Origin of the sequence: Paenibacillus sp. FSL H7-0756 (genome assembly GCF_038006765.1) — a bacterium.
GTDB lineage: Bacteria > Bacillota > Bacilli > Paenibacillales > Paenibacillaceae > Paenibacillus_AQ.
Genome location: NZ_JBBOVT010000001.1, coordinates 1,326,443 through 1,441,785, shown reverse-complemented (window position 1 = coordinate 1,441,785; position 115,343 = coordinate 1,326,443). Strand labels below are relative to the sequence as shown.

Annotated in this window: 98 protein-coding genes and 1 riboswitch (2 of these 99 running past the window's edge); of the genes, 13 read left to right on the top strand and 85 right to left on the bottom strand. The window is 53.7% G+C overall.

Annotation, left to right across the window (positions count from 1 at the left end):
• The 52 genes from NST04_RS06405 to NST04_RS06150 all read right to left on the bottom strand — a co-directional run.
• Positions 1-519, bottom strand: partial view of a hypothetical protein gene (locus NST04_RS06405; protein WP_341183620.1) — the 5' portion only. It extends 51 nt beyond the left edge of the window; the window shows 519 of its 570 coding nt (coding positions 1-519); the start codon lies at positions 517-519; its stop codon lies off the left edge, out of view.
• A gap of 87 nt (positions 520-606) precedes the next feature.
• On the bottom strand, positions 607-3,378 hold the full coding sequence (locus NST04_RS06400) for a hypothetical protein (RefSeq protein WP_341183619.1): 2,772 nt from the start codon (positions 3,376-3,378) through the stop codon (positions 607-609).
• Between the two features lie 591 nt (positions 3,379-3,969).
• Positions 3,970-4,311, bottom strand: a complete 342-nt coding sequence (locus NST04_RS06395; protein ID WP_339220749.1) for a hypothetical protein — start codon at positions 4,309-4,311, stop codon at positions 3,970-3,972.
• A gap of 174 nt (positions 4,312-4,485) precedes the next feature.
• The gene (locus NST04_RS06390) at positions 4,486-8,169 is read right to left on the bottom strand and encodes an S-layer homology domain-containing protein (protein ID WP_341183618.1); all 3,684 of its coding nucleotides are present in this window, start codon (positions 8,167-8,169) and stop codon (positions 4,486-4,488) included.
• 187 nt (positions 8,170-8,356) lie between these two features.
• Positions 8,357-9,484 carry a glycosyltransferase family 4 protein gene (locus NST04_RS06385; RefSeq protein WP_341183617.1) on the bottom strand — a complete coding sequence of 376 codons (1,128 nt, stop codon included), beginning with the start codon at positions 9,482-9,484 and terminating at the stop codon, positions 8,357-8,359.
• A gap of 113 nt (positions 9,485-9,597) precedes the next feature.
• Positions 9,598-10,293, bottom strand: coding sequence for a WecB/TagA/CpsF family glycosyltransferase (locus NST04_RS06380; RefSeq protein WP_341183616.1), 696 nt, complete (start codon positions 10,291-10,293; stop codon positions 9,598-9,600).
• A 70-nt stretch (positions 10,294-10,363) separates the two neighbouring features.
• Entirely contained in the window at positions 10,364-11,530 is a 1,167-nt protein-coding gene (csaB, locus tag NST04_RS06375) for a polysaccharide pyruvyl transferase CsaB (protein ID WP_341185190.1), read from the bottom strand.
• The gene (locus tag NST04_RS06370; RefSeq protein ID WP_341183615.1) at positions 11,503-13,542 is read right to left on the bottom strand and encodes a DUF5693 family protein; all 2,040 of its coding nucleotides are present in this window, start codon (positions 13,540-13,542) and stop codon (positions 11,503-11,505) included. Before NST04_RS06370 ends, csaB begins: the two co-directional genes overlap by 28 nt.
• Positions 13,543-13,689: 147 nt before the next feature.
• On the bottom strand, positions 13,690-15,408 hold the full coding sequence (locus tag NST04_RS06365; RefSeq protein WP_341183614.1) for a phospho-sugar mutase: 1,719 nt from the start codon (positions 15,406-15,408) through the stop codon (positions 13,690-13,692).
• Between the two features lie 47 nt (positions 15,409-15,455).
• Positions 15,456-15,878, bottom strand: a complete 423-nt coding sequence (gene fabZ, locus NST04_RS06360) for a 3-hydroxyacyl-ACP dehydratase FabZ (RefSeq protein ID WP_339251866.1) — start codon at positions 15,876-15,878, stop codon at positions 15,456-15,458.
• 303 nt (positions 15,879-16,181) lie between these two features.
• Positions 16,182-16,421 (bottom strand): DNA-directed RNA polymerase subunit beta, encoded by a 240-nt coding sequence (locus NST04_RS06355; protein ID WP_341183613.1) that lies wholly within the window; start codon positions 16,419-16,421, stop codon positions 16,182-16,184.
• Between the two features lie 9 nt (positions 16,422-16,430).
• On the bottom strand, positions 16,431-17,252 hold the full coding sequence (locus NST04_RS06350) for a flagellar hook-basal body protein (RefSeq protein WP_341183612.1): 822 nt from the start codon (positions 17,250-17,252) through the stop codon (positions 16,431-16,433).
• Positions 17,253-17,326: 74 nt separating this feature from the next.
• The gene (locus NST04_RS06345) at positions 17,327-18,205 is read right to left on the bottom strand and encodes a flagellar hook-basal body protein (protein ID WP_341183611.1); all 879 of its coding nucleotides are present in this window, start codon (positions 18,203-18,205) and stop codon (positions 17,327-17,329) included.
• 49 nt (positions 18,206-18,254) lie between these two features.
• Complete coding sequence (gene mreB / locus NST04_RS06340; protein WP_036699265.1) at positions 18,255-19,253, bottom strand: rod shape-determining protein MreB; 999 nt, start codon at positions 19,251-19,253, stop codon at positions 18,255-18,257.
• 127 nt (positions 19,254-19,380) lie between these two features.
• On the bottom strand, positions 19,381-19,668 hold the full coding sequence (gene spoIIID / locus NST04_RS06335; RefSeq protein ID WP_019915029.1) for a sporulation transcriptional regulator SpoIIID: 288 nt from the start codon (positions 19,666-19,668) through the stop codon (positions 19,381-19,383).
• Positions 19,669-19,978: 310 nt separating this feature from the next.
• Positions 19,979-20,716, bottom strand: coding sequence for a M23 family metallopeptidase (locus tag NST04_RS06330; protein WP_341183610.1), 738 nt, complete (start codon positions 20,714-20,716; stop codon positions 19,979-19,981).
• 61 nt (positions 20,717-20,777) lie between these two features.
• Positions 20,778-21,920 carry a stage II sporulation protein D gene (gene spoIID / locus NST04_RS06325; RefSeq protein WP_341183609.1) on the bottom strand — a complete coding sequence of 381 codons (1,143 nt, stop codon included), beginning with the start codon at positions 21,918-21,920 and terminating at the stop codon, positions 20,778-20,780.
• Between the two features lie 177 nt (positions 21,921-22,097).
• Positions 22,098-23,474: a UDP-N-acetylglucosamine 1-carboxyvinyltransferase gene (gene murA / locus NST04_RS06320; protein WP_036699206.1), complete on the bottom strand. Its 1,377-nt coding sequence runs from the start codon at positions 23,472-23,474 to the stop codon at positions 22,098-22,100.
• 197 nt (positions 23,475-23,671) lie between these two features.
• Positions 23,672-23,929: a DUF1146 family protein gene (locus NST04_RS06315; RefSeq protein ID WP_036699207.1), complete on the bottom strand. Its 258-nt coding sequence runs from the start codon at positions 23,927-23,929 to the stop codon at positions 23,672-23,674.
• 194 nt (positions 23,930-24,123) lie between these two features.
• Positions 24,124-24,540, bottom strand: coding sequence for a F0F1 ATP synthase subunit epsilon (locus NST04_RS06310; RefSeq protein ID WP_036699230.1), 417 nt, complete (start codon positions 24,538-24,540; stop codon positions 24,124-24,126).
• A 63-nt stretch (positions 24,541-24,603) separates the two neighbouring features.
• The gene (gene atpD, locus NST04_RS06305; protein WP_341183608.1) at positions 24,604-26,001 is read right to left on the bottom strand and encodes a F0F1 ATP synthase subunit beta; all 1,398 of its coding nucleotides are present in this window, start codon (positions 25,999-26,001) and stop codon (positions 24,604-24,606) included.
• A 35-nt stretch (positions 26,002-26,036) separates the two neighbouring features.
• A complete protein-coding gene (gene atpG / locus NST04_RS06300) occupies positions 26,037-26,906 on the bottom strand; it encodes an ATP synthase F1 subunit gamma (protein WP_341183607.1) in 870 nt (289 codons plus the stop codon).
• Positions 26,907-27,018: 112 nt separating this feature from the next.
• Positions 27,019-28,530, bottom strand: a complete 1,512-nt coding sequence (gene atpA / locus NST04_RS06295; RefSeq protein WP_341183606.1) for a F0F1 ATP synthase subunit alpha — start codon at positions 28,528-28,530, stop codon at positions 27,019-27,021.
• Positions 28,531-28,541: 11 nt separating this feature from the next.
• Complete coding sequence (locus tag NST04_RS06290; protein WP_341183605.1) at positions 28,542-29,093, bottom strand: F0F1 ATP synthase subunit delta; 552 nt, start codon at positions 29,091-29,093, stop codon at positions 28,542-28,544.
• Complete coding sequence (atpF, locus tag NST04_RS06285) at positions 29,090-29,578, bottom strand: F0F1 ATP synthase subunit B (protein ID WP_209868445.1); 489 nt, start codon at positions 29,576-29,578, stop codon at positions 29,090-29,092. Before atpF ends, NST04_RS06290 begins: the two co-directional genes overlap by 4 nt.
• 97 nt (positions 29,579-29,675) lie before the next feature.
• Positions 29,676-29,888 (bottom strand): F0F1 ATP synthase subunit C, encoded by a 213-nt coding sequence (gene atpE / locus NST04_RS06280; RefSeq protein ID WP_036699216.1) that lies wholly within the window; start codon positions 29,886-29,888, stop codon positions 29,676-29,678.
• A gap of 104 nt (positions 29,889-29,992) precedes the next feature.
• A complete protein-coding gene (atpB, locus tag NST04_RS06275) occupies positions 29,993-30,760 on the bottom strand; it encodes a F0F1 ATP synthase subunit A (RefSeq protein WP_036699217.1) in 768 nt (255 codons plus the stop codon).
• A gap of 29 nt (positions 30,761-30,789) precedes the next feature.
• Complete coding sequence (locus NST04_RS06270; protein WP_036699219.1) at positions 30,790-31,167, bottom strand: ATP synthase subunit I; 378 nt, start codon at positions 31,165-31,167, stop codon at positions 30,790-30,792.
• Positions 31,160-31,393, bottom strand: coding sequence for an ATPase F0F1 (locus tag NST04_RS06265; protein ID WP_341183604.1), 234 nt, complete (start codon positions 31,391-31,393; stop codon positions 31,160-31,162). The genes NST04_RS06270 and NST04_RS06265 overlap by 8 nt, the downstream gene beginning before the upstream one ends.
• Before the next feature lie 164 nt (positions 31,394-31,557).
• The gene (gene wecB, locus NST04_RS06260) at positions 31,558-32,733 is read right to left on the bottom strand and encodes a non-hydrolyzing UDP-N-acetylglucosamine 2-epimerase (protein WP_341183603.1); all 1,176 of its coding nucleotides are present in this window, start codon (positions 32,731-32,733) and stop codon (positions 31,558-31,560) included.
• 64 nt (positions 32,734-32,797) lie between these two features.
• Positions 32,798-33,427 carry a uracil phosphoribosyltransferase gene (upp, locus tag NST04_RS06255; protein ID WP_036721735.1) on the bottom strand — a complete coding sequence of 210 codons (630 nt, stop codon included), beginning with the start codon at positions 33,425-33,427 and terminating at the stop codon, positions 32,798-32,800.
• A gap of 443 nt (positions 33,428-33,870) precedes the next feature.
• Entirely contained in the window at positions 33,871-35,118 is a 1,248-nt protein-coding gene (gene glyA, locus NST04_RS06250; RefSeq protein WP_341183602.1) for a serine hydroxymethyltransferase, read from the bottom strand.
• A 59-nt stretch (positions 35,119-35,177) separates the two neighbouring features.
• On the bottom strand, positions 35,178-35,783 hold the full coding sequence (locus NST04_RS06245) for a TIGR01440 family protein (RefSeq protein WP_341185189.1): 606 nt from the start codon (positions 35,781-35,783) through the stop codon (positions 35,178-35,180).
• Positions 35,784-35,920: 137 nt separating this feature from the next.
• A riboswitch (ZMP/ZTP riboswitch) is annotated at positions 35,921-36,004 on the bottom strand.
• Between the two features lie 49 nt (positions 36,005-36,053).
• The gene (locus tag NST04_RS06240) at positions 36,054-36,641 is read right to left on the bottom strand and encodes a low molecular weight protein arginine phosphatase (RefSeq protein ID WP_341183601.1); all 588 of its coding nucleotides are present in this window, start codon (positions 36,639-36,641) and stop codon (positions 36,054-36,056) included.
• Positions 36,642-36,712: 71 nt separating this feature from the next.
• Positions 36,713-37,309 (bottom strand): manganese efflux pump MntP, encoded by a 597-nt coding sequence (locus NST04_RS06235; protein WP_341183600.1) that lies wholly within the window; start codon positions 37,307-37,309, stop codon positions 36,713-36,715.
• Positions 37,310-37,637: 328 nt separating this feature from the next.
• The gene (locus NST04_RS06230) at positions 37,638-38,759 is read right to left on the bottom strand and encodes an L-threonylcarbamoyladenylate synthase (protein WP_445667904.1); all 1,122 of its coding nucleotides are present in this window, start codon (positions 38,757-38,759) and stop codon (positions 37,638-37,640) included.
• 202 nt (positions 38,760-38,961) lie between these two features.
• Complete coding sequence (gene spoIIR, locus NST04_RS06225) at positions 38,962-39,753, bottom strand: stage II sporulation protein R (RefSeq protein ID WP_341183598.1); 792 nt, start codon at positions 39,751-39,753, stop codon at positions 38,962-38,964.
• Between the two features lie 110 nt (positions 39,754-39,863).
• Positions 39,864-41,060: an FtsW/RodA/SpoVE family cell cycle protein gene (locus tag NST04_RS06220; RefSeq protein ID WP_341183597.1), complete on the bottom strand. Its 1,197-nt coding sequence runs from the start codon at positions 41,058-41,060 to the stop codon at positions 39,864-39,866.
• 191 nt (positions 41,061-41,251) lie between these two features.
• Positions 41,252-42,445, bottom strand: a complete 1,194-nt coding sequence (locus NST04_RS06215; RefSeq protein WP_341183596.1) for an FtsW/RodA/SpoVE family cell cycle protein — start codon at positions 42,443-42,445, stop codon at positions 41,252-41,254.
• A 353-nt stretch (positions 42,446-42,798) separates the two neighbouring features.
• The gene (locus tag NST04_RS06210) at positions 42,799-43,863 is read right to left on the bottom strand and encodes a N5-glutamine methyltransferase family protein (protein ID WP_341183595.1); all 1,065 of its coding nucleotides are present in this window, start codon (positions 43,861-43,863) and stop codon (positions 42,799-42,801) included.
• A 25-nt stretch (positions 43,864-43,888) separates the two neighbouring features.
• Positions 43,889-44,956 (bottom strand): peptide chain release factor 1, encoded by a 1,068-nt coding sequence (gene prfA, locus NST04_RS06205; protein WP_341016126.1) that lies wholly within the window; start codon positions 44,954-44,956, stop codon positions 43,889-43,891.
• 230 nt (positions 44,957-45,186) lie between these two features.
• Positions 45,187-46,287 carry a redox-regulated ATPase YchF gene (ychF, locus tag NST04_RS06200; RefSeq protein ID WP_341183594.1) on the bottom strand — a complete coding sequence of 367 codons (1,101 nt, stop codon included), beginning with the start codon at positions 46,285-46,287 and terminating at the stop codon, positions 45,187-45,189.
• Positions 46,288-46,861: 574 nt separating this feature from the next.
• Positions 46,862-47,335 (bottom strand): GNAT family N-acetyltransferase, encoded by a 474-nt coding sequence (locus NST04_RS06195; protein WP_341183593.1) that lies wholly within the window; start codon positions 47,333-47,335, stop codon positions 46,862-46,864.
• Positions 47,336-47,378: 43 nt separating this feature from the next.
• On the bottom strand, positions 47,379-48,524 hold the full coding sequence (gene fni / locus NST04_RS06190) for a type 2 isopentenyl-diphosphate Delta-isomerase (RefSeq protein WP_341183592.1): 1,146 nt from the start codon (positions 48,522-48,524) through the stop codon (positions 47,379-47,381).
• Between the two features lie 168 nt (positions 48,525-48,692).
• The gene (locus tag NST04_RS06185; RefSeq protein WP_341183591.1) at positions 48,693-50,168 is read right to left on the bottom strand and encodes a phytoene desaturase family protein; all 1,476 of its coding nucleotides are present in this window, start codon (positions 50,166-50,168) and stop codon (positions 48,693-48,695) included.
• Entirely contained in the window at positions 50,165-51,322 is a 1,158-nt protein-coding gene (locus NST04_RS06180) for a glycosyltransferase (RefSeq protein WP_341183590.1), read from the bottom strand. The genes NST04_RS06185 and NST04_RS06180 overlap by 4 nt, the downstream gene beginning before the upstream one ends.
• The gene (locus NST04_RS06175; protein WP_341183589.1) at positions 51,319-52,059 is read right to left on the bottom strand and encodes a lysophospholipid acyltransferase family protein; all 741 of its coding nucleotides are present in this window, start codon (positions 52,057-52,059) and stop codon (positions 51,319-51,321) included. Before NST04_RS06175 ends, NST04_RS06180 begins: the two co-directional genes overlap by 4 nt.
• The gene (locus tag NST04_RS06170; RefSeq protein WP_341183588.1) at positions 52,028-52,813 is read right to left on the bottom strand and encodes a carotenoid biosynthesis protein; all 786 of its coding nucleotides are present in this window, start codon (positions 52,811-52,813) and stop codon (positions 52,028-52,030) included. The genes NST04_RS06175 and NST04_RS06170 overlap by 32 nt, the downstream gene beginning before the upstream one ends.
• A gap of 2 nt (positions 52,814-52,815) precedes the next feature.
• A complete protein-coding gene (locus NST04_RS06165; protein WP_341183587.1) occupies positions 52,816-53,673 on the bottom strand; it encodes a phytoene/squalene synthase family protein in 858 nt (285 codons plus the stop codon).
• Entirely contained in the window at positions 53,666-55,186 is a 1,521-nt protein-coding gene (locus tag NST04_RS06160) for a phytoene desaturase family protein (RefSeq protein WP_341183586.1), read from the bottom strand. The genes NST04_RS06165 and NST04_RS06160 overlap by 8 nt, the downstream gene beginning before the upstream one ends.
• On the bottom strand, positions 55,183-56,739 hold the full coding sequence (locus tag NST04_RS06155; protein ID WP_341183585.1) for a phytoene desaturase family protein: 1,557 nt from the start codon (positions 56,737-56,739) through the stop codon (positions 55,183-55,185). Before NST04_RS06155 ends, NST04_RS06160 begins: the two co-directional genes overlap by 4 nt.
• A gap of 221 nt (positions 56,740-56,960) precedes the next feature.
• A complete protein-coding gene (locus NST04_RS06150) occupies positions 56,961-57,890 on the bottom strand; it encodes a MerR family transcriptional regulator (protein ID WP_341183584.1) in 930 nt (309 codons plus the stop codon).
• Between the two features lie 275 nt (positions 57,891-58,165).
• On the opposite strand from NST04_RS06150, the gene NST04_RS06145 reads away from it, so the two are divergent.
• The gene (locus tag NST04_RS06145; RefSeq protein ID WP_341183583.1) at positions 58,166-59,713 is read left to right on the top strand and encodes a phospholipase D family protein; all 1,548 of its coding nucleotides are present in this window, start codon (positions 58,166-58,168) and stop codon (positions 59,711-59,713) included.
• A 66-nt stretch (positions 59,714-59,779) separates the two neighbouring features.
• On the opposite strand, the gene cls is transcribed toward NST04_RS06145, so the two are convergent.
• Positions 59,780-61,288, bottom strand: coding sequence for a cardiolipin synthase (cls, locus tag NST04_RS06140; protein ID WP_341183582.1), 1,509 nt, complete (start codon positions 61,286-61,288; stop codon positions 59,780-59,782).
• A 183-nt stretch (positions 61,289-61,471) separates the two neighbouring features.
• Between cls and NST04_RS06135 the strand changes: the two genes are divergently transcribed.
• Positions 61,472-62,386 (top strand): TetR/AcrR family transcriptional regulator, encoded by a 915-nt coding sequence (locus NST04_RS06135; RefSeq protein ID WP_341183581.1) that lies wholly within the window; start codon positions 61,472-61,474, stop codon positions 62,384-62,386.
• A gap of 59 nt (positions 62,387-62,445) precedes the next feature.
• Complete coding sequence (locus NST04_RS06130; RefSeq protein ID WP_341183580.1) at positions 62,446-65,655, top strand: efflux RND transporter permease subunit; 3,210 nt, start codon at positions 62,446-62,448, stop codon at positions 65,653-65,655.
• Positions 65,656-65,988: 333 nt separating this feature from the next.
• Here NST04_RS06130 and NST04_RS06125 read toward each other — a convergent pair whose 3' ends face one another.
• Entirely contained in the window at positions 65,989-66,684 is a 696-nt protein-coding gene (locus NST04_RS06125) for a TorD/DmsD family molecular chaperone (RefSeq protein WP_036726172.1), read from the bottom strand.
• A gap of 325 nt (positions 66,685-67,009) precedes the next feature.
• Between NST04_RS06125 and moaA the strand changes: the two genes are divergently transcribed.
• Entirely contained in the window at positions 67,010-68,011 is a 1,002-nt protein-coding gene (moaA, locus tag NST04_RS06120; protein ID WP_339311879.1) for a GTP 3',8-cyclase MoaA, read from the top strand.
• Positions 68,012-68,095: 84 nt separating this feature from the next.
• On the opposite strand, the gene NST04_RS06115 is transcribed toward moaA, so the two are convergent.
• The 4 genes from NST04_RS06115 to NST04_RS06100 all read right to left on the bottom strand — a co-directional run bounded on the left by NST04_RS06115 (position 68,096) and on the right by NST04_RS06100 (position 72,236).
• Positions 68,096-68,677 carry a hypothetical protein gene (locus NST04_RS06115; protein ID WP_341183579.1) on the bottom strand — a complete coding sequence of 194 codons (582 nt, stop codon included), beginning with the start codon at positions 68,675-68,677 and terminating at the stop codon, positions 68,096-68,098.
• Positions 68,678-68,884: 207 nt separating this feature from the next.
• Positions 68,885-70,207 (bottom strand): helix-turn-helix transcriptional regulator, encoded by a 1,323-nt coding sequence (locus tag NST04_RS06110; RefSeq protein WP_341183578.1) that lies wholly within the window; start codon positions 70,205-70,207, stop codon positions 68,885-68,887.
• 76 nt (positions 70,208-70,283) lie between these two features.
• Complete coding sequence (locus tag NST04_RS06105; RefSeq protein ID WP_036726170.1) at positions 70,284-70,463, bottom strand: aspartyl-phosphate phosphatase Spo0E family protein; 180 nt, start codon at positions 70,461-70,463, stop codon at positions 70,284-70,286.
• 378 nt (positions 70,464-70,841) lie between these two features.
• Positions 70,842-72,236: a helix-turn-helix domain-containing protein gene (locus tag NST04_RS06100; RefSeq protein ID WP_341183577.1), complete on the bottom strand. Its 1,395-nt coding sequence runs from the start codon at positions 72,234-72,236 to the stop codon at positions 70,842-70,844.
• A 249-nt stretch (positions 72,237-72,485) separates the two neighbouring features.
• Here NST04_RS06100 and NST04_RS06095 point away from each other — a divergent pair, with 249 nt between their 5' ends.
• Positions 72,486-72,863, top strand: a complete 378-nt coding sequence (locus NST04_RS06095) for a hypothetical protein (protein ID WP_341183576.1) — start codon at positions 72,486-72,488, stop codon at positions 72,861-72,863.
• Between the two features lie 14 nt (positions 72,864-72,877).
• Here the strand turns inward: NST04_RS06095 and NST04_RS06090 are convergent, their stop codons facing one another.
• Positions 72,878-73,495, bottom strand: a complete 618-nt coding sequence (locus tag NST04_RS06090; protein ID WP_341183575.1) for a LysE/ArgO family amino acid transporter — start codon at positions 73,493-73,495, stop codon at positions 72,878-72,880.
• A gap of 299 nt (positions 73,496-73,794) precedes the next feature.
• Here NST04_RS06090 and NST04_RS06085 point away from each other — a divergent pair, with 299 nt between their 5' ends.
• Positions 73,795-75,420 (top strand): aminotransferase-like domain-containing protein, encoded by a 1,626-nt coding sequence (locus NST04_RS06085; protein ID WP_341183574.1) that lies wholly within the window; start codon positions 73,795-73,797, stop codon positions 75,418-75,420.
• Positions 75,421-75,603: 183 nt separating this feature from the next.
• Here NST04_RS06085 and NST04_RS06080 read toward each other — a convergent pair whose 3' ends face one another.
• From NST04_RS06080 to NST04_RS06070, 3 genes are read right to left on the bottom strand one after another with little or no spacing between them, the layout of a single operon-like run.
• Entirely contained in the window at positions 75,604-76,671 is a 1,068-nt protein-coding gene (locus tag NST04_RS06080) for a sensor histidine kinase (protein WP_341183573.1), read from the bottom strand.
• A 2-nt stretch (positions 76,672-76,673) separates the two neighbouring features.
• A complete protein-coding gene (locus NST04_RS06075; protein ID WP_341183572.1) occupies positions 76,674-77,345 on the bottom strand; it encodes a response regulator transcription factor in 672 nt (223 codons plus the stop codon).
• Positions 77,275-79,140 carry an ABC transporter ATP-binding protein gene (locus NST04_RS06070; protein ID WP_341183571.1) on the bottom strand — a complete coding sequence of 622 codons (1,866 nt, stop codon included), beginning with the start codon at positions 79,138-79,140 and terminating at the stop codon, positions 77,275-77,277. Before NST04_RS06070 ends, NST04_RS06075 begins: the two co-directional genes overlap by 71 nt.
• A 239-nt stretch (positions 79,141-79,379) precedes the next feature.
• Between NST04_RS06070 and NST04_RS06065 the strand changes: the two genes are divergently transcribed.
• Positions 79,380-80,597 (top strand): MFS transporter, encoded by a 1,218-nt coding sequence (locus tag NST04_RS06065; protein WP_341183570.1) that lies wholly within the window; start codon positions 79,380-79,382, stop codon positions 80,595-80,597.
• Positions 80,598-80,672: 75 nt separating this feature from the next.
• Here NST04_RS06065 and NST04_RS06060 read toward each other — a convergent pair whose 3' ends face one another.
• Entirely contained in the window at positions 80,673-82,376 is a 1,704-nt protein-coding gene (locus NST04_RS06060; protein WP_341185188.1) for a glutamine--tRNA ligase/YqeY domain fusion protein, read from the bottom strand.
• 284 nt (positions 82,377-82,660) lie between these two features.
• Here NST04_RS06060 and NST04_RS06055 point away from each other — a divergent pair, with 284 nt between their 5' ends.
• Together NST04_RS06055 and NST04_RS06050 are read left to right on the top strand one after the other, a co-directional pair.
• On the top strand, positions 82,661-82,906 hold the full coding sequence (locus NST04_RS06055; RefSeq protein ID WP_036690395.1) for a DUF2164 domain-containing protein: 246 nt from the start codon (positions 82,661-82,663) through the stop codon (positions 82,904-82,906).
• Between the two features lie 42 nt (positions 82,907-82,948).
• The gene (locus NST04_RS06050; protein ID WP_341183569.1) at positions 82,949-83,497 is read left to right on the top strand and encodes a GNAT family N-acetyltransferase; all 549 of its coding nucleotides are present in this window, start codon (positions 82,949-82,951) and stop codon (positions 83,495-83,497) included.
• 398 nt (positions 83,498-83,895) lie between these two features.
• Here the strand turns inward: NST04_RS06050 and NST04_RS06045 are convergent, their stop codons facing one another.
• The 4 genes from NST04_RS06045 to NST04_RS06030 all read right to left on the bottom strand — a co-directional run bounded on the left by NST04_RS06045 (position 83,896) and on the right by NST04_RS06030 (position 87,635).
• Positions 83,896-84,558 (bottom strand): MOSC domain-containing protein, encoded by a 663-nt coding sequence (locus NST04_RS06045; RefSeq protein WP_341183568.1) that lies wholly within the window; start codon positions 84,556-84,558, stop codon positions 83,896-83,898.
• On the bottom strand, positions 84,548-85,072 hold the full coding sequence (locus NST04_RS06040) for a GNAT family N-acetyltransferase (protein ID WP_341185187.1): 525 nt from the start codon (positions 85,070-85,072) through the stop codon (positions 84,548-84,550). The genes NST04_RS06045 and NST04_RS06040 overlap by 11 nt, the downstream gene beginning before the upstream one ends.
• 59 nt (positions 85,073-85,131) lie before the next feature.
• A complete protein-coding gene (locus NST04_RS06035; RefSeq protein WP_341183567.1) occupies positions 85,132-86,343 on the bottom strand; it encodes an MFS transporter in 1,212 nt (403 codons plus the stop codon).
• A 464-nt stretch (positions 86,344-86,807) separates the two neighbouring features.
• Complete coding sequence (locus NST04_RS06030; protein WP_341183566.1) at positions 86,808-87,635, bottom strand: formate/nitrite transporter family protein; 828 nt, start codon at positions 87,633-87,635, stop codon at positions 86,808-86,810.
• A gap of 284 nt (positions 87,636-87,919) precedes the next feature.
• Between NST04_RS06030 and NST04_RS06025 the strand changes: the two genes are divergently transcribed.
• Positions 87,920-88,306 carry a nuclear transport factor 2 family protein gene (locus NST04_RS06025; RefSeq protein ID WP_341183565.1) on the top strand — a complete coding sequence of 129 codons (387 nt, stop codon included), beginning with the start codon at positions 87,920-87,922 and terminating at the stop codon, positions 88,304-88,306.
• Positions 88,307-88,544: 238 nt separating this feature from the next.
• Here NST04_RS06025 and NST04_RS06020 read toward each other — a convergent pair whose 3' ends face one another.
• The 16 genes from NST04_RS06020 to NST04_RS05945 form a co-directional block, all read right to left on the bottom strand.
• Positions 88,545-89,909 carry an FAD-dependent oxidoreductase gene (locus NST04_RS06020; RefSeq protein ID WP_341183564.1) on the bottom strand — a complete coding sequence of 455 codons (1,365 nt, stop codon included), beginning with the start codon at positions 89,907-89,909 and terminating at the stop codon, positions 88,545-88,547.
• 403 nt (positions 89,910-90,312) lie between these two features.
• Positions 90,313-91,947, bottom strand: coding sequence for a formate--tetrahydrofolate ligase (locus NST04_RS06015; RefSeq protein ID WP_341183563.1), 1,635 nt, complete (start codon positions 91,945-91,947; stop codon positions 90,313-90,315).
• A 164-nt stretch (positions 91,948-92,111) separates the two neighbouring features.
• Positions 92,112-92,588, bottom strand: coding sequence for a glutathione peroxidase (locus NST04_RS06010; RefSeq protein ID WP_341183562.1), 477 nt, complete (start codon positions 92,586-92,588; stop codon positions 92,112-92,114).
• 84 nt (positions 92,589-92,672) lie between these two features.
• Positions 92,673-93,695 carry an LLM class flavin-dependent oxidoreductase gene (locus NST04_RS06005; RefSeq protein WP_341183561.1) on the bottom strand — a complete coding sequence of 341 codons (1,023 nt, stop codon included), beginning with the start codon at positions 93,693-93,695 and terminating at the stop codon, positions 92,673-92,675.
• 340 nt (positions 93,696-94,035) lie between these two features.
• Entirely contained in the window at positions 94,036-94,374 is a 339-nt protein-coding gene (locus tag NST04_RS06000; protein ID WP_340751213.1) for a DUF3243 domain-containing protein, read from the bottom strand.
• Between the two features lie 402 nt (positions 94,375-94,776).
• Entirely contained in the window at positions 94,777-95,610 is an 834-nt protein-coding gene (locus NST04_RS05995) for a M15 family metallopeptidase (protein WP_341183560.1), read from the bottom strand.
• 250 nt (positions 95,611-95,860) lie between these two features.
• Entirely contained in the window at positions 95,861-97,777 is a 1,917-nt protein-coding gene (locus NST04_RS05990) for a DEAD/DEAH box helicase (protein ID WP_445667872.1), read from the bottom strand.
• 427 nt (positions 97,778-98,204) lie between these two features.
• A complete protein-coding gene (locus NST04_RS05985; protein WP_341183558.1) occupies positions 98,205-99,875 on the bottom strand; it encodes an ABC1 kinase family protein in 1,671 nt (556 codons plus the stop codon).
• A complete protein-coding gene (locus NST04_RS05980) occupies positions 99,876-100,223 on the bottom strand; it encodes a phasin family protein (RefSeq protein ID WP_341016074.1) in 348 nt (115 codons plus the stop codon). It lies immediately after the preceding gene.
• A 115-nt stretch (positions 100,224-100,338) separates the two neighbouring features.
• On the bottom strand, positions 100,339-100,971 hold the full coding sequence (locus tag NST04_RS05975) for a ThuA domain-containing protein (RefSeq protein WP_036728279.1): 633 nt from the start codon (positions 100,969-100,971) through the stop codon (positions 100,339-100,341).
• Between the two features lie 54 nt (positions 100,972-101,025).
• Entirely contained in the window at positions 101,026-101,838 is an 813-nt protein-coding gene (locus NST04_RS05970) for a uroporphyrinogen-III synthase (RefSeq protein WP_341183557.1), read from the bottom strand.
• A 177-nt stretch (positions 101,839-102,015) separates the two neighbouring features.
• Positions 102,016-104,007 (bottom strand): methyl-accepting chemotaxis protein, encoded by a 1,992-nt coding sequence (locus NST04_RS05965; protein ID WP_341183556.1) that lies wholly within the window; start codon positions 104,005-104,007, stop codon positions 102,016-102,018.
• A 232-nt stretch (positions 104,008-104,239) separates the two neighbouring features.
• Positions 104,240-104,641 carry a Fur family transcriptional regulator gene (locus NST04_RS05960; RefSeq protein ID WP_341183555.1) on the bottom strand — a complete coding sequence of 134 codons (402 nt, stop codon included), beginning with the start codon at positions 104,639-104,641 and terminating at the stop codon, positions 104,240-104,242.
• A gap of 67 nt (positions 104,642-104,708) precedes the next feature.
• Complete coding sequence (locus tag NST04_RS05955) at positions 104,709-105,824, bottom strand: Ger(x)C family spore germination protein (protein WP_341183554.1); 1,116 nt, start codon at positions 105,822-105,824, stop codon at positions 104,709-104,711.
• Positions 105,821-106,918, bottom strand: coding sequence for a GerAB/ArcD/ProY family transporter (locus NST04_RS05950; RefSeq protein ID WP_341183553.1), 1,098 nt, complete (start codon positions 106,916-106,918; stop codon positions 105,821-105,823). Before NST04_RS05950 ends, NST04_RS05955 begins: the two co-directional genes overlap by 4 nt.
• Positions 106,918-108,285 (bottom strand): spore germination protein, encoded by a 1,368-nt coding sequence (locus NST04_RS05945; RefSeq protein ID WP_341183552.1) that lies wholly within the window; start codon positions 108,283-108,285, stop codon positions 106,918-106,920. Before NST04_RS05945 ends, NST04_RS05950 begins: the two co-directional genes overlap by 1 nt.
• A 155-nt stretch (positions 108,286-108,440) precedes the next feature.
• On the opposite strand from NST04_RS05945, the gene NST04_RS05940 reads away from it, so the two are divergent.
• The 3 genes from NST04_RS05940 (at position 108,441) to NST04_RS05930 (ending at position 111,253) form a co-directional block, all read left to right on the top strand.
• Positions 108,441-109,994 carry an FAD-dependent oxidoreductase gene (locus NST04_RS05940; RefSeq protein ID WP_341183551.1) on the top strand — a complete coding sequence of 518 codons (1,554 nt, stop codon included), beginning with the start codon at positions 108,441-108,443 and terminating at the stop codon, positions 109,992-109,994.
• Between the two features lie 174 nt (positions 109,995-110,168).
• A complete protein-coding gene (locus NST04_RS05935; protein WP_036692186.1) occupies positions 110,169-110,888 on the top strand; it encodes a 3-ketoacyl-ACP reductase in 720 nt (239 codons plus the stop codon).
• Positions 110,889-110,932: 44 nt separating this feature from the next.
• Positions 110,933-111,253, top strand: coding sequence for an antibiotic biosynthesis monooxygenase (locus NST04_RS05930; protein ID WP_341183550.1), 321 nt, complete (start codon positions 110,933-110,935; stop codon positions 111,251-111,253).
• A 337-nt stretch (positions 111,254-111,590) separates the two neighbouring features.
• Here NST04_RS05930 and NST04_RS05925 read toward each other — a convergent pair whose 3' ends face one another.
• Entirely contained in the window at positions 111,591-113,819 is a 2,229-nt protein-coding gene (locus NST04_RS05925) for an MMPL family transporter (RefSeq protein WP_341183549.1), read from the bottom strand.
• 970 nt (positions 113,820-114,789) lie between these two features.
• Positions 114,790-115,343, bottom strand: partial view of an ABC transporter ATP-binding protein gene (locus NST04_RS05920; protein WP_341183548.1) — the 3' portion only. The gene runs 1,351 nt beyond the window's last position; only the last 554 of its 1,905 coding nucleotides appear in the window; its start codon lies beyond the right edge, outside the window — the gene reads right to left on this strand; it ends in the stop codon at positions 114,790-114,792.

The following is a 115,343-nucleotide window of genomic DNA, read 5'->3' as shown; positions in this document are numbered from 1 at the left end:
ACCGTCCTGTACAGCGATCCCACGTCCATCCCGCGGGAAAGATAACAAATGATTCGTAGGCGCAGCGACACCATTCGCCAAATCGACACCATCCGTCAAGTCAGCCACCCCATTAGCATCCTGGGAATAAATAACCGCTTTGCCGGCACGAACAATGAATTCTGCACCTGCTCCAGCAATAAGGGTCTGTCCAGGCTTCACATCAACAATTTCACTGGCATTACCAGTATTGCCTGTATCACCCGAACCGGAAGCCGGCGCTTTGGTAGGAGCTGTAGTTGCAGCCGGTGCATTAGTTGCTGTAGCGGCCGGAGCTTGAGTAGGTGGACTTATTGTCCCACCCTGCAAGGCTTTCTGAATCTGCTGGTCCACATAGCTCTTGGTAACAACCGGGTCCTCAGCCGTTCCCGGTTGTGATCCGACACCGGCACCTTCAGCCTTTAGGTTAAGCATAGATCCAGCCCACAGGCCACCTGCCAGCAACACTGCCGACATCGAAACTTTCCAAGTGGTCTTCAAATGTGATTCCTCCTCATAGTGGGATAAATGGCTATAAAAAAAGAATAGCCTCCGAAGAGGCTATTCTTGAACTGCAGTAATCGGAGATTACTTAGCGTCAACTTCGTTTCCAGTAACGATAACGTTGTTGGAAGTATCTGTGATGTTAGAAGTGGTATTAACTTTAATCTTAACTGTGTTGATGTTGTTAGCGTTAAGATCAAGAAGCTTACCAGTTGCCTTCACAGTGAACGTTACATAGTATTTACCGGAATCGTTACCTGCACCAGCAGTTACAGTGTTTGCAGTGTACAGGGAATCTTGGGCAGTTGTTGCAACGCCATTGATAATGAATTCGAAGTCTTCCTTCTGAACAGTTGCACTATCCAGTTTTTCAGAGAAGCTCAACACCAGAACTTGAGTATCACCAGTGGAAACAGTGGCTCCAGTCAGTGTAGGTGCAACTCCATCAGTCAGGCTCATGTTTTGAGGGAAAGCAGCAATTCCATTTCCTGCAGTATCCACGATACCGGAAGCTACGAAGTTATAAGTCTTAGACTCAGTGATCGACGAGCTAGGAATAGTGATTGTAAGTTCTGCTGACAGTGGTGCAGAAGAATTGTCACCAGTTGTCTTGGTGATGAAAGAGTAGGCAGTGTTTGGCAGAGCCTTGCCATCCAGTGTATAGCTGTTGAGGTCGCGAAGGCTGGCAACATTCAAGCCTTTGTTATCCTGAGCAGATACAACAATGACAACATTTTCTTTCTTTCCATTAGCGGTAGTTTCTTTGTAACTAACATTAGTTACAGTAGGTCTTTCCGAATCAGTTGTCGAAGCAGCAGCAGCAGTTACAGTAACTGTAGTCGCTGCAGATTTGTTTCCAGTGAGGGAATCATCAACAACGAATGCAGCTGGCAGACGAAGTGTATAGCTTCCGCTCAAAGCAGCTACGTTAGGGTAAGTTACTTTCGCGCCATCAATTGATGGGGATGCGAAGTTCGCATTTACCAACTGACCAGTGGATTCATTGATCAATGTTGGAGCACCGGACAGAGAACGGATATTCTCAGAGAAGGTAACAACCAGACCCTTGCTGCCGTAAACAGCACTTACAACTGTTGGAGCAACTGTGTCCTTAGTGATTGTTACTGGCTGAGTCAGTGCAGTTCCCAGAGTGTTACCAAGTGTATCCTTAACGGATGCACCGAATACCAGGTTTCCAGTGAATGCAGCAGTATCAGGAACCTTGAAGCCTGCTGGAACTTGCAGTCTAATTGTGTCGCTGTCTTTAGTTGTGACCACAGACAATGTACCTTGGCTTTCACCATATACATTCAACAAGCGAACATTAGCAACAAGGGACTGATAGTTAACTTTCTTGTTGAAAGTGATATCGAAGTACTTGTCACTTACATTGACAACCTTAGTGATGCTTGGAGCCGCTGTATCAGAAGTTACAGCAACAGTAGTTTTGATTGGGTTAGGGGTAGCAATGTTTCCTGCATAGTCAGATACGTTCAACAGGGATACATCATAGCTGGAACCACTGTTCAGAGCAGCGCCAGTAGTGAGTGTAATCGTGTCATAAGTATCATCAGATACAGTAGCAGATGCAGCCGCACCGTTTACATAAGCGATAATTCCAGCTTTTTTCACTGGCTCGCTTACTTTTACAGTTACAGTATTAGTAGTAGTCCTAGCTACTGCTGTTGCACTAACAACTGTAGGAGCAGTAGTGTCAGCAACATTCAACAGGGTAGTATAAGTAGCGAAAGCAGTTCCTGAAGAAGTCTTAACTGCATCAGTAACTACAACGGAGTACTGGCCCTTCATGAACTCAGTGCTTGGGAAAGTGATAGTTGCTTCATTTCCGCCAGCATTCACAGTAGCATGAGCACCTGCAACAGTAACATTATTAGTTCCAGTTACGGTAACTACTTTGATTGTGTCAGCGATAACCTTATCATCAGAGATTAGGGAATCAGTGCTGATAGCACGGTTGAATTTAACAACCAATTGCTTGGAGTTTGGAGCTTCAACAGCTACAACCTTAGGCGCCTGCAGAGTTACTTTTGCAGTGTAGTCCTTTTCAAGGTGTTTGAAGTTGATTGTTTGTTCAACGCCTTCTACCAGGGCAGTTGTCAACTCAACGTTTGCAGTTGTCTTATCAGAGAAGGTAACAACCACTTGAGTTGGGCTTACTGCTTCAGCAGAAGCTACAGTCAATGTAGGAGTCTTTCCGATTTGATCAGCTGCATAAGCTGTCTGTACTACCAGAGCACGGTCAGCATTAGATTTGAAGTTTACATCTTTAGCAATCAGACCAGCGTTGATAACTGCTTGTGCATAGCCTTTAGCCCATGCGGATGCACTGTTATCAGTTGTAGTAGGCTGTTCCAGTTTCAGAGCGCGGAACAATACTGCCGCAACTTCTTCAACTGTTACTTTACCGTTGTAGTTGAAGATGCCCTTAACTGTGTCTTGACCTTGCATCAAGCCTGCAGCTGTAACAGCTTCTACATAAGGTACAGTCCAGTTAGTAGCTGTGTAACCTTTGTCTTTGTAAGACAGCTTACCAGTTACTTCAGTAAGACCGAACAATTTAGTAACGATCTTAGCGAATTCACCGCGAGTCAGATCTTTTTCAAGGTGAGCCTGACCATCTGGGTATCCATTAAGAATACCTTTTGCTGCCAAAGCATCAAATGCTTGTTGTGGAGTTACCTTTGCTGTTTCACCAAATGCTACAGAGGCAAACATCGAGAATGCCATTGCTGTAGACAATGCTACGGATAAAATTTTCTTCATAACCTTTTTTTCTCCTCCTTGGACATTCATAAACTGGGAATTTTCTTTAGTTGTGTAGCTCATATCACTCATTTGTCGAGCACCCCCTTTCCCGAGTTGAGCAGATTAAGTATAAATAATGTCTGTGACGGGTATCACAGAAACTTGTAAACAGCTTCAAGGCATAGTAATACTAGATTCCTAATTCTACCTAAGTATTATACAATGTGCCTCTAGTCACGTAAAGCTAATTTTTCCATTTCGCAATGGGCAGTGCCTTCAGGGCATTCCGCAATTGCCTTGTGCAAGTGACTCTACACCTTAAACGCAGTAGTTTCAAAAAAGTTGCGCTTTGGTTAAAAAAACTTTTTATGCCCTGCTGTATTCCTGCCCCGATACTCTAGAAGATACAATATGTATGTTCTACTAACTATTGTTAATGTTGGGTGGCTACGGGAATCAGTATAGCATAGAGACATTCCAAACGTCATTAAACAATATTTGTTAAGTTTACAAACAAATATTACATAATAAAAGTGATGTATTTGTTGATCAGCATTCGAGCTAATAAGTATATACCCACATTACAACAAGGTTAACACGTTCGCAAATAAAATGAATATACATAAAGAAAGGCTGCCGAGAATCCTCAGCAGCCTTTCTTGCAACCTTGTAAATCCAGGACTAACGAATCTTCATGGATAGCTGTATCAATTCCTGGCGTTTCTCAGGACTTGCATTAACATTCTCATACATAGCATCAATCGCTGCGCGGTTCTCGCGGTAGCTCTTCTCATGTTTGATTGTGCTATGAGACCATTCAATCAAAGCATTCTCAGCAATGACCAGCTCGTTATAAGCATCATGGAAGCCAGTTGCTTGAACAAGCTCTTCCATTACTTCCTGAGTGATCTCCTGCAGTGCCCGCTTCGCTGCAATTTCTTTTTCCATAACCTTTGCTCTATTCTCAAACATATTCTTTGCTTTCGTGTAATCCAATTGTGCTTTTGATAAAATCGGTTTCATCGATGGCTTTCTCCTTCTTGCATTAAATGTTTGTGCTTACAGCTTCTTAGGCCATTGTAACGCAAAATAACACACAATTCAAAGATTTGTATATGGAAAATGTAAAAGATAAGCCTCTTTCCCGTAAACAGGGAGTCAGAGGCTTATTTTTACTTCATATATAGTTGTTTATTTCTACAATCTCTTCATTTTAGCCATAATACGTTGTGCCATCACTGCTGCGTCCGCTCTCGTAAAGTTAGCTTGCGGATCGAAACGGAATGTTGCCTTCTTTTGTCCAGCCACCAGCTTGTTCTCAATTCCAGAAATCACACCAGCCTTGTAGGCTGCAAGGATAGAAGGTGCTGAGTATACTGACACAATTGATCCCGTATCCGTAAATAGCTTCTGCAGGGCTGCCAGATCAGTCGCATTGTTTCCAAGCTTCAAGCTCATTGCACGGGCGATCATGACCGCTGCATCTTCTCTGGATAAGGTGCGGTTAGGGGAGAAGATTCTCGGAGCTGTTCCGCGGATAATCCCTTTGCGGACCGCTGTTTCTATATAACGGTAATCCCAGTGATAATCACTGTATTTAACCACATCTGAGAATGTCAGATTGTTTGGCTCGTAATCAAGCTGAATACCCATAATTTTGACAAGCATAGTAGCAAACTCTCCACGGGTAACATTCTCATATACGCCAAACTCATTAGCATCCTTCGCATTCATAATCCCACGGGATAAAATAGTCTCCAGCTCGCTGCGTGCGTAGGTGTGGGAGACAATATCATCGTAACTGTATCGTAAGCTCATTACTGTGTAATAACCAAAACCGTCAAATGTGGCCGTAATCGTCTTACTGCCTGTATTGACTACACCGCCCATGTTATACCAGGTACCGTCAACATTCTTCCAAACAGAGATGTTTGAGGTTGCCGCATTAACGATTGTCGGATCATATTTCAGGGTAATCTTTCCTTGTTGTGTAGGCTCCATCCATCTGCCCATATGACCGAGGAAGGATTCATTCCCCTTCTTATATGGATGGGAAGCAACTACAGTTGAATAATCATTAATAGAAGTCGCGGAAACAAAGTATCCCGGGTCAATCCAATACAGATTCGAAGCATATCCGTAATGAAGCTTTGGAGTCATATAAGCAGTAGCCAAGCCACTGGCAGGAACTTCAACCAGCTTGCCGTCCTGATAACTCGTACCATCAAATTCACCTACAGGGTTATACTGCTTCACGGTGCGTCCATCTTGCTTATCGGCAATGCCAAGCAAGATATATTGTTCATTGAACAAATTGATCTGCCGGGTATTACTTGACCCTGGTGTAGGCGTTGCATCCCGCAGCATTGTTCCTTTTGGGAAAACAAGACTAACTGCATTCTGGAAGGCTGTCAGCTTGCCAGATGAGTTAAGAGTCGTTTTTAGCTGTGCACCTTGCAGGATCTCATCTGAGTAGGTTACATCGAACGTTCCGTTGGATTTCGTAGTGCCTGTCGTGACGGTGAATTTAACCGTATTCTTCCCTTTTTTCAGACCCTTTAATTCGAGACGGAATATGTCCTTCGCCCCTTTAATCATTGGTTCTTTACCAATTACAATACTTGTAGCACCTTCAGCCTGAATGCTGACATCAAGGAAGTTCTGTTTGATAATGCTCTCGTTAGGAAGCTTAGGCGATAAAATGCTGTACGGAGGAACCTCACGGGTGATCTGCAGTGTCTGTGTAATAGCCGCAGTTCCCACTCTTGCCGAAATCACAAAGGTCTGGAGACCGGTTGTAGGTAGCTCTTGACCTTTTAATACGAATTCACCATCTTTGGCGGGCGAAATAGGCGTACTAAGATAACTGGATGCTGTACTCCACCCTACATTCTTGCCACCAGAGCTATCAGAATTATAGTCAGCAACAGCGTATTGTTTACCATCTTTCATAATTACAACCTGAGTGGCATTGCTTACGACAAAGTGAACATCTGTAGCAGATTCGTTCGTTGTATAATTTAGATTTGAATTTTTGATAAATACTCCATTTGGGTCGGACGTCTCACCTACCGGATAAGGCACGACACCATCAATATTCGGAGTATTCTCTGGGAACAGATACACAGTAAGAGTGGTCGTGACCGGCACACCGTTTGCTGTACCTGAAATGGTGATCTTATTCGGGCCGGACACCAGAGAAATACCAGAAGTAGAGGTAATCGCATAATTAAATACGTGAGTTACATCATTAATTGTCGGGACAACCGTTGTTCCATTGATGGTTATTTTAACGGATGACTTGTCTATGTCCGGAAAGTTCACTAACCGTCCATTAATGGATGTGAACTCACCACTATATTTGAACACCTGGTTATTATAAATATTAGTTACATCTATAAATGGGGCCGATACATAATTAACCGAAAGTACCTTCTTATCTATAATGTTAGTAGTAGATCCATCCTTTTTCAGATCAATCTGTAAAGTCTGCTCGCCTGAAGGCAGGCCGGTGATCTTAAATACTCTATAACCCTGGCTAGTCTTCATTGAGGTTCCTTCGATCACAAACCGGTCCGAAGGGACCTTGGCACCATTCTGATACGAACTAATCTCCAAATTGTCAGGAGCAATTGTTGTATCGCTGGTCTTGATCATTAACCACAGTGGAATCTCGAACAAATTGGAATTACCCGAGAAGACACCGGATGAAGAATAGCTGACAGTTTGATTCGTTGTGCCGCTCACTACAGGACTATACAGTTGCTCTACACTTGTAATGTAAGGATCATCTGCATTCCGGTAAGTGAAATCCAATGGATTAATACTCTTTCCATTATAGGTCCCATTGGTAGTAGTAAATGTAATTGTATATTTACCATTGCTGGATATTGTAACATCATTGGTACTTGTATATTTAAATGTAATATATTCTCCCGACTTAACCGGAGTTGCATCAATGGTAGTTGCGCCACCAGCAAGTACATCACTGCTTGTAGTTGTGTTACGAACAGTAAAGGTCATGCCTGAAAGTGGAGCCTCTGCCGTATCCTCGGATACTCTAAATGTAATGGACCCTGTAAGCTTACCTTTAATCTCAGTATCCCCGCCTGTTGCAGATACAACATTCCCACTATCCACAGCATATGTCCCAACCTTGGTCTTGTTCGGAGTTCCCTTATCAATAGGCGCATACACTACTTCACGTGTCACCGCATAAGTACGCGTACCCGAATCTGTAGTCGCAACAAAGGTCAGCTTATTAAGACCCGGAGTCAGCGGTATGTCGGCAATGACGAAGGTACTGCTACCGCCGTTAAACATCTTGGAATTATTGACCATAACCTCTGTGGCATTCGGAGCTTCCAGAGTCAACGTTAATCCTGCTGTATTAACCATTGTGGGTGTATTCTCACTTAGCAAAGTGCCATCCGGTAGAGCTATATTATAAATGGCAGGAACGTTGGAAAAATTAACATAGGCTTCTCCGCTGGCCAGGCTTCCAGTAGCTGTTGTACCAAAGACTGTAATCCGGTTAAGGCCCTGACTTAACTTGACACTTGGGAAACGGAAGTTTTTCTCGTTCTCAATAATTGGCTTGACGTCAGCACCACTTGCTCCAGGAACTACATTCCCGTTGACAATGCCGTCCACCTGATAATAGATGCTGTCTGCAGACACTCCATTAAACGTACCCTCTACGTCAACGGTACTTGTATTGACTGAAGTTGGGGCACCCTTATCTGTACTGAACTTGGTGAACTGAAAGTATTGTCCTGTTGCAGGGTCCGCTGCATAAACAGCACCTGCTGAGGAAAGTGTGGATAGCAGCATCACTATCGCTAAAAACATACCGCCTATCGCCTTCAAACTTTTTTTCACGTAAGAAACCTCCTACTGCTTTTTGGTTTGTTGTCGGCCTGTGCAGCATTCCGCGTCTTAACCAACTCTATATTTTTATCGGACAGCTATAGACTAATAATTAGCAAAAAAATAAAAAACCTTACTCCACTGGAGTAAGGTTAGGTGCACACTGTAATTTTAATTTTATAAATTGCTAATAATGTATCTAAGATTTGGAGCTGCGTTCAGGGTCAACCTTCATCCGCATTCTCAAAAACAAATCAATTACCGGACGCTTGGTCTTACTGATGACCCCGGTGATCTCTGCGCCGATCTGCAGGAAGAAGAGCATGACGCAGATGACTACAAAGGTAACCCAGTTGGCTTCGTAGAGCGAAGCTGAGGTCTGGATGACCGCCAGGATACCGAAGAATGCGGCAATGCCGTAGATGATCAATACTGTCTGGCGGTGGCTGAAGCCAAGTTCGCGCAGACAGTGATGGAGATGGCCTTTATCCGGAGCGAAGATCGGCTTCTTCTGCAGCTTGCGCCGGACGATGGCGAAGAATGTATCCGATAACGGAACTCCGATGATCAGGAGTGGTGTGATGAATGAAACCACCGCAATCTGTTTGAAGCCGAGCAGTGCGAGCAGCGCCAGGCAGAAGCCCAGGAACAGCGAGCCTGTATCGCCCATGAAGATTTTGGCGGGATGGAAGTTGAAGAACAGGAATCCCAGAATGCTGCCCAGAAGCAGCAGACAGAGCAGGGCAACCATGGTGTTTCCCATCAGGAAGGCCATGACAGCAATCGTTGCAATTGCGATACCAGATACGCCTGCTGCAAGCCCGTCCAGACCGTCAATCAGGTTCACGGCATTCGTGACGCCGACAATCCAGAAGATGGTCAGAGGGATGGCAATCCAGCTCTCCAGGGAAGAATAGCTATTATGAAAAGGAATATTTACGAAATCAACCGTGATGCCAAACCCGAAAACTACGATACAAGCAGCGGCAATTTGGCCCAGCAGCTTCACTTTGGCTGACAGCTCGAACCGGTCATCCAGACCGCCGATCAACACAATCAGACCTCCGCCGCATAGCAGCGCCTTAATGAAATTAGCCTCCCGGGGAGTGAAGTCATAAGGAATAATCGGTAATACGGCAAGCAGGCCTAACACAAACGCCAGAAATATACCGAGTCCGCCGAGGCGGGGCATGATCTTCGTATGCACTTTCCGGGCATTTGGCACATCTGTCGCACCGATCTTAATAGCGAATTTCTTCACGAACGGCGTCAAAAGCAGTGCAAGCCCCATGCACACAATGAATCCGGCGATGTATATGATTAACATGTGAAAAGTCGACCTCCATTTCTCTACCGCATTGAATTATACGCTGAACCAAAAACAAATTCCAATACTGTTTTTAGGCGATACCACGGATTTTTTCGGTGAATTCCCTCATTTTACTGGTCTTTTGTGACTTTATCTTTCTCTCGTACCACTTTTACTGCGAATTTCGGCAGCGCAAGCATTCTTTTGTAACGTGTAGGTTCCTTGAGCAGCCGGTATAACCATTCTGCCCTTAATTTCTGAAAGGCAACAGGGGCGCGGCGGCTCTTGCCGGAGATCACATCAAAGCTCCCGCCGACACCCATCATCACCGGGATCTGCAGCCGGGATTTGTATTTGGCGATCCATGGCTCCTGGCTGTCTGCCCCTCTGGCAACAAAGAGCAAGTCAGGCTTCGCTTCAAGGATGCCGCCCACAATCTGTTCATCTTCTGCCGGACCAAAATACCCGTCATGATATCCTGCGATGACAATACCGGGATATCTTGTTTGTAACCGGGAAGCCGTCTCGCGAATCACCTCAGGGGTAGAACCGAGCAAATATACTCTCCAGTTATAGCTTTCGCCTTGGTGCAATAATTCATGTAAAAGATCAAAACCGGCTACACGCTCAGCTACAGGCTCATGACAATATCCCGCTGCCCATACTACTCCAGTCCCGTCAGGGACAACCAGCTCTGCTGATTTCATAATTTCCATATAAGACGGATTCTCCAGCGCCGCCATAACCATGATCGGATTGGCAGTAATTACCTGATGAGGCTCACGCTTACGAACCGCCTCCGTTAAATAGGAAACGGTGGTTTTCATATCCGCCTTGGATACTCGTATGCCAAAAATGGGCACTGTCGGTATTACGCTATCTGCTTTCACTTGTCACTCATCCTTTATGGCCGAAATATTGGGCAATTCGCCGGGCCGGAGCCTCTGCCTCTCGGGTGAGCGCGGCGATCAGCGGCTCCCGCTCCTGCTTCCAGCTCTCCCCCGAGCTCAGCAGCTCCAGAAGCCCGGCAGCCACCTTGTCTGCCTCCAGTGTATCCGTCTTACCCACCGGCTGACAATTCACCCGCTCCAGAAAATGATCAATCTTCGGATCATACGAGACGCCCATCAGCGGAACACGCTGTCCCGCAGCATAGATAAGGCTGTGCAGCCGCATGCCTATAAGCGCCTGGCACTGGCTTACCTCCCGCAGCATCTGCAGCGGATGAAGCGCATCCTCACGGATCGTTACCGATCCCCCATTATCTTCTATAGCCCGGCCTATCTTCTGCATCACATAGCGGGAAGCCTCATTGTCCGCAGAATGATGGAAGGGCAGAAAGTGTACATGGAGCGGCTGGACCGCTGAAGCCTTCACCAAGCCCTCAGCCAAGGAATCCAGCTCCTTACGGGACTGCTCCCAGAAGCGCACGGAGACACCTACAGTAGCGGGCGAACCTTGCATGCCGTAGTTGGGTGTTCCAGCTACCGTATCTGCTCCTGCAAGTTGTTCCGGCTGCATATCTTCAGGCAACTCCAGACCCATAACCGGGTCAGGTACTACCTCTACCTCATCAATACTAAACCCCATCGACTGAAGCAACAAGCGGGACTGTTCATCCCGCACCGAGATGTACGCACATTTCCGGAAAACCGATTTGATCAGCGGATGAAACAGCTTGCGGTTCACCGGGCCGATCCCCTGGGAATAGATAAATGTCGGCTTCCCCATCCACTGGGCCAGCTTGATGATGCCCAGGTAATATGGGATGGTCTTGCTGCTTGTCACATCCTGAAGCAGGCTGCCGCCGCCGCTGATCAGACCCGCACTGTCTGATATGGCTCTCCGCACCTCTCCCAGCTTCATCCGGTGTACTGACTCCACCCCGTATGTGGCAGACGTCCACTCTGGATCAATGGATAAGACCACAGGCGTAAGTGTTATTCCGGCGGCCCGGGACTGCTTGTGTACAGCATTCAGAATCGACTGCAGAACGGCTTCGTCTCCACTGTTGTGGAAGCCGTAAAAGCCGGAGATTACAATTTTTTGAGCAGAGGTGACCATCGTTTCCAACACCCTTCCGCAATCTGCCATACCCCTACAGCGATAATACCGATAATCAGGCCGAGTCCCAGACCAAGAAGTCCGCGAACCAGCGAAATCAGCACAGGCGAATGAATATGGGCAAAGGTATCCACCATAGACAACTGCCCAATGACTGCAATAATCATGATGAAGGCTGCACTCCTGTATTTATAAGCCAAGAATGCACCGAGGATAAAGAGCGGATGTGCCAGCAGGAATTCCTTGTTACGCGGTCTGACCCCAACGGTATTCTCCAGGAAGACACGAAGGAGTTTCTCCGGTGCACTTACAGTTCCGGCATTCCCGGTCCGGCTCAAATAATACATCCCCACGATACCGATTACGCCGGCCGCAATGACCATAGCGAGTGTAATCGGTGTCCGCAGCAGCTTACCTGTCTTGTTAAAGGCAAACTCTCCACGGTACAAAAGAACATAGATTGCGGTAAGCCCGATCGGTGCCAAATGCAGCAGGCTCACACCACGGAACTGTTCCAGTACCAGGGCATAGGTAATATTATTCAGCAGCGCAATGACGAAAGGCACCGCACTGAATGTAATTAATGCAGTTTTGACATACAGAACGAGACTATGCGTCAGACGGCGGCGCGGGCTCATTACGGCAAAGGTTAACGGATTGGCACGTAAAGGCGGGCCCATTTCATTAATTTTGCGGATAGCCAGTATTATAGCCAGGGTAGGCGCACTTATGGCTACGGCAAGCGCAAGCGCCTGTTCAAATAAGGTTGGCTTCAGAACCAGCAGCCCGGCGCTTCCCACCAGTCCAAGCACCCATACAGGCAGAGTAAGCCATGGAATGAAGTAGGAGAACAACAGCGCAACCATAGCTACCGCTCCGATTACTGCAATCAGCTTGAAATAACGCTGGAAGGAGGAATCGCTCACATCAAATGCTGTAGCCTGCCCAATGTGGAAGCCGTTCGCCTCAATCTTGGCCACCGCACCCTCAGGTCCGCTGAGACTCTCAATCAGGTTATCCATCGTATCTGTAATGGCAGCCTTCTTGGTATCTCTCGAGGGAATCGTATTCAGATAGATCATGCGGATATTGCGGTCTTTTGTGCCCAGCGCGAACCGGTCAGCAATCACCTCAGTCTTGAGGCTGGAATCCGCCTCGCTGAGGGAATACAGGCGCGTCACGTTGTAATCCAGCATATAAGCCAGCTTGGAGAAGCCCTTCTGTTGAACCTTAATATTCTCGATTGCCGCTATTCCCATCCCGTGTTGCTTCAGGAGGTTAGCGAAGGTGGTTAGACTGCCTGTATCCGCATCATCGGAGTACCCCTTAACCGACTCTCCTTCAAAAAGAATCCGCTTGACGCCAAGCTCAGCGTAACGGTCCAAAAGTTTCTTCACGGCATCCTGATTGTATGCCAGCGAGTCTACAAGCCGGGGCACAATGCTGAAGCCCTTCTCATGCAGCATTTCCAGTGTAATCGGGTCCGGCTGCAGCGGCTTGAGCGTTGCATCCTCCAGCGGCGTCTGGATAATTAGCCCCTGCTGGCCGCGGTAGTTCCATTCTTCCGTCCGGATGTCCACTCTGCTGAAGGCATCGCGGATAACCGGTGAGAGCATTTCACTGTTCTTCGCACTGGTAAAGAGGACATATGTATAGTTCTCATTCTCCGGAATCACAGTATCGGTAAGATTGGCGATATCAGACGCTCCCCAGATCATCAGGCGGCGCGCCTTGCGGAAATCCTCCAATGTATTTTCATAGATAGCCATACTCTGAACACCGGCTGCCTTCAGCCGGTCCAGCTGCTCGTTGATATAATCCTGCGGATTCTGCCGGTAGCTCGCAACCTCAACCAGATCCCGGTAATCAAAGACAAACTCAACCGATTTGGAAGACTTCTCTGTCTGTAGACGGTCGTATACGACCGGAAGCGCACCTATAAGCCCTATCACCATAATGATCCATAACCACTTGCGTGATGCTATATTCCAGCGTTGCCATTTCTGCTGCACCAAAGTACCTCCTCTTTCACTTTAAAGCTGATTGCCGTACGTCACAGCTGCCGACCCGACCCTCTTGCCAGCGGCAAATTTAAGCGGAAACGGAGGTCTGTCCATCTGGAGCAGCTCCGTTTCCGCAGGGAAGTTATATATTGCTTATTATTTCCCGTCTACCCGTGCCATAACCTGACTGGTTAATTCCGCAACCTTGTGCTTGGCGTTGTCCAGGGATTCACCCACCACGGCAAAATACACTTTGATCTTCGGTTCCGTGCCGGAAGGGCGCAGGCAGAACCAGGAGCCGTCCGACAGCAGATATTTCAGCACGTTCTCTTTAGGCAGACCGTCAAGCCCCAGGGAATAGTCCAGCACCTGCGTCACGGAAGCACCTGCGATTTCGTGCGGAGGGCTGGTCCGCCAGTCATTCATAATCCCCTGAATCTGAGCCACTCCATCCTTGCCCTTCAGCGTGCGGGACTCCAGGCTCTCCAGGAAGTATCCGAACTGTGCATACAGCTCTTGCAGCACATCGTACAGGGTCTTGCCCTGGGCCTTGTAATAGGCACCCGCTTCAGCGATCAGCATTGCAGCAAGGACTGCATCCTTGTCACGGGCATAGTTACCGGCCAGATAACCATAGCTTTCTTCATATCCGAACAGATACGTATACTCGCCTGACTGCTCGAACTGGTTCATCTTCTCCCCGATATATTTGAATCCGGTCAGGGTGTTGAACACCGTAGCGCCATAATGGCTGGCTACAGCAGCGCCCATCTCACTGGTTACAATGGTCTTGACTACAGCGCCGTTAGCCGGCAGCTTCCCCTGTTCCTGTAAACGGCTCAGGTAATAATGAATCATGAGCGCGCCGGACTGATTCCCGGACAGCACTACAAATTTGCCTTCGTTGTCACGAACCACAGCGCCCATACGGTCAGCATCCGGGTCTGTACCGATCAGCAGATCTGCATTCAGCTCTTCGCCCAGCTTCATCGCCAGGGTGAAGGCTTCACGTTCCTCCGGATTCGGAGATTTCACAGTAGAGAATTCGGAATCCGGCTGTTCCTGCTCAGGAACTACATGTACCTGGGTGAAGCCGATCTTCTCCAGTACACGGCGGACCGGAAGATTGCCTGTCCCGTGCAGAGGCGTATAAACAATGGAGAAGTCACGGCCCAGCGAAGAAGCAATTTCTTCACGGCTGACACTTACCGCAGCAACCGTATCCGTAAAGGCTTCGTCCTCTACGGCTCCCAGCCAGTGCAGCAATCCTGCGCTCTCTGCAGCGTCCTGAGACATGCGCTTCACACCGTTGAAGGAGTCCACATTCAGGATATTAGCAATAACCTGCTCTGCTTCATGCGGCACCAGCTGCCCGCCCTGTGCATTGTAGACCTTGTACCCGTTATATTCAGGCGGGTTGTGGCTGGCAGTGATCACGATGCCTCCAGAGGCCTTCAGATGGCGGACGGCAAAGGAGAGCTGCGGCGTAGAGCGCAGGGACGGGAACAGATGGGTCTCAATACCGTTGCCGGCAAGTACAAGCGCAGCCTCCAGCGTGAATTCCGGCGAGAAGCGCCGGGAATCGTGGGCAATGACCACCGAGGGTCTGCTTTCTCCCGTATGTTGTCCCAGAATGTAATCTGCAAAGCCCTGAGTTGCCCGTCCCACCGTATAACGGTTCATCCGGTTACTGCCTGCCCCAATGACTCCGCGCAAGCCGCCTGTACCGAATTCAAGATCTCTATAGAATCGTTCTTCCAGTTCCTTCGGTTCACCCGCAAGAGCCTTCAGCTCTTCTTTGGTGTTCTCGTCGACAGAAGGGTCCTGCAGCCAGCGTGTCAGGGTCTCCTGCGCTTTCGGGCTTAATCCAGTCATGTCAATCTCTCCTTCTCCATCTATAATATATAAGTTTATAACAGGAACTAGCTGAGTGCGAACATAATCTCGCCGGACGCTACTGTCTTGCCGTCCACCTTGGCAGTGGCTTGTCCTTTGCCGATGCTGCCTTTCAGCCGGGTAATCTCTACCTCAAGCACAAGGGTATCGCCAGGGACAACCTGCCCGCGGAAGCGGAAGCCGTCGAGCCCGGCCAGAAAGCCGATTTTCCCACGGTTAGCCTCTACTCCGAGAATAGCTACAGCACCCACCTGAGCCAAGGCTTCGGTAATCAGCACACCCGGCATAACTGGAAACCCTGGGAAATGTCCGGCGAAAAACGGCTCGTTCACTGTAACATTCTTGATGCCTACCGCACGTTTGCCCATTTCTATTTCAGTAATTCTGTCCACCAGCAGAAATGGGGGCCGGTGGGGGATTATTTCTTGAATTTCATTGGTATTCATCATAATTATAAAGCTCCCTTCGGTTGTAACCGCGTCTTATGAACCTCCGCCTACAGCAGCACTTTTGTTTTATTCTCCGCTGCCCTGCATAAATATGGACAGCTTCGGCAAAAACTATAATTATCCTTCACCACCTGCAGCAGTGGAGGTTAAGATAAGGGGCTTTCTCCACCGCACGCGGCAGCATGACGGAGAGAGCCCTTTTTGGCGCTCTTAGGGCACGCCATCATTATACATTTTCCAGTATAAAAAAGAAAACTCCCCTGCACAACAAGGGAGCCTTAACTATCAGTATGCGATAACGCTTCAAGGTGCGAACACCAGATCATATACATGCTTCCAAGTACTCCACAGGAGCACATCGCTTAGTTCCTTTTTGCCGAGGATCACATATCCTACGACCAGCCCGCCTCCAAGTGCGGCAACCAGCAGCAATGGAATCAGGAACCACTGAATAATGGTCCAGGCCCTAATCCTGCGCCGCTTCACCGGCTGCTGTTGTTCCTCTTCTGCATTCTGTGCAGTCTTAACCTTCTCACGACTCATTCCTTCACCTCACGCGCGCATGTTATTAGCCAGGCCCAGCATCTGGTCACTGGAGGACAGCGCCCGGGCAGCAAGCTGATACGTACGCTGAATCTGCATCATCTCCGTCATTTCCCGGCTCAGATCCACGTTAGAGGATTCCAGATAGCCTGAGCGAACGCCTACATCCTTCGCTTCGCCCGCTGCTCTTTGCACGAATGCCTGCTGCGTTGTCACGCCTTCAGCCAATACATAGAAATTACCATCTACAGCTTGCAAGGCATTCTTGCTGAGCGGCTCAACAATCATTAAGCTGCCTGCCAGGACAGGCGGCTGTTTCTCATCCGTCTTGGTCCACACCTGCCCGCGCTCATCAATAGCAGCACTTACATTAGCTCCTACGCTGAGCGGGGTGCCGTTAGCACCCAGCACAGGATTGCCGGTATTGTCCACAAGAATCATCTTATCCTTATTGGCGGTATCCGGGGTGAAGTGGAAAGCGCCCTGGCGGGTATATGCCGTTTCACCATTGACTTGAACGCCGAACAATCCATTGCCTTGAAGCGCCAAGTCCGTAGGCTTCCCTGTCTCCTGGAGCGTGCCTTCCTCCCAATTACTTGACACTGTAGGCACACGCACACCAAAGCCGATATTAAAACCCAGCGGCATACTGCGTCCAGGCTGGTTATAGTCCTTGGATTGCTGCTGTACACGGGTAAGCACATCCTCGAACGAGCCTTGTTTGCTCTTATAACCATTCGTATTCATATTGGCAATGTTATCCGCTATAATATCCAGCCGCTGCTGCAGACTGGCCATTGAGACAGAAGCACCGATTGTTGAGTTGTTCACAGGTCTAACCTCCTACTAGCTTGATAAGAAGAAACTGGCTAACACCATCAATATAATGATCCATGCAAGCCCGGCTATACCCGGCCGACTTCATTCACAGCCTTTTGCAGGCTGCTGTCATAGAACTGGATCACTTTCTGATTCGCTTCATACGCGCGGTAAGCGGCGTTCATATCCACAGTGACCTGAGTGGCATCCACATTCGAGTTCTCAAGGTAGCCCTGACGGACCTGCAGATTATCAGTTCCATTGGAAAAGCGGATGTCTGCGGCCTCGGCATCATCGGCATGGAAGACACCATTACCGTCACGCACCAGCTCCTGCGGTCTTGTGATGACGCTGATTCCGATCCGTGTGCCTGAAGGCAGTCCGGTAGCATTGTTAATCAGATTGCCCTGCCCGTCCACTTTAAGGTTATCCTGAGGCCCTGTCAATCGCAGCGGATTGCCGTCACTGCCCAGCACTCTGAATCCGCCTGAGCTAAGCACTTCCCCTGTAGGAGCAACTGTAAAGCTTCCGTTACGTGTATATAAATTATTGCCTTCATTGTCTTGAACCGTAAAGAACGCCTGGGGCCGGTAAATAACCTCGCCCTCCGGACTGATATATTTCCCCGAGCCGTCAAAAGCAAGGTTGGTGCCCGGATTATCCGGGTCTGGGACCTGCAAATCGGTAGACAGCGCAAAATCTACGCTCTTGCCGCTCTCAATGAGGTCGCCCTGCAGGTATTGGGAGACGGACTGCTCGGCAAAAACCCCGGTATTGATCCGTCCGACAGGCTTAGCAGCGCCCCCGTTCATCGCGGTGATCAGCACCTCGGGAAAAGCATGGCTGACACTGTCGACCTGCTTGTACCCCGTAGTATTTAAATTGACCAAGTTCTGCGTCGCCGTATCATGTCTGCGCTGCTGCGTTACCATTCCTGCTGCGGCTGTATATAATCCTCTGAGCATGAGGTCAGTCCCTTCCTGGAATCTGCTGTTCTCCCTTATTATCGGCAGGCTAGAACTTTTTCTTAACCACCTTGTCCAAATGATCCAGCATAATTCCCGTGCCCTTGACTACGCAGTGCATCGGGTCCTCAGCCACCCAGACCGGAACATGCAGCTGTTCGGAGAGCAGCTCGTCCAGTCCGTTAAGCAGGGCGCCTCCGCCGGTCAGCACAACTCCACGGTCAATAATATCTGCCGACAGCTCTGGCGGTGTACGCTCCAGCACCGACTTGGCCGCAGCCACAATCGAAGAAACCGGATCCCACAGCGCTTCCTTCACCTCACCGGATGAAATAGTAAGGGTCTGGGGCAGTCCGCTCACCATATCACGCCCGCGGATATCCATCTCTGCCTTCATACCGCCCGGCCGTACCGAGCCGATGGTCACTTTGATATCCTCCGCTGTACGTTCACCAATCAGGAGCTTATATTTCTGTTTAATATATCTTAAAATGGCATCGTCGAACTTGTCCCCCGCGATCTTAATGGAAGAGGCGGTAACGACGTCGCCCATGGACAATACGGCTACATCCGTCGTTCCGCCGCCAATATCGACGACCATATTTCCGCTAGGCTGATAAATGTCCATTCCTGCGCCAATGGCTGCAGCTTTGGGCTCTTCCTCCATGAAAACCTCTTTGGCCCCGCTGCGCTCTGCCGCCTCACGGATGGACTTCGTTTCCACAGAAGTAATATTGGTGGGAGCACAAATCAAAATACGGGGCCGCGAATACCAGGTCCGGCCGCCAACGCTGTCAATAAAGTATTTGAGCATCATTTCCGTAATGGCAAAGTCGGCGATTACACCGTCACGGAGCGGACGAATCGTCGTTATATTTCCAGGTGTCCGCCCGACCATCCGGCGTGCCTGTTCACCAACCGCAAGGACCCGCTTCGTATCACTTTCAAGTGTGACCACGGAAGGTTCATCCAGAACGACTCCCCTTCCCTTGACATGAATGAGCACGTTAGCTGTGCCGAGATCGATTCCGATATCCTTGCTAAGCATAATGAAAGAGCCCCCAAAGTGTTATTTTAAATGAGAAAAGAAGATTGTACCAAATTTAAAAATACCATACTTTAGGGGGTGAGTACAATGGACTAAACCTGAATTATGGCGCGAAAATCCGAAAATCTTATGGCTTTGAGGCTACGGCAACCTCACGCTTCTTACCTGTGGTTTTCTTATATTTAATTTTTGTGGCTTCTCCCCCCCGAAGATGACGGATGGACTTGTGATATTCGAGAATGTGCTTCACCTGATCAGCCAGATCCGGATTAATTTCCGGCAGCCGTTCGGTTAAATCTTTATGCACCGTGCTTTTTGAAACGCCAAATTCCTTGGCTATGGTCCGGACCGTGTGCCTGGTTTCCACGATGCAGCGTCCGATTTTAATGGTACGTTCCTTGATGTAATCGTGCACGCTCCCGCCTCCCAACTGTGAATAGTTTGGTACATTATATGAGGGGCGGGCCTATATATTCGCGCTTTCAGGACATGACAAGCTCAGGAAGGCTCATTTTATTTGTCGGACAACCCAATTCACTGCATTTCACTGCCCCATTTCCGGAATAGAACCTGCCGGACTGTCCATTTCGGGGAGAAGCAAAAAATAACCCCACAAAGTGGGGCTTTAGCGTAAGTGATGACTCAGGTACTTTGCGGGGACCCCAAAACATATAAATTCTCTTTAAAAAAACAGGAGGCTTCCGCCCCCTGCTGAACATTTCGGCTTAGCGCTGCGGAAGCAAATCCGAAGGATTCACAATCTTGCCGTCCTCATGCACTTCAAAGTGTACATGGTTGCCAAGACCCTTCTCCATCTCATTACGTCCCGCTGCCCCCAGCATATCGCCTTGCTTCACTTCATCGCCCTGCTTCACTTTGATTTCACCAAGACTCTGATAGACCGTCTTCAGATCGCCGGGAGAGGTAATCTCGATTACCTTACCCAGTACAGCAACATCTTCCACTCTGGTAACTTCACCGCTGAGCGCCGCCTTCACATCAAACGTCTTGTTGTCCTCACGGGCAATATCAATTCCGGTATTGGTGACAAAGGTATTATTGTACTGCACCATCGCCGCAATATGATTCTCTTCCGTGCCGTTCTCGTCGTAGTACGGTTTGACCACTTCCACTTCACTCGGGCTGGCTACCGGCCAGACCAGGCTTTCGGCTGATGCGACAACTTCCAGGGCTTCGGGATCACCGTTTGCAGCTCCGGTTTTGCTGCCGGCCTCACCTTGGGATACTACCGCGGCGTTATCAGGATTCAGCGGCTTCTGGCCGGCATCCTGATAGACCCACACCAAGGTTAGTATAAGTGCCGCTGCCGCCGTGTAGACTGCCGGGAATACCCACCGTTTGGATAACAGTCTGCTCCATGAAGAAGGCTTAGCGCCTGAATCTCCCTGCTTGTTTTTGAGAGATTCATCATGGGTTGATTTGATTTTGTCTTGTTCATTCATATGGTTATCACCTCAGTAACCAGTGTTACCGGGCGCTTCGCTTTTATACGTATCTTGCAGATTATTTTTTCAGAAGAGTTGAGATTCCGGTAAAAGAGACCCCGCTGTAGTAGTGTTTGAGAATCTGTGTAGCCGTCTTGCCCTGCTTCGCCATTCCGTTCGCCCCCCACTGGCTCATGCCGACACCGTGGCCGTTACCATACGTGGTGATCTGCACCTTCCCCGCTTGGCGCTTCCAGGTGAACTGGCTCGAGCGCAGCCCCAGCTTCTCTCTCACTTCCCGCCCGGTAAACACCTTCCCTCCGATAGAGATCTGTTTGATCCGGTGGCCGGCTGTAAGCGACAGCACCTCCGCCGGCAAGCTGGCAGAGGATTGAGCGGAGACTGGCGTTGCCTTACCCGAAGCTCCCAGACTGGCTGACACCGGAAGGTCCTTGGTTCCAAGGCCCAGCTTGCTGCGCAGCTCCGAGTTACTGAAGGTGTAGGTTACGGCCAGGTTCGGGGTGATCTGCAGCTCCCAGGGGCTGGCTACACTGCGCAGGTAGGGAACCGCAGCATTCCAGTATTCCTCGGAGTTCTCGGTATAGCCTCCGCTGGAGGCGAAGAAGGAAGCTGTGATCGGCTGCCCCTGATAGGTCATGATCGTTCCGCGCGTCTCCAGGACCGCGCGGCGGATCTTCGCCAGTCCGGCGCGCTTGCTGCCGGATGCCCAGTCCCGTTCCAGCACGGCCTTCGATACGTAAGCCTGATGGCTTACCGTATCGCTCACATCCGCTTCGGGAACGGGTACCCCGCTGTGGTCGCCGGCGGCCAGACGGCGGGCAATGAACGTGCGGGCCGCTACGGCCTGCGCCTTGAGCGCTTCAAGCTCAAATTCGGCCGGCATCTCGGCCGCCAGTACGCCGCTGACGTACTCCTCCAGCGGCAGGGTCTCGATTTGTCCGCTCCGCGACAAATAGACGGTGACCTCCGGCTGCGGCGCCTCTGCGGCAGCCGGTGCCGGCGGCGCCGGAACGGCCGTGGCCTGTGGCACGGCCGGGGGCGCCGGCGGCTGTTGTCCCCCGCGCTGCGGGACAACAGCCAGCGGCAGCAGCAGCGCCGCCAGCAGGGGCGCTGCCAGCCAGGCGGCGGGGGCCAGCCGCCGCGCGCGCGCGTAGCTATGCGGACGCTTCAGGATGCGCCGCAGCTTGATTAACTCTTTCATCTCTATGGCTCCTTCCGTAAGCACCGGTGATTCTTATAGATATGAATTTGCGGCACCTGCTAGAACGGGATTTTGAGAGAAAGAGAGTTGCGGAATCCCACGGTACGTATAAGATTTTTTTCAAAAAAAAAGGACCAGCCGCTTAGCGGCTGGTCCTAATATTTTTAAGAATAACTATTATACCCAAGACGGCTGAATCTGGAAGCGGGGTCTGATCTCTTCGGCTTTGGAGGATTCGCTTCTGGCCGGTTCAGGCTTAAGCGCTTCTTCTTTTGCAGCAGGAACTGCCGACTCTTCCATGGAAATACGCCATATGTCCGCACCAAGTCCTGACAGCTTCTCAGCCAGGTGCACATACCCGCGGTCAATGTGATGTGTTCCGCTAACTTCTGTAGTGCCTTCCGCCACAAGCCCTGCCAAAATAAGCGCAGCACCTGCACGCAGGTCCGTAGCACATACCTTAGCGCCGACCAGACTGGCATTGCCCGTCACAATCGCAGAGCGGCCCTCAATCTTGATCTCCGCGTTCATGTTGTGGAATTCATCCACATGCATGAACCGGTTCTCGAAGACGGTCTCTGTCACTACGCTGGTTCCTTCCGAGCGGAGCAGCAGTGCCATCATCTGTGACTGCATATCTGTCGGGAATCCCGGGTAAGGTAATGTCTTGAGATCGACAGCCTTCAGCGGCTTGTCGCTGATGACACGGACTCCGTTCTCATCCGGGATAATCGTAACGCCCATTTCCTCCATCTTGGCAATCACCGGACCCAGATGGTCGGCAATAGCTCCCTCAACATACACATCACCGCCTGTAATCGCCGCTGCTGCCATGTAGGTTCCAGCTTCGATCCGGTCAGGAATGACATGATGTCTTACGCCGTGCATACGCTCTACGCCTTCAATCCGGATGACTCCGGTTCCGGCTCCGCGTACAATGCCGCCCATCCCGTTCAGGTAATTGGCAAGGTCGACAATCTCCGGCTCTTTAGCCGCATTCTCAATTACTGTGGTGCCTTCGGCAAGCGCGGCAGCCATCATTATATTTTCGGTCGCACCTACGCTGGCCACATCCAGATAGATCTTGGCTCCGCGCAGTCTTCCGTTACTTTTCGCATCGATGTAGCCCTGGCCCAGACTGATCTCGGCTCCAAGCGCTTCAAAACCCTTCAAGTGCTGGTCAATTGGCCTAGTTCCAATGGCGCAACCGCCAGGCAGAGAAATACGAGTATGCCCCATACGGGACAGGAGTGGACCCATAACCAGGAAAGAAGCCCTCATTTTGCGTACCCATTCGTATGGTGCTTCACAGGAAGTAATATTAGTGGCATCTACTTCAATCACATCGTTCTGGTATGTAATACCTGCACCCAGAGATTCCAATACCTTGTTAATCGTCATTACATCGTCTAACGGAGGTGCGTCCACAATGACGCTAACTCCTTCTTCTGCCAATAGAGAGGCGGCTATGATCGGTAGTACGGAATTTTTTGCGCCGCTAACTTTCACGCTCCCGGTCAATCTGTTGCCACCGCGGACGATAAATTTGCTCATTTCGGTTTCCCTCCGCGTCCATTATTTCTGAAATAAATTTTGAGGTTAAAATTCGTCTGTTAAGATATTGAATATTCCGTCATTGCGTCTTAGGTGCAGATTCCTTGCTTAACTTCAGTGTTGACATAATAAAACCTTATTATTCGACACTTTTTTCACTGCATCAGCCTATACAGATATAACCAAAGCCGCTGCCGTTAAAACATCCGTCCTATAAGTCCGCTCCAGCCCAGATAATCAAGCAGGAACCCGGCCACGAAGTGACCCAGGACAATTGCCAAGAGCAGGTGCAGCAGTCTGCCCTGAGGGCTCTTGGGATATCTTATGACCAAATCCAGCTTAAGGTTCTGAAGTGACCACCAGGATAATGCAACGCAGATCAAAGAGATAACCATCGATATCATATTGCTGGTGCCGATCGCACCCGACAACTCAGCGGATAAGCGTGTGTTCATATTAGCCCCCTGTGTTAGGTACTCGGAAATCGACTCTTATATCATACTTGTGCAGGGGAAAAGAATCCAGTACTTTTACGAAATTTTAAACAAATGGGTCTTTATATGCAGATCTGATGACGATATGTTCATAAACTGCTAGATTCTCATCTAGCAAAAAAAGCAGTCAAGCCCAGGGCTTGACCGCTTATCTGCTACTGTTGTCCTTTACCGGTCGAAACTTTGATGCGCGTTACAGCACGCTGTAATGCCAGCTCCGCACGGCGGTGATCGATCTCATCCTGCTTGCTTTGCAGCTTAAGGCGGCGCTCAGCCCGCTCCTTAGCCGCTTCAGCGCGCTCCACATCAATATCCCGGGGCAGCTCAGCACTTTCAGCCAGCACCGTTACCTTATCTTTGTGCACTTCAACGAAACCGCCATGCACAGCGATGGAGACTGTAACGCCGTCCGCCTTAACGCTAAGCGGAGCAACCTGAAGCGGGGTGACGAGCGGAATATGTCCCGGGAGAATCCCCAGTTCACCATTCACGCCGCGTACCGTCAGACTGTTCACTTGCTTGGAGTAGACCAGATGCTCCGGAGTAACTATTTCGAGCAAAAAGGTATTCACTTCCATTCCTCCTCAAAGCTTTACAGAATAAAGCCCGATCCCCCAGCATAAGCATGCTTAGGGTTACAACGTTTTCGCTTTTTCCACGGCTTCTTCAATCGTACCTACGAACAAGAACGCTACTTCCGGAAGATCATCGTGCTTACCTTCCAGGATTTCCTTGAAGCTGCGTACAGTTTCTTTGATTGGCACGTACTTGCCTTTGAAGCCGGTGAACTGCTCTGCTACGTGGAACGGCTGGGACAGGAAGCGCTCAACCTTACGGGCGCGGGATACAATCACCTTATCCTCTTCACTCAGCTCATCCATACCCAGGATGGCAATGATATCCTGAAGCTCAGTATAACGCTGCAGCAGCTGCTTAACGCCTTGTGCCACGTTATAGTGCTCTTCGCCGACGATTTCCGGTGCCAGCATCCGCGAGCTGGAAGCCAGCGGGTCAACCGCAGGGAAAATCCCTTTTTCGGAGATTTTACGCTCCAGGTTGGTCGTCGCATCCAAGTGGGCAAACGCCGTTGCCGGTGCAGGGTCTGTATAGTCATCCGCAGGCACGTAGATCGCCTGGATTGAAGTAACGGAACCTTTCTTCGTGGACGTAATACGCTCCTGCAGCTGACCCATTTCTGTAGCCAGTGTAGGCTGGTAACCTACCGCAGAAGGCATCCGGCCGAGCAGGGCCGATACTTCGGAACCCGCTTGGGTGAACCGGAAGATGTTATCGATAAAGAGCAGCGTATCGCGGCCTTCTACATCACGGAAATATTCCGCCATGGTCAGTCCGGTCAGAGCTACGCGCAGACGCGCGCCCGGCGGCTCATTCATTTGTCCGAAGACCATCGCCGTTTTTTTGATAACGCCGGAATCGGTCATTTCGTGATAGAGGTCATTCCCCTCACGTGTCCGCTCGCCAACGCCGGCGAATACGGAGATACCGCCGTGTTCCTGTGCAATGTTGTTAATCAATTCCTGAATGGTTACTGTTTTACCTACGCCGGCACCGCCGAACAGGCCGATTTTACCGCCCTTGGCATAAGGGGCCAGCAAGTCGATAACTTTAATTCCGGTCTCCAGAACCTCTGCCTGAGTTGATAACTCATCAAAGGTAGGAGCCAGACGGTGAATCGGGTTTCTTGCAGCTACCACCTCAGCACCGTTATCGATTGGATTACCAAGTACGTTAAATACGCGGCCCAGTGTTGCTTCACCGACTGGAACCGAGATCGGTGCTCCCTGGTCAATCGCATCAATCCCGCGTACCAGTCCATCTGTGGAAGACATGGCGATACAACGCACCAGGTTATCTCCAAGATGATTGGAAACTTCAAGAGTCAGATCCATGTTACGGCCATCGCTTAGAGTTTCAACAATTTTGATGGCGTTGAATATCTGGGGCAACTGGCCGCGTTCAAATTCAATATCGACAACCGGACCCATAATGCTCACAACGCGTCCTTTGTTCATCTTCATTTCCCTCCTCGAAAGCTGTTACATCTGTATTAAGACTGCGCGTTCGCACCAGCCACGATCTCGGTAATTTCTTGCGTAATGGCCGCCTGACGGGCACGGTTGTACGTAAGTCTAAGTTCTCCGATCATTTTTGACGCGTTCTTCGTTGCACTGCCCATGGCTGTCATCTTAGCTCCCAGCTCACTGGCTTTGCCGTTCAGAAGAGCACCGTAGATTAAAGTCTCGGCATATTTCGGAAGCAGAACTTCCAGTACGCCTGCAGGCGAAGGCTCGTATTCATAAGCAGCAGATGCTCCGTGATGCTCGCCCTCCCCAACGCCTTCCATAGGCAGAAGTCTGTCTACAGTCGGAATCTGGCTGATCGCATTAACGAACTGGTTGTAGCAAATGTAGATCTCATCATAGACGCCTGTCTCGAACTGGTTCACCGCCGAATAGGCAATCGACTTGATGTCGGCAAATTTCGGGGTATCGGACAGCTCGGTGATTTCTTCTACAATGGGATATTCACGGCGCCGCAAAAAGTCACGGCCTTTGCGCCCGATCACAAACAGCGCATACTCATCCTTGGACTTATGGCGTTCTGCGATCAGCATCGTTACTTTACGCAGAATATTCGCATTGTAGCCGCCGGCAAGACCTCTGTCCGAGGTGATGATCAAATAACCTGTTTTTTTGACAGGCCGGCTGACCAGCATCGGGTGCTGGAGATCCTGCGTACCGGCAGCAATACTCGAGACGACCTCTTTCAGCTTCTCTGAATACGGACGGGCTGCTTCTGCCTTCTCCTGCGCCTTGCGCAGCTTGGACGCAGCGACCATCTCCATCGCTTTGGTGATCTGTCTGGTGTTCTGAACGCTCTTAATTTGACGTTTAATATCGCGCATGCTTCTTGCCATGATTTCACCACCTTAGAGCTTTGGCGTAGCCAAAGCTAACTTCGTAAGCATAAGCTGAGCTTTGACGTACCCAATAGCTAACTTCGTAAGCATAAACGGTAATCTCTATATATTAGCTTGTAGCAAAGCCTCTTTTGAATTTCTCGATGGCAGCCTTGAGCGCTGCTTCGTTGTCAGCTGTCAGATCCTTGGTATCCGAGATGGATTTCAGGATTTCAGTGGCACTGCTGTCGATAAAGGCCAGGAATTCCTTCTCGAAACGCTTAACGTCCTTGACAGGAATATCATCCAGATGTCCTTTGACAGCGGTGTACAGACTAAGCACTTGATGCTCAACGCTAAGCGGCTGGTTCACACCCTGCTTCAGAATCTCCATCATACGCGCACCGCGGTTCAGACGGGCCTGCGTTGATTTGTCCAGATCGGAGCCGAACTGGGAGAAAGCCTGAAGCTCACGGTATTGAGCCAGATCCAGACGCAGGGAACCGGCGACCTTCTTCATAGCTTTGATCTGTGCGGAGCCCCCTACACGGGATACAGAGATACCTACGTTGATCGCCGGACGCTGTCCGGAGTTGAACAAGTCGGATTCAAGGAAGATTTGGCCGTCTGTGATCGAAATTACGTTCGTTGGAATGTAAGCCGATACGTCAGAAGCCTGTGTTTCGATGAATGGCAGGGCGGTTAATGAACCACCACCAAGCGCATCGCTAAGCTTGGCTGCACGTTCCAGCAGACGGGAGTGCAGATAGAATACGTCACCCGGGAAGGCTTCACGGCCCGGTGGACGGCGGAGCAGCAGAGACAATTCGCGGTAAGCCGAAGCCTGCTTGGACAGGTCATCATAAATGACAAGTACATGCTCGCCCTTATACATAAAGTATTCGCCCATAGCGCAGCCTGCGTACGGAGCAATATAAAGCAGCGGAGAAGGCTCGGAAGCCGACGCGGTTACAACGATAGTGTAATCCAGGGCGCCATGACGGCGGAGGGTTTCTACTACCTGTGCTACAGTAGATTGTTTTTGTCCGATAGCAACATAGATACACTTCATCCCGTTGCCCTTCTGGTTGATAATCGCATCAATCGCGATCGCAGTCTTACCTGTCTGACGGTCACCAATGATCAGCTCGCGTTGTCCGCGGCCGATTGGCACCATGGCATCGATTGCCTTAAGACCCGTCTGCATCGGTTCGTGTACCGACTTACGGTCGATAACCCCCGGCGCGTTATGTTCAACCGGACGGAATTCTGTAGTAGCAATCGGTCCCTTGCCGTCAAGCGGCTGGCCCAGTGCATTTACTACGCGGCCCAGCATGGCTTCGCCAACCGGAACCTGCATGATCTGGCCGGTACGTTTAACCTGATCGCCTTCGCGGATCTCTTTGTATTCACCCAGAATAACAACACCGACGTTGCTTTCTTCCAGGTTAAGCGCCATGCCCACTACCCCGTTGGAGAACTCCAGCAGTTCCCCTGCCATTGCGTTTTCCAGACCGTAGACACGGGCGATACCGTCGCCGACTTGAATGACGGTGCCAATTTCGGCCACTTCGATATCGGCTTTATATTGCTCAATTTGACTTTTGATCAAAGTGCTGATCTCTTCAGGTCTGATGCCCAATATCCTCACCCCTATCTTCTTTGCTTATCATTAAAGGATTTCTCAAGACGCGTAAGCTTACCGGCCAGACTTCCGTCATACAGCGTATCGCCGATTACGACTTTCAGTCCGCCGAGCAGGCTTGTATCGACCACATTGGTTACACGAATCTTACGGCCAGTAAGCTGGCTGAATTCAGCCGCAACACTGTCCTGTTCTGCCTGGTTCAGGGAATAAGCGGAATAGACAGTAGCGTAGCCAATGCCAAGGGCATCCCCTTCAATCTTGATATATTTAGCCAGTAACTCTGCGAAAATATCGGTTCTGCCCCGCTCTACCAATAGCTCTACCGTGTTCATGACCGCTTCCGAGACTTTACCTTGAAGTGTCCCGCGCAGCACATTCAGCTTGTCGGATTGCGAGATACGGGGTGCCAGGATAAACCGTTTCACCTCTGCATCATTATGAAGCACTTCGACGACTAATTTGAGCTGTTCTTCCACTTGAAGCGTAATGCCTTCATCCACTGCTACACTGTACAAGGCTTTTGCATAGCGCCCGGCAACTACCGTATCGCGGCTCATGATCGGCCTCCTACCTCTTTGAGGTATTGATCAACAAGCTGTTCCTGCTCGCCGTCAGCTGCAACTTCCTTCTCAAGCAGCTTCGAGGCAATGCGGACCGAGGCTGTACCCAGCTCGCTGCGCAGCGCTTCAACCGCTTTATTCTTCTCGTTCTCAATGTCGCGTACCGCTTCGTCTTTCAGACGGCTCGCTTCCACATGGGCCTGCTCGAGAATCTTGTCAACCTGGTTGTTGCTGGTAGCCTGGGACTGCTGAATGATAGCCTGTGCCTCTTGGCGCGCCTGCTGCAGGGCCTGCTTCTGCTCTTCTACATAAGCGACCGCCTGCTCTCTGGTCTTGGCTGCTTCATCCATTTGCTGCAGCACCATTTCGCGGCGCTTCTCCATAATTCCGAACAGCTTGCTGAAGGCAAACTTGCTGAGCAGGAAGTACAGAACTCCAAATGCAACAATGGAAAATACTATATTGGTCCAAACGATATTCACTGAGGTCACTCCCTTCCGTTACCGCGGCTTGCGGACATATACAAAAGTAAGGCGCGGATGGCACTTGCCCTCCCCGCCAAACCGTAAAAACGGTTTATTAAGTAAACATGATCAGGAACGCGATAACTGTAGCGGCCAAAGGAATAACTTCCACGATACCTACACCGATAAACATTGTTGTCTGCAGTGCGTTACGTGCTTCCGGCTGACGGGCGATAGATTCCACCGTCTTGCTGACGATCATACCGTTACCCAGACCTGCGCCGAGTGCGCCCAAACCAACCGCGATTGCTGCTGCTAAAAATTCCATTTGTAAATATCCTCCTTTAATTTCGGTTCTTTTTGTAATGTCTTAATAATATAAAATCTCCCGCGAAGTATTCCGGCACCTGCCGCTATCCTCACGGCAGCTTATTAATGCGCTTCTTCCTCGTGGATCGTCATCTGTGCGATGTAGACCATCGTCAGAATCGTAAAGATAAAGGCCTGAAGCGCCCCGACAAAGATACTGAAGCCTTGCCAGATGGCCAGAAACGGAATACTGAACAGTCCCAGCTTCAGAATGACGGTAATCAGAACCTCGCCGGCAAAAATGTTAGCGAATAGACGAATGGCAAGCGCCACTGGCTTCGCCAGGTTCTCAATAATGTTCAGCGGCAAGAAAATTGGAAACGGCTCAATATAATGCTTGAAATAATGCTTGCCGTTCAGCTTGATGCCTAAGTAGTTCATGAGTACAAACACAACGATCGCAAGTCCTGCGGTTACGTTGATATCTGCAGTCGGCGATTTGTACCACAGAATCTCAGCATGCGCGCCATCGGCCAGGTTCTTAGTTGCTTCGATAACATGTCCGAAGACTGTAACCGGACCATCGGCCTCTGTAATAACGGAAAACGGCAGACCAAGGAGATTGGAGACGAAGATAAACAGTATCAGCGTCAATCCCAGTGATATGTAAGGCTTTCCCTTCTTCAGATCCATGGCGCTGCTGATCAGTCCCTGTACAAATTCAACCACCCATTCCATGAAATTCTGGAGCTTGGACGGATTCTCAACCGACAGGTTGCGGACGGAGAGCATGACCAGTACGAACACTATCACCGAGCTGATTACCAGCATCAGCACAGCAGACAGGTCAATCGGTATTCCGCCAACATAGATTAAAGGCATTTCGTGCATAGTATCATCCCCCTTTCTCTTTAATATGGCTACAGCTTATTCTTGATTCCTAGATATATCCCCACGGGAATAGCCAGAAGCTGGGGGATGAACAGGCCGATAATCGTTGCCTCCAGCGAGAAATGCTCATATTTGACTGAAAACATAGTAACCAGAATTCCAAAACTGATTCTTGTAGCAAAACCAAGACTGAAGGAGCTTTTCCCTTGCTTCGCCACCGCTGCTGTCACTCTTCTGACCTTGAGGGCTAGATAACGGAAATTAACCAGTCCTGCCAGCAAGCCGAGTGTCATTCCCAGAGTAACTGCACGGGTCTCATGATGGAGAGCCCACCCCATTACCAATCCTGCCATAATGATTACTGTCACCCTGGTGACGATATTGATTACGGGAGTCATATTATCCATTTTGCTCCCCCAAAAAATTTTTGATTAGCAAAGCAACATTCACAACGCCGAGAATCAACCCGGTAATTGTTCCGATAGCCAGCCAAAAAGCAGGTCCGTCCATCAGATTGCGCAGCCACTTTGCCACAAAAAAGCCTATTACAATGTAAGCGGCAAGCAAACTGCCCGCACCCGCGAGTACTAGAGCTGTACGCCCCAGTCCAGGCTCATTCTTTGATTCCTTCATAGGCTACAATCCCAACTAATTTTACTGAATATCCAGACTCTTTGTCAATTCACAGAAAATTGCCCAAAATCGCATGAAAATATGAAAATAATCACAGCAAAAAACACCAAAACCATATAAACCGTACAGTTTAACTGTATGCTGCTTTTATTAACGTTAGTATATTAGTTGTCTTGCCCTGTTTTATCATTTGTGAACATTGTGTGAAATTCTTCCGGGCGCTCTGGAGCGACTCCGAAATGGTGCAAAATCGCATTGACAATTCTTTCGGAGGCTTTGCCGTCTCCATACGGGTTGGCGGCCCGGCTCATCGACTGATACAGGTTCTGATCGGTCAAAAGAGCATGTGTCCGTTGATACACCTTCTCCTCGTCCGTCCCCACAAGCTCCAGTGTTCCGGCCTCGATCCCTTCCGGGCGCTCGGTTGTATCACGCAGCACAAGCACAGGAACTCCAAAGGAGGGAGCTTCCTCCTGCAGGCCGCCGGAATCGGTCAATATCAGGTGGGTATGCGGATAAAAGTTATGCAGGTCAACGACATCCAGCGGATCAATCAGCTTGATTCTAGGGTGTCCGCCGAGGATCTCATGCGCAGGTTCCTTCACTGCCGGACTCGGGTGCACGGGATACACAATGGCTACATCTTCAAATTCATCAGCGATTCTTTTGACTGCACGGAAAATATGACGGTGCGGTTCGCCTTGGGATTCTCTGCGGTGCGCCGTCATCAAAATAAGTCTTTTTCCTGAAGCAAAATCAAGGACCGGATGCCGGTAGTCCGGCTGTACGGTATATTGAAACACATCGGTTACGGTATTGCCTGTGATATAAATACTTGATTCTTTTTTGTTCTCGTGTCTCAGGTTACCCGCTGACCAGTGAGTCGGAGCAAAATGCAGATCAGCAAGCACGCCTGTCAGCTGACGGTTCATTTCTTCCGGATAAGGCGAAAGCTTGTTCCATGTCCGAAGACCTGCTTCCACATGCCCAACCTGAATCTGCTGAAGGAAAGACGCATAGCTGGCCAGGAAGGTGGTCAGGGTATCGCCATGCACAAGCACTAGGTCCGGCTTCACTTCGCGGAGCACGGGCTCCAGGCCTTCGAGCACCCGAATCGTGATCTCATTGAGCGTCTGGCGGTCCTTCATTACGTCCAGATCGTAATCCGGAGTAATCTTGAACACCTCGAGTACCTGATCCAGCAGCTCCCTGTGCTGCGCAGTTACACAGACAATGGACTCAATCTGCTCAGGATGTCTGTTCAGCTCCAGAACCAGAGGCGCCATCTTGATTGCCTCGGGGCGCACTCCGAAAATCGTCATTACTTTAATTTTGGACATAAGCCCTTCCCTCTCTTCTGAAAACCGTGGTCTATTGGATTGATACTATTATTATCTGTGCTTCTTACTTGGTACCGTACAGTCTGTCCCCGGCATCTCCGAGGCCCGGAACGATATAGCCATGATCATTCAAATGATCGTCAAGTGCTGCAACATAGATATCCACATCCGGATGAGCAGCTTGTACAGCCGCAACGCCTTCCGGGGCAGCAATCAGGTTCATCATCTTGATCTGGGTGCAGCCGCGGTTCTTGAGCGAGGTAATCGCTGCAATGGCAGAGCCGCCTGTAGCTAGCATAGGATCGATCACGATCAACTCACGTTCCTGGACATCCGTAGGAAGCTTGATGTAGTATTCTACCGGCTGAAGGGTGTCCGGATCACGGAACAGACCCACATGGCCTACCTTGGCTGCAGGAAGCAGCTTAAGCACACCTTCGAGCATCCCCAGACCGGCGCGCAGAATCGGGATCAGTCCCAGCATTCTCCCCGAAATCACCTTGCTCTGCGTTTCCTGCACGGGCGTCTGCACCGTAATGGTCTCCAGCGGGATATCACGTGTAATCTCATAAGCCATAAGTGTTGCTACTTCATCGACATGCTCCCTGAAGTCTTTTGTGTTGGTCCGCACATCGCGAATGAATGTCAATTTGTGCTGAATCAATGGATGATCGCAAATCACCAATTTTCCCATGTTGTCCCTCCGGTAATTGTAAGTCTTATTTATAGCCAAAGTAAGCGCCCGGCTTCTCAGGTGGCTAAATCCTATCTATTATATCATCACCAAGTCCTCTTTTCACCTACAGATAGACAAATCCGCAGGTCCCCCCGTTTACTGGGGAATTACCACACCATGGAAGCTTAAGGCAATATAGCCACCTCTCTGGATATAAAACAAAGCTTAGTTTGTACGATTAAGCGCTTTTAATACTATTCACAGTTCTTTCACTACTTTTATTGAAAATTCCATGAACTTTCATGTAACTTTCAGTATAATTCAAACGTTTTCTTGGGAGCCATTTGTGAACATTATGTAACAGCAATAGCGTGAAACATATACATTCTTATATTTTAAAAAAGCCCTTGCGTAAATCCGGCGGAACCGGGTACGCAAGGGCGATGTTAGAGGGACTCAGATTAATACTGCAATCCAGGGTAGATCGGATATTGTTCAGTCAGCTTAGCTACCTCGCGGGCTGCTTGGCTCAAGTTAGCTTCATCCTGCGGATTCTTGAGGACACTGGCAATAATCCGGCCGATCGTGACCATAGCCTGCTCATCCATTCCGCGTGATGTAACAGCCGGTGTGCCGATGCGGATACCGCTGGTGACGAACGGGCTGGTCGGGTCAAACGGAATCGCGTTCTTGTTGACAGTAATTCCGATGGAATCCAGCACCTTCTCGGCGTCCTTACCAGTAATGTTCAGGTTACGGGTATCGAGCAGGATCAGATGGTTATCGGTTCCGCCGGATACAATATTAACGCCTTCGCCGACCAGAGTCTCTGCCAGCACCTTGGCATTCTTAACTACGTTCTCGGCGTAAGTCTTGAATGATGGCTGCAGTGCTTCACCGAACGATACGGCCTTGGACGCAATCACATGCATCAGAGGTCCGCCCTGGGAACCAGGGAAGACCGCTTTATCAATAGCGGCAGCCCATGGCTGTCTGCACAGAATCATCCCGCCGCGCGGACCGCGCAGGGTTTTGTGCGTAGTTGTAGTGACGAAGTGGGCATGAGGAACCGGGCTCGGGTGAAGACCGGCAGCCACCAGACCGGCAATATGAGCCATATCGACCATGAACAGAGCGCCCACATCATTCGCAATCGAACCGAGTGCGGCAAAATCAATGGTACGCGGATATGCGCTCGCACCGGCAACGATCATTTTGGGGCGGTGCTTGAAGGCGGCTTTGCGCACTTCATCATAATCGATCAGGAAGGAATCCTCCTGTACGCCATAAGCCACGAAGTTATACAGAATGCCGGAAGCATTCACCGGGCTGCCGTGGGTCAAATGGCCGCCATGCGACAGATTCATACCAAGAACAGTATCGCCGGGCTTGAGTGCAGCCAGGTATACAGCCATATTGGCCTGTGCGCCGGAATGCGGCTGCACGTTGGCATGCTCAGCACCGAACAGCTCCTTGGCACGGTCGCGGGCCAGGTTCTCTACGATATCCACATCTTCACAGCCGCCGTAGTAACGCTTGCCGGGATAACCTTCGGCGTATTTGTTCGTAAGCACGGAGCCCATGGCCTCCATGACGGCTTCACTTACAATATTCTCTGAGGCAATAAGTTCAATGTTCGCACGCTGGCGGCTCAGTTCGAGGCCCATCGCTTCCAGTACTGCCGGGTCACTTTTACGCAATTGTTCCATGTTTCTAATTTCCTCCCTGTAACTCTGATTTATGTGGTGTTAGTTAAACCCTCTCAATTTCAGTCACAATTCGCGGAACCGCTAGTCTCAGGCGTGCGGTACACAGCCCGTTCCCCGCCGATCAGCGGCGGTCTGCTCCAAGCGGCATTTACCCGGGCAGCCCCGATATACCTCAGGCTAGGCCGGTAAGGTACAGCAATCCGGCGCAGATGCATGCCGATCAGGGTCTCCCCGATATCTATACCGGCATGAGCTTCAATGGACTCTGCCAGCACCGGATCTGTCATGGACTGGTAGGCCGCAGCAGCCATAGAGCCTCCGGCTCCCGGAATAGGTACAGCCGACACCTCTCTAAGGCCAAGAGCTTCCAGCAGGGCGCGTTCCATCACCAGCGAACGGTTCAAATGCTCGCAGCACTGATAGACCGGCTGAAAGCCAAATTCAGCTGCAACCTGCGCGATCCCCTCCAGCAGCTGCCGCGCAACCTCCAGCGCACCGCCTGTCCCAATCCGCTTCCCCGCCACTTCGCTGGTGCTGGCTCCGACGACCAGGATCTTCCCCGGACCGAGCTTACCCGCTACTGCAAGTTCACGCGTTACCGCAGCAGTGGCTGCGGCCAAAGAAAGTTCCCCGCTGCCGGTTAGCTGCTGCTCTGCAGCCGCCATACCGGATAAGCGTTCATCCCCTGATTTCTGCTTCAGGATTTCCCCCATCTTACCGCCCCCTTCAACCGTTTCTGATTTCCATGGAGATGCAACTTTTAAACAAAAAAGAGCAGTCCGCAGGTTGAACTGCGGATGTGCTCTTTTGCCCAGGCGACCGGCCGTTTATTCCAGGTGCTCCATCGTGGTTTCATCCACACTTGTCGCCAGTTACACCGGAACCGGATCATATTTATTACATCTTAAGGGATAGTCAGCAAAAAATCAACCACTTCAAAGCCTTCTCAGCGATTCAAGCTTATCAAGCAGACCGTACAGCGCCGTACGGATCTCGGCCGCCGCCAGCTCGTAATCTTCACGCGAGCCGCCGAACGGATCACTGATATCGAAGCTGGGGATACGCTGGCGGATCTCAATCATCCGCTGCATAGCCGCATCATCCGGTTCGGTGCCCAAAGCCAGATTCAGCTCCGCCTCCGCATACAAGCTGTCCAGCTCCCGGATATCGGCATTCACGGATTCCTGCGTCTGGACATACTCCTTAAGGGTATGGGTCTTGGTAACGGCGTCAGGAAAATACTGCAGCAAGTGCCGCTTATGCGCTCCTGTCAGGGTAAGGATCAAATCGGCCCAGGCTACCGCCTCCCCGTCAAGCTGTGAGGATACGATGCGGTCCTGAATCCCTTCATCCTGCAGAATGCCCGCAGCATGTCTGGATATGGAAGTACCCGGGACAGCAGAAACTCCGGCAGACCGCACCTCCACCTGAATGCCCCGCTCCTTCGCAAGCTTCCGCAGAAGCCCTTCGGCCATGGGACTACGGCAGGTATTACCTGTGCAGACAAATAAAATATGCAGCAACCTTTCCACCTCCGGTAAACATTATAATTTCGGTATGAAGCTTAAAAAGTATGGGTATTGCCGTTATTGTATCAGAAGATGAACATCAAGCCAAACGCCAGCAGGATGGCTCCGCCCAGCGCTTCCCCGTATTCTCCGAGTCCTCGGCTTACCCGCCGGCCCAGCAGCAGCCCCGTAATGGACATGACACCGCCGCAGGCACCGAAGGCCAGCACGGTTAGAATAATACTATTCACAAACATCCCGAGTGAAACCCCGACCGAGAAAGAATCTACACTAACACTGAGCGAGATCAGCAGCATCCCCCAGATCGTCCGGTGATCCATCTGCCGGCTGCTGCCGCCGTCGTCCTGGCGGAAGGAATTAAACACCATATGTCCGCCCAGCAGAACCAGCAGGCCTCCGGCCGCATAGGTGGTAACCTGTCCGAGCAAATGGCCGACATAGCTGCCTGTGAACAAGCCCAGCAGCGGCATCAGGACATGAAAAAAAGCAATCAGCAGGCTAAGCTGCAGCACATGCAGCAGACGGATACCCCTCATCCCGATACCCACGCCCAGCGAGAACGCATCCATCCCCAGCGCAACTGCCATAATAGCTATTGTTACTAACTGGCCCCAGCCGCCATGTATTCCGCCCCAACCCCCATATATTCCGTCCCAGCCCATGAATAACCCTCCACCCTGAGTCCGTAAGTTCTTGTACAACAACGATATGCGGACAAGATGGTATTCATGACTGTGAGGTGGATGGAAGGTACTGGAGATTCTGGCTTATCACGGACTGAGAAGCCGTTATTTTTGAGAAAAACCACTTTTGCGCGGGCTAACGGACTCCCATGCGCTTATCCGCTGACTTCCAACCCAAAATGAGCTGACGGAGAGGAAATAAGCACATCACAGTCCTTTAGGCCTGGAAAATGGACTAATATGCGAAAATAACGGTATTACGATCCGCAAGGCCATCAGGAATGAACGGGGGGATAATATTTCGGCGTTAGTCGGCGTCGATTACCGTATCACCGGCGGCTTTCATCAGCCGGTTCATGATGGCTGCGCCGAGGCCCGTGACCGGGCAGGCCTCGGCCAGAATGTACGTGGCCCCCGCTTCATCAAAACGCCGCAAAGCGGCATACAGGAAGCGGGCGGCCTCCTCCGGCGAGGACAGCGAGCCGAGAGACACCGTGCAGGCGGCCGGGTCGGCGGGATACAGGGCTCTATGCTCCTCGAAGAGGAGCAGGCCCGTGATCTCGCCCGCCCGCTGCGCCGCCTGCAGCAGCCCTGCGGCGGTCTCCGCCACGCGCTGCGCGGAGGAGCCGCGTACAATGCCAAGCGCGCCGCGCGGGGCATAGTGCGTGTACTTCATGCCCGGCGCGCGCGGCGCCGGGCTGCTGCCGGCGGCCGGCTCCGCGGCGGCCGCTTCAGTGCCGGTCACCGCCGCGAGCTGCTCGGCGGTGATGCCCCCGGGACGGAGCACGGCTACCGTCCCGTCCGGCTGCACCTGCACCACGGTCGACTCCAGGCCGACCCCGGCCGCGCCGCCGTCCAGAACCCCGCCGATATATCCGGCGAGGTCTTCCAGCACATGGGCGGCCCGCGTCGGACTCGGCCGCCCGGAGCGGTTGGCGCTGGGCGCGGCAACCGGACAATCCGCCGCGCGCAGCAGCGCAAGCGCGACCGGATGATCCGGCATGCGCACGCCAACCGTATCCAGGCCCGCAGTCACCAGCGGCGAGAGGACGCCGGGGCGGACCGGCAGCACCAGCGTCAGCGGGCCGGGCCAGAAGGCATCGATCAGCGCCGAGGCCACCGGATGCACCTCCGTCACCAGTCGTTCGAGATTCTCCCGCCGGGCAATATGCACGATCAGCGGGTTATCAGAGGGACGGCCTTTGGCGGCGAATACCGCTTCTACCGCTGCGGTATTCCGCGCATCTGCGCCCAGTCCGTACACCGTCTCCGTCGGAAAGGCCACCGTCTCCCCGCTCCGCAGCAGCGCTGCCGCTTCCGAGATCATGCCCAGGTCACTCCCGCCCGGCTGCCAACCGGCAGAACTCCCCAATCCGCCGTCCGTTCCCGCCTCACCGGAAGCAAGGCTCCAGTACAGAGTGGACTCTATATGACCGCTGCGGCGCTGGGCCGCGAACGGTGAATGCTTATCTTCTGTCATCTATCATCACTAGCTTTCTGATTGAATTATTACGCCAAAAACGGCCCCCTCAGGCGGAGCCGCTTCTGCTCAAGTGCTGCAATCATCGTACCATATCCGGCGCAAAAACTGTAGAATCCAATATCCGTTTACGCCATGCTTCTCAGGACATTCAAGCGAACAGCCCGCAGATCCAGCTCCAGATATTCTTCAGCAGCTCCCACACGAAGAACTTCACCTTCGGTGCCTCAGCAGCATCACCCGAACTTCCCTCCTTGTTAGCTGAATCAGAGAGACTGGATACTGCCCCTTGTCCTTTTCCATCCGCAACCTTCACCTTCGCGCCGTCTCCCGAAGCCTTTGCTGAGACCTTAGTAACATCCTTCGCCCCTGCCTTCGCAGCAGCCGGTTCCGCAGCCGCAGCATCCCCGGTTCCCGCATCGATGAAGCAGAGAGGCGGAAACAGCACACACCACCAGTTCTGCCCTTTGCCTGCGCCAAGCGTGACCCGGACGGCCTCATATTCTCCGGCAGGGTAGACCCGGCCGCCATACATTTTGGTCGGAAAAGGAACCGTGCCCAGCTCCACCTGATAGCCGTATTCAATCCCGCGTTGCGCCAGCTCTCTGCCCACCAGCTCATTCAGCTCCGGCAGATGATTACGGATCAGGGCACGGGCCTGCTCCAGACTCTGCGGATCTTCCAGCCCGGCCACCCACTGATTAATCTGCTCCACGATCCGGTCACGAATCTGGCGCTTGACCAGCTGATCCCCGGTGCCGTCCGAATTCGCCAGTATACGCAAGCGGATGGACTCCTGCGGGATGGATACCTCTGCTACAGCAGCATCACTTTTTTGCCCTTCCCAGGCCATCATTAGAATCATAAAAAAACAAATTAAAATGGCAGTATACTTAAAGGTAATCCGCAGGGAATCCCCCCGCTCCAGCTTAACATCCTCCATCCTTCCGCAGCCCCTCTCCCTCTGAACCTCTTATGTTCCCAGTATGTCCAGGAATGAGAGACTGCAAACCTAGTAATCTATTATTAATAAACTAGAGAGCGCGCGGCAGCCTAGCTTTTGGACAAAAGGGATTTACCCTTCGTGTCCGGCTGCGGCAGCGGGAGATCGTCCTCCACATCCTGCCCGTAGAGCCTTACGCTCATCGCTATCCCCATACAGGCCATATTAATCAGCAGCGAGGTCCCGCCGTAGCTGATGAATGGCAGGGTAATGCCGGTCAGCGGCATCAGTCCGGTCATCGCCCCGATATTCTCCAGAATCTGATACAGCAGCATCGCCACGATCCCGACAATCAGGAGCGGCCCGCCGCGGTCTCTGCATTCCAAGGCAATCAGTATTAATCTGTGAATCAGGATAAAAAAGAGCATCAGCAGCGCCGCTGCACCCAGGAAACCGAATTCTTCCCCGATCTGCACAAAAATCGATTCTGAATACAGATACGGCACACGGTTGCTCTGTACGGAGCTGCCTTGCAGATAACCTTCTCCATCCAGCCCGCCGGAACCAATTGCCGTCTGGGCATTTTTGGTCTGATAGCTCGCAGTGCTGCTGGCCAAATCAGGTACCAGCCAAGGATCAAACCGGCTGACGAAATGGTCCCGTCCGAGTGTTTTTTCAATGAAATCTACCGTCTGTTCGTGATAGTTGATATAGCACAGGATGAAGCCCAGAATCGCTCCGCCGGCGATAACTAGACCAACCAGCGCATGCGAGAATTTGATACGCCCGATCCATAGCAGGCCAAGCAGAATCACGATATAGCTGAGCGCATTGCCCAGATCGTTCTGGACGATGACCAGCGCGCACGGCATAAATGCAATCAGACCCAGCGGTACGACATCGCGCCAGAACTGGAGCCGGGGTTTATTTTTACGGACAAGCACGGTGGTCAGAAAAATAATCAGAATCAGCTTGAACAGCTCCGCCGGCTGAATGCTTAAATCTCCAATACCGATCCAGCCCTGGGCACCATTCTTGACCTTGCCGAAAAAGCTGACCGACAGCAGAATCCCGATCCCGGCGATGTAAATATAAAGTCCATACCGCACCAGCAGGCGGTAATCGAACAGGGTGATCAGGATAAACGCGATGAAGCCCAGCGCATAATATTTCAGCATGGTGATATGCATACCGTCCAGGTCGTCTCTTCCGTGAGTCACGCTATAAATGGAGAAGATACAGATCCCCATCAGCACAATCAAAATAAGCACAATGCTGCCGTCTATTCTTTTGATTCTCTGCAACATAAGGATATAACCCCTTACCTTCTCCGGATTAGGAATCCGCCAGCTGCATCCAGCCAGGCTTCAACCCACTAATTTCCATTGTAATTCAATTGGGAACAAAAAAACACCGGAACCCTTCGTTAACGAAGAATTCCGGTATAGATGAAGCATCCAGCTTCCCCATATGCACGGGCTTTACTATTCTTAATGAGTTAACTTCTTTTGGCGGGAGCCGGTGAAGAATATAGCGCAGGAGTAGGCAGATCCTCCTCTACCTCTTGCCCATGCAGACGCACGCTCATGACAAGCCCTATGCTCGCCATATTAATCAGCAGTGAGGTTCCCCCGAAGCTGATAAACGGCAGCGTAATCCCCGTCAGCGGCATCAGGCCCAGGAAGGCCCCGATATTCTCAAAAATCTGGTACAGCAGCATCGCCACCACCCCGACGATCAGGAACGGCCCGCCCCTGTCCTTGCACTCCAGTGCAATTAGTATCATCCGGTGAATCAGGATAAAGTACAGCAGCAGCACCAGCGCCGATCCGACAAAGCCGTATTCCTCTGCAATCTGTACAAAAATAGAGTCCGAATAGGTGTACGGTACACGGTCGGTCTGCACCGAACTGCCCGTCATATAGCCTTCACCGCTCATTCCGCCGGAGGCGATCGCCATTTTGGCGTTCTTTGTATGATAGATCGCTTTGGCCGTCGCCTTATCCGGCACCAGCCACGGATCGAAGCGCTCGATCCAGTGCGAGCGTTTGATATCTACCAGGAAATCTTTAATTTCATCGTGATAATGAATATAGCTCATAATTCCGGCAGCCGCAGAGCCGCCTATAACCAGCAGCCCGATCAGCGCATGGGTGAATTTAATATTACCGATCCACAGTAGGCCGATCAGAATAACGATGTACGAGAGCGCATTTCCCAGGTCATTCTGGCTGATTACAATCACAAACGGCAGGAGACTGAACAATGCCAGCGGAACCACATCGCGCCAGAACAGCAGCTTATTCTTTTTTTTGCGGACCAGTACAGCCGCCAGGAACAGAATTAGAATTAGCTTGAACAGCTCAGCCGGCTGAAGACTGAAGCTGTTGCCGAACTTGATCCAGCCTTGTGCGCCGTTCTGCTCTGTGCCGACAAAGCTGACCAGCACCAGAATGCCAACCCCTGTGATATATACGTATAGCGCATATTTTACAAGCAGGCGATAATCCACGAACGTCAGCCCGATAAAGGCAACGAAGCCCACGATATAGAATTTGATCATCTTGATATGCGACCCGTCCAGCCTATCGCGCCCGTGGGTCACACTGTATATGGAGAAAATGCTGACCACCATCAGCAGCACAAGAATCACCAGGATGACGCCGTCAATCTTCTTAATCTTCTGAAGCATATTCTGTCTCCTTACTCAGTACTGGTTCTTCCCGTTCTTGTCCCCCGGCAGCAGCCCAGGCAGAAGTTCCGTCCTGTCTATTGTAAAGGAAGGGAGCGCCTAAATACAATTTCCATCGTTTGGGGGTGCTCTGTCAGGTGAACAGCCGGACCGCCTTCCCTGCAGCGGACTAAGCGGACCTTATTCGTTGCAAAAACACCTTCCCGGAAGTTATGCGGACAGAGAGGACTCTATTGGTTCAGTTGGTTGCTCACACAGGCCTGTTTACAGGCAATAAGTTCTTCTCAGTCCAGAAGTGTTGGTCTTTTCGCGTTAATTAAGCAAATAGCGTCTTCTCAGTCCGTTCCCCGTCTTCACCGGGCTATGCCCAGCACATGCCGGGGAATCCCGGCGAGATCATCAATGGTGATGATCTCGTCCCAATGTCCGGCTGCCCGCAGCAGTCCGGCTACCTGCTCGGCCTGCCCCTGGCCGAGCTCAAAGCCGACCAGGCGCGGCGGAGCCGGGAGCAGCGGCAGCTGCTCCATCATGCGGCGGTACGGGTCCAGCCCGTCCCCGCCGCCGTCCAGTGCCGTGCGCGGCTCATGATCGCGCACCTCGCGCTGCAGCCCGGCGATGTCGCCGCCGGGGATGTACGGCGGGTTGGAGACGAGGATATCCGTCTCCAGCCCCGCGAACGGCTCGAGCAGATCGCCGAGCCGCAGGTCAACGGCCGTGCCGTGCCGCTGCGCATTGCGCCGGGCCACGGCCAGCGCGCCGGGCGAGATGTCGCCGGCGCAGACCCGCCACGCGGGCGCTTCTGCCGCCAGCGTGACGGAGATGGCTCCGCTGCCGGCGCCGATATCGACGGCGGTCAGCGGCCGTGCGGCGCAGGCGAAGCCCGCGCCGCTCTCCCCGCGGGCTGCGCTGCGGCCCGCCCCGCTGAAGGCGGCTGCTTCATCCGCAGCCGCCTCATTTCGCGGTCCCGCTTCGCCCGGCACCGCCCCAGCCTCACCGCCCGCAGCTGTCCACTGCTCGTCTCCTTCAGCTTCACGTGCGGCTTCGCCCCGCACCCCCGCCAGCCCGTCCGGCCACAGCTCCGCGCCGTACTTCAGAATCGCCTCGACCAGCAGCTCCGTCTCCGGGCGGGGGATCAGCACATCGGGCGTGACCTCGAAGGCCCGGCCGTAGAATTCCTGCTCGCCGATGATGTATTGCACCGGTTCCCCAGCCGCGCGGCGGGTCACCAGCGCTTCCCAATCGGCCTTGCGCGCCAGCGGGAACGGATCAGCCAGCGCCATATAATAAGCCGCCCCGGACAAGCCCAGCACATGCTCCAGCAGGAGCTGGCTGCTGCGCTGCGGCTCCATAAGGCCGTGCCCGGCCAAAAAAGAAGAAGCCTCCGCAAAGGCTTCCCGGATGCTTTGCAATTCCGACATGACGTAAGAGTCGTGTTTCAAAGCATTATTCTCCTTTTTCCATCAATTCTGCTTGTTCCGCAATCGACAGCGCCGAGATAATCTCGGTAATATCCCCGTTCATCACCTGGTCCAGACGGTGGAGGGTCAAGCCAATCCGGTGGTCTGTCACACGGCTCTGCGGGAAGTTGTAGGTACGGATACGCTCACTGCGGTCACCGGTTCCCACTTTGCTTTTGCGTTCTCCGGAATACTTCGCTTCCTCTTCCTGACGCTTCAGATCCGAGATCCGGGTACGCAGCACCTTCAGAGCCTTATCTTTGTTGGAGTTCTGGGACTTGCCGTCCTGGCAGGTAGCCACGATCCCCGTAGGTACATGGGTTACACGTACTGCCGATTTGGTCGTATTAACGGACTGTCCGCCCGCACCGCTCGAACAGAAGGTATCGACACGGATATCCTTGTCATGAATCTCGATTTCGAAATCTTCCGCTTCCGGCATTACAGCAACCGTTGAAGTAGACGTATGGATACGTCCGCCGGATTCTGTGGTAGGTATGCGCTGCACACGGTGTGCGCCGCTTTCGAATTTCATTTTGCTGTAAGCGCCGCGCCCGGTAATTTGGAAGATCACTTCCTTGAAGCCGCCGAGATCATTCGTGTTCACATCCATCAGCTCCACGCGCCAGCCCTGGGTATCGGCATAACGGGTGTACATCCGGTACAGGTCAGAGGCGAACAAAGCCGCTTCGTCCCCGCCGGCTGCGCCGCGGATTTCCACGATTACGTTCTTGTCGTCATTAGGGTCCTTAGGCAGCAGGAGCAGACGAATCTTCTCCTCAAGAACGGCCTGACGCTCGGACAGCTCCTCGATCTCCATCTTGACCATTTCTTTCATTTCATCATCAAGCTTCTCGGCCTGCATCATCTTCGCAGCTTCGAGCTCTTCCATTACGTTCTTATATTCGCTATACGCCTCGAAGGCGGGCTGCAAGTCGGATTGTTCTTTGGAATAGTCCCTCAGTTTCTTACTGTCGCTTGCAACATCCGGGTCACATAGCAGTTCACTGAGTTTCTCGTAGCGGTCCGCCAGGGATTGCAATCGGTCCAACAAGGGAATTCACCTCTCCTGATTCAAATTCTTCGTTCAATATTACTTTAAATTGTTGCTACAACTGAAGTAGATATACGACTTTATATTATACCACCACAAGCCTCAATTGGCTACACTGCCGGCGGCGGGGATGGGAAAATCTTTTGAAAAAGGTTCAGATGACGCAAAGAGACCATCCAGCAAGCAAACCTCTACTCCTGAATGGCCTTTCTATAACAAGCGAAAAGTATCTATACGTTGAACCGGAAATGCATAACGTCGCCGTCCTGCACCAGATATTCCTTACCTTCCAGGCGCAGCTGCCCGCGTTCCTTGGCACCGTTCATTGAGCCTGCCGCCACCAGATCGGTGTAAGCTACAACCTCCGCCCGGATGAAACCGCGCTCAAAGTCCGTATGAATCACGCCCGCTGCTCCAGGGGCCTTGGTGCCCTTGCGGATGGTCCAGGCACGAACCTCTTGAACGCCCGCAGTGAAATAAGTGTACAGACCCAGCAGCTTGTAAGCCGCTTTGATCAGACGGTTAAGCCCGGATTCCTGCAGCCCCAGCTCCTCCAGGAACATCTCCTTATCTTCGCCTTCCAGCTCTGCAATCTCCGCTTCCACCTTCGCGCTGATCGGCACGACTTCAGCATTCTCGGCTGCTGCGAATTCACGGACCTGCTGCACATAAGGATTCTCCTCGGCAGTCGCTACTTCATCTTCGCCCACATTCGCCGCATACAGCACCGGCTTCAGGGTGAGCAGGTGAAGATCACGCACGATCAGGCGCTCATCGTCAGACAACTCCAGACTGCGTGCAGGCTGATCAAGATACAGGGCTTCCTTCACGCGCTCCAGTACTTCTACTTCCTGGGCGTATTTCTTGTCGCCGCCCTTGATGTTTTTGCGGGAACGCTCAATCCGCTTCTCCACGCTCTCCAGGTCAGCCAGAATCAGCTCCAGGTTAATCGTCTGGATGTCGCTGATCGGATTCACCTTGCCGTCTACATGGGTCACATTCTCATCAACGAAGCAGCGCACCACATGAACAATGGCATCCACCTCGCGGATATGGGCCAGGAACTTGTTGCCCAGGCCTTCACCCTTGCTCGCACCGCGCACCAGTCCGGCAATATCGACGAATTCAAAAGCGGTCGGAACCGTCTTGTTCGGCTGTACCAGCTCTACCAGCTTATCCAGACGTTCGTCCGGCACTTCTACAACCCCGACGTTCGGGTCGATGGTGCAGAACGGATAGTTGGCGGATTCTGCGCCCGCTTGTGTAATTGCATTGAATAATGTCGATTTGCCTACGTTGGGAAGTCCAACGATACCTGCTTTCAAAGCCATTTATATGACAACTCCTATTTTCGGTTGGTTTGATCACCGCATGAAATCCCGAACTGATCTCAAACCATTATATATTAGAACAATTTCTCCAGCAACAGCGGATGTCAAGGGCGGGCGGCCAAACTCATCATGCCGGGTAAAAAATATTTACTTGGCTCTGCCCGTTGTGATCTGTTTTTCGAATACATCCAGCCTACGGGGGCGCTTCCACTCCAATTGTGGTCGGTTTTTCGATTACATTCAGCCTACACGGCGCTTCCGCTCCAATTGTAATCGGTTTTTCGATTACATTCAGCCTACACGGCGCTTCCGCTCCAATTGTAATCGGTTTTTCGATTACACCCTGCCTACACGGCGCTTCCGCTCCAATTGTAGTCGGTTTTTCGACTACATTTCGACTACACGTTGCACCAGTCCCATTTTGTTCATTTTTCCGTGAATCCTTGGCTCGCACACCGCCGCACTTACTCCCCAACACTGCCCCTCATGCAAAAAGACTCCTTAAGGAGTCCAGTTACTTCGGCAGGTGCTATGCAGAACTTTATGCCTTCCTGGTGCTACTTTCCGCCTGCGGCTATAGCGTCTTGGACATTGTGATGTCTGTAACCTGGAAGCCCATTTTCTTGTATAGCCCAAAGGCGCGTTCGTTATGCCCAAAAACATGCAGGCCGATCTTGGCCGCCTTCAGCTTCTTAGCTTCTTCATCCAGCAGGAGCAGTGTCTGCTTGCCATAGCCCCGGCCCTGGAAAGGCTCAAAGATATAAATGTCATAAATGAACGCCTCCCGCACCCCGCGGTTCTCGGTCACGTTGAACCAGAGGTAGCCAGCTTGAGTCCCCGAAGTCTCCTCTACTACCGAATAGAAATAAGCTCCCGCCGTATTGAGGCCTTGTGGCAGGTAGCGATTCATCGATTCCTGGGCCTGCGCTAACGCTGTATCTGCATCCCAGGCACCGGCTTGTATTTTCTCTTCTGCGTAGTCGCGGGTAGATTGCTTCAAGAACGACTGAAACGCAGTTTCGTCCATCGGGATTAGTGTAATCGTCATTTGGATACCTTCCTTCGGTTCTGATTATAAAAGCAAGCCTGGCTCAGCGCCGGACCAGACGCGGCGTTCCGCGCAGTGCGGCAAGATCCGGCGCGCCGATGCCGAACATCACTGTCCGCAGTTCCAGCTCTACCTGGGCCAGCGCCTGATCCAGCGCCTCCTCGGAGCTGACGGCCGGACCCAGCAGCCCCCGTCCGAAGCCCGCCAGATCAGCGCCAAGGGCCAGCGCCTTAGCGGCATCGACGCCGTGCTTCAGTCCGCCGCTGCCGATCATTGCCCCGCGCGGGGAGACCGCGCGGACCTCGGCAATGCACTCCGCCGTGGGGATGCCCCAGTCGGCGAAGGCCTCTGCTGCCGCACGCCGTACCGGATCGATACTACGGAACTTCTCTACCTGGCTCCAGGAAGTGCCGCCTGCTCCGGCGACATCTATGAAGGCAGCGCCAGCCTGATATAGCCGGGCGGCGGTATCGCCGTCAATCCCCCAGCCGACCTCCTTGATCCCCACTGGAATCTCAAGGCTCCGGCATAATACCTCTATCCGCTTCAGCAGGGAACCGAAGCCGGTGTCACCCTCGGGCTGGAATACCTCCTGCAGCCCGTTCAGATGGAGAACCAGCCAGTCCGCTCCGGCAATCTCAACCGCCCGGCGGCATTCTTCTACTCCGAAGCCGTAGGCGAGCTGCACGGCTCCGACATTGGCAATGACCGGAATCGTGGGTGCATTGGCCCGCACATGGAAGGTACCCGCCAGTTCCGCGCGTTCTACAGCTGCGCGCACTGAGCCGACTCCCAGCGCCCAGCCCCGGCGCTCCGCCGCTTCGGCCAGCCGCTCATTGATCTTCCCTGTAGCCGCGCTTCCCCCGGTCATGGAGCTGATCAGCAGCGGGGTACGCAGCCTACGCCCTAAGAATTCAGTTTCCAGTGAGATGGCATCGTAATCCAGCTCCGGCAGGGCGTTATGGCGGAACCGGTATTGCTCGAACCCGGTTGTAATTCCGCTGCCGGCCACATCTTCATTCAGGCAGAGCCGTACATGCTCAATCTTCCGTTCTCCGGTTCTGGAGTCGGGCAGCAGAGATTTATGTCCGGCAAGGCTTGAGACTGCCGCCTCCTGCCCTGGCTGGGTATATGCGCCTGACTGCTCCACAGCGCTCTGCGGCACACCGTTTCGCGGCATATCATTCATGCTGTCTTCCTCCGTTTCTGCTGCACTATTCTCTAACTATAACAACATCACCCTGCTAAGAGTTATTCATCTACTTGCAACATATCCCGCTCCACAATTACCTTCCATTATAGCATAACTATAGCACAACCCTGCTCGGCCGTTGAACGCTGGCGGGATGCTCACTCTTCATACATGGCTTGCAATATATTCGCCCACCAGCCTGCCGGACAAGGACACCACAGGGGTTCCCCCGCCCGGATGCGTGGTTCCGCCCACATACCACAGTCCCTTAACATCGCTGGAACGGTTGCCCGGGCGGGAAAAGGTCTGCTTCACCGTATTGGAGGATATCCCGTAAATGGCCCCCTGATGCGCCAGCGTATCGCGGGCGATATCCTGCGGGGTATACCGCTCCAGCACATCTGCGGACGACAGCCCGCTCACGCCGTGGCTCTCCAGTACAGATATTACCCGCTCCCCGTACACATCCCGCTCCTCACTCCAATCGCACGCCGGGCTCAGATAAGGCGCATTAGCCAGAATGAACAGGTTACTGCCGCCCGCAGGCGCCATCTCAGGCTCGGAATAACCGGAGTGGCATACATATACTGTCGGCTGCTGCGGCGGGCGCTTATGCTGGAAGATATCCTTGAATTCTTGCTCATAGTCCTCCGGGAAAAACACCGTATGATGCAGCAGCGCATCATACGTACGCGGCACGCCCGCCAGCGTTACCAGCCCGGACAGGGAGGGTTCGTACGCTTCAATCCTGCGGTCCGTCATTCCCGGACGAACCGCTTCAGGCAGCAGCATCTTGTTGATGCTCAGGACATCGCCACCGGCTATCACAGTCTTAGCCGGGTAGAAGCCCTGCGCTGTGTCCACACCTTCCACCGCACCGGAGACTACGGAAATCCCTGTTACCTCTATGCCTGTAATCAGCTGCACGCCCAGATTCCGGGCGAGTGAAGAGAGAGCGCTGATTAATTCATAGGTGCCGCCCTTCACCCCGTATACGCCTTCCTGAATCTCCAGATGACCAAGCATAGCGAAGATAGAGGGGGAACGATACGGCGATGATCCGACATAGGTGGCATAGCGCCCCAGCATAGCCAGCGTATTCGGATGGCTGAAGTAGCGGAGGAGCAAGCCGTGCAGGCTGAGAAAAGGCCGGACCCGCACCAGATCCCGCACAAGGGAAGGGGAGAGCTTATCCCTCCAGGATAGCAGCAGCCTGTTCAGGAACTGCTTCTCGCTGAGCTGATACAGCCGCGAGGCTTCCTCCAGAAACTCCGGGAACTTCGCAGCATCTGCCGGGCTGTAGGAGGCCATCTGCTCCCGCATTCGCCCGGTATCCCTTGAGAAATCGACCACCCTGCCGTCGGCGAAGACATTGCGGGTGCGCGGCTCCAGCTCATAGAGCCGGACATAATCCTCCATGCGGGCTCCCGCAAGCTCATAGAGCGAGCGGAAGACATGGGGCATCGTAATCGTACTTGGGCCGCGGTCAAAAGTGTAGCCCCCCGCCTGCACACGCTGCAGCTTGCCGCCGGGCTGCTGCTGGCGTTCCAGCACAGTCACTTCCCAGCCCTCCGCGGCAAGGGTAACCGCACAGGACAGCCCCCCAAATCCGGCGCCTATGATTACTGCCTTCGGTTTCATCCATAACGCCTTCCTTTCCATTCATAGCCTGCACGCGTGCGGCTACCGCGCCAGGACGCCACAGCAATCAGTGACAGGCAGAGTATACCCGCCGGGAGGAGGAGACAGAACCACAACGGCTGCCGTCCGGCAGCATCACTGGTCCGTTTCACGGCCAGACCCGCAAGCAGCGCAGCAGCAGGCCAGAGCGCCGCGCCCGGCTGTCCGCTTAACCCATAATACAGAACGGCGGCAGCGGGCACAGCATACAGCGACAGATACGCAATAAGCACACCCAGCAGCAGCACCGGGCGGCGGCCAATACCGGCATAGATATTCTTCCGGTAGCCCTTCCATACTTGCCTTGCATTGTGGTACATCCTCATGAACACCTGCTCCGTAACATCCATAAGCGCCACTGTCCCGCCTGAACGTTTCACAGCGCGGGCCAGCGCCATGTCATCCACCAGCTCGCTGCGGATGGCTGCATGCCCGCCGCAGCTGTCGTAACTGTCCCGGTGAATCAGAATGAAGCCTCCATGCGCCGCAACAAAGCGCGGATCTCTGGAGCCGCGGACCAGCGGAATGGGCAGGTGGCAGATGATGGTAAAGACCATCAGGGGAACAACCAGCCGCTCCAGCCAAGTTCCAGTCATCTGCCGGGGGAAGCCGGTAATCATGCCGCCGCCCGCTGCTTCAGCAGCAGAGAGGGCCGCCTGAAGCGCCCCTTGCTGAAGACGGACATCTGCGTCCAGGAACAGCAGCCAGTCTCCACTCGCCGCTTCTGCAAGCTGAGCGCAGGCATGGGACTTGCCCAGCCAGCCCTCCGGCAGCTCTGTTCCTTTCAGAACTCGTACTCTGCCGCTGCCCGCCGCTTCGGCAATAGCACCCGTTCCGTCAGTCGATGAATCATCCAGCACAATAATCTCCGCCCCGATACTGCCGGTGCTTGAGGCCAGTACGGAGGAGAGGCAATCCCCAATATTCTCCGCTTCATTCCGGGCAGGGATCAGCACAGACAAGCGCAAGGCCCGAGAGGACGCCGATCCTGGAAGTACCTGCGCCGCTCTTGCTCCTGGCGCTGCCCCCAGCTTAGGGAGCTGCGCTGCATTCCACATTGCGAACACAAGCTGGAGCAGCAGAATAACGGTTACAGCCTGAAAGAACACATTCATCCGCTCCCTCCGCCCGGCCGCAGCAGGTCAAGCCATTCATTGGTTGATCTCCCCCGGCGGAGGAGCGGCCTGAATTCATCCGGCATATAGCCTTGATGGTTAAGCACTTTGCAGCGGTGTGACTCCAGTTGTCCGCCAAGAACAGTCTCCAGCCGCCGGGCGATCGCCGAGCGGTCCATCTCCGCCCAAGGGAGCAGCAGCGGCGCACCGGCCAGCAGTGTAGCTTCCGGCTTGGTATGCCGGAATAGGCCGTGGTATAGCGTCACTGGGACTACCGCCGCCCTCGGACTGAGCCGCAGCGCCAAGGAAGCCCCTTCCTTCAGACTCAGCGGCCGGTGCTCCAGCGGCCGGATTTCCCCTTCAGGGTACATCCAGACACTCTCCCCCGCCTCCAGCAGCCCGGCTGTATAGCGCAGGGAAGCCCGCGCATCTCCTGGACTTCCTGGGTTAATGGAGTACGCGCCAATCTTTCTGAAGAAGGCATACTTACGTAGCTGCTCCTCTTCCATCATGAAATAATGACGCTTCCCCGGCAGCTTCCCCACGGCGTGATAGGCCAGCAGGCCGTCCCACCACGAGCTGTGATTCATGAGGTAGAGAATCCCCCGCCCGGCAGCGGCAGCGGGCTGAAGCTCTCCGCTGATTCCGATGAAGTGGAAATATCTGCGCAGCAGATACATGGAATTATAGCGGTAGAATAACCAGTCAAACCTTCCCGACGGAACGGCTTCCAGCATAGCGTAGACTCCCTTCAGCCAGTGCGGCGCCTGCCACAGCGATCACCGTGCAGGCAGGCAGTCCCTCTGTCAGGCTGATCAGGCCGAACAGGATCAGGATTGCCTGATACAGGCGGGTGCCCCGGCGGGCAGCCAGGCGGGTGAACGGCACGGCCGGGAGCAGCATGGACAAGGCAGCGCCTGCAATCAGCCAGCCGCCGAAATTGCTCCAGGGCACCTGATAGAAGCCACCGCCGCCCTCCCAGTGCCAGAAATTCCTGGCGTGGGCAACAGGATCGAGCACCAGATCCATCAGGACCGTCCAGAAACCAACCTGTACGGCCCGCAGCAGCAGAAGCCGGAGGCCGCGCTGTCCGAAATCATGGCTGATCAGCACGGCATTGCACACCACAGCAATCCAGGCGAAGCCCAGGGTAACCGGCACACCAAATAATAAAGGCCCCAGAATAGTAGAATAATTATAATCCCCAAACAACCGGCCGGAATGCACGCCTACCCATTCGACCGCCATTCCGCCTAACCAGATAAGAGCTGCAGCACACCAGAACCGCTTGGTCATCCGGCCTCCCGAAGAATTGACTGACCAGTCAGACATGAACGGTTTGAATTGCCCCTTGATTACTAAGTCCAACCCGTAGGCACCATAGAATACGAGAAATAATCCGTTAGAGAACTTCAGACTATCCGGAATTCCGAACACGATCAGCAGCAGCGCACCGATGGTATACCAGATCCAAAAAAGAGTTCGGACCATCGTTAGACCACCGCAGTTCTTACACCGGCATAACGCACGACCGTACGCTGGAACATCTGAAGCTTGGCTTCATCGCTGACATAGGATCTTTTGCGGAAAACATCATACCCGTCTGCCTCCACAGCATCCAGAATAGCAGCATAGAAGGATGCGGCAAGTTCAATGGCAAGACCGCTCTCCAAAGGGTACGTATTCACATGCGCAAGTCCTTGCCGGAACCAGTCCAGCGCTTCTGTCCGCAGCTCCTGAATAACAGCGGTGAAATGGTGATTGACTTCTCCGTCCTCCAGCTCCTGCTGGCTGTAACCATGTCTGTCCATCACCTCAAGCGGCACGTATCTGCGTCCTCTCCGGAGATCCTCACCCACATCGCGGATGATATTCACCAGTTGCATTCCTATCCCCAGCGCAATTCCCGAGGTCCGTGCCGCTTCACTCTGATCATCCCGCAGAACAGGCAGCAGCATCTCTCCTACCGTTCCCGCTACAAGATAACAATAATCCTTAAGCTGCTCCATTGTGTCATAGGCTGTGAAGGTAAGATCTCTAAGCTGTCCCTCCATTTGCAAAAGGAACGGCTCACGCTGAAGCTGCGGGAAGCTGCTGAACAGCCAGCGCAGCGCCGGCCAGATGAAATGCCCGTCCGCCTGCTCCAGATTCATGAAATGCTCCCGCAGCTCATGGATGCTGTACGGCGCGCCTTCCGGCTCATCCACACTATCGTCTATAATCCGGCAGAAGGCATAAATAACATGCACCGCTTCACGCCTGGGACTTGGCAGAACATCAAACGCCTTATGGAACGAAGTGGACCCTTTCTTCATCAGTTCCTCACATTGCTGCAGTATCCTTTCATCCATGTACGCTCATCTCCTTTATCATTTCCTGAACGGCAAGCTTCGCTCCCTGCATCACGATTGGCACACCGCCGCCCGGATGGACGGAAGCACCAGCGGCATACAATCCCTTAAGCGGATAAGGCTTCGGCTGGGGCCGGAATACCCCCGACTGGCTCAGCAGCGGTGCAATACCGAAGCTGCCCCCGCCGTACATTCCTTCCTGCTCCGCATCGGCAGGCGTTCTCAATCTGCGCCAGATCACACTCGCGGCAAGTCCGGAGAAGCCCCGCTTCTCGGCATCCGCCATAACCTTATCAGCCAGTGCTCCGGCTATTTCCTCCCAGTTCTTATCCGGTGCCGCCGGGACGGGAACCAGGAAATACAGCACGCTCTGTCCGGGTGGAGCTGCACTATCGTCCAGTGCTGCCGGATTAAATACATAATAAGATGAATCCTGGGGAATTTGTCCCCGGTCAAACAGCTCGTGAAGGCTGCTGTTCAGACTGTCCGGCAGGAAGAATTGGTGCACCAGCGACTCCGGCCAGCGCTTATCCGTGGCTGCATAGATCAGCAGACAGCCCGAGGACGGCTTCCATGTACCGCGTTTTATGGCCTTAGCCGATGCGGCTCTGACCTTATTCTCCGCCACAACCGGTGCCTGTTCCTGCTTGAATACACCGGGAGGCAGCAATTGCTCTACATTCGGGAAATCTCCATTGTACAGAACGGCATCATAGGGAATCGACTGCCCCTGAACAACAACTCCGCAGCAGCGGCTCCCTTCAACAATCAGGGATTCCACCTCGGCACCCGTATGAATCTGTACCCCGCGGTCTTCCAGCTCCCGGCCCATGATTTGCGGCAGCGTGCCGTATCCGCCTTTCAGCATCCAGATGCCGAAGGCATGCTCGGCGTAAGGAAGCATGGTGTAGATGCCCGGTGTGCGGAAGGGGGCTCCTCCAATATAGAGGCTCTGAAGGGAGAAGGCATCCTTAAGCTCCTCATTCCGAAAATACTGGCCGATAGCAGAGCGCAGATTCCGGTAAGCGCGCAAGCGGACCATCAGCGACAGGTTAGCCGGACTGAAGAATTCCCGCCCGCTTGCATACCCCCGCTCCAGGAACGAGCTCCGCCCCTGCGGATACAGCACCGACATGTCCTTCATGAACCGGGTGAAGCCCTTGCCCTCTCCGGGATAGAGCCGGTCAATCTCTTCCGCCTGCGCCGAAGCATCCGCGAATTTGGTCAGCACCCGCCCGCTTCTGAAGTGAACCCGGTAGAGCGGATCACAGTGCAGCAGCTCCAAGCTCGATCGCGGAAGGCCGCCTTCTTCCAGAATACCCAGAAGCATCTCCGGCAGCAGCACGATCGTAGGCCCGCGGTCAATCCGGTAGCCGTCCTGCTCTTCAAAGGCCACACGCCCGCCCGCTTGGGCCGCCCGTTCATAGATCACTACCTCATGCCCCTGACGGGTAAGCAGCAGCGCCGCCGTCAGCCCGCCGATTCCGCTGCCAACGATGGCAATGCGGCTCATAGCGGAACCCCCGCACCTGCGCCGGGCGCGCCTGCCTGTACGGTGAACCGCCCCCGCACAGCCTGGTCATGCTCCCGGAGCAGCCGTGCGCTGATCTTGGCCGACTCGAAGATGGTCGGCAGGCCGCTGCCCGGATGGGTTCCCCCGCCCACCAGCCAGATGCCGCGCACCTCCTCGAAGGTATTATGCGGCCGCAGGTGCATCATCTGCCCGAGATTATGGGCCAGATTGAAGGTAGCCCCGTTATATACATTCTGCTGGTTCTGCCAGTCCAGCGGGGAGAAGAACAGGCTCTCTTCCACTCGTCCTGCAATTCCCGCGAGCTGCGGGATCTGCTGCAGCCGCTCCATCATCCAGTCCTCTACCTCCGCACGCTCCTGCTCCCAGTTGATATCGGCACTCAGATTAGGCACTGGCATCAGCACGTAGAGCGAGGACTTACCGGGAGGCGCCAGTGTCTTATCAATAACGGACGGATTATGAATATAGATAGAAGCATCCTCCGACAGAACGCCCAGCTCAGTGATCTCTCTGACATTACGCCGGTAATCGTCCGCGAAATGAACCGAATGATGACTGAGGTCCACCTCTCCATCCACCCCGAGATAGAGCATGGCGGTGGAGCAGGAATATCTTTTGCGGGCAATCTTGGCAGGGGTATATTTCTTCAGAAGTCCGGGCTCGAACAGCTGTGTCATTGCAGAGCCAAAGTCTGCACCAATCACAATATAATCCGCATCCACCTTCTCCCCGTTCTCCAGCAGCAGGCCTGCGGCCTGCCCTTCCTTGACGATAATGCGTTTCACTCCGCTTGCGGTATGGACCCGCCCGCCATGCTCCTGGATGACCTCAGCCATAGCCCGGAGCACACGGTTAATTCCGCCGGCCGGATGATACAGGCCGTAGCGGTGCTCCATGTACGACAGAATCGTGAAGGTGCCGGGACATTCCCATGGCGACATCCCCAGATACTTAGCCTGGAAAGTGAACGAGAACCGCAGCCGCTCGTCATCGAAATAACGGGACAGCCGGTTGTACACAGTGTCTGTAGCGTTCAGCTTGGGCAACGCGTGGAACACATCTCTTTTGACATAATCGCCTAATGATTGGAACGGACGCTGCAGCAGCGGAATCACCCGCTCCAGCTTGTCGGCCTCATCGGCCATGAAGCGGCGGTAGCCGCTGCCGTTGCCGGGGAACAGCCGCTCAATCTCCTCCGCCGTCTGATCCTGGTTCGTAGAAGGCGTAAATACGGTATCTCCAAAATGCAGGGAGTACAGCGGATCAAGCGGCGTAAGCGCAACATAATCATGCACAGAACGCCCGGCCAGAGTGAACAGCTCCTCCAGCAAATGAGGCATCATCAAGAAGGTAGCTCCCCGGTCGAAACGGTAGTCTCCCAGCTTCAATTCTCCTGATCTTCCGCCAACCGCCGCCTGCTGTTCATAAAGATCTACTTCATATCCTTCGGCGGCAAGCAGCATGGCGGCGGCAAGCCCGCCCGGCCCTGCGCCGATTACTGCGACTTTTGCGGTATCTGTGGTTCGGATCAAGCGGCTTCCTCCTTCGTCAAACATTATACAAGAACTATACAATAGTGATACAAATATCATACATACTTTGCCGGGCCATGTAAATATCATCCGCCGCACTTCCAGCAATTTGGTTGCTAGACTTGTCCATAGCAAAAGAACCGGCCAGCCCTATACAAGGGTTCTGACCGGTTCTATGGAATCGCATGCTCTATTAAAATTCACTATAACTGCTGCAAAAGCTACGCCCTATGCCGGCTTCCGGCAAATTCCTGATCGAACCAGGCCTGCCACTGCTCCGGCGGCTCAGCCATCACATAGGTGGCGCTGGTATTTTGGAGGCTGATTCCCTCATAGGCTTTGCCGCCCGCAATGAGCTGCAGCTCCGGGTATAGTCTACCCAACCGTTCGAGCAGCTCCTCCGTATAAGGGACCAGCGTGCCATTCGTAACGGACAGGCACACCGCTCCGATCCGCTCTTGCTTCTCCAGCAGCTCCATCACCCCGTCCTCAGGCGTGTTGGCCCCCAGATAGATGACTTCAACCCCGTTCCTGCGCAGGAACAGCGAGAACAGCAGCAGGCCGACCTGGTGATGCTCTCCCGCCGGGCAGAAGGCAAGCACCTTGTGCAGATGGGCATACACCGGGAAGACATGAAAGAACTGAGATAGCCGGTTCGAGATCATATGTGTCATATAATGCTCCTGGGCCACGGTTGCCGTCCCTTGCTCCCAGGCATCACCAACCTTCACCAGAACGGGCACCAGCACCTGATGGACCATCGCCTCATAGCCGTACAGGGAGAACCCGAAATCAATCAGCGCATCCGCCCGCTCACCCTGGATATCAAGCAGCGCTGCATAGATCTGCTGCCTCATTTTGTCCAAGGCATCCTTGGGGTCACCGCCCGCAACGGACAGCCGTTCATCCAGGTCCTTCTGCTTATGCTGCTTCAGCATCCGCACAGCATGTGAGATACTGATGCCCGGTTTATCGGTCTGTTCCTTCAACCAGCGGAGGTCCTCAATATTCTGTTGGTTGTACAGTCTATAGCCGGACTCGGTACGTTCCGGGACGACAGCCTGATACCGGTTCTCCCACGCCCGCAGAGTGACAGAGGGAATATCGAGCATTTCGACGACCTGTTTGATGGAATACACGATGGTTCTCACTCGCTTCCTGTTTACACTGAATACTTTGAAGATTCAAACCTTATACAAATTATTTACACTCATTATACAATCGCTTCCGTGTTATGTCACCAGAACTTGTATGATGCAGCTTGCCGGTACAGTACGGATGAAATGGAGGGCTTTTTGTAACACTAGATTTTTCAGGGATTTTGCACTCAGCTGCTTCACTTCTCCTTAGCGGGCGTTATAGGTATTTACAATGCCGGGCCACCCTATAGCCGCTCTGGCCCGGCAGCAGACCCAGGAGGATGAATATGAATCAAGGCCGCCATCCCGTCACACCCGAACAATTACAGATTACGCTGGCTTCAGGTGCCATTACGGCATCCCGCCACAAGCGCCAGACGCAGCTCTTCCTGCGCCGCCGTTCCAAGCTGCTGCTTGCCCTGATCCTTCTTCTCCTCTGGCTGGCCGGGGTGATGCTCTATCAGACCCATAAGCCGCTGCCGCCCGGACTTTCTGCGGAGAGCCCTGCTTATAAGGTGAACACGGTCGCCTTCTGGCATGATCTGACCTACCAGGACAACAGCGGCAAGCAGGCGAGGGAAGAACAGATTCTGCCCAGAATCCTGCAGATTATTGAAGAGTCCCGGCAGTTCCTCGTGATCGACCTGTTCCTGTTCAATAACTATACTCATACAGACCAGCAGTTCCCCGCTGTCAGCAGACAGCTTACCGATAAGCTGCTTGCCCAGAAAGCCGCTCATCCGGCCATGGAGATCGTCTTCATCACCGATGAGGTGAATACGAATTACGGCTCTGCGCCCAATGCCCTCCTGGAGGAGCTGAGCGCAGCCGGAATTAAGGTTATCCTGACGGATGTGGACGATCTGCGTGATTCGACACCTGCTTATTCGGCGGTCTGGCGTACCTTCATCCAGTGGTTCGGGCAATCCGGCACCGGCTGGATTCCGAATCTGATGGCCAGCGGAGGACCGGATATTACCGCCCGTTCCTATCTGAAGCTGCTGAATGTCAAAGCCAATCACCGCAAGGTCGTGCTGAGTGAGAACACCGCTCTGATCTCCTCCGGCAATGTGCATGACGCCAGCGCTTATCATTCCAACATTGCCCTGGAAGTGCAAGGTCCTATTCAGGAGGATATTCTGCGGAGCGAGCAGGCGGCGGCTAATCTCTCGGGAGCCGGCCCCTTGCTAAGCAAGCCTCCTGAGTTCAAGCAGCCTGCCGCCGCATCCGGTGATGCCCCGCTTGGAGTCCGCTATCTGACCGAAGGCAAGGTGTACAAATATGCCCTGGAAGGAATCGCTGCGGCAGGACCCGGGGATGTCATCTGGATGGGTATGTTCTATCTGGCGGACGACAAAATTATTGATGCCCTGCTTGCCGCAGATGCCCGCGGTGCCCAGGTCAGATTGCTGCTTGATCCTAACCAGAATGCCTTCGGACGGGACAAAATCGGCATCCCGAACCGCCCGGTTGCGATGGACCTGGACCGCCGCTCGGAAGGAAATATCCTGATCCGCTGGTACAACACAGGCGAGGAGCAATATCACAGCAAGCTGCTGTTCATTGCCAAGGCATCAGGCGACTCCATTATCTTGGGCGGATCAACGAACTTCACAGCCCGGAACCTGGATGACTATAATCTGGAGAATGACCTCTGGGTGTCTGTTCCACGAGAGCAGCCATTGTATGCGGAGGTGGAGGGTTACTTCAAGCGGCTATGGAACAACGAGGGGGCTGAGTATAGCCTGCCGCTGAAGGAATATCAGAGTGACGCGACCTGGTTGAAGTACATTCTCTACCGGATACAGACGCGGCTTGGATTCACTACCTTCTGAATGGAAAAAGAAAAAACGGTACCGTATCCCACAAGGACGGTACCGTTTTTCATTCTGCTTGTCCGCTTACAGCAGCGGAGACATCAGCCGGGCTGCCGATTCCAGCAGCCGCTCCAGCAGTCTTTTCTCCATGAAGGTCTCATGGACAATCAGCCGCGTGGACTGCAGGTCACGCTCGAAGTCTGCAACAATGCGCGAGACACTCTCGGTCTGCAGCAGCAGCGCGTTCACCTCGAAATTAAGATGGAAGCTGCGCATGTCCATATTGGCCGTTCCGATCGTAGCAATCTCCCCGTCGGCAATCAGCAGCTTGGAGTGGATGAAGCCCTTCTCATATTCATAGATCTTCACGCCGGACTCCAGCAGCGCCGGGAAGTAGGAATGGGAGGCCAGGAACGGAATCCATTTATCCGGCTTGGCCGGGAACAGCAGGCGGACATCCAGCCCCGACATCGCCGCCACACGCAGCGCAGTCAGTATATCCTCATCGGGGATGAAGTAGGGACTGGCGATCCAGACGGATTTTTCCGCTGTAGTTATCATGGAGAAGAAAATATTCTTGAGCGCACGCCGCTCATTATCCGGGCCGCTGGCAATAATCTGCACCGCCCCGTCTCCGGTCGTGAAGCGAAGCTGGGGGGAGAGGTAATCCTGCTCCAGGATTTTCTCACCGGTCGTGTGCATCCAGTCCTGCAGGAAAATAATCTGCATCGTCCGCACCGCCTCGCCCCTCAGCAGCATATGTGTATCCCGCCAGAACCCGTAGGTTTTGCTGCGGCTCAAGTACTCGTCCCCGACATTCAGACCGCCCATGAAGCCGACATCGCCGTCGATGACCACGATTTTGCGGTGATTGCGGTAATTCACCCGGCTGGAGAAAAAGGAGGTCGAGTTGCCGTAAGCAGCCACCTGCACCCCCGCATCACTCAGCTCCTTAAGGAAGGCCCTGGAGAGCTGAATGCTCCCGACCGCATCATACATGAACCGGACCGCCACGCCCGCACGGGCTTTCTCAATCAGAATCTGCTGAATGCGCGTGCCGATATGATCCGCCCGGAAAATATAATATTCCATATGAATATGATGCTGCGCCTGCCGCAGCTCCAGCAGCAGCGTCCCGAAGGTTTCTTCACCGTTCGTTAAGATGCGCGTCTCCGAACTGAACGAAATCGGCGTCCGGCCCAGTCTCTGCGACAGACCCAGCAGCTTCTGCCGCGCAGGGCTGAACACTGACCAATCCTGATGCATCCGCAGCGCGTCATTCTCAATCCGTTCATAGGCCATGAGATCGCGCTGGGCTTTTTTGTCATACTTGCGCCGTTTGAACACATTCTGCCCGAACAGGAAGTAGAACACCAGCCCCAGCACCGGAATCAGCGCCAGCAGCAGAATCCAGGATACAGTGGTCGAAGGATTGCGGTTCTCCATGAATATACCCAGTCCGATAGAGATGACCGTCAATGTGGAAAAAATACTGATAATGGTTCCGGCTGTGCTGCCGAATATCCCAAATCCAAAATAATAAAAAGCCAGCATAGCCGCTATGATAACCATAGCCTGCAGTCCTCTTCTCATATGTACCCTACCTTCTCATTCCGCCGATTCTCACCAAAATGACACATTTATATCTTACATGAAGAATCCGTTTCTTCCTACTGAAACCTGCAAATTTGTATTGCTGCAGGATATATAATATAATCTCCCTGACCAATCAGTCAAATACAGAACTGTCTAGTCAGAACGGGGGCTTATATCGCCTTGACCGCTAAAAGCATCAACAAAAAAGAGCAAATCATCAAGACCGCCATGCAGCTGTTCGCTGTAAAAGGCTCCTCCTCCACCTCCATGCAGGAAATTGCCGAATTATGCGGGATCTCCAAAGGAAGTCTATATCTGATCTTCAAATCCAAAGAGGAGCTGGAGCGCAGTATATACATCTACTGCTTCCGGATGATTCATGATCCTCTGCAACAAGAGGATCAGGCGGCTGGCAGAGAGCCCCGGGAGAAGCTGCGCAACCAGCTCGAAATCCTGCTCAGTCATGTATACGAGCTGCGCGAATTCCTGCAGCGCCAATTCCAGGATGTAGCCGGCCGGGGGGTGTCCGAGATTCCCGATTGGGTGAAGCAGAACAACGCTGCCCTGCTGCGCTGGTTCCAGCATAAGCTGGAGCTCATGTACGGGCCAGAAATTCTGCCCTATGCAGGCGAGCTGTGCGTGCTCAGCCACGGCATGATCAGCTCCAGCATCAAGCTGTTGTTCGGCCAAGAGACTGTTGTCTCCATCCCTAAGCTGGCTGACCGGCTGGTGGACTGGCTGGACATTATGGTCGCCGGCCTGCTTGCCGGGCAGCCCGCCCCTCTGATCTCTTCCGCAGTCCTGGCCGGATGGGCCGAGGGTCAAGGAGAAGGGCCGCGCCAGAGCCCGCTTCAGCTGATCAAGGCGATGAAGCTCCTGCTCAGTGAAGCAGACGGGATCAGCCCGGAGCAGGCCGAAGACGGTCTGGAGTCCCTGGGCATTCTGGAGAGCGAAATCCTCACCACCCAGCCCCGGAAAGCGATCATTCAAGGGATGATTGCCAATCTCAAGGGGTTCCCCGGGCTGACCGGCGAGCTAAGTCAATTGAAGAAAGAACTCACACCCTATATGCACACTTCCTGCGGACTTCATTAAGGAAAGATGCGGCACACCTGTAAGATCAAGAATACTTATACTGGAGGTTCCCTTTACTGATGAAAAGCCTTATTAATTTCTCTCTCCGCAACAAATTCGCCGTCTGGCTGCTGACGATCATTATTGTCTTCGCCGGTCTCTACAGCGGAATGACCATGAAGCAGGAGACCCTGCCTAACATTAGTATCCCTTATCTCAGCATTACTACTATTTATCCCGGAGCCGCACCCGAAGGCGTCGTGAATGACGTCAGCAAGCCGCTGGAGCAGAAGCTCCGCAATGTGGACGGCGTGAAGATGCTGACTTCCACCTCACTGGAGAACGCCTCCAGCGTCACCATAGAGTTCGACTATGGCACGAACCTGGACAACGCGACAGCAGCGGTGCGTGAGGCGCTGAACGAGGTGGCTCTGCCGGATAATGTGCAAAAGCCGCAAATCTCGCGCTTCAGCCTCAGCTCGCTGCCGGTCATCTCCCTCAGTATCTCTGATGAGAGCTCCGGCGATCTGGAGGAGCTGACCCGGGTTGCCGAGAATGATATCCGCCCGGCGCTGGAGGATATAGAAGGCGTTGCCTCTGTGCAGATTGCCGGACAATATGTCAAAGAAGTCTCCCTGAAGTTCAATCAGGAGAAGCTGAAGCAGTACGGACTGACCGAGGATACGATCAAAGGCATCATCCAGGCCTCCTCCCTGCGGGTGCCGCTCGGATTGTTCGAGATGGACAAAGCACAGAAGGCTGTTGTCGTTGACGGCAACGTCACTACAGTGGAGGACTTGCAGAATGTCCGCATTCCGCTCGTTCCTTCTGCTCCTGCGGCGGGTGCTGCCGGAGCCGGTGCAACTGGCATGCCTGGCACAGGAGCCGGGGAAGCAGGCGGTGCAGCTTCAGGCGGTGCTAGTGCTGCTGGCGGCACCAATGCTGCGGCTGGCAGTACCGGGGCTGGTGCTGGCGCCATGACCGGGCTGCCGACGGTGAAGCTGAGCGAGCTTGCCACTATCGAGGTAGTCGGCAAATCGGAATCCATCTCCCGCACCAACGGCAAGGAATCCATCGGGATTCAGATTGTGAAGGCAAATGATGCCAACACCGTCGATGTCGTGAACGGGGTCAAGGACAAGACAGAAGAACTGAAGAAACAATACAAGTCGATGGACCTCACCGTGCTGCTGGATCAAGGCAAGCCGATTGAGGATTCCGTGAACACGATGCTGTCCAAGGCTGCCTTCGGCGCCCTGTTCGCCGTGCTTATCATCCTGCTGTTCCTGCGCAATATCCGCTCTACCATTATTTCTATTATCTCGATTCCATTATCCCTGCTGATTGCAGTATTATGCCTGCGGCAAATGGATATTACGCTGAATATGATGACGCTCGGCGCCATGACCGTAGCCATCGGGCGCGTAGTCGATGACTCCATCGTGGTCATTGAGAACATCTTCCGGCGGCTTACGCTGTCCGGCGAGAAGCTTCGCGGCAGAGAGCTGATCAGCGCGGCTACCCGTGAGATGTTTGTGCCGATTATGTCTTCAACCATTGTGACGATAGCCGTGTTCCTGCCGCTCGCCTTTGTCAGCGGGATGGTCGGTGAGCTGTTCCTGCCGTTTGCCCTCACTATGGTATTCGCGCTGCTGGCTTCACTGGTGGTTGCCATTACCCTGGTGCCTGCACTGGCCCATACCCTGTTCCGTAATGGACTCAAGAAGGGGAAAAAGGGTCACGAAGACAAGCCCGGCGCATTGGCGGGCGGGTATGTCCGAATCCTGGACTGGTGTCTCTCGCATAAGCTGATCACCTTGGGTGTTGCTGTCCTGCTACTGGCAGGCAGTCTGTTCCTGATCAAGCCGATCGGCGTCAGCTTCCTGCCTTCCCAGGAAGAGAAGAATGTTACGCTTACCTTCTCCCCGAAGGCCGGTCAGACGCTGGAGGATGTGAAGGCGCTGGGCCTGAAGGCTGAGAAGTTCATTCTGGCGCAGGAGCATCTTGATAAAATGCAATATTCGATCGGCGGCAGCAGCCCGTTCGGAATGGGCTCAGGCAATTCAGGCTTGTTCTATGTCACGTATGACAGCAACACGCCTGATTTCGATACCGTGAAGGAGAAGTTAATTGAAGGCTTGAGCCAAGAGGTGCCGGATGGCGTGTGGGGCGATTTGTCCGGCATGGCCGGAGGCGGACTGGGCGGCAGTACCCTTACTGTTAACATCTTCGGCGATACGCTGGAGCAGCTCAAACCGGTAGCCGATGACATTGCCGGGATCGTTCAGGCAGACACCAAGAACTTCAAAGACGGGAAGACCAGCCTCTCTGAAGCCTATGATCAATACACCATCGTCGCTGACCAGGCCAAGCTTAGCTCACTGGGCCTAACGGCCGGACAGCTTGCGATGAAGCTGAGCCCTGCCGGAACCCGGCCTGTACTGACTGAGGTAGAGCTGGACGGCAAGAATTACAAGGTCTACATTGAGACGGACAAGGATTCCTACAATAGTATTGAAGAAATGAAGGCCGCCACGCTCACTTCGCCGCTAGGTATTACTGTACCGATTGGCGAGGTAGCAAGCATCGAACAGGGCCAGTCCCCGGATTCCATTACCCGTGAAGACGGCAAAATGAAAGTCGAGGTAACCGCCGACATTATCTCCAGTGACATTAATAGTGCCTCCAAGGCTGTGCAGGACAAAATAGATGCTCTTGATCTCCCGGACGGCGTGACCATCACCTTCGGCGGAGTCACCGAGCAGATTAATGAGACCTTCGGACAGCTTGGCATCGCCATGCTCGCGGCTATTGCGATTGTATACTTCGTGCTCGTAGTCACCTTCGGCGGCGGTCTGGCACCGTTCGCCATCCTGTTCTCGCTGCCGTTCACAGTTATCGGCGCTCTTGTTGCCCTGCTCCTGGCCGGCGAGACCTTGAACGTCTCGGCACTGATGGGCGCACTGATGCTAATCGGTATCGTGGTCACCAATGCAATTGTCTTGATTGACCGCGTAATTCATAAGGAACAAGAGGGAATGTCTACCCGCAAGGCGCTGCTTGAGGCCGGGGCTACCCGCCTTCGCCCGATTCTCATGACTGCGCTCGCGACCATTGGCGCCCTCCTGCCATTGGTTACAGGCCTGGAGAACAGCGCCGGAATCATCTCCAAGGGGCTTGGCGTAACCGTCATCGGCGGTCTCGTCAGCTCCACGCTGCTGACCCTGGTCGTTGTACCGGTGGTGTATGAGTTCCTGATGAAGTTTCGGAGTAAGAAAACTTACGAATAAATAGGGGATGAACTTCAGTTTCAGTTATAGGGAGTGTACTGGCGAACCTCCACTTCAGCAGGACCGTGACTGCAGAGAATGTTTGGACTTCCGGTCGCTGTTAGGTTGGAAATTCCTGATCCGAACCGCTCTTCGCGGTAGAATTTCCAACCTAAAGGCGAACGCTATCGCTCCTACAGTTCCAAACTTCTCCTCCGCCACTCTCCCTGAAGGGGATACTCCAGATCACAACCTATAAAGTGAAAGCTTAAGTTCAAGACCCCCCGGAGCAGAAATAAGGCGCCCTTCCGAATTAATGGAAGGGCGCCTTTTTGATTGAATATGGATGCTTAACTAAGCCATGGCTGCTGCGCTGCTCTCCAGCGAAGCCTTCCAGGCACGCAGCATGTGCAGATCCTGCGGCAGGAATTCCTCCAGCATATGGCTGAGTCCCAGATACAGCGGGCTGTCGGTGGCAGCGTTCATTCTCGCACAGAATTGTGGAGTCCACTTCAGCAGATGCTCCTCAAGGAATCTCTCCTGGATCTCCAGAAGCTCCATCGCACTGCGGATCGAGAAGCTGTTGTACAGCATCCGTTCATGCAGCACGGCCATGAATTCCAGTTCAATGGCAATATGGTCGTCGGCTTCGCCGCTGCACTTCTTGAAGACAATCCCCGCCGAAGCGTACACATCCGAGAGCACGTTGCAGAATTCTTCCTCACGGCCCAGCTGAGCCGCTTCACGGGCCACGAAGGAGCTGACGGCCCGCTCATTCATCAGACGTTTGTATTCGAGTTTCTCTTTCTCGCAGATGGCCGGTAGCATAGACGGCTCCTGGCTGCACAGGTAACGCTTCAATTCACGGCCGCCTTCGGTCATCTCCGCAGCGACACTCATCTCACGGTTACGGCTCCACTGGGCGACCAGTGAGAGAGATGGTTTTCTTCCATAGAAGTCCACCAGCAGCTGATATATTAATCCCCGACTCTCCAGCCAGCGGCTGCAAGCCTCCGGCACGACAAGCGATGGAACAGTTGGTATGGTCATTTTGCAAATCCTCCCTACATAGTTTGCCGGATACCCGGGGTATCCTTAGGGATCGCCGCCTGAGCCTTCCGGTATCATAGCTGTGCTTCGCAAAAGTAAAAGTATCTAAAGTTTGAATCTTCCGCAACTAAATTATATCGAATATGATAAGCGCTTTCGGTGAGCATTCTATGACCATTCCCTGGAATTGTCGCACTTTTGTCATAATTAGGCTGCTGCTTTGGCCTTCTGTCCCCCTATGCTTTAGATTGTCCGCTGTGCATTGACGCGGCGGAATGGTTTCTTTAAAATTTAAACTAAAATCAACAGGTGAAGGAGCAACGCTATGGAGCCGCTGACTGACCCTTTTGGACGCATACATGATTACCTACGCATCTCGGTTACTGACCGCTGCAACCTGCGCTGTATCTATTGTATGCCCGCCGAAGGAATGCAATTCCAGCCGCAGGACGAGATTATGAGCTACGAGGAGATTGCCGCTGTGGTGGAGGCGCTTGCGCCCCTGGGCCTGCGGAAGGTCCGGCTGACGGGGGGCGAACCGCTGGTCCGCAAGGATCTGGAGAAGCTGGTCTCTATGATCGCCGTCATCCCCGGCATAGATGACATATCATTGACGACGAACGGGCTGATGCTGCCAGCCAAAGCGGCTATCCTGAAGCAGGCCGGGCTGTCCCGGGTGAACATCAGCCTGGATTCGCTGCGGCCGGACCGCTTCTCGATGATTACCCGCGGCGGCGATGTTGCCAAGGTGCTGAAGGGAATTGAAGCTGCAGAAGCCGCCGGCCTGTCCCCGATCAAGCTGAATGTCGTGCTGATGAAAGGCATTAACGATGACGAGATCAAGGACTTCATCGCCCTGACCCTGAACAGCCCGCTGAATGTGCGTTTCATTGAATACATGCCGATTGGCAGCGCCAGCGATGCCTGGCGGCAGACCTATCTGCCGCTGGAGACTGTAGTAGAGGCCTGCAAGGAAGCTGGCTGGACCACCGAGGAGGCCGACATGCCCTCCGGGAATGGCCCTTCCCAGAACCGGCGGGTCACCGGCGCGAAGGGAACCTTCGGGCTGATCCATCCGGTCAGCGAGCATTTTTGCGACAATTGTAACCGCCTGCGCCTAACCGCCGACGGCAACATCAAAGCCTGCCTGTACTGGCAGGACGAATATAATGTGCGCCCGCTGATCAGCTCCCCTGCGGCGGTGCAGGCCCTGTTCCGCGAGGCGCTAGGCAACAAGCCGCATAACCACGAAATGGCGCTGGCCCTGGAGCACAAAGCCCAGAGCCACACCCCCACCGCCCGCCGTATGTCGCAGATTGGCGGGTAGGACGCACGGAGAGAAATGTAACAGGCCCATGAACAAGTTCATGGGCCTGCTTAAGTAGAGCAGATTCATAGTTCAAGTGTTAAGCTACTCCAACACAGTCATTGAAGCAACCGCCTTTTCATAAGCCTCTGGATCAATTTCCTTGGCAGATTTCATGCTAAAGTAAATTCCATCAACCTCAAAATACAAAAACTCCTGGTCCCCTTTTTCCTTAATCCAGTTTCCTGTTATGGTTTGAGTAAGCTGAACTTTTCTTCTTGTTTCAATTTCATGTAACGGTTCAAGCTCTCTGGAGGACTCCGTAATTAAACCACGAATGAACGAGAGACTAACTTCATTTTCTTCGGCCTTAACGCTATGCAGGTAGTCATCAACACCCAAGCCAATTGTGGGTATGTACACTTTACTAAGTCCAGCTTTCTTCGCAGCAGTAAGGATTTCGTTTTTTTGCTCATCAGTGTAACTTAACAGTTCACCTTGTTGCTTCTCTGGATTGTCCCTCTCTCCTGAAGCGTTGCCTGCATTTACGGTTTGGATCGGCTCAGTCACAGACGGCCTAGCGGTCTGGGCTGGATCAGAAGAAGATATGTTACTAACCCGACTACAACCAACTAACAATATTTCTATTAATACGACACTCGCTAATAATCTTCTTTTATAATTCATTGTTAATTCCTCCCCACACTTCAGAAACCTATTCATCCATCATAGGCTAAACGAATTGCGGAAAGTTCTCATTAAGGTCTCAATAATATCTCATTTTTGGAAATCTATAATAATTCTATGCTGTCCAACGCATGAAGTCTGAGATTCCTTGAAGGATCTCAGACTTCATGTAAGGAGAATCTATAGTTTAAACCGTTCCTGAATACCTCAACCCGACTTAGGAATATCCGTAATCGCAATCTCGAAATCGACGGATATGGTCCCCCGGATCACTTGTTGCTCGCTGTCTAATTTGGCGGATAAGTCGACGCTTTGCATGATCACATCATCACCTTTGTACCGTTTGCGGGATAGATAGTATGTTCCCAGTTCGCTGCAGAACTGGGTGTAGTTTTTTTCATGAAGAAATTTGTTATGTTCACCAAAGATACTATAAACCTTCCGGTAAGGAATGTAGTCCGCAAATCTCTGTATCACATGATCCACGTCCCACTTATACTGATTAGCCATTTGAACGATCTTGAACAGCGCCATGAATATTTCATTTTCGTGATTTGAGATGTATTCGACATATGCATCAAGAACCTCAATCTGCCCATCCATTAAGCGGTAAAGATACGTATTAGCCGTTCCCCACTCTATATATTGAGCCTTAATACGCCACGCTTCTTCGTCATCTTCCCGTATCCAGCTATGATCCATATATATAGGTATCATATCGAGCGCAGTTTTGTAATCTCCCATCTCTTCATAAACACAGGATCTCATAAGCTGAGCATGTAATATATAAGTATACAGCGGCCTTTTATATAACTTACGATCTCTATGCCTACGGCCTGATTCACCATGAAGGTCATAATGGACGGAAGCCACTCGGAGCATTTCTTCTACAACCTCAGATACCTTGTCCCATTTCTGAAGCGCGAGATAGATATCCGCCAACTGCTTCAACGCATCCAACTGATTGACTTCGTCCAGCTTATCGACATAATTCTCTAATAAAGTAGCAGCGATTAGATTTTTCTGCGGATCATCACCCAGATTAATCAGGAAGAGCCGATATTGGCAGAGAGCCAGCCGTTCAGAATGCTGATACTTCTCGCTGGCTCCCACATTGTCATAGATTAATGCTGCGGCCTGCCAGTTTTTCTGCTCAAATAACTCCTCCGCAACCTCGAACAGCAACGGTGCATACAGCAGATTATCCAGTAAATTCTGCGCCACCCGCTCAATACAATCCAGACGCGATAACGCCGCGCATTGCAGCAGGAACGGCCGTAAACGCCGCCAGGTCGGTGTCGAATCGTATAAACATTCATCCACATACTGACTGTAAAAGTAATCCTCCGGCAGCCCCATCCCGCTGGTCACGCGGGTCAGGTGGTTCATCGCCAAGGCTTGTTGCCCCTTCATGACCCGGCTGAGTGTACCGGAATGAATTCCGCTGGCAATTGCAAACTGATTAATAGACAGTTTATGTTTTGTGAGATACGCCGCTATCTCGTCTCGAATTTTGACTGTATGCTCCACCGCATTTACCACCTCTTTTATACACGTATCCGTTGGATCTTATATTTAAATTTCCAGTTATTTTCATGATCAATATTTAAGCAGGCGGACGCTTGTTCATCCGATAGGCATTATCGTAGGCATTGAGCAGCTCATCCAGTACTACGGATTGCCGCAAGACCTCCGGGTGATTGAAACCGCCATATTGAATATGTAATGTATGAAGCTTACTCCTAGCTTGCTCTATACGAATTCTAACGATTGCTGGACTATGCATGGGAATCCCGCCTCCTTATGCAACATTATAGATATTTATGTAAAACTGCATAAAATAGGTCTCTTTGCATTATCTACTATATTGGTTATAGGTACAATAATTTCAAAACCATGGCGAGGAAACAGTAAGTCTGCTCTGCCTCTTACAATTGACATCAACCGTTTGATAAATGTATGTACATCTACACGACAGTTAGGTTCTGAATATATCCCCTTTAAAAATCAGCAAATAAAAAACGTTCCCGGAATAAACGGGAACGTTAGTTGATGGGTCAGTTAACCACCAATACCATGTGAATTAGTTTGGATTAATGACTGAATGCTGCTATCTTTTACAATTCCACTAGTTGAAATTGTAGACAAAATTACGACAGATAAGCTACATAGAACCAGAAGCTTGATAAATTGTTTTTTCATTTGGTTTGCACACCTCTCTCATTAAAAGTTTGTATCTTTCCAACTCTTCTGCACTGGCAACATCCCTGTATTGTTCAAACAAATTGACACAAGTGATTGCTACACTCTCATTGTTTATAATAGATGAAGATTCCAAACATTCTAGTAAGAATTCAATCCCTCTGTTTCTTTTATTATGCAAATAATAGTTTGCCAATTCAGCGAGAAATCTGGCGTGTTTGTCTGCCATAATCTGTGAGTTGTATTGACCGAATTCTGATTTATATGTTCGATATGGGATATAGGCAGAGAAGCGCTCCAGAATGTGATCAACATTCCAATCATACCAATTTGCACATCGGATAATATTGTACATCGCCGTAAATATCTCGTCTGTTTGTGCAGATATATATTCGACATACTCGTCTAGCACTTCTATTTGTCCATCCAGCATGCGGTATAAGTAAATGTTCGCAGTACCCCACTCTCTAAACTGAACTAACGTTCGTCTCGCTTCTTCATCATCTTCCTTTATCCAGCTTCCGTCCATATAGCGCGGCACAAGTTCTATAGCAGATTTATAATCCCCGTATTCCATGCAAATACTAGAGAGAAAGAGATGAGCGCGCAAAATATAGAGATATAGTGGAGTTTTAGAAGTCTTAATGTTGCCTCGATTTAAGTTTGACTGGAGCTGGAGATTATAACGTAGTGTAGCCAGTTCAAGCATCTTCTCTGCGAGTTCATTAACTTTAGGCCACTGCTGCAAGGAATAATAGACTTCCAACAAATCCTTTAACCCATCCAACTGATCCGCCTCGTTCAGGCGCGGGATGTAGCTCTCGAACAGAGTGGCCGCGCGCAGGTTCGTGCTCTGGTCATCACCCAGAGCAATCTGGAACAGGCGGTATTGGCAGGTGGCCAAGCGTTCGGAGTACTGGTATTTCTCGCTGGCGCTTACATTCTCATAGAGTAGTGCAGCCGCCGGCCAGTGGCCCTGCTGGAACAAGCCTTCCGCCACTTCAAACAGCATGGGTACATAAGTCAGATTATCCAGCAGGTTCTCCACCAGACGCTCGATACAATCGGTACGCCCCAGTTCCGCACATTTCACAATGAACGGGCGAAGCCGCCGCCAGGTCGGTGCCGAATAATAGAAGCATTCCTCCACATACAAGCTGTAAAAAAAATCCTCGCTAAGCCCCATTCCTGCAGTGATTAACTCCAGATGGCTCATGGCAATGGGCTGATGACCATTAATAATCCGGCTCAGTGTCCCGGAATTAATACCGGAGCTTATGGCGAAGTGATTAATAGACATCTCATGCCGGGTTAAATAATCTGCAAGCTGGTCTCGAATCATGACTGCAGGCTTCAAAGGAACATCACCTCCTACATCCCAGAATTTAGAACAATATGTTTATATCTGTAATAGTAGGGGATCAGATTTGAAAATTCAATAGAATAGAGTCAAATAAAACAACTATATCTCGAAAGTGTGAAGAATTCGAAACAGTTTGGCAAGCGGCTTGCCGGGCTTTACGGATAAGGGCTGAAACTATGTTTATTATGGGAGAACTGATTAATCAGTCTCCATCTTTTTTCAGTAAGGGGGAAGTTGAAGTTTATGAGAAAATTCAGCATCATTTCAATTTCATTATTATTACTTGTTTTAATATATATTTTAGGCAGACCACATCCTGAGATTGTTAGCGTCAGTCTTATTTCCGAAACAGCGGAAATTACTTACACTGATATTGAAGGCATTCGAATATTCGACGATGCTATAAGAACGGTGAAAAAAGTACGCGGGGCTGTTGATGTGGGTCCACCAACATATAGAATGAATGTTACTTACGCGGATAGCGAAGTTGTGAAATTCAGCCTTTATTTAGATTTTAAAACCAAAAGTGGATTTTTGATTAAAGATAGTAATAGCGAAAAAATGTTGAAATTAAAAGAAAGCAGTTCTAAAGAATTAACAGATCTATTGAGTAAAGACTAATTTGAGGGAAATCTCTAGCCATACAACAGCCCCCACAACTGAACTCCCATGTAGACGGCGATCGCCCAGATCAGCAGTGCCGAAACGGTATTCATCCCACTCATGACCTTGCCGGAAGCATCCAGTCTGCCGAGTTGGCGGCCCGCTGCAGCAAGACCCAGGAACCAGAGCCAGGAGACGGCCACTGTCGCCGCCGCGAAGGTCCAGCGCACCGCCCCTTCGTATTGCAGCGAGCTGGTTCCAATCACACCCACCGTATCCAGAAGGGCATGAGGGTTCAGGAGGGACACAGACAGCGCATAGAGGATCTGTCCCTTCGCTGATAGTCGGCCCGACTCATCCTTCGCCGGAGTAGAGCGCCAGATTCTCCAGCCCATGAAGGCGAGAAACAGAATGCCCGCGCCATATATAACAGGTGTGACCCAGCGCAGCGATAAAATGACCAAGGAGACTCCACCGACTGCGGCAGCGATAAGCAGTGTGTCGCATACCGCTGACGTCAGTACGACAGGCATTACACTGCGGAATCTAGGATGCTGTGCCCCTTGGTTGAAGACGAATATATTCTGCACGCCCAGCGGCAGAATCAGCCCGAAGGCCAGGATCATTCCATGTAGAATGGCCTGCACCATTTCTTTTCCCCCTTATATCTTCCTAGTGGTGCTTCCAGATAAACAAGCCTCTCAGACTTCCTCCGGTTATAGCCTAATGATCGTACCCTGCCATAGTGGCTGCCGTAACCATCCAAGTTCTGCGACACATACCAACCAAGATGAATGAAAGAGGAGGAATCATGGTAGACTGGAAGAAAGAAGGAACGAGAAAGAGAGAACGAAATGAGAGATAATGTTAGTCAGTAGCGGCTGTGAGGGGACAGTGAGTTCGCTTTTTTTCGCTTTTGCACAATAATTCGCCCGGAAGGAGCCTGCTCTTGACACATGCACAAAGGCCCAACCATACAACAACAGAAATAAACACGCCCGGCCCATCCGTACATACGGAGGATTCCCTGCCCGCAGCTACTGGATCACAGCAAGCTGGTACCCGCTCCGTCCTGACGGACACCTGGAAGCCGGACCCGGCTTCTCCGCTGCCGCTTCACGGCCAGATCTCCGACTACTTCATGGCGAAGATCAGCACAGGGGCCTGGCCTCCCGGTATGCGTCTGGCCCCGCAGCGGGAGCTCAGCCGCCAGTTCGGAGTGAACCGCAGTACGGTGGTTACAGCGCTGGGCCAGCTGACCGCGCTGGGCCTGATCGAAGGCAGACGCGGCGGCGGAACGATAGTTACAGGCGTGCGTTCAACGCCCCCGGCTTCCGGTGGTTCCGCCAGACCGTCCGGAGAAGCCGGGGAAGCGGGGCCCTCTGAGCCGCAACGCTCCGGCAACTGGAATGACTATGTGGAGGAGGGGACTCACTATCCCAACCTGCCTACCGTGCAGGATATTAACCGGCTCGAATATGTGCCCGGTCTGATTCGGCTCGGGACCGGGGAGCCTGCGCCCGAGTTGCTGCCTGGAGCGGCGATGAATGAGGTGCTGGCCGGACTCGCGCAGCGTGTTCTGCCTCCGCTCTCCTATGAAGAGCCGCTCGGTAATCCGGCGCTGCGGGCGGCGGTCAGCGGGTTACTGGCCCGGAGCGGCATTACCGCTGGACCGGACTCGATTCTGATTACCTCCGGCGCCCTTCAGGGGCTTCAGCTCATTGCCCTTGGGCTGTTGCCGCGCGGCTCATCTATTCTGCTGGAGAAGCCGTCTTATCTGTATTCGATTCATGCCTTTCAGTCTGCGGGGGTGAAATTCAGCGGCCTGCCTATGGATGAGCGCGGTCTGATCCCGGAGCAGCTTGCAGCCGAGGCGGTCCGCAGTAAGGCCGCAATGCTGTACAGCATCCCTTCTTATCACAATCCTACAGGGATCTTGATGGATGCCGGACGCCGCCGGGAGCTGATGGAGGTCACAGGCAGACTCGGGCTGCCCATTCTGGAGGATGGGGCCTACCAGGAATTATGGCTGGACGTCCCGCCTCCGCCTCCACTGAAGGCGCTGGATCATGAGGGGCGGGTCCTGCATCTCGGTACCCTGTCCAAGGCTGTCAGCCCCGGGCTGCGCATCGGCTGGATTGCCGGACCGGAGCCGGTCGTCCGGCGGCTGGCCGACATCAAGATGCAGAGCGATTACGGCGCAAGCTCCCTGTCTCAGCTGGCAGCCGCCAGCTGGCTTACGGGCGGCTATCATGAGGAGCACCTGCAGGTGCTGCGGGGCAGACTGCGCGCGCGCCGCAGCCACATGCTTGAGCTGCTTAAGCTCCATTGCACCGGACTGGCAACCTGGAATGTGCCGGCAGGAGGCTTCTATATCTGGTTGTCTCTCCATCAGGCAGTCCCTCCGCGCAAGCTGTTCAGCGCAGCACTAAGTGCCGGACTGCTGCTGAATACAGGCGATCTGTATGACCGCAGCGACGTTAGGCATCTCAGGCTGTCCTACGCTTATGCCTCTGCGGCCGAGCTGGAGCACGGCATCCCCCTGCTGGCTGAGCTGATCCGGAGAGGACTGTGATAAGAGCCATCACCGTCAGACTACAAATAGCCCTGAACAAATGACTGCATACGGGTCATTTGATCAGGGCTATGCTATTGGGACACCCGGGTGAAGCGGAAGGACCCGCAGCTATAGCCAATCTCCGGGCGGGGGACGGCCTCTGCTGGATACCGGGGCGGACCCTCCGCATCAACGGCAGGTTCATCTGCTCTGCTGCGGCAAACGCACGATGAAGGCCGTCCCCTCTCCGGGACGGCTCGTTACGTGTACGCTGCCTTCGTGGAGCTCTACGATCTTCTTCACGAGCGGGAGGCCGAGCCCGCTTCCGCTTCCACTGCTGACGCTTCTGGACTTATCCGCCTTATAGAAGCGTTCGAAGATCCGCTCCAGCTCCTCTTCGGTCATGCCGAGCCCGCTGTCCCTGACCTCCACCTCCACCCGTTCCTCCATGCTGCGCACAAAGACGGTGATCCGTCCGCCCTGCGGGGTGAACTTGATGCTGTTATGCAGCAGGTTGGTCCATACCTGGCTCAGCAGATCCTGTACCGCGCTCACGGTGGTCTCCTGAAGCTCGGCCTCCACCTCAATCTCCTTGCCAAGCCACTGCGGCTCTGCGGCCAGGATCATCGCCTGCACTTGCTTATCCAGCCTATAAGGCTTGCGCTCGAACGGGAAGCTCTCCGCCTCCAGCACAGACAGCTTCAGCAGATTATCACTCAGGCCGGACAGACGGCGGCTCTCCGCTTCAATGATATCCAAATAATGCTTGCGGATATCCGGACTGAGGTTCTCCTCTTGAAGCGCGGCAGCGAACCCGCGGATCGAGGTCAGCGGCGACTGGATCTCATGGGAGACGCTTGCGATGAAGTCCTGCCGCATCAGCTCCATCCGGCTCAGCTCGCTCGCCATTTCATTAATTCCTTCCACAATCCCTCCGAACTGCCGGTACTGGCCGCTGTTCTCCAGTTCAATCTTGAAATCGCCCTGCGAGATCTGCCGCATGGCCGTAAGGATCGGCCTATAGAAATTCTGATCCTTGCCGCGTGTAGCGAAGGCAATAATCGCCCCGCTGACGAAAAAGATGATAATCTGCATCGCCATCACAAACAAGTGATACCCGTATTCAGAGAAGGACCAGCCGAAATGACGGACCAGCAGTTTTGATCCGAAATAGCTCCCGTTCCAGGAGATATAGAGCATAATCAACATTCCGGCTATAGGTCCAACTATACCGATTTTCTCCCATATCTTCATGATTCTGCGCTTCATGCCTATCCCTCCAGCCGGTAGCCAAGCCCCCGGATCGTACGAATGGAGAATCCGAATCGCTCCTGCGGAAACCGCTCACGCAGACGTCCCACATGTACATCCAGCGTCCGCTCATTGCCTTCATAATCATAGCCCCAAATCTCTTCAATGAGCCGATCGCGGGTCAGCGTCTGCCCCCGGTAACTGGCCAGCTTGAAGAGCAGCTCGAATTCCTTCAGCGGCAGCGTGAACTCGCCATGCTCCGACAGCACTTCGTAGGTTGTGCGGTTCATCCGCAGACTGCCTACGGTAACACTCTGGGCGGCGGAAATCTGGTAACGCTTCAGCAGTGCCTTGACCCTGGCGATCAGCACCGGCGGCTCGAACGGCTTGACCAGATAGTCGTCTGTGCCCAGCTCGAAGCCTTTGACAATCTGCGAGGTCTCTCCTTTGGCCGTCAGCATTAGTATCGGAAAATCATACTCCTTGCGCAGCTCCCGGCACAGCTCCCAGCCGTCCATATTCGGCATCATAATATCAATGATCGCCATATCCGCCGTGCTCTCTTCGAGCAGCCGCAGCGCCTCCAGTCCGTCAGAAGCGCTCAGCACCTCCGCCATCCCTTCAGCTCTCAGGAACACTCCCACCAATTCGCGGATATGCGGATCGTCGTCCACTACCAGTATTTTGACCATAGTCTGTAGTCCCCTCCTCTATCCCTTGGCTCAGAAGCTCGGGTGTGTTCAGCTGCAGCTGCTGCTCGGCGAATTCACGGTACAGCTCATGGTCCCTCAGCAGCTCCTCATGCGTGCCCTTGCCGGTAATCCGGCCCTTTTCCATGAAAATAATCTGATCCGCGTTCACCACCGTAGCTAATCTGTGGGCGATTACAATTGTGGTCCGGCCCTGCATCAGATTGCCCAGCGCCTTCTGCACTACGGCCTCCGACTGGCTGTCGAGGCTTGAGGTTGCCTCATCCAGCATGAGTATCTTCGGATCGCGCAGCAGCGCTCTGGCGATGGCAATCCGCTGCCGCTGTCCGCCGGACAGCTTCACCCCACGCTCACCGACATCCGTGTTGTACCCGTCCGGCAGCTCTTCAATGAATCCGTCAGCGTAGGCCATGGCCGCAGCCCGCTTCAACTCCTCCTTGCTGATCTCGCGGTCCAGCCCGTATCCGAGATTCTCGGCAATGGTACCGGCCAGCAGCGGACTTTCCTGTGAGACATAACCGATTTGCTTCCGCCAGGATTTCAGGGAGAACATCGATACCGGCTTGCCGTCCAGACGGATGACTCCGCTCTGCGGTTCATAGAAGCGTTCCAGCAGCGAGAACAGGGTTGTTTTACCGCCGCCGCTTGGGCCGACAATAGCGGTCACCTGCCCCGGCAGCATAGTGAAGCTTACCTTGTTCAGTACCTTCTCTCCCGTCTTGTATCCGAAGCTGAGGTCTTCCACAGCAATTGGCCCCTCTGTGCCCTCAGCCTCTTCCACGCCTTCATACATCTCTTCCTCTGCTGCAAGGGTCTCAATGATCCGCTCGGAGGCACCCTTGGCCTTCTGGAGCTGGGTGAAGAATTGCGTCAGCTGTGTCAGCGGCATAATAATCTGAATCAGATACAGAATAAAGGCGACCAGTTCACCGGCCGTGAGCGCCCCTGAGGATACCAGCATCCCGCCATAGCCGATAATAACCACCAGCAGCATCATGAAGACGAAGGAGATCAGCGGGCTGATCAGGGCGCTGATCTTGCCCTCACGAATCCCGAAGCCCAGCAGGTTCATAATCCCTTGCCGTCCGGCTTCATACTCCTTCTGCTCCGCTCCTGAGGATTTCACCAGCCGGATCTCGGACAATACGCCGCTGAGCACAGCGGTGAAGGAGGCCGTCTCGTCCTGCGTTCCCTTGGAGATCTTGTACATCTGCCGTCCCAGCGGCACCAGAATCAGCGCCGACAGCGGAAGCACCGTGAACAGCACCAGCGTCATTTTCCAGTTCAGATAGAACAACACCAGGACAGAGCCGACAATGGAGATGAGGCCGGTGAACAGACTGGCCAGATGCTCCGAGATCAGTGTCTTGAGAATTCCTGTATCATTAGTCATCCGGCTGACGCTCTCGCCTGTCCGGTTCTCATTGTAATAGGATACGGGCAGCACCAGGAATTTGCGCCACAGCCTGTCACGCAGCCCGGCTACCACCTTTTGCCCGACGGCATTCAAAAGGTAGATGGAGACTCCGCCGGCCACGGTCTGCGCAATGAACGCTCCGGCGATGCCGGCAATCTGCAGCTTGCTCACAGAAGCCAGCGAGAAGCCGTCCACCAGATTCTTCGTGAACATGGGGATGACCAGACCGACGAGGGTCGAAATGATGCTGAGGCCAAGGGCCAGCGCCAGCAGCAGATAAGATGGCTTGGTTTCGTGCAGCAGCTTCAGGAAGGGCTTCATGGCCGCGCCCTGCTTCTGCGGTGCTTGCTTGTTTTTCATAAGAACTCCCCTTTTCCGGCAGATAGATGTATGGAGCAGTCGGGCCCCGCTTCCGCCTTAGAACCCAGAATAACTGGCCTATGTAAACTGAAGTTAAACAGATATTTTGCCATTGATTTGTAATTCCCCATAAAAGTTGGTTTGTATCCCTTTTCAACAAATGTTACAGTGATATCAGCGGCATCATAAGACGGCCACAGCAAGAATGCAGGCATCCTAGCGGGAAAGGAGTGCAAAGTTTGCGGGATCATCTCGATAAGCAGCTGTCTTTCACCTCTCTGAAATGGTTCAACTTCTTCGTATATGGAACGGTTGTCCTCTTCACCAGCTTCTTTCCCTTATATCTGCAGGATGTAGGAATGAATAAGCTGGAGATCGGGAGCCTGATGTCTGTAGGCGCTCTGGTATCCATTATTGCCAACCCCTTCTGGGGCATCTGGAGTGACCGGTATCAGAATATCCGGCGGATTGTCCTCGTCATGCTGACGGGAACGCTGGTCTTGACCCAACTTGTCTTTCAGGCTAATACATATGAAATGATCTACATATCCATTCTGTTCTTCTATTTCTTCCAGGGGCCGCTGTTCGCCCAGAGCAACACGATGATTCTCAGCTATATTGACGGAACCAGCCGCAGCTTTGGCTCTTTCCGGTTATGGGGATCGCTAGGCTGGGCTTTCACCGCCATCCTTGCCGGTCCCGTGATTGAATGGGCCGGTATCTCTGTGTTGTCGTATCTGTTTGCGTCACTGCTCTGTGCAGCGATGATTGCACTGATCACGCTGCCGAAGCTGGACCATTCGATCGGAATCGCCCCCTTGCCCTTCAAAGGCATGAGCCAGATCTTCCATAACCCGTTCTTCCTGTGCTTCATCCTCTTCGGCATCCTGGTCTCGATTCCGAATACGATGAATAACACCTTTGTGTCACTGTACATCACGGAGCTGGGCGGAAGCAAGATTATGATCGGTCTCGCTGTATTCCTGTCCTCCATCCTGGAGATGGGCGTGCTGCTCCTGTGCAATTACTTTCTCCGGCGCAGAATCCCGGTCCTGCTGGCCTCGCTCACGCTGGTCAGCGCGCTGTTCTTCCTGCGGTGGTGGCTGATGGCCGATGCAACGACCCCATTGCAGGTCGCACTTATTCAGGTGCTGCACTCCATTACCTTCGGCGGCTTCTTCTATGTAGGAACCCAGTTGACCATGCTGCTGGTGCCTAGGCCCTACCGTTCCTCTGGACAGGCTCTCTACACGCTCACCTGGAGCGGAATTTCCGGCATTCTAGGCGGCGTCCTCGGCGGCTGGATGTATCAGACCCTAGGCGCGCAGACGATGTATCAATCCGGTGCGCTTCTTGCCCTGTTCGGGGCAATCGGCTTCGGAATGATGTGGCTCACTGTCATTCGCGGCAGCTACCGCCCTCCGGCTGATCCAGAGGATGAGCTGGCGGAGGACTAGCAGTGCACGCAAGATATAGCAAACAGGCTTGGCCTCCCGGTGGGAGACCAAGCCTGTTTGCTATATGCAGCTCTTCTAGCCTTTCTTGGGCTGGAAGGAGCTTTTGAGGGATACAATCAGATTGAACACCAGATGCTCCGGCGATGAATACTTGCTGTCTACGTTGAAGTACCCGTGACGGAAGAACTGGAACTTGTCCTGCGCCACACTGTCCTTCAGCCCAGGCTCCACGAAGCCCTGCAGGATCTCGATGGACTTCGGATTCAGCTGATCCAGGAAGGTTGGCTCCGGCTTGTCCGCGGAAGCTTCCAGACCTTCTACTTCGGCATCCGTCTCCGCCTCTTCAGCAGAGATCAGCGGCTCATAGAGGCGGAATTCCGCCGGCACAGCCTGTCCTGCATCTACCCAGTGCAGCGTTCCCTTAACCTTGCGGCCGGTGAACCCGCTGCCGCTCTTCGTCTCAGGATCATAGGTACAATGCAGCTCCACCACTTCGCCGTTCTCATCCTTGATGAAGTCGTTGCACTTGATGAAATAAGCATTCTTAAGGCGTACTTCATTGCCGGGGAACAAGCGGAAATACTTATTCGGCGGAACCTCCATGAAGTCATCGCGTTCAATATAGATCTCACGGGAGAACGGAATCTGGCGGTTGCCCATCTCCGGGTTCTCCACATTGTTCTCAATTTCGAAGTATTCGGTCTCGCCTTCGGGATAATTCGTAATAACCACCTTCAGCGGCCGCAGCACAGACATCGTCCGGGGAACCGTCAGCTTGAGATCTTCACGGATGAAGTGCTCCAGCATCTGCAGATCCACCAGCCCCTGGCTCTTGGAGATACCAGTCTCATGCACGAAGCTGCGGATGGCCTCCGGCGTATAGCCGCGGCGGCGCAGCCCGGAGATCGTCGGCATGCGGGGATCATCCCAGCCGTCCACATGGCCTTCATCGACCAGCAGCTTCAGCTTGCGCTTGCTCGTAACCGTCTGGGCCAGATTAAGGCGTCCGAATTCATATTGATGCGGCGCAGCCTCCATCTCACATTCCGCGACAACCCAGTCATAGAACGGGCGCTGATCCTCGAACTCCAGGGAACAGAGGGAATGGGTGACATGCTCAATGGCATCCTCCAGCGGATGTGCGAAGGTATACATCGGATAAATGCACCATGCGTCCCCCGTATTGTGGTGATGGGAGTGGGAGATCCGGTAGATGACCGGGTCACGCAGATTGATGTTAGGAGAGGACATGTCAATTTTGGCGCGCAGCACCTTCTCGCCGTCCTTGAATTCTCCCGCCTTCATGCGGTGGAACAGATCGAGGTTCTCTTCTGCTCCACGTTCGCGGTAAGGGCTATTCTGCCCCGGCTCCGTCAGCGTGCCCCGGAATTCACGGATCTGCTCGGCGCTGAGATCATCGACATAGGCCTTGCCCTTCTTGATCAGCAGCTCGGCACGCGCATACATCTCCCCGAAATAATCCGAGGCAAACCGCAGCTCCTCCCATTCATATCCGAGCCATTTCACATCCTCCTGGATGGAGTTGACGTATTCGGTATCTTCCTTGAGCGGATTCGTGTCATCGAATCTCAGGTGGGTTTTGCCGCCGAACTCATCCGCCAGCGTGAAGTTAATCCAGATCGCCTTGGCATGTCCGATATGTAAATAACCGTTCGGCTCCGGCGGAAAGCGGGTGACGACTTCCTTAACCTTACCCGAGCGGAGATCTTCGGTAATGACGTTCTTAATGAAATTGGAGGGTGTACCCTGGTTCTCCACATTGATCAACCTTTCATTCTGTAATATAACTACTTCCTTGTATGAACATGTTTCCTACTAATATACCCGTTAAGCAGTGAATGTTCAACAAGTGGAAGCGGCAGGTGCCGTCATTTTAAAGGACGGTACCGCTTCAGCGAGAAATAGAAGGATAATTTATCGTGTGAAACATATAAATTCTTATATTTTAAAAGTTAAGAAGCAGCCCCCGCATCCTTTGACTTCTCTCCTGGCGATGGAGTAGCATGATAAATATAGGAATATTACGCTAAAGGGGGATGCTTATGCAACCGGTAAAACTGCCTAAAGAGCAGCGGGAGATGATTACGGAGAATATCCGTGCCTACTTCGAGGCGGAGCGCGGGGAAACGATCGGCCACCTGGCCGCAGACAATCTGTTGGAGTTCTTCCTGAAGGAGCTGGGACCGGCGATCTATAACGGGGCGCTTAGCGACTGCCGTACGCTTGCCCTCCAGCGCATGCAGGCCCTGGAGGAAGACATCTACGCCTTGGAGTGGCAGAAGCGTTAGTTCTGCGAGGCTTATATCTCACAACGCATAGGGGGCAGCCGCATGTTTAATTATGTCATAGATGAAGAGCTGAAGCTGAAGCTGCTCATGCCGGAGCATGCCCGTCAGATGTTCGCTCTGGTGGAACGCTCCCGCCACCGGCTCAGGCAATGGCTGCCTTGGGTGGATGGCGTAACCGAGCAGGCTCATCTTACCACGTTCATCAAGAACTCCGTGAAGCAGGGCATTGATAACGGGGGCTTCACCGCCGGACTATGGGTGCGGGAGGAACTGGCCGGAATTATCGGCTATCACGAGATTGACTGGCATAACCGTTCGGTCGGCATCGGCTACTGGCTGGGAGAAGGCTATGAGGGACAAGGCTATATGACCAGCGCCTGCCGGGTCTTTGTCGATTACGCCCTGCTGGAGCTTGAGCTCAACCGCATCGAGATCCGCTGCGCTACAGGCAACCTGGCCAGCCGAGCGATCCCCGAACGGCTGGGATTCATCTTCGAAGGAGTCATCCGCCAGGCCGAGAAGCTGCCTGCCGGTTATGTGAACCACGCAGTGTACGGCCTGCTGCGCAGCGAATGGAAGCTGCTGGGCTGAACAGGGAGGGATGCAGGTCATAGAACACGGTTGGGCTGAGCATTCAGGGTGCACGGGATGGGCCGGGTAGGCGGATTCGGGGGCACTTCTTCTCCTCATTTCCGCTACCGGCCCACTTTCGGCGGATTCGGGGGCACACCGGATATAGTTGGATTTTCTCCACTTGCTGATGAACGATTTGCATTTGTGCGGACAATAGTTGGATAATCAACACTTAAATGACCACATTTCGTCTAACAGTGCTGAAACTAACTATTTTAGTTGTTCTTTTTCCACTTGTTTACTTGAAAGGCGGGTTGAGGGCGGCGGAATGACAGAGTGGCATGTGCAGATGCGAAAGTGGGAGCAGTGTCCCAGCTCCCCTCCCTGCCCCACACGTACCAATCCCCCTTCACCACCTAGCTCTCCGCCGCAGCCAGCCAGCCCCGGAACCGCTCCCGGAGGCCAGCCGCAAGGCTCTCCAGGCGGGCAAGCTCCGCGAGTCCGGTATGGTCCTTGCGTCCGTGCTCCATAGAGTACAGGACCTGCCTCACCGGGATACGGCCTGCTCCGCTCGCAAGCTTCACGATCGGGTCCCCGGCTGCAAGGCTGCCTTCGCGCAGCACGCGGAGGTAGAAGCCGCTGTAGCCGGTGGACAGCACTTGGGCCGGCATATCTGCCGGTCCATGCTTTTGCGTGAGCTTGAAGCACGGGAAGCGCGGCTGGCTCACCTCCAGCAGTGCTGTACCGATCTCTAACACATCCCCGATGCACACCTCAGTCTCCAGCAGTCCACGCGCCGTGATATTCTCGCCGAAGGCGGAATATTCCAGCTTCCGGCCCAGCCGCTCCTCCCAATGGGCATAATGCTCCAGCGGATAGACACAGACCGCCTTGTCGGGGCCTCCGTGGTTGACCAGATCCGCTTGCCCGTCCCCGGTGAACCCGCCCACCCGAAGCGCAAGCGGCCCGGCTACCGGCAGCTTGTAGATTCCGGTGTCCAGCGGCTTGCCGCGGTACTCCACCGTCTTCGGCTTGCCGACATTCAGCGAGACGACTTGCATCTTAATCTCAGTCTCCATCCCCTTCTCCTCCCGTCAGCCAGCAGCTCATAAATACTTCATCCACATAACGTCCGCTTAAGTAGAATTCCTCCCGCAGCCGTCCCTCTTCCTCGAATCCGCATTTGCGGTAGAACTTAAGCGCCGGTGTATTGCAGGACAGCACACGCAGACGCAGCTTGCGGATACCATGCTTGGCGGCATGGCGCTTAATCTCCGCAATCAGCCGCGTGCCTACACCCAGCCGCTGAAAGCGCGGGTGCACAGCGATATTCACCTCGCATACATGGCGGTTGCTCTCCATCCCGCTGGGACAGCCGAAGCCGACATAACCGCATAGCTCCCCGTTCTGCAAGGCTACCAGCTGGGAGCCGGGCGGCGCATGCAGCAGATAGTCCTCCCGCGAGCGCCACATCAGCGGACCCGGGGTTGTATTCTCCGTCCAGATCATATTATCCAGCACGATCAGCTCACGGGCATCCCTGATTTCGGAGGGCCGGATAAGCAGCGCAGCATCTCTGTTGATTGGTTGCATCATTAATACACCCCTTGCCTTACTAAGCATAGTAAAAGGATTAGTTACAGCCTGAACGATTATGCAGTCCTGCGCTCAGGCTGTACAGCCGAACGATTGATATAGGCGTGGACCGCGAAGTATCCCACGGACAGCACGGCCATGCCGCAAGCCAGCCAGGCGGTTGGCGCAAGACCGCCCCTGTCGAACTGGACGCCCATCAGATAGGGCCCGATGACACGGCCGATTGCACCAATCCCGCCGCTAAGCCCGAGATAGAACGGCGCGCTGCGCTGGGCATGCTCCGAGATGAAGGAAGGCATCGCCGGAGAGATCAGCATCTCCCCAAGCGTAGCCAGCACCATGCCCAGCAGCATCCCCGGATAGCTTGGCATCATCAGAATGACAGCATACCCGGCCAGGTAAAAGACGGCGCTTGCTGTCATCTGCGCGGTTGACGTCTGCGCGAACCCGCGCTTGATCAGGCTGACCAGCGGCTGCGCCGCGAAGATCAGCACGCCGTTCAGCGTCCAGAGGAAGCCGTATAGCTGCTTCGACCAGCCCTCCGAGATAATGAACGGCGAGACTCCGCTGTTCCAGATCGAATTACCGATCAGCAGGAACATCGAGCCCAGCGCCATGAACAGGTAGATCCGTATATGGCCGAGAAGTTTCCAGCCGGAACCTTCATTCTGCGGCTGCTTCTTAGCGGCTTTGCCCTGAGCCGGTGCCGCCCCTACCTTGCGCAGATAGACGAAGAAGAATCCGGCAAATACGGCCGAGGTAACCCCGTTGAGCACAAAGCTCAGCATATAATTGCCCAGGAAGCCGCTCAGCGAAGTTCCCAGGGCTACCCCTATATTATTGGCAACATAGATGATATTGAACAGCTCTGCCCGTTGCTCCGCGAACCGGAAGCCGATAAACGCCTGAATGGCCGGGAGGGAGAGGGAGTTGAACAGCCCCATCAGCCCCATCACGATAATGAATACGCTCCAGCTTCCGCTTGCCCACGGGAGGGCAAACAGCGTCAGAGCATTCATGGCCAGAGCACCGACAATCAGGCGGTTGACCCCTACCTTATGGTACAACGAGCCGCCCAGCAGCTGACCGGCAATCCCGCCAAGTGACTGCACCAGCAGAACGATCCCCGCGTCCTTCATACTGCGTCCCAGTTCATCGAATACATACATCGTAACCAGCGGCCACATCAGCGCACTGCCGGTAGCATTAATAAGACTGGCAATCAAGAATACTTTAATTTCCTTCGGATAGGCCTGCATGAATCTCATATCTTGTCTGTCATCCCCTGTAACATAGCTGTCATTAATCCATCCAGTATCATCCGAAAACAGGGGGCAGGGCAAGCATTCGCGTTAATGCTGTATCGCGGGAAACCAGGGAATTATTCTATTGAAAATCAATCCCGTCTTCACCGCCGCCAGCGATATTAATATTCTATAACCCGCTCTTTCACACGTAAACAAAAATACCTTGCCGGCACTGATTCGTTCCCCGGAACCCGGGGTAATGATCCATATGAAACACTCCCTATTTTATTCACCGTGAGATCCGATTTCGTTCCCCCGAATCGGATTGCACGGTGAATTTTGTTTTGTCCGGATTCTTTTATTTGCATAAAAAAACACTCCCTGTCTCTACGAATCCCTTGAAGCAGGGTGCCGAGAAGCAGGAAGTGCCTGGGCCAAGCTATGTTACAGTCCGGCGATTCACACCGGGTCAGGTCCGATATTGATTAAGCGTGTTTCTTCAAGCCCGCAGCAGGGACGCCTGCAGCCGAGCTCACTGCTCCCGGCTCTTTGCGCAGATAGGCCATCCAGTACGCAGCAGCCACGAAGATCGCGCCGCCCGTCAGATTGCCCAGCCAGACCGGAACGAAGTTGGCCACATACTGGCCCCAGGTGAAATGTCCTTCGAAGATCGCAGCAGGGATAAGGAACATGTTAGCTACAACGTGCTGGAAGCCGATGGCCACAAACGCCATGGTCGGGAACCAGATACCGAGGATTTTACCGCTGAAATTGTCTGCCCCGTACGACAGCCATACCGCCAGCGCTACCAGCCAGTTACAGCCGATCCCGGAGATAAAAGCCTGCAGGAACGTAGCGTCGATCTTATGCTCCGCCATACTTACCAGCTTCTCCAGATACACACCATCTGATGTAAGGCCAACGATGTGACCGAAGAAATAAGCGACGAACAAGGCGCCTGCCAGGTTGCTGAGCGTGATCAGCACCAGATTCTTGATCACTTCCAAGAACGAGATCTTCTTCGCAATGAACGCCAGCGGCACCGCCATCATATTGCCTGTCAGCAGTTCCCCTCCGGCAAGCAGCACCAGAATGAGTCCAACCGGGAACACCGCAGCCCCGATGAAGTTAGCGATGGACCCCCACTCGGCAGGCGCACCGGCAATGACACGAATATCCAGCAAAAATCCGAGCGCAATAAACGCCCCTCCCAGAAAACCGAGAATGAGTACAGTGCTAAGCGGATTATGTGCCTTCTTGACTCCGTTCTCTACCGTCACTTCAGCGATTCCCTGCGGTTTGTTATAAGCCATGATTCCTATCCCCTTCTAATTACTTAAAATTTGTTCCTTTATGCCATTGTAACGTGATCCTAATCACATTTACGTGATAAAAGTCACTATCCGAAAAACCTAGTGAAAGTTTTCACTGACATGTCAAATTTACCATAAAAGCTGGATTCATGCACTGATTTAATGCAGTTCAAGGAATTCACAGATTAAACTCAACGGAAGGAACCGGAGCATCCAGCAGCGAATAAAAAAGATAAAAGTTATACCGGCTGCTTGTTAAACAGGCCAGAGAGAGGAGTCTTTGTATGGTTAGCCAAGAAGTACAGGACATCATTGAAACGTATATCAGGGCATATAATTCTTTTGACATTCAAGGCATGGTTGACCTGATGCACCAGAATATCATTTTCCGGAATATTTCGGATGGGGTAACCACCACGGAAACCAGCGGCATCCCGGCATTCCGGGCATTGGCTGAGCAATCATCAACGATGTTCTCCAGCCGCCGCCAGATCATTATCGGGTACAGCGCAGGACCTGACAATAATGTTGAGGTGGCCATTGATTATGAAGGCATTCTTGTCGTAGATATGCCTGGAGGATTATCGGCCGGTGATATGCTGCGGCTAAAGGGAACGTCTATATTCGGCATTAAGGATGGAGAAATTGTGTTGATTGAGGACCGCAGCTGAGCACATAACATTTAAGAAACACAAGAGTAAACGGCTTTGTCGTCCTTCACAAGGACGGTACCGTTTCGGCGAGAAATAGACGGATAAGATGTAGTCGGTTTTTCGACCACATTCAGCCCGGATGACCACTCGCGTATCCCCGGCTTTATGCACCACTTATCCACATCGGAAGAAAATCATAATTCCCTTATCAAAAAAAAGAGCCCGGAATGGGCTCTAATACAAAGGTATCAATAAATTAAGCGTGGACAGGCTCCTTGACCGGAGCAGGCTTAGGCAGAGCCTGGAGGCCTGCGGTGTTCAGGAAGTTCCAAGGCTTGTTGTAGTGCGGCTGGAAGAAGAAGTCGATGAAGGCCAGCTGGTCAACGGTCATCTTATTCTGGATGCAGACCGATACGGTATTGATCGACTGCGTCAGATCCATCTTGGACATAATCTGCGCGCCCAGAATGCGGCGGGTGGCACGGTCAAAGACCACTTTTACCTGAACCTGCTCGAAGGTTGGCATGAACTCCGGACGGTAGTTGTCGATCAGCATCACACTTTCCGTATCCATTCCCTCGGCTGCGGCCGCCTCTTCCGTCAGTCCGGTTCCGGCAATATTGTCTTCATAGATCTTGATGCCCGACGTTCCTTGCGTACCCATGTAAGGGATCGTGTTCGAGACCAAGTTGCGGGCGACCAGCGTTCCCATACGCACTGCATTGGTGGCCAGCGGAATGTATGCGTGCTTACCCGTTGGATTGTAATGAATCGCACAGCTGTCACCGGCAGCATAGACATCAGGCAGGCTGGTCTGCATATAATCGTTCACCATAATCGCGCCATTCGGCAGCATATCCACTTGACCCTTCAGCAGCTCGGTATTTGGACGGAAGCCGATGCAGAGAATCACCAGATCCGTCTCATGCTCACCCTTGCTCGTAATCACCTTGGTCACTCTGCCGTTCTCCCCTGCGAAGGAGGCAACCTTTTCGCCCAGCGCCAGCTTAATGCCGTGATCCTCAAGCGACTGCTGGATCGGTGCGGTGAACTCTTCATCGAGATATTTGCTCAGGATGCGGTCTTCCCCATCAATCAGCGTAACTTCCTTGCCGTTCATCTGAAAAGCCTCCACCAGCTCGACCCCGATATATCCGGCACCGACCACAGTAATTCTGTTCACCTTCTGCGCTTCTTCGATAATGGTGTTGGAGTGATTGTAGTTCTTCGAGAGCAGGATGCCCTCCATCTCTATCCCTTCGAGCTTAGGCACGATCGGCCATGAGCCTGTTGTCATAATTAGTTTGTCATAAGTATCTTCCATTTCCTCGCCGGTCACGAGGTTACGGGCTTTCAGGGTTTTGCCGGCGGTGTCAATGTTGATTACCTCATGGCGCATCTTCGTCTGCACACCCAGCGCGGCCAGCTGTTCCGGGGAGGAATAGAAGAGTCCCTGCGGGTCCTTGACCACACCGCCAACGTATAAGGCAATGCCGCAAGACAGGAATGAGATATTATCGTTACGCTCATACACCGTGATCTGTGCATCCGGGTATAACTGTGCGGTATTTACAATGGCGGCCGTTCCGGCGTGGGTACATCCAATGACTGCTACTTTCATGATTTCTTCCTCCTCCAAGTTGAAAAGCTTATTTAGTAAGGCTTGTGTTTACGTTTGTGATTGTTTTCACTTTATACACTGATTATATTGTGATATTTATCACATTACAAGTGTTTTTGTGATTTTTCTCACATTGTTCACAATTTCAAATTTTAATAACTTTGGAGTTTCACCGCATCATCCACTCCACTAGTGCCGCCGATGCGCTCTTCAACCTTCGCTTAGTTTCCCCCGGAGGAGGGGCATTATGTCTGCCAGGAGCAGGAAACAGCAGGAGGGAAATTGGCTTATGCTGCGCTCCCAGTCCAATTGTGATCGGTTTTTTGCATACAAAAATAGCCTCACCCTCCGCAGCATACCTGCGGTAAAGTGAGGCCACACTACAACTATTGGCTGGGATGTCTTATTCCAGACCGGAAATTACGCCATCCTCATCCACCAGTATTCCTTCTGCCGCAGGCTTGGCGGGGAGGCCCGGCATCGTGACCATGTTGCCAGTGATCACTACAGCGAATCCCGCCCCGAGGGACAGGGTGATGTCCCGGACGCCCATGGTGAAGCCTTCCGGGGCTCCGAGCAGCCGGGGCTGATCCGAGAAGGAATACGGGGTTTTGGCCATGCAGACCTGAAGATGGTTCAGGCCCAGCCGGTCAATAATAGCCAGACTACGCTTAGCGGCCGGAGAGAAGGCTACTCCCGCTCCACGGTAGATCTCCGTGACGATGCGGTTGATTTTGGACGGAATATCCAGATGGTCATCATACAGCGGTGCGTACTGCACAGGCTCCTCCCGGTCCAGCAGCTTCAGCAGCTCCTTCGCCAGCTCCTGTCCGCCCGCGCTTCCCTCCGCCCATACCTTGGATACCGCAGCAGGTACCCCCAGCCGCCCGCAGGCCTCCAGCACCTCATTCACTTCCGCAGGGGCATCCCCCTCAAAATGATTCAGCGCCACCAGCACAGGCACGCCAAACTTGCGCAGATTCTCAATATGACGCTCCATATTGGACAATCCGGAGAGCAGCGCCGGCCGGTTGCTCTCATACAGCTCTTCCTTGCGGACGCCGCCGTTGTATTTCAGCGACTTCACCGTTACCACCAGGACAGCAGCCGCAGGAGCAAGCCCTGCCTGGCGGCATTTGATATCCATGAATTTCTCCGCGCCCAGATCTGCGCCGAAGCCTGCCTCGGTCACCACCACATCGCCCAGCTTCAGCGCGTAGCGGGTTCCGATCACACTGCTGCAGCCGTGGGCAATATTGGCGAACGGGCCGCCATGCACAATGACCGGGGTTCCTTCCAGCGTCTGCACCAGATTCGGCTTCACCGCCTCCTTCAATAGCGCAGTCATCGCCTCCACAGCTCCAATCGCCTGTGCGGTTACCGGCTGACCTGAGTGGTCATATCCGACCAGAATGCGGCTGAGCCGCTGCTTCAGATCCGCAAGGTCGCTGCACAGGCACAGCACGGCCATAATCTCGGAGGCTGTTGTAATCTGAAAACCGCTCTCCCGCACAGTTCCGTTGCCGTCGCCAAGGCCGGTCACGATATTCCGCAGGCTGCGGTCATTCATATCCATAACTCGTTTCCAGACGATGCGCTGCGGATCAAGCCCCAGGCTGTTGCCCTGGAACAAATGATTGTCGATCATCGCCGAGAGCAGGTTATGGGCTGCGCTCACCGCATGGATATCCCCTGTGAAATGCAGGTTAATCTCATCTGCCGGAACAATCTGCGCCTTGCCGCCCCCGGTCGCTCCGCCCTTCATCCCCAGACAGGGACCAAGCGAAGGTTCACGCAGCGCAGCCACCGTACGTACACCCGCTGCATTCATCGCCTGAGCAAGTCCAATCGTCGTCAGCGTCTTGCCTTCACCTGCCGGTGTAGGATTCATTGCGGTAACCAGAACCAGCTTGCCGTCCGGCTCATGCTTCAGCTCTGCCCAGAGCGAGGGCGCCAGCTTGCTTTTATATTTGCCGTACAGTTCCAGATGCTCTTCCTTAATCCCCGCTGCCGATGCTACCTCTGTAATTAACCTCATGCCTGTATGTAACCCTCCTGCCGTTATTATCCTGCATCCTTGCTTCCTGTAAGCCATTCATGGTGTCACGCGAAACATGTCTCTTCAAAGGATACAGGGTCTCTGAAAAGATTCAAGGATAATTTTCATAAAGGGCTACTTCAGAGCGGTTAATTTCAGCCTTACTACAGCAGGGATTCGATAAGCTCCTTCATGCTCTCCGGTGATTCCTTCGGCTCGACACGGGCCACTACATTGCCGCTGCGGTCCACCAGGAATTTCGTGAAGTTCCACTGGATATCACTGCTCTCGCCGTCACCCGGCTGCTGGCCCTTCAAGTATTGAAACAGCATGCTCGCCTCCGGACCATTCACATCGACCTTGGCGAACACCGGGAACGTAACTCCATAGTTAATCTGGCAAAAGGACTCCGCTTCCTCGCTTGTGCCCGGCTCCTGGCCGGCAAACTGGTTGCACGGAAAGCCCAGTACCACCAGACCCTGATCCCCGTACTGCTCGTACAGCTTCTGCAAATCTCCGTATTGCGGGGTCAGTCCGCACTTGCTGGCCGTATTGGCGATCAGCAGCACCTTGCCCTCATAGTCCTTAAACGGCACTTCTGTACCCGAAGGCTTCACTCCGGCAAAACTATAAATCGACATCTCTGCTTCGCTTCCTTTCGGCTATATAATTAACCTCTTCATTTTACCCTATTCGCAGCCAAAACCAAATTCCGGCGGGAATGGCTACGTCCTGCGCTCCAGACCGCAGGCTTCGGCGATGAGCCGGATGGATTGCAGCTTGTCCTCAAAGTCATGGATATGCGAAGAAATCATCAGCTCCCCGCAGCGGTATTCTTCCGCCAGCAGCTGAAGCTGCTCCCTGACTTCAGCAGGCGAGCCTATGACCATCCGCTTCCGGTTATCTGCAATGGTGAAGCGGTCGTACGGGGTATATGTATAGTTCAGCGCTGTCTCTACGGACGGGGTCGGGGCAGAGAGGTGTTCCCTCTCCAGGCTGACCAATGAGAGATCCATACTGGCAGCCAGCCGGTCTGCCCCGGCCGATGTCTCCGCACAGACAGCGAACACCGCAAGCAGCGACTTCGGCGATGCGGCAGCCACGGAAGGTGCGAAGCCATCCTGGTACTCATGCACCGCCCCCGCTCCTCCGTTCCTGGCAATGAACCGGGCGAAAGCATACCCGGTTCCCAGCCGGGCAGAGAGCGCCGCACTCTCCCGGCTTGAGCCCAGCAGCCAGACCTCCGGCGCTGCGTCCACCGCAGGGGTTGCCCGTAATCCGGCGTAACGCTGCGGAGATGCTCCGCCCTCAGAGTCATACAGATAGGCCATCAGCTCCCGGATCTGCTGCTCGTACCGGTCAACGTCGTCAATAGTGACACGGGTATCCTGTAGTGCTTTGGCGGCCAGAGCACCGCCGCCTGCCGCCCTCCCTATCCCGAGATCGATACGTCCGGGATAGAGTGCCTCCAGGACGCGGAAATTCTCAGCGACCTTGAACGCGCTGTAATGCGGGAGCAGCACCGCTCCCGAGCCGATGCGGATCGTAGAGGTTACCGCAGCAAGATGCGCCATCAGCACTTCAGGGCTGGAGCCGGCGAGGCCCGGCGCAGCATGATGCTCCGCGACCCAGAAGCGGTGATAACCAAGCCGCTCCGCTTCGTGGGCCAGCAGCGCAGTCTGGCGGAGCGCCTCGGCCGGAGTGCTTCCCTCCGGCACCGGGGATTGATCGAGAATGCTTAATTTCATGTGAGAGCAGCTCCAATGGGTTGGATTTTCGAGGCTTCAGCATACCGTACATCTATACTAATATACTAACTATACCCGCACCGATGTAATTCACAACCGGAAGAATGTAATGCCGCCAAGCAAACGCACGGGCTGAGGATACGGTTCAGCCACAGACTGATGTGTCAAAGGTTACTTGCACAGTAATCAGGCGGCTCCGCAAGGATCACGGAACCGCCTGATTTATTTTCATAGGAAGGAATGCAATAACGATGTTCATGTTACTTTTTCAGGGATCCATTTTACCCGATGCTGTTGGTGATACTGGTAGTGCTCCTGTTGCTTACCGGCGCTGCCTCTTTTACTGTTGCACCATCTTCACCAGCATATGCGCCAGCCGGTGGCGTTCCTCCTTGTTGCCGGCCTTCCACAATTCCAGCAGCAGCTTCTCTTCACTATTGCGGGGCTCCTCATACGCTGCCAGGTAACCGGCGATTTTCTCGGCGGCCAGTGCCAGCTGTTCGTCGCTGAGACCGATTTTTTGCGCCAATTGAATGCGCTTTCCTAAATACGCCTTGAAGTGCTCGAAGTTGTCCAGTATCATTTCCTTCTGCCCCGGATCAATCCGGTCGAGCGCCTCCGTTACCCGGTTCATGGTCACACTGCCGTCCTTACTCACCACATGATTATGTTCAGACATCAAGAAACGCCTCCCATTTCATAGTGTGCGGTTTCCCACTACTTAACCAGCGTTCCCGGGGGTGAACCACCGTTCACGAACGAGTCTCCGCCCGCTTCAGCAGCATGCAAGGCATGCAAGTGGATAAACGTATCTTATTTTCCCGGTTTCAGCGGATTGTCAGGAAGCAAGTGGATAAACAGCATCTAATTGGTGGCGTTTGACTACTTTTGCTGAATATTGATTAATTAAGTGCTCATTATCCAACTGCTGCCGGAGGATAGCTCAATCGCGCCGCAGCAGCTGGATGAAATCCACTTATTTCCTGAATGGAAGGACAGATACTGGTGACAAGTCTCCGCCCGCTTCCCAGACACACAAACGGCCCCGCAAATCGCGGGACCGCCTGATTATAGTGCGGGTTTAATTCGACACCGGGACAGCGTCATAATATTCTTCGAGTGTAATCCCTCTTTCGGCGATGGAAGCGGCAATCTCCTTACCTACGTAACGGACATGCCAAGGCTCGTACTTGTACCCGGTAATGGCCTCCTTGCCCTCAAGGAACCGGATGATATAGCCGTATTCAGCGGCATGGGCGGCCAGCCACTCCGCTTCCTTCGTCCCTGCAAAGCAGCTCTCGGCTGCACATTTACCGTCTCTGCCGGACAGGTCAATGGCCAGTCCCGTCTGATGCTCGCTGTGTCCCGGCATGGCACTGTAGGTGCGGGCCTTCTCTTCACCGTCTCTGGCGACATAGTTATTGAACAGCCTTTTCTGGGTCGATTCCGAACGGTAGCCGGATACACCGGCCAGATAGACCCCGTCCGCCTTCGCCCCCGCGAACATCTCCTCCAGCGCCGCAGCCGCTTCACGCCGCAGCATGCGCTTCTCAATCTTTTCCGAGAAAATAAAAGGAACATCCGGGTAGACCAGATCGGAAGGCTTATACTTATCAGGCAGGCTGTACTGCTTATTGACCATGACCGCGATGCTCTCCGGCTCGGCTACCACCATCTCCGCAGCATTATTACCGGATGTTCCATTACCTGAACCTTCAGGATCTGGCTGATCCGTAGGCTCTGGTACTGCCGAAGCTTCAGGCGCTGCCCCCGGCCCCTCGGCTCCCAAATCTGTGCCTGTGTTAACATTGGTTCCGTTCTCCTGAGAAGCTGACGGTGCCGTATACTTCCCGATTCCCCAGCCGGCCGCAATGACGACGATGAGTAGAATGACAATTTTGGCGGTTTTGGACATGCTGTGTAATCCTCCTAAACGTTGTGTACCCTCGCACTCCTGAATTCGGCAGATTCCCGGCTGATCAAGAGTGCAGGCTACTTTCTATATCTCTCTATACTTGTACCCGAATATCCGAATGTTCTGGCAGCATCTATTAGACAGGCCTGATAGCCAAAAGGTTTCAGTAAATAAATATTACCATAGAGTCATTGGCTGTTACGCCGACGGCCCTATGGTAACAAGGATTAGCTATGCATGTAAAGTGCCTTTATCTGGCGGAGCCGCGTCCGCCGCGTGAACCGCCGCCGGAGCCTCCGCTGCGCCCGCCGCGCGATGAATTTCCACCGCTGCGTCCGCCCGAGCTGAAGCCGCCCTTACCGCCCTTGGAGCCGCCTCGTGAGCCGCCCTTGGGAGCGGAGGCGCCTCCGCCCCCGGCATCGTTGCTGCGCGCTACATGCGCCCGGAATTTCGGGCTCGACTTCGCGCCGCCGGGATTATACCCGGCCCCGGAGCCGGCACCCTTCGAAGCGCCGTAGCTGAAGCCGCCGGCATCTGCGCCCCGCGATACGTTGGTGCTGTAGCCGCTGCTCGGCCCGCCCTGGGAGGCGTTGCCTCTGGAGGCCCCGCCCCGCGCAGCGCCGCCCTTGCCGCCGCGTCCGCCGGCGGCACCCGCACCTGCACCCGCAGCATAGCCGCTGGCTGCTGCGCTGTCGCCGCCGCTGGCGAAGGCGCCGTAGCCGCCGCCAGGTCTCGGCTTCTTCGCCGCGCCTGGCCCGGCGGAGTCGCCCTTCGGCGCCGCAGCTGCGCTGTACGCGCTGCGCTTGCCGCCTCCGGCCGCGTCCTTCCGGCTGCGGCCGCCGCCTTCCGCAGGCGCGCCCCAGCCGCCTGCGTCCTTGCCGCCGCGTCCGCGCCCGCCCGGACGCCCTGCGGCTTCGCCGCGCGGCGCACCGCCGCTGCGGCCCTGCCCGCGGCCGCCACGGCCGGCGCGCGCCGCTTCAGGCGCCGCGCTCTGCCGCCCGCGCGGCGAGCCGCCGCCTTGGACCGAGGTGAATTCGCCTACGCCGAATTCATCCTTCTCGTACCGGCGGCGGTCCAGCCGCTGGGAGATGCCGTGCTCGATCAGCTCGAGCCCGTCGCGCTCGCGCGGCGAAGCGAACGTGATCGCGAGGCCCTTGCCTCCGGCGCGGCCGGTGCGGCCAATCCGGTGAATATAGCTGTCCGCATCCAGCGGAAGATCATAGTTGAAGATATGGGTGATCCCTTCAACGTCCAGGCCGCGTGCCGCCACATCCGTAGCCACCAGCAATTGGAGCTTGGCATCACGGAACCGCTTCATGACAGCTTCGCGCTTGCCCTGCGACAGATCTCCATGCAGCTCGTCGCAGTCATAACCGGCCGCCTGCAGCGCCTCGTTCAGCTTGATGGCCCGGCGCTTCGTCCGGCAGAAGATGATCGCCAGGTAAGGACGGTCGCGCTCGATCAGGGAGATCAGCGCCTCTTCCTTATTGCGGTCCGAGCATTCCACCACCTGCTGGCGGATATTATCCAGAGGGATCGGCGATCCGCTCTTAATAATGACATCCAGCGGCTCCTTCATATAGTTCGCTGCCAGCCGCTTGATCGGGTCCGGCATTGTCGCAGAGAACAGCATCGTCTGGCGGCGGTAAGGCACCGCTGTGATGATCGTCTCCACATCCTCCAGGAAGCCCATATGCAGCATCTGATCCGCTTCATCCAGCACCAGCATCTTCACGCCGCTGAGGTCCAGCGTCTCCCGGCGCAGGTGATCCAGCAGCCGTCCCGGCGTACCGATGATCAGATGTCTGCCGCCTTCCAGCTTACGCAGCTGCTTCTCCACATCCTGTCCGCCGTAGACCGCCAGAATCTTCACGCCCGTATGACGGGCCAGCTTGCGCGCCTCCTCTGTAATCTGCAGCGCCAGCTCACGCGTCGGCGCGAGAATCAGCGCCTGCGGATAAGCGGCCTCGACCCGGATCTTGTCCATAATCGGCAGCAGAAAAGCCAGTGTCTTCCCCGTTCCCGTCTTCGCCCGCGCAATTACATCCAGACCCTGCACCAGCGGCGGAATCGCCTCTTCCTGCACCAGCGTCGGCTTCACGATGCCCTGCCCCTTGAGCAGATCGGTCAGCACTTCTGATACTCCTAAATCTTTAAAACCCGGCAATTGCTCCACCTCACTATTTTTCTAAGTTTTCATTTCAAAAAAGTCTGGTCACTCGGCCCGGTATCCAGTCAGGTTACATCCTAATTTCATAACTTATATTCATCCATGTAACGGAGTAAAGTACGCAAGGTAAGCAGAGGGGATGTCATCCTCAGGTCCTTTGACAAGGACGGTACCGTTCACATTCTTATCGTTTCAAATAAAAGCGGAAGCACCCCGTCACCGGAGCCCTTCCGTCCTATGGGCCCGCAAGGCAGCGGTCGAACGTTCGGTTATACGGCGCAGCAGCGATCCACCGGACGTTCAGACGGCACTCCATTTGCGTTCCATTACACTTTAATTGTGGCAAGTTATCTTAATATTGTACTTGATTTCGCAGCCTTTGTGTGCATCCGGCGAAGAATAATTATTTATCCGGCGCTTCCGGCTAGAATCTCCCCGATTTGAAGATGGAGAACAGCAGCCACAGAATCATCAGCAGTGCGATGACCGAACCGATCTCCACAATCGGGAAGTCCCAGAGCAGCGACGGCTCGCCGCGCAGGGAGGAGGCAACAATCAGTCCGGCCATGATAATGCTGAAGGCCAACAGCACGATACTGAAGGAGAGACGGTTGCCGATCCGGCTGAACTTATGCTCCAGGTCCTGCAGCTCAGGTACCCCGATCTCTACCTTCAGCTTTCCCTTGCTGATCAGCGAGGAGAGCTGCCGGGCCTGGGCGGGAAGCTCGACCAGACTCTCGGCAAGATCAGCCACCCCGCCCAGCAGCTTGCGCTGCAGGCGGCTTCCGCTGAAGCGCTGCTTGAGCAGACGTCTGCCGAACGGCTCGGCCATCTGCATAATGCTGAAGGCCGGGTCCAGGCTGGCGACCATGCCCTCCAGCGTGAGCATCGTCTTGCCCAGCAGCGCCAGATCCGGCGGAATGACCAGCCGGTGCTTGCGGGCAATGCTGAACAGATCATTCAGCGCCTTGCCGATGCTGACCTGCTTGAACGGGATATCATAATACTGCTCGCGCAGCCGGTCCATATCCTCGTGCAGCGCCGTCCGGTCAGCCTCCTCCGGGATCACTCCCAGGCGCAGAATGGCCCGTACCATCGAGTCCGTATTCTTGCGCATGAGAGCAATCACCAGCGCGGACAGGCCGTCCTTCATATCCTCGCTAAGCCGCCCGACCATTCCGAAGTCGATCAGAGCCAGCTTCCCATCCTTCAGCACCATGACATTGCCGGGATGCGGATCGGCGTGAAAGAAGCCATGAATGAAAATCTGATTCAGCATCATCTCCACAAACTGCTGGGCAATCGTCTTAAGCTTCATATCCAAGCCCAGCAGCTCGTCCTTGCGGTTCAGCGTAATTCCCTCCATGTACTCCATGGTCAGAATCCTGGTGGAGCTGAAATCCCAATAGATGGCCGGTATATATACGTTATCTTGAGCAGTCAGCTGCCCGGCTATACGCTCGGCATTGCGCCCTTCCTGGGCGTAATCCAGCTCTGCCATCAGAGCCCGTGAGAATTCCTCGACCATCCGGGCTAAGCCGTATTGCCTGGCCCAGTCCATCTTGCGCTCGGCGAGCAGGCTTAGATCCGATAGAATCTCTAGATCCCTGCTCATCGTCCGCATGACGCCTGGCCGTTGTATTTTGACCGCTACACTCTGCCCGCCATGCAGCACAGCCCGATGCACTTGGCCGATGGAGGCGGCAGCGAGCGGATGATTCTCGAAATATTCGAAGACCGCATCAATGGACTGGTCCAGCTCCTGCTCCAGAATATTGCGGGCCGTCTCGGCTGAGAACGGCGGCACATTGTCCTGCAGCTTGACCAGCTCCTGAATAATCGCATCAGGCAGCAGATCGGAGCGCGTACTGGCGAGCTGGCCCAATTTGACGAAGGTCGGCCCCAGCTCTTCAAGCACCCTGCGGACCCGCTCAGCGAGGGTCACACTTTCATGAACCTCCTGTGTGATGATCCGGCGGGGAAGCGACAGAAGATGGTAGAGGCCCAGTTCCTCCACCATATAGCCGAAGCCATGACGCATAAGCGCCATGGCGATTGCCCGGTAACGTCCGGCATGCCTTATGCGGACAGCCATTTATTCCGTACGCTGTTCCGGCACGGTGGTCTCCTGGGGTGACTTGCCTTCCAGCTCGGCAACACGGCCCTCAAGCTGGGCAATGCGCGATTCCAGCCTGGTGATATCCTCCTGCACTGGTACCTTAAGCTCCTTCAGAACCCGCTGAACCTGCTCCTGCACGGCAGACTTGAACGCACCCCGTTCTTCATCTCCGCGCTCTACCAGCCGGTCCACCAGCGCCTTGGATTCCGACGGGGCCAGCTCGCCCCGCTTCACCAGCTCGTCTACGACCTTTTCAACCTTTTCCTTGCTGACAATGGTGAGGCCAACGCCTAATGAGATAGCTTTCTTCAACAGATCACTCATGGTACTTCCCTCCCAAAGATTGCAGTTATGGATAAAGTATACCCCTTCGCCCGCCATTTCACAAAATAACCCCACAAAGTGGGGCTTAGCACCGATATTGCTGATTATTTGCTGATTATCTGGGGATACGCGCCGCCCAGGTGGCTGCCCGCAGAATCAGCTGGCGAACAGCCGGATGCCGGAACGACGGCTCATGATGGCCCGGCATCAGATAGACCACCCGTCCAAGGCCATAGCTGTGGCACCAGGCCGCAGGCAGCATCTCCCCGTCCGCTTCGTATTCAAGCAGAATCTGCTTCTCGGTGAACGGATCGAACTCGAACCGGTACGGCTCTTCATCGAGCTGGAAGTCTTCGATGCCCTCGGTAATATCATGCTCCTGCACCTTGAACTGAAGCGGAGTATAGGCCGGGTGGCCGGTGAATCTGGCACCGATCAGCTGGGCCAGCTCATAACGCTTCGCCAAGGATACCCCTGTGTGCAGGACAATCAGACCGCCTCCTCCGCTGACATAGCTCAGCAGACCTGCCGTCTGCTGCGGAGATACGGTTTCATTCCACAATTCATTATATGCGATACACAGATCATATCCGGACAAATGCTCGCTTAGCATCAGCTTCTTGTTCTCCGAGCATTGCACAGTCAGAAGCTCATTCAGAATTTCACTGACCTGCTTGTCCACACCTTGCAACGGGTGAAACCGGGGGTGTGTGTAATCGCCTAACAACAGGCATTTTCTCTTATCCATAGGTCTCCTCCTCCATCTCTCTCTGTATTTGTAGTTGTAATTGAACGTCCGCTGCTAGCGGTTAGCCGCAATATAGCGGCCCAGGGTAACGAACATGCTGCCCATCCGCTCGTGCTCCGGCATGACGATCCGCTTCACGCCTTCTTCCTTCAGGGCCTCCGAGGTCATACGGCCTACAGAGACCGCAAGCACCTTGTCTTCAAAAGCCTGCACCAGCGCCGCAAGCTGCCCCTGCTCCCTCGCATGCTGTGCCAGGAAGCGGAATTGCGGTGCACTTGTGAACGCCACCGCATCCACCTGACCTTCCGTGATCTCTGTAAGCAGCAGTTCCAGCGCTCCAGGCTCCGGCTGAGTATACCTGTAAGGCTGCACACAGCTTACAGCTGCACCTGCCTGCTCCAGCCACCCGACCAGCTGCGGGGCAGTCTCCCCGTGCAGCTGAAGCATGACGCGCTTACCCTGCAGATCATAGTCCTGCAGGCCGCGGATCAGTCCGGCAGAGCTGCCGTCATCGTCACGCACGACCGGCTCAAGCCCCCGTTTCTTCAGGGCATTCACTGTCTTATAGCCACGGGCAGCAACAGGTGAGGCAGAGAGAACCTCCAGGAAGCGGTCTGCAAGCGCAAGCTTCGCAGCCGTCTCGAACAATGCGTCCAGCCCCATACCGGTAGTCAGAATAGCCAGATCCGGCGGCTGCTCCGTCCAGGCAATCAACCCCTCACGCAGGGCGGCATCATCCAGAAAGGTTGTCCCTTGAGCGGGACGGTGCAGCGCGGTTCCTCCCATATTCTCTACCAGCTTGGCCATGTCTTCCGCTTTACGCGGACCGGCCAGGGCTACGGTAATGCCCTTTAATTGCTCTGCCATGAACGCTTCTCCCCTTCATCACCCCGTATTGTTGTTTATCAGTATACTTGCAAAGTGAGGTAAAAGAAAAGACCGGACCGTATATTTGACCTCAGGAATTCTGCTTATCTTCAGGCACGGTAAACCCTCCGCAAGCGATGAGTTAAAAGTAATTCTCACACGTGCAGGTTTGAGGCTCTACTGGTTACCCGGGTGCAGCTTGAAGCGCCCGACCAGCTGCTGCAGTTCATCGGCTTGGCGGCTGAGGTCGGCTGAGGAAGAGGCGATCTCTTCCACCGAGGCAAGCTGCTGCTGGGCTGCTGCCGAGATCGTCTCGGTACTGCCTGCCGCAGCCTCGGTGATGCCGCGGATTTCGCTGATGGCCTGGTCCAGACTGTCTGCTTCTGCAGTCAGGGTCTGAACGCCTTCGTTCATCCCGCCTATGGTCTCCGCGGCCCCTTTAATTGCCCTGCGGATGCGCGAGAACGAACGTCCCGTTGTATCCACAGCCATAATGCCGTCCATTACCTTGCTCTTCGCCTCCTCCATGGATGCCGTAGCCCGGATCATCTCTGCATGGATAGAGGCAACCTGTTCGGAGATCAGGCTTGCCGACTTCCCGGATTCTTCCGCCAGCTTGCGGACCTCCGAGGCCACTACCGCGAACCCGCGCCCCTGCTCCCCCGCTCTGGCCGCTTCTATAGAAGCATTCAACGCCAGCAGGTTTGTCTGACGCGAGATTCCCGAGATGACACCGGTAATCCCCTGAATCTGCCCGACCCGCTCACTTAGCTGATCGATAACCGCGCCCATCTCCTCCACGGTCTCATGAATGCCGTTGATTTTGTCGACTACGCTGATGACCGAATCATTGCCCTCCGCAGCTGACAGCGAGGTCTTGTCCATCATTACCGACACCTGCTTCATGAACTCCGAGATATGGGCTACCTCAGTGGTGGTGGCAGCTGTGCTAGCCATCCCTTTATGTACACTGCTGACCTGCTGCTGCGTGCCGGCTGCCACCTCCTGGATGGCCACTGTAACATGTTCTATTGCTTTGGTCGTCTGCTCTGCCCCCGCGCTCAGCTGCTCAGCGGAGAAAGAGACATTATCCGTCATAGTCTGTACCCCGATAATCATCTGCCGCAGATTCTCTACCATCAGGCGGAAATTCCCGGCCAGCAGGCCGATCTCATCTCCCCGGAAGTCCCCGATATCCTGCGACAGGTCGCCGCCGGCAATCCGCTCGGTTGCCTTGCGCAGGCGGATCAGCGGCTTCAGGATCGACGCGATATTGAAATAGATCAGCACCAGCGCCAGCAGCACTGACACAGAGATGACCAGCCAGACTGTCTCACGGATGTCGCTGGTTGCCTGCGTAATCTCATTCAAGCTGAAGGTGCCTCCGATTCTCCAGCCCGTCAGCTCATTCACCATGAAGGTCATCTTCTTGGGTGCATCCTTATATACATAATCGAAGCTGCCGCTCTCACTCCCGAACATCTGCTTCACGAAGTCAAGCGAGGATTCCGCGCCAATTGCTTCTGTGGGATGAACCAGGAATTTCTTGCTGCTGTCGATAATCAAAATGTAGCCCTCCTGGCCGACCTTGATGTTCGTCATACCGGCAAGGAAGGACAGATCCAGATCAAGGCTGACTACACCGTTTCCGCCCGCGAGCACCGCCGATACTGCAATGGCGCTCTCCCCCTTCACCGTCTGAAATACCGGAGAGATCACTGTGCCGCTGCCCTGCTTAAGCGCATTGATATATGTATTTTCCTTGCGGGGATCATAGCCCTCCGGCAGCTCCAGCTCTGCGCTGCGGATGCTCTTGCCTTTGCTGGTTCCGGCATAAATATCAAGCACATCGGGATGCAGCGCCGCATACTCCCTCAATCTGCTCTCCAATGCAGGCGCCGCCAGTCCGGCTGCCTCGTTATTAATGGAATCTGCCGGAAGCTGTCCGGCAAAATAGAGGATATCATCTATTTTCGACTGAATATTGGAACTTATGATCTGATTCACTGCAATTACACTTTCCCGGGCATTATTAGTAAGCTGCTCCTCCATGGTGCTGCTGGCCGATTGATAGGTTAACCAGCCTATAATGATGCTCGGTACCAGCAGGACAAGCAGATAGGTAGTAATCAGCTTTGTACGGATGTTCAGACGCACCTTTTTATTCATATAATGGACTCACTCTCTCTTTCTTCATGGGTCTTAAGATGGATCATGGCGGCAGGCTTAATATATAATTAAATATCAGCCCCCGAAACCCTCTTTTTTCCGGTAATTGATGATAATTTCCCTATATTTATTGATAATTTTTATAGGAGCACAGCAAAAAGACCGTTTCAATGAAAACGGTCTTTTATTATATCCGGTTACTATGCGGACCCTCGCAGCTCATACAAACGTCCTAGTTCTGGCGTGAGTTCCTGCTCTGGCAGGCCGGGCAGATTCCCCCGAATACCACATGGGTATGAGTGATCGAATAGCCTGTATCCGCCGCCACCGAATCGCTCCACTCCTGCGGAACCTGACTCATCACTTCATCCACGGCACCGCAGATTTCACAGACAATATGCTGGTGGTCGTCCAGACGCGCATCATACCGGCTGGCCGCCTCGCCCAGCTTCAGCTCGCGGATCATCTGCTTCTCTGTAAGGTAGCGCAGGGAATTATAGACCGTTCCATAGGCCAGGTTATGCCCTTGCCCGACCAGCCGGTTCATGACTTCCGCAGCAGTAGGGTGATCATGGGAATTGCGGACGATATCGTATACGGCTTGACGCTGAGAGGTAAGGTTCAGGGTTCTCATCTTTATCATCCTCTAACTTGTTTTTAGATCAAGTATAAGTCCTGATGCCGGAAGCGTCAATGCGCCGCTACTTGATCATGCCGGAATACTTCACCTCCACCTGCGCTTTCACCTGGAAGCCCAGCCGGGGGTACAGCCTGCTCCATTCGGCCATCTCCGTGCTGTTATTCCAGTGCCGTGCACCGTAGTGCAGCCCCCAGCCCAGCGGGTCCATGCCGCTGCCTTGTATTTTGACCAGCAGTGCAGTTACGGCTTGTTCCAGTTCTGCGGCACCGGCCTCTCCAATCTCCTTCAGCATATGGTGGGTGACGATCTCCGCCGTGCTGTTCTCCTCCAGGATCGCCCGGATTTTAATGGTATAGCGGAGATAGGGATCTTCATCTGCGGGAGTAACAATCCGGTAGCTTGAAGAGGAGCTCTCCGTATAGTACTGATACATACCGCCGCCTATATGGGCGGGGAAGTTCGTCCGCAGATTGGAGCGGGACAGCAGATTGAACAGCCGGGTCTCGTCCGGGGAGAGGACCAGCTGGATTTTTCTTTTATCCAGCAGAGCGATCTTGTTAATCAGGAACTGGTCCTTCTTCTGCGCTTCAATAACCGGTAATATGGGGTCTATCCCATTCTCATAAATACTCCGCATCAGCTGGTAGGAATACACACTGGAGATGAAGGGCGACTCGGTGCCTTGCCCGCTCATTGCCAGAATCAGCGAGTTGGACGGAATGCGCTCTGACGGCGGCTTAACCTGAAGCACCTCCAGCGCCCCCGGCCTGCCCACGGCGAAATTAAGAATCAGCTGGATGTCTCTGCGCCGGACCGCCCAGTCTGTTACATGCCGGATATCACCCGCGGCAAGCCCTTCCCCCAGAATCACCGATTTGCAGTGCACATAGTCGAGCTCCTTCTCCACCTTGGACTTCATTCTGCGCAGCGCCTCGGAGATGCTCTCTGATTCCTCGGTGAGGATCTGCATCTTCTCGTCAATCTTCGTAACATCGCCCTGGGGAATGGCCAGCTTGAGGCTTACCTTGAATGTCCCTTCCTGCTGGCCGGAATCGATCCCGATAGCGACCACGAAGATTCGCCGGTCGATATCCTTGTAATTGCAGCCTGTAAGGGCCAGGGTCAGGGTTGCGGACAGCAGCATCACCAGCAGAGTCCCGATTGCCCCCGCCCTCACGCTCTTCGCCTCCTTACCATCCAGTAGCACCAGAATAACAGCAGGATCAGCAGCAGCTCCCCGTACCAGCGGATATGCAGCAGGAATACCCCGAGCATATTCAGGTCGTATTGGTCTATACGCATCATGAGCAGAGTAGCTGCTGCAAAAACCGCCAGAATGACGATCTCTTGCCGCAGCTTGGCCTTAGGTCTGCCGGGGGCGGAGGGGAGCTGGCTGAGGAGCAGCTCTTTGCCGACATGCCACTGGATAATGGCACTGACGAGCGCCAGTGTGCTGTAAGCAAAATAAAAGATATAAAGCATACGCTCAATCAAAAACGCTTCGATCCGGATGCTGTCCGCTGTGGTGAACCAGGTGTACACATGCCGCTCTACGCCAACAGTTCCGTGATATCCGATAGGCACATAAAACGTGATGGCCAGCACCAGCAGCCCCTCCAGACTCAGAATCCAGATATGCCTCAGCTTCAAGCCATGAAATACCCGGTTGAAGACCGCCATATTAATGTAGCCGCTGAATGTAAAGGTTGCTGCCGTAAGGCTGTTCCAGTCGGGAGGATGCAGGGCATGTGTCATGATCTGCAGCACGGCGTCCCAGCTAAAGTCCGGGTTCACCACCGCCTTGACTGTCGTGTACACAATTAAGGGCAGGGTGATAGCCAGTGTAATTTCCAGTCCATAGAGCAGGGACAGCGAGTCTATTCTGGCACAGAGGCAGGTCAATATCAGGAACCCGAGCAAGACTGCCATGGTGCCTGTGTCCGGGCTGATAAACCGCATGGTAATATCCACAAAGGATAAGAGAATCAGCGCCCCGGCCAGATACCAGAGTACCGCATATACGATAATCAGCGGGGAGGCCAGCAGCCTCGGCATCACTGAACCGAAGATCTCTGGCAGTCCCTTTCCCGGGAATTTATGAATGACTCTGGTGAACAGATAAATGAACAGCGTGCCCGTGCCCACCGCAACCAGAATGGAGGACTGCGCACCGTCGAAGCGGGCATCCAGCAGCTCACGCGGGGTGAAGTTAATGATATTGATCAGGGAATTCATGAGAAACAGGCAGTAGAAATAGCGGCTGTTTGCCATCAGGAGCCCCCGCTTTTCTTCTTCAGTGACGCTCCCAGCGCATCAAGAGCGAACATCTTGAAGTACGGCTGGCCGAAGCTGCGCTGGCTGCACAGGTACAGTGTGAACCCCACCAGGCAGATGACAACACCGACCAGCCCGAGCACAGCTGCGGCAATGACAAAGAAATACTTCAGCACACGGATGGAGAAGCTCATCATATTCAGCGGGACCAGGAAATTGGATATCGCCACCACAGAGACGAGAATAATCATAATGTTGCCGATCAGCCCCGCCGCTGTAGCAGCTTGCCCCAGGATCAGACCGCCGACCGTGGTCGCTGTAGGGCCGATGGCTCTGGGCAGACGCAAGCTGGCCTCCGTCAGGAACTCCATCATAATCATCATCAGAATCACCTCGACAAAAGACGGGTATGGCACTGTGGCGCGGCTTCCCCCGATCAGCAGGGCGATCTGCACCCGCACAATCTCCGGATTGTATGAGGTGAAGGCAATGTACAAGGCTGGCAGCCACAGCGTCATAGCCACGCCCAGGATGCGCAGGAGCTTCAGGAAGCGGCCGACGAAGGGCAGATGGATTTTATCATCCATGGCGGTGAAGAAATCATTGAATATGGACGGAAGCACAATCGCATACCCGGTCGTATCCAGCAGGATCGCTACCTTGCCCTCTGCCAGATTGAATACCACACGGTCGGGGCGCTCGGTCACTATAGTCTTGGGAAAAATGCGCAGCTTGTCGCTGCTGATATATTTCTCCAGTTCCCCGGCAGCCTGCAGAATGTCGAGCTTCAGCGAGTCCAGCTTCTCTTTTAACTCCGCCAGCACCTGATGATTCACCCGGCTCTCGTCGTAAAGGATCGCCGCTTTGGTCTTGGATACATTGCCGATGACGGTAAATTCCATCTTGAGCGCAGAGGACAGATAACGCCGCCGGACCAGATTGAGGTTCACCGCCAGATTCTCCCCCAGCGCATCGGAGGGGCCTTGACTGATGCTCTCCGTGATCGTCTCCTTGATACTGCTGGCCTCCGCCCGGAGGACATCGAAGCAGCAGAGCTTCCCCTCCCGCCCAATGCAGGCATACCCGCTGAGCAGAAGGTCCAGAGCACGCTGCCCGTCTGTTACCTCTTCACTGCCGGGATAATCGGCCACATAGCTGTAATAGGCTGCGGGATGCCCCATCTCATAGAACGGGGCAATGATATTGCGGCTGATGGCCTGTCCGTCTGTCACACTTTTGATATAGAGCAGGCTGACCTGTCCCGCCGGAATCGTTAAAACCTTGTCTTCAAGGTCGCCGAACCCGCTTAGCTGGCTTCTGATCCATTCGAGCGGGACCCTCTGTGTATGCTGTTGTCCTGACATAGGTCCCTCCCCCTCTCCGCCCGCTGCTCCTTGAATTTCTTCTTAGGTTGGCACTTTCTGGCGATTTTCATGCACCTGCCGGGGAAGCAGAGCGTTTCTTTTCACGGAAGAGTGGTAATAAATGAAATGGATCATCACTTAGGAGGGAATATACTATGAATGCACAGGAACCCCGTTCGCAAGGTCTTCCGCAATTTCCGGAATCATTATGGGTAGGCAGCACCGGGCGGCCGTCTTTTCCGAGACTTGCGGAAGATCATGTTACAGACGTAGCTATTGTAGGGGCAGGAATTACCGGGATTACTACCGCTTATCTGCTGTCCAAGGCCGGATATAAAGTCACACTGCTTGAAGCCGGGCAGATTCTCGGCGGGGCTACCGGTTATACCAGCGCCAAAATCTCCGCCCAGCACGGCATGATCTATCATGATCTGGTGAAGCATTTCGGCGAGGAGCAGGCCCGGATGTATTATCAGTCGAACAGCGAGGCCATGGAGTGGATGATTGCCACAGCGGAAGAGCTGGACCTGTCCTGCGGGATGAAACGGGAGGCGGCCTATCTGTATGCGGATCAAGGCGATGAGAAGACAATCAAGGCTCTGAATAAGGAATTCGAGGCTTACGGTAAGCTAAGACTGCCCGGAGAGTGGCTGGATCAGGTGCCCCTGCCGCTGGGCGCGGGCGGGGCCATCCGGATGCCGGATCAGGCCCGTTTTCATCCGCTGGAGTATCTGAAGGGGCTTCTTCAGGCGGTTCTGGACAGGGGCGGCACTGTATTTGAGCATACGATGATCGGGGAGAAGGTCGATACAGACGGACAGATAACCCTGCATACCGAAGGAGAGAAGTTCCAGATCCGTTGCCGCCATGCGGTGTCGGCTTCCCACTTCCCCTTCTATGACGGCGGCTCCCTCTATTTCTCGCGGCTGCATGCCGAACGCTCCTACTGTCTGGCGTTCGAGCCGGAGACGGATTATGAGGGCGGCATGTTTCTGAGTGCCGGTGAACCGGTCCGCTCGCTGCGGGCAGTGGAATGGGGAGACAAGAAGCTGGTCATTGCCGGCGGGGAGAATCACAAGACCGGTCAAGGCATCTGTACATTCGGCCACTATGAGAATCTGGAGCGGTTCGCCGGGGAGCTGCTGGGCATTCGCAGTATTCCGTTCCGCTGGTCCACCCAGGATCTGATCACGCTGGACCGGGTTCCCTATATCGGCAAGCGCGCCGAGGACGAGGAGATCTATATCGCCACCGGCTTCGGGAAGTGGGGTATGACGAACGGAACCGTGGCTGCCCGCCTGATCGCAGACGGCATTCTGGGGAGCAGCAACCCCTACACCGGGTTATATGATCCCTCACGCTTCAAGGCGGTGCCCGCCATCAAGAACTTCATTGTACAGAACCTCTCGGTTGCCAAGGAGCTGGTCGCCGGCAAAGTGGAGATTGTGCACACCAAGACAAAGGATCTGGAGCCGGATCGAGGTGCCGTTGTCTTCCATGACGGCAAACGCGTGGGTGCCTACCGCGACCCTGAGGGCCAATTGCATCTTGTGGACAGAACCTGTACCCACATGGGCTGTGAATGCGAATGGAATAATGCCGAGCGCTCCTGGGATTGCCCGTGTCATGGCTCCCGCTTCTCCTATGAAGGCGATGTACTCGAAGGTCCGGCGACCTTGCCGCTTAAGACAATTACGCCGGAAGACTAGAGCAGGATGACCGGTCACTGCGGGGCATTAGCGGCACAAACGGTCCGGAGGGCCGGGGAGGAGCACTGCCAGAGCTGCGGCTCCGGCGTGATTGTGCCCGGCCGCTCAGGTATAATAGACAGTATCTTCTAGAATTACCCATCATTCTATATATAAGGAGCGTGACGACAGGTTATGGATTTGAGAGGAACCAGTATTGTCATTACAGGTGCAGGCAAGGGAATCGGCAAGGCGCTCGCTATGGCGCTGGCTAAGGAAGGCGCCAACCTGGGGCTGATCTCCAGAACCTCAGCGGATCTGGAGGCGCTGAAGGCGGCGCTGACCGAGGTGTACGACATTAAGGTCAGTATCGCCGTAGCCGATATTGCAGTACGTGAAGAGGCGGAGCGGGCGGTAGTGGCTCTGCAGAAGGATCTCGGCCCCTTCGACGCGCTTATTAACAACGCCGGGATCGCCCAGTTCGGCACGTTCCTGGAGATGGACCCGGCAGACTGGGAACGTCATATGCAGATCAACCTGTTCGGGGCCTATTATGTGACCCGCGCGGCACTGCCTGCGATGATTGAGCGTTCGAGCGGCAATATCATTAACATCTCCTCCACCGCAGGAGAACGCGGCTTCGCCACAGGCTCTGCCTACTGTGCCTCCAAGTTTGCTCTAATGGGCATGACGGAGTCACTGGCGATGGAGGTACGCAAGCATAATATCCGTGTCGTAGCGCTGACCCCAAGCACAGTGAATACAGGCCTTGCTTCCGATGCGGGTCTTAAGATCGGGGACGAGGACCGGATGATGCAGCCGGAGGACGTTGCTGAGCTGACGCTCGCTGCGCTTAAGCTGCCTGACCGCGTCTTCCTGAAGACGGCAGGCATCTGGACCACGAATCCGCAATAACGACAGACTTTACGTAAAGTAAAGCCCTACAAGGAGGACTTGGCATGCTGGTAGTTACCAATACGATTAAGATCAAGGAAGGGCATGGTGAAGCACTGGCCTCACGGTTCAGCGCAGATAACGGGGTGCAGAGCATCCCCGGCTTCATCCGTATGGAGGTGTGGCACGCCGCTCCTAAGGAAGGCGTGGAGGAGTTGAAGATCTGCACCGTGTGGGAGAATGAGGAGGCACTGAACGGCTGGACCTCTAGTCCCGCCTTCCGGGACTCGCACCGCGGTGCCGGCCGGAACGAAGCCATTGTCGGCTCCTCGCTCGACAAGTACGAGCTGGTGCACAGCCGCACTCCGGACGTTCAGGCTGACTAGCCTGCTTCTTAAGCAGCAATAAGTGGAGAGGGCCGGCCGTTTAGGACGGTCCCCTTTTCTGCGTGAAGGATAAGATTCTTATGTGACATCCTATGTATATGCTGGACAAAATTACTGTGCAATCCATTGTGTCCGGATTTTTCACATACATTTGCTCCATAGGCCTGCTTGCGACCACAATGTATGCTGTTTTTCGCATACATTCGGCATACACGTCATCGCCACCAGCACACTGTATTCGGTTATTCACTTACATTTAGTCCGCTATCCTAAACATCTTATCGCAGAAAACAGGGATACCCCGCCAGCCGTCAGGCTTAGCGGGGCATCCCTGTTGTTATTGCTGTGTATCCGAAGCAGAAGCTTCGCTGATCTCCTGATGCTTACCCGGCCAGAAAGCCGCACGGCCAAAGAGGACGGTGATGGCCGGGACCAGGAACGGACGGACAACGAAGGTATCCAGCAGGACACCGATCGCAGTGATGAGACCAAACTGGACCAGCACCTGAATCGGAAGGCTTGCCAGCACGGCGAACGTACCGGCCAGGATAAGTCCGGCGGAAGTAATGACCGAACCGGTCTCATTCACACCTTCTGCAATCGCCTGCTTTAGCGGCATATGCTTACGCTTTTTCCAGATATTCGAGATCATGAAGATGTTGTAATCCTCTCCGAGCGCTACCAGGAAGACGAAGGAATATAGCGGAATAGCCCCTTGAATCGCATCTGCTCCAAGCACGTAATGAATGATGATCCAGCCCAGGCCCAGTGCCGAGAAGAACGATAGAATTACTGTCCCCACCAAATATACTGTGGCTACGACAGATCTGAGATAGACCAGCAGCAGCACCGTAATCAGGCCGATAACGACCGGGATGATCAGATCGGTGTCCCGTTCCCCAATCTCCTTGGTATCGTGCTGGGTAGCGGTCTGGCCGCTAATCCATACCTTATCCTGCGCGTTCTCAATCCCGGATTCCGTCAGAGCCGACTCAACCGTAGCCTGAAGTGCCGGTATATGATCCATCGCCTCAATCGAATACGGATTGTCCTTGAATTCGATATCATAGGCAGTAATCTTCGGGTTGACGGCCCCTTGCTGCGGGTCTGAGACCACATCCACGTAGGACAGGCTGCTCAGCACGGATTTCAGGTCTTCTCCGCCGGATAACCCTTCCGTATCAACCATCAGCTTGGCAGGCGCCAGCTCGCCAGGGGAGAATTGCTTGCCGATCAGGTCAAAGCCTTCCCGCGACTCCATAGTCTTCGGGAACGACGACAGAATATCATAAGTGAACTTAATTCCGCTGGAAAATGAGGCCAGCACTCCCAAAAGCACTACTGTAATTCCGACAATGGCCCACGGGCGGGATACCACCAGGTATCCAATTCCCTTGCGGCGGGCAGGCTGCGGCTGCGGCACCGGTTTGCCCTTGGCCTTGGCCCGCTCCGCTTCCATCTGCGGCGTGCGCGGCACAAACGGGAAGAAGGAGGTCCGTCCGAAGATTGCCAGCAAGGCTGGAACCAGGGTCAGACTGGCTACTCCCATAATCAGAATGGAGACGCTGAACGGCACTGCGAACCGGTGGTACGCGCCATATTTCGCCAACAGCAGAGCGAAGAGGGCCAGCACCACGGTGAAGCCGCTCATCGCAATCGCCCCCGAAGAGTGGGAAATGGCGCTCAGCAGTGCACGCCCCTTATTCTCCTCCACCTTCAGCATCTGGCGGAAGCGCGAGATCAGGAACAGGCAATAGTCTGTCCCTGCCCCGAAGAGCAGCACCGTCATAATCGAGACCGCCTGTGAATCCACCGTAATCCAGCCTTCCTTGGCCATCAGACCAAGCACCGGGCTGGTTACGCCATAAGCAAAGCCTACAGCAACCAGCGGAATCAACGCCAGAATAGGTGAACGATAGATCAGCAGCAGGAAGACCAGCACCAGAATGACGGTGGCAATCAGCAGCGACACATCGGCATTCTTGAATAGCCCTGTAGCATCTACTGAGATTCCAACCGGGCCGGACACACGCAGGCTTAAGTCTCTGCTATCCGGCTTGGCAGCAGACGGGTCAGTCCCCGTCTCCGTCCGGACCAGCTCCTTCAGGCTCTTGAGCGACTCCCCAAGCTGGTCGCTGTCCGCCGTCTTATCGAACAGCACCGGGGTAACGAGCGTGCTCCGGTCCTCCGACAAGGACGCCTGCAGTGCCTGCGGCGGCAGCTTGCCCAGCGGCGGAACAAAATTCTGATGCTCCAGCGGCTGCTGCTCAAGCTTGCCGTATACTGCGGTTATATGTACGAGATCCTCCTCTGAGATTCCCCCGTCACGGTGCCAGACGAGCAGTGCCGGCACTCCGCTTCCGGCCGGAAATTCTCTCTCGGCAACGACCGATGCCCTCACCGATTGGGAATCCTCCGGCAGATTGGAAGCATTGTTGGCCACCTGCGAATTCACCGAAGGCCATAGCATTGTAAGCACCCCAACCAGTACAATCCACACCAGCAGCGTGATCCATTTGGTCTTGCTCCCTGCTACCCATTTTCCGTAGCCCGACATACCTTTCATCCTCTCTCCTATCCGTCCGCCCAAGCAGAAACGGCTGTGCCGTCCTTTTAAAGGACGACACCGTTTCAGCGAGAAATATAAGGAAAATTTATAGTGCGAAACATATAAATTCTTATATTTCAAAAAATGAGCCGCGGGTCATTTTGATATCCTTATCATATATACCCCGAAAATTTTAAGCAAATCTTTTTTTGAAAAACATAGGAAACCCTTAATAAATCATCCAATTTAAGCTAGTGGATTGGTCACCATTCGCCATCAGGGACAACCTCCAGGGTGGGATTTGTTCTTCACGGGCGTTTGACCCGGCTTAGCGGACTGAGGCGCTCTTATTCGGGAAGAATGTTGTCATTGGGGCGAGTAACGGACACCATGGAGCTTATCCCCCTGCACTTCCACTCCAAGACGTCTTGTAGCGAGACGTTAAGGTCGCCTGAGTCCGTTATGCTGCGAAAAGGGGTGTTTTCGTGGTGATAACGTCTCTCCGGTCCGTTAGATGCAGACTCGCCTGGGGGATGGAGCTTCAGTAAACGCACCTCTGAGTTTCACAAACTTATCCACCGTTTAAAATCTGATGCTGTAATAGTAGCCCTTGCCGCGCCGTCACCGGTATATCCTCATATGATGCGATTCAAGCAGATGGAAATGCTGCATTTAAAGCAGCTTCTTCCCCCCCAGTAACCCGGGTATTCGGAAGATTGTTGCACAAAATACAGGAACTTTGAGTTATACCCGGTGTATAGGCGATGGATTATGCCTTCTATACAACAATTCCCGATTTCGGTGGATTGAATACGGGAATTGTTGTATTTTGGGCAGGAATGAAGGGGGGGTTGACCTAGTTCGGTTAGTTGCAAAAAAAAGCGTTCATACAGAGAATGTCCGAAGACGCTCTGCATGAACGCTGGTTATAGTTGGCTGTGGTCTACAGCCGGCTGTATTCAGAGGACTATTCTATTACAAATTCAGATCAGCCTGCGTCCGGCAGGTCATCCCCGGAGAACTGGCTGTTATAGAGATCGGCATAGAAGCCGCCGGCTTCCAGCAGTTCCACATGGGTGCCCTTCTCAATGACACTGCCCTGGTTCATCACCAGGATCAGATCGGCGTCCTTGATGGTGGACAGGCGGTGAGCGATCACGAAGCTGGTTCTGCCGTGCATCAGCGTGTTCATCGCCTTCTGGATCTGCACTTCTGTGCGCGTATCTACGCTGCTGGTTGCTTCATCCAGAATAAGGATGGACGGATCGGCCAGAATCGCCCGGGCGATGGTCAGCAGCTGCTTTTGACCCTGGGAGATGTTGGAGGCCTCTTCATTCAGAATCGTGTCATACCCGAGCGGCAGCGTACGGATGAAGTGATCGGCATGCGCAGCCTTGGCTGCCCGCACCACATCAGCCTCCGTAGCCCCTTCCCGGCCGTAAGCGATATTATCGCGGATGGTCCCGTTGAACAGCCAGGTATCCTGGAGCACCATACCGAATTTGCTGCGCAGCTCGCTGCGCTTCATATCGGTGATGTTCA

Coding starts and splice junctions, on each gene's coding strand:
- NST04_RS06380 (WP_341183616.1), bottom strand. CDS start 10,293: ATGAAAACCACCGTTTCCTATTTAACGGAGGCGGTTCGTAAGCGTGAG.
- NST04_RS06010 (WP_341183562.1), bottom strand. CDS start 92,588: ATGTCGATTTATAGTTTTGCCGGAGTGAAGCCTTCGGGTACAGAAGTG.
- NST04_RS06345 (WP_341183611.1), bottom strand. CDS start 18,205: ATGCTCAGAGGATTATATACAGCCGCAGCAGGAATGGTAACGCAGCAG.
- NST04_RS06235 (WP_341183600.1), bottom strand. CDS start 37,309: ATGGGCTGGGACGGAATATATGGGGGTTGGGGCGGAATACATGGCGGC.
- spoIIR (WP_341183598.1), bottom strand. CDS start 39,753: ATGGAGGATGTTAAGCTGGAGCGGGGGGATTCCCTGCGGATTACCTTT.
- NST04_RS05965 (WP_341183556.1), bottom strand. CDS start 104,007: ATGAATAAAAAGGTGCGTCTGAACATCCGTACAAAGCTGATTACTACC.
- spoIID (WP_341183609.1), bottom strand. CDS start 21,920: ATGAAAGAGTTAATCAAGCTGCGGCGCATCCTGAAGCGTCCGCATAGC.
- NST04_RS05930 (WP_341183550.1), top strand. CDS start 110,933: ATGCTGGTAGTTACCAATACGATTAAGATCAAGGAAGGGCATGGTGAA.
- NST04_RS06365 (WP_341183614.1), bottom strand. CDS start 15,408: ATGACTGGATTAAGCCCGAAAGCGCAGGAGACCCTGACACGCTGGCTG.
- NST04_RS06210 (WP_341183595.1), bottom strand. CDS start 43,863: ATGTCGGAATTGCAAAGCATCCGGGAAGCCTTTGCGGAGGCTTCTTCT.
- NST04_RS06115 (WP_341183579.1), bottom strand. CDS start 68,677: ATGAATTATAAAAGAAGATTATTAGCGAGTGTCGTATTAATAGAAATA.
- NST04_RS06215 (WP_341183596.1), bottom strand. CDS start 42,445: ATGCTTCAGAAGATTAAGAAGATTGACGGCGTCATCCTGGTGATTCTT.
- NST04_RS06180 (WP_341183590.1), bottom strand. CDS start 51,322: ATGAATGTGTTCTTTCAGGCTGTAACCGTTATTCTGCTGCTCCAGCTT.
- wecB (WP_341183603.1), bottom strand. CDS start 32,733: ATGTCCAAAATTAAAGTAATGACGATTTTCGGAGTGCGCCCCGAGGCA.
- NST04_RS06195 (WP_341183593.1), bottom strand. CDS start 47,335: ATGACGATTACACTAATCCCGATGGACGAAACTGCGTTTCAGTCGTTC.
- atpG (WP_341183607.1), bottom strand. CDS start 26,906: ATGGCAAGAAGCATGCGCGATATTAAACGTCAAATTAAGAGCGTTCAG.
- NST04_RS05935 (WP_036692186.1), top strand. CDS start 110,169: ATGGATTTGAGAGGAACCAGTATTGTCATTACAGGTGCAGGCAAGGGA.
- NST04_RS06160 (WP_341183586.1), bottom strand. CDS start 55,186: ATGAGCCGCATTGCCATCGTTGGCAGCGGAATCGGCGGGCTGACGGCG.
- NST04_RS06000 (WP_340751213.1), bottom strand. CDS start 94,374: ATGTCTGAACATAATCATGTGGTGAGTAAGGACGGCAGTGTGACCATG.
- NST04_RS06015 (WP_341183563.1), bottom strand. CDS start 91,947: ATGAGGTTAATTACAGAGGTAGCATCGGCAGCGGGGATTAAGGAAGAG.
- NST04_RS06220 (WP_341183597.1), bottom strand. CDS start 41,060: ATGTTGCAGAGAATCAAAAGAATAGACGGCAGCATTGTGCTTATTTTG.
- NST04_RS06185 (WP_341183591.1), bottom strand. CDS start 50,168: ATGAAACCGAAGGCAGTAATCATAGGCGCCGGATTTGGGGGGCTGTCC.
- NST04_RS06355 (WP_341183613.1), bottom strand. CDS start 16,421: ATGAGTCGTGAGAAGGTTAAGACTGCACAGAATGCAGAAGAGGAACAA.
- NST04_RS06050 (WP_341183569.1), top strand. CDS start 82,949: ATGTTTAATTATGTCATAGATGAAGAGCTGAAGCTGAAGCTGCTCATG.
- csaB (WP_341185190.1), bottom strand. CDS start 11,530: ATGGTCACCTCTGCTCAAAAAATTGTAATCTCCGGCTTTTACGGCTTC.
- NST04_RS06265 (WP_341183604.1), bottom strand. CDS start 31,393: ATGAAGGAATCAAAGAATGAGCCTGGACTGGGGCGTACAGCTCTAGTA.
- NST04_RS06020 (WP_341183564.1), bottom strand. CDS start 89,909: ATGAAAGTAGCAGTCATTGGATGTACCCACGCCGGAACGGCCGCCATT.
- moaA (WP_339311879.1), top strand. CDS start 67,010: ATGGAGCCGCTGACTGACCCTTTTGGACGCATACATGATTACCTACGC.
- NST04_RS05940 (WP_341183551.1), top strand. CDS start 108,441: ATGAATGCACAGGAACCCCGTTCGCAAGGTCTTCCGCAATTTCCGGAA.
- NST04_RS06145 (WP_341183583.1), top strand. CDS start 58,166: ATGAATCAAGGCCGCCATCCCGTCACACCCGAACAATTACAGATTACG.
- NST04_RS06035 (WP_341183567.1), bottom strand. CDS start 86,343: ATGAGATTCATGCAGGCCTATCCGAAGGAAATTAAAGTATTCTTGATT.
- NST04_RS06130 (WP_341183580.1), top strand. CDS start 62,446: ATGAAAAGCCTTATTAATTTCTCTCTCCGCAACAAATTCGCCGTCTGG.
- NST04_RS06175 (WP_341183589.1), bottom strand. CDS start 52,059: ATGCTGGAAGCCGTTCCGTCGGGAAGGTTTGACTGGTTATTCTACCGC.
- NST04_RS06030 (WP_341183566.1), bottom strand. CDS start 87,635: ATGGCTTATAACAAACCGCAGGGAATCGCTGAAGTGACGGTAGAGAAC.
- NST04_RS05950 (WP_341183553.1), bottom strand. CDS start 106,918: ATGGCAAACAGCCGCTATTTCTACTGCCTGTTTCTCATGAATTCCCTG.
- NST04_RS06165 (WP_341183587.1), bottom strand. CDS start 53,673: ATGGATGAAAGGATACTGCAGCAATGTGAGGAACTGATGAAGAAAGGG.
- NST04_RS06290 (WP_341183605.1), bottom strand. CDS start 29,093: ATGAGCCGCGATACGGTAGTTGCCGGGCGCTATGCAAAAGCCTTGTAC.
- mreB (WP_036699265.1), bottom strand. CDS start 19,253: ATGCTTAGCAAGGATATCGGAATCGATCTCGGCACAGCTAACGTGCTC.
- NST04_RS06095 (WP_341183576.1), top strand. CDS start 72,486: ATGAGAAAATTCAGCATCATTTCAATTTCATTATTATTACTTGTTTTA.
- NST04_RS06400 (WP_341183619.1), bottom strand. CDS start 3,378: ATGAGTGATATGAGCTACACAACTAAAGAAAATTCCCAGTTTATGAAT.
- NST04_RS05995 (WP_341183560.1), bottom strand. CDS start 95,610: ATGTCCAAAACCGCCAAAATTGTCATTCTACTCATCGTCGTCATTGCG.
- NST04_RS06395 (WP_339220749.1), bottom strand. CDS start 4,311: ATGAAACCGATTTTATCAAAAGCACAATTGGATTACACGAAAGCAAAG.
- NST04_RS06385 (WP_341183617.1), bottom strand. CDS start 9,484: ATGTTAATCATATACATCGCCGGATTCATTGTGTGCATGGGGCTTGCA.
- NST04_RS06245 (WP_341185189.1), bottom strand. CDS start 35,783: ATGGCGGCTGCAGAGCAGCAGCTAACCGGCAGCGGGGAACTTTCTTTG.
- upp (WP_036721735.1), bottom strand. CDS start 33,427: ATGGGAAAATTGGTGATTTGCGATCATCCATTGATTCAGCACAAATTG.
- atpB (WP_036699217.1), bottom strand. CDS start 30,760: ATGCACGAAATGCCTTTAATCTATGTTGGCGGAATACCGATTGACCTG.
- ychF (WP_341183594.1), bottom strand. CDS start 46,287: ATGGCTTTGAAAGCAGGTATCGTTGGACTTCCCAACGTAGGCAAATCG.
- atpE (WP_036699216.1), bottom strand. CDS start 29,888: ATGGAATTTTTAGCAGCAGCAATCGCGGTTGGTTTGGGCGCACTCGGC.
- NST04_RS06125 (WP_036726172.1), bottom strand. CDS start 66,684: ATGACCATACCAACTGTTCCATCGCTTGTCGTGCCGGAGGCTTGCAGC.
- NST04_RS05975 (WP_036728279.1), bottom strand. CDS start 100,971: ATGGATAAGAGAAAATGCCTGTTGTTAGGCGATTACACACACCCCCGG.
- fabZ (WP_339251866.1), bottom strand. CDS start 15,878: ATGATGAATACCAATGAAATTCAAGAAATAATCCCCCACCGGCCCCCA.
- NST04_RS05945 (WP_341183552.1), bottom strand. CDS start 108,285: ATGTCAGGACAACAGCATACACAGAGGGTCCCGCTCGAATGGATCAGA.
- NST04_RS06040 (WP_341185187.1), bottom strand. CDS start 85,072: ATGCAACCAATCAACAGAGATGCTGCGCTGCTTATCCGGCCCTCCGAA.
- NST04_RS06055 (WP_036690395.1), top strand. CDS start 82,661: ATGCAACCGGTAAAACTGCCTAAAGAGCAGCGGGAGATGATTACGGAG.
- NST04_RS06045 (WP_341183568.1), bottom strand. CDS start 84,558: ATGGAGACTGAGATTAAGATGCAAGTCGTCTCGCTGAATGTCGGCAAG.
- NST04_RS06105 (WP_036726170.1), bottom strand. CDS start 70,463: ATGCATAGTCCAGCAATCGTTAGAATTCGTATAGAGCAAGCTAGGAGT.
- NST04_RS06070 (WP_341183571.1), bottom strand. CDS start 79,140: ATGAAAAACAAGCAAGCACCGCAGAAGCAGGGCGCGGCCATGAAGCCC.
- NST04_RS05970 (WP_341183557.1), bottom strand. CDS start 101,838: ATGGCAGAGCAATTAAAGGGCATTACCGTAGCCCTGGCCGGTCCGCGT.
- NST04_RS06090 (WP_341183575.1), bottom strand. CDS start 73,495: ATGGTGCAGGCCATTCTACATGGAATGATCCTGGCCTTCGGGCTGATT.
- NST04_RS05985 (WP_341183558.1), bottom strand. CDS start 99,875: ATGGCTGTCCGCATAAGGCATGCCGGACGTTACCGGGCAATCGCCATG.
- cls (WP_341183582.1), bottom strand. CDS start 61,288: ATGAGAAGAGGACTGCAGGCTATGGTTATCATAGCGGCTATGCTGGCT.
- NST04_RS06315 (WP_036699207.1), bottom strand. CDS start 23,929: ATGAACACACGCTTATCCGCTGAGTTGTCGGGTGCGATCGGCACCAGC.
- murA (WP_036699206.1), bottom strand. CDS start 23,474: ATGAGCAAATTTATCGTCCGCGGTGGCAACAGATTGACCGGGAGCGTG.
- NST04_RS06170 (WP_341183588.1), bottom strand. CDS start 52,813: ATGGTCCGAACTCTTTTTTGGATCTGGTATACCATCGGTGCGCTGCTG.
- NST04_RS06330 (WP_341183610.1), bottom strand. CDS start 20,716: ATGAATGAACAAGACAAAATCAAATCAACCCATGATGAATCTCTCAAA.
- NST04_RS06075 (WP_341183572.1), bottom strand. CDS start 77,345: ATGGTCAAAATACTGGTAGTGGACGACGATCCGCATATCCGCGAATTG.
- NST04_RS06025 (WP_341183565.1), top strand. CDS start 87,920: ATGGTTAGCCAAGAAGTACAGGACATCATTGAAACGTATATCAGGGCA.
- atpD (WP_341183608.1), bottom strand. CDS start 26,001: ATGAACAAAGGACGCGTTGTGAGCATTATGGGTCCGGTTGTCGATATT.
- NST04_RS06080 (WP_341183573.1), bottom strand. CDS start 76,671: ATGAAGCGCAGAATCATGAAGATATGGGAGAAAATCGGTATAGTTGGA.
- glyA (WP_341183602.1), bottom strand. CDS start 35,118: ATGGAACAATTGCGTAAAAGTGACCCGGCAGTACTGGAAGCGATGGGC.
- NST04_RS06005 (WP_341183561.1), bottom strand. CDS start 93,695: ATGAAATTAAGCATTCTCGATCAATCCCCGGTGCCGGAGGGAAGCACT.
- NST04_RS06270 (WP_036699219.1), bottom strand. CDS start 31,167: ATGGATAATATGACTCCCGTAATCAATATCGTCACCAGGGTGACAGTA.
- fni (WP_341183592.1), bottom strand. CDS start 48,524: ATGAATGATATGCCGCGAAACGGTGTGCCGCAGAGCGCTGTGGAGCAG.
- NST04_RS05960 (WP_341183555.1), bottom strand. CDS start 104,641: ATGAGAACCCTGAACCTTACCTCTCAGCGTCAAGCCGTATACGATATC.
- NST04_RS05980 (WP_341016074.1), bottom strand. CDS start 100,223: ATGAGTGATCTGTTGAAGAAAGCTATCTCATTAGGCGTTGGCCTCACC.
- NST04_RS05925 (WP_341183549.1), bottom strand. CDS start 113,819: ATGAAAGGTATGTCGGGCTACGGAAAATGGGTAGCAGGGAGCAAGACC.